We start from the raw sequence: 115343 nt of genomic DNA, 5'->3' as shown, positions 1-115343 counted from the left end.
ATCAAAGAATACACGTAGTTCCATTTTTAGCTCATCAGTAATGTCTACTGGTACTGGGCAACCGCGCTCATCAACCACTACGTTCATTGGAGTGCCTGGGCATGCATCGATGCTATCAGGTACGCCATCACCGTCAGAATCAAGGTCAGATTCAACAACAACGATTGGAGCATTATCAACTAATGGCTCTTGCATTGGTGGAACAGCAACAGTAGGAGCTAAGTGACCGCCTAATACGACTTCTAAACCAGCTAAAGCCATACCTTCCCACCAGTTTTGGTCAAAGTTATGAATCGCACGACCTTCACCACGTAGGCTTAATGCATCGTTAATACGATACATAGCACCTAAACCTAGGTTACCGATTGTATCTTTGGTACCTGATACCATATTGCCGCTAGCATCTTCGATTTTAAGTTTAGATTGACCAGCACCAATCAATGCATAAGGTTTAAATGCACTGTCTGTATAGCCACTGAATTCTTCAAAACCGATTAAGAAGTTACCAGAAATCATTTCTTGTTCGGCGTCTGAATCGTATGCTGCACCTCTGTTGCTTATAGCATCAGTATTAGATACACCATACTCTACTTGAAACTGAGTAGAAGGAGTTAGCTCGATACCTAGTGCTGCACCAGTATATAAGCCGTTCTCTACATAGTAGTTTTCTGCAGAATCACCATAGTTTGCTAACAGGTCGCGTTGGTCTTCACCATCTTCTGTCCAATGATAACCAAGTAATAGTGGACTGATAGTAACACCAGCATTTGCTGCTAGTGGAGCCGCTGTAATGGCAAACAATGCCAAAGCAATTTTATTTAATTTCATGAACTTCCTCCAAAGGATAATTTTAGTAATGCGTTAAGCAAAACTGCATCTCAAAATGTCTAAAAACAGACATCTTTTACAAATCTTAAGTTACAAAGCAAAACCAATTAAGGAGTAGCTTAGCGATTATCAACTCAGTTTACAACTTTTTTCGTTAACCAGCTACACATTATTACACGATAATGTCATAACCAAAACACATTAGTCAGCTCAACTTACCGATAACTAACACACTTTACACTTTTTATCTTTTGTATGTTAGGTCGCAATAGATGATGAAACGAATCATACCTATTGTTTGAGCCTATTTTAATACAAATCTATGGTTTTCTCTATTGATAAAACTGCTCATTCACGAATTGAAACATTATTTGACACTAGATATATATTTAGTTTATATTTAATTAGCAAACATTATTTCATTTTTTATTTGAGTACTTGGATTTCTACTAAATTCTATATATAGCCATATAAAGCTAAGAGGTTCGTTACTTTATTAATCCTCATGTTCAACGTTGGTGGTAAAAACTTTGGCAGTGAATTCAGCTCCCTTTATAAGTTTTTTTCTATATCGCCATACCTCTTATATAGGCAACAGTCCATCATGATTGAATTATATAAAGTATTCGCAGATAAACAAAGACATCTTCGACTACATAATGAATATGGCTTTAATTTAGTAGAATTAATCGTTACAGTCGCCGTTTTAGCTATCATAGCAATAATTGCGATCCCTTATATCCTAGAGCAATTAGCTCGTATGGAAGCGAAACGTATTGAGGGACAAATCGAGAGTACTCTAGCGTTAGCTAAAGCTGAAAGTTATATCAGGAGACAAGACTTACTGGTTTGCTTGTCTAATAATGGCGGTATCTGTGATAGAAACAGTTATAAGAAGCTATTATTATTTTTAGACAAGAACAATAATAAGAACTTCGATTTAGGAGTTGATGACCTACTAGAAGAACAGGCCTTAGAGCCTAAATACAGTACCTTGTATTTACGGGTAGGAAATAATCGTCATTATACTAAATTTTGGGGCGATAGCGGTAAACCGCGCGGTCATTTCGGACATTTTAAATACTGTCCAACCTCAACCTACAATCACACCATGTATCAAATATCATTTAGCCAAATCGGTCTCGTTACTTATAAGCCTAACGAAAGCCACCCTACTGACTGCGGGCAATAGAGAACCATGATAAGGTTAAATAATCAAGCACTTTGATGCATAGCATTCTTCATCATGACAACCGCCTGCTCTAATCCGAAAAAAACAGCATCGGCAATAAGGGAATGTCCGATATTTAGCTCATATATCCCGTCAATTTGGGCAATCGCCTTAACATTGTTGCGCGTGAGACCATGACCCGCATTAATTAGAAGGTTCTCATTAGCAAGTTGCGCTATCTGCACTGCCTTCTTAATCCGCATAAGTTCAGCGCTCATCTTATCGACGTTACCGGCTAAGCATGCTTCAGCATAAGCACCTGTATGTAATTCAATCGCATCTGCAGCACAGGTCACCGCTGCAGCAATCTGCTTATCTTCTGGATCAATAAATAAAGAAACTTTAATACCGACTGCTTGTAACTTGCCGATATAATCCGTCAACCAAGATATCTGACCCGCAACGTCAAGACCGCCTTCGGTAGTTAATTCGGCGCGCTTTTCAGGCACTAAGCATACCCAAAATGGTTTAACCTTACGAGCAATCTCAAGCATCTCAGTCGTTGCAGCCATCTCTAGGTTCATTCTTGTGGTCAGCTGCTCACCAATCTCATATACATCGGCATCTTGAATATGGCGACGGTCTTCACGCAAATGAATCGTGATACCATCTGCTCCCGCTTGTTCACATAAAAGAGCCGCTGCCAATGGGCTTGGATAGCTGACACCGCGTGCTTGGCGTAAAGTAGCTACATGGTCAATATTTACCCCTAATAGAGGTTTTTTTAAGCTGCTCTCCAAGTTTTCCGTTAAGTTAGCTGCCTGTACTACCGTTGTGTTAGTCATAAAAAATCCTTTCAATAATATCCAGATTATTTACTGCGTATTACTTTATAAAGCCTTTATAAACCCTAGGATTGATAGCGCTGTTGCTGTTGCCAAAGCAAACGACTTTGTAATGGCTGGTAATCAAGCAGATGATCAATGAGTTGGCGATGCAAACGCGACCAAGTATTGAGAGTAACAGTCGATATGCCTTGCTGTACCATCATTAAAACCTCAGTACCTTTAAAAACAGTTTGTGCTGTCAGATTTTCGCTATCATTGTTATAAATAATCGGTACCAAGCCCACATCAGGTAAGAAGCGATAAGCGCAGTCGGACTCAATAGGCTGATCAAGGCTGTCATGTTTTAGCGTTAAAGCAAAGCCCAATTCATTAAATAGATAGGTCTCAAACTGGCGCAAACACAAACGCAACTCATCAGCAGTTAAAGGCTGCTTAAGCTGCTGTAGACTGTTTTGATAATGTTGCCATAATACCGGCATAGGATCTTCAGTAGCTAATAGCCGCCACAATATCTCATTCAAGTAAAGGGCAGCGTACTGATGTTGTCCGCTGATACTTTCATGATGGAGCGCCTCTGATAAATTAGCGTTCTCATCTTTTTGTTCTAGAAGCGTTTGAATGGCATTTAACGGCGCAATATTAATCTGACTGAATGTTTTTAAATCGCGTTTACCAGTTGCAAAAAGTTGCAGTGGCATAAAGAGCGGCGCGCCTTTTTTGCCAACCCCATGAATCACTCCATGTTGCTGAGAAAATAAATAGTATAAGGCACGTTTTTCTTGGTAAGGACGCTGATGTAATAAATAACCGATTAACGCTTCGTTACGCATTGATTATTACCTCAGCAATGATGATATGAACGCATGGCGATATAAATGCCTGATCACCATGCTATTTCTTTTAAGTCACTATTAATATCCCAAACTGGTTAACGCGCGCTCATCATCAGACCAGCCACGTTTCACTTTCACCCACAGTGTCAACATGATTTTCTTATCAAACAGCTGTTCCATGTCTTTACGTGCATCCATGCCCACTTGTTTGATACGCTGACCTTTATCACCAATAACGATCGCCTTTTGCCCACTGCGTTCGACATAAATGGTCGCATCGATGAAGGTACAAGCCTTACGGGGACGACCAGTTTTTGGATCTATATGCGCGGCCTCGTCTTTAAAGCCATCAATCTGTACGGTTAAATCGTATGGCACTTCATCACCCGCGCTACGCATGATTTTTTCACGAATAATTTCACTGGCTAAAAAGCGCTCTGAGCGATCCGTAATCTGCTCGGTATCATAGATAGGATCAGCGATTGGCAAATGTGAGGCAATCACTTCTTGCAAACGATCTAAGTTTTGATTCTTTAAAGCAGAAACAGGAACAATATCAGCAAAATCGAAACTGTCGTTAAAGGTTTCGATCAATGGCAATACGCTACCTTTATCTTTTAAAGTATCGGCTTTATTAATCACCAATACCACAGTTAAATTGGTATCGCCAAGCTTTTGTAAAACAAGCAAATCATCGTCGCGCCATTGGTCAGAATCAACGACAAACAAGACCAAATCAACATCTACCAAGGCAGAGACGGCCGCTTTATTCATACGCTCATTGATAGCACGTACTTCATTGCGATGAATACCTGGGGTATCGACGAACACCGCTTGCATCTCATCGTTAGATAAAATACCGTGAATACGATGGCGGGTCGTTTGTGGTTTACGCGAAGTGATAGACAACTTTTGACCCAGCAAGTGGTTCATTAAAGTTGATTTACCCACATTCGGGCGACCAACAATGGCCACATAACCCGTTTTAAAACCATCGGCCATATGTACATTATTATTGGGTGAAAAGAACTCTTCGATAGCCGTGTCATTTTCTAGCGCGTTATTCTCTAACGCAGTATCTTCTGTGTTATCAACATTTAGCTTAGCAGCATTTAATCTAGTATTGCCTAATTCAGCGTGGTTTTGTTCAACGTCATTTGCTTCAACATTATTTTGGGTTGAGCTAGTATTGGTGTTTTCGGTCATATTTTTGGCATTATCTTCATTATTTAATGGCAAGTCGTTGTGATTGCTCATGGGTTAATCCTATGGAGGTTGTCATCAGTCATGCCACTTATTAGTCGTTTGAAGGAAAGTGGCATAAATCTGATCATATTAAGAATATTTGGTATTTCGAATAATCGTTTATTGAAACAATCGAAAAATTAGTACTTAGAAAACTGAACATTTCAATAAATGGACTTTAAAAAAGCGCTGTAAAATACGTTTGAAAAATGAGCTATGAGCGTTTTTTAGGCTGACCTGGCAATTTATGCAATTGGTTAATCATTAGCTCTGCCGCTTTTTGCTCAGCGATACGGCGGCTTTCACCCGACTCGGTAATGTCAGGACAGTTGTTAATATTTACCTGACAGCGCACCACAAAAATTTGATGCGGGGCGTTGCCACGGGTTTCCATCAGCTCATAATGCGGCAAATCAAACTGCTTAGATTGCAACCATTCTTGTAAGCGGCTTTTGGCGTCTTTTAGCGCTTTTTGATCATTCACATTATCAATAAGGTCGCCGTACCAAGAAAGCACGCAGTCACGGGTGATATCCATGTCTTGGCTGTCTAGATAAATCGCCCCAATCAATGACTCTACGGCATCCGCTAAGATAGAAGCACGATTGCGCCCGCCACCTTTACGCTCACCAACGCCCAATATCAATTGGTTAGAAAGCTCTAGGTTTTGCGCAATAATAACCAGTGATTCTTGGCGGACTAAAGTTGCGCGCATCCGGGTCAAACGACCTTCGTTTTGCGTCGGATAACGATGATATAAAGCTTCACCGACTATCATACCTAGTAGCGCATCGCCCAAAAACTCTAAACGTTCATAGTTTTTCTTACTATCAAACGAGCGATGGGTGAGCGCCAACTTAGGCAAACTCAAATCATTAAACACATAACCCAACTTGCGCGTCAATATCGCTAAGCGTTGAATAAATTCTGAGCTAATAATAAGCGTGTCATCAGACATGCTACTTTTTTGGTGATTAGGAACCGCCTGAGGATACTGCGAAGTTGGTTTCATGCGTGGCTTGTGATTATCCCTTTTGTTGCATTTTTTTGCATTAATGAATATGGCTAACTTTTGGTGCGTTAGAATCTTTTAAATTTCTTAAAAAAGTAAATATCAATCATGAATATTCACTTTTCTATAATGTAGAGTACAGATTATTCGGCAGTAGTTGCATCAATATCGCCTTCGAAGCGATTAACGATATCGATATTACCAAAAAGATTATTGGTTACTGTATATTCCTTATGAATAGCAAGCTGACCTGTTTTTTTATCAGTAAAGGTAAAAACCTCTTCTGCTTTAGTATCATAATCAGCATTAATAGAAAGCTGCTTATTGACACGTTCAACAAACTGTTTAGCCGTTTCTTTATTAGCATTGGATTCTTTAAGCTGCGCACTTAACGTTTTAGTCAGCTGATAATCACCAATCTGCGCCGGTACGATAGCGACGATCAATTTAGCAGCCATACCCAAAACGATAATGATAAAAACGATACTAGTTACACTAGCACCGCGCTGCGAAGACAAACCAGATAATTGTTGCACCATAATACCTCTCAAAGGGTAATTTGCTTAAGTTGCTATAGGTAAACCGCCATACTATTAATATCATTGTTTAAAAATTGATATTAATAAGTCATTCAGCTGTTTATTAGATAGCCATAATATTAGCACAAACTATTATCGGTAAATCAATCTTTAGCGCAGCGATGATATCAATCAATACTGCCATTACGTTTAAAGGTTGGTAAATTAAGACCAGGCGGCTTATGCATCCAAATATAGACCGCTTTACCGGCTAAATTGTCATCAGGAACGAAGCCCCAAAAACGCCCATCAGCACTGCGATCGCGGTTATCACCCATCACAAAGTAGTGACCTTCTGGGACACTGATACGCCATTCTGTTCCTTCAGAGCTGACCACTTCTGGTGACTCTTGCTGTAAAAATGGCGCATATTGCGAACTATTCATATTAGGTAAGTAGCGCACCAAGTGTTTGTTGTCGCCTTGAGTCTCTTCGAAATACTGAGCCGCATTTTCTTCTTGTTGACCCATTTGTATAGCATTGTCTTCAGTCAAGACTTGCCCTGGTGCAACTTGTCCTGCTGGATATAACTGTGAGGTCAGTTCAGCATCGGCGTCAAAATTTACTGCTTTGGTAGGAACTGGTTTGTCATTAATCGCGAGCGTACCTTTGTTATAACTAACGCTATCACCCGGTAGACCAATGACGCGCTTGATATAATAAATACTTGGGTTTTCAGGGTAGCGAAAAACCACCACATCGCCATGTTCAGGCGCGCCTGTATCAAGTACTTTATTGTAAGTGAGCGGCAGACGCACACCGTAAGCGTATTTATTGACCGCGATAAAATCACCGGTATATAAAGTCGGCACCATAGATGATGAGGGAATATTAAACGGCTCAATCAAGAACGAGCGCACAATTAATACTACCGCCAACACTGGGAAAAAGTCATACGCCCAGCGCACCAACAAACTCTCTTTACCGCGACCACGAGTTTTACGTTGTTTCAGCGTTAGCTTATCTAATAGCCAAATAATACCTAAACCAATGGTTAAGGGTACTAGAATCAAATTAAAATCAAAATCCATACTTATTTGCCTATTAGCGAGCTACTTATCTGCCAGTCTTTATTAATAAATGAGCTATTAAAAAAGATATTAAGACAGATGACGTTTGATAATTTATCGGTGATTTATTCAACTTGCAAAACGGCTAAGAAAGCTTCTTGTGGAATTTCCACATTACCGACTTGCTTCATACGTTTTTTACCGGCTTTCTGTTTTGAGAGCAGCTTTTTCTTACGCGAAACGTCACCGCCATAACACTTGGCTAGTACATCTTTACGCATGGCTTTCACCGTACTGCGGCCGATAATCTGGCTACCAATCGCGGCCTGAATCGCTACATCAAACATCTGACGCGGAATCAGCTCTTTCATTTTACCAACCAATGCATTACCACGATAGCGCGCTTGGTCTTGATGCACAATCATGGCTAACGCATCGACTTTCTCGCCATTAATCAGTACATCAACTTTGACCAATTTGTCTACTTGATAACGCTCAAAATTGTAATCCAGCGACGCAAATCCGCGCGATACGGACTTTAGACGGTCAAAGAAGTCCATGACCACCTCGCCCATCGGAATATCAAAAATCAGCTGCACTTGACGACCCATAAAGCGCATATCGACTTGGACTCCGCGGCGCTCGATGCAAAGTGTCATCACGTTACCCAAGTAATCTTGCGGTACTAAAATCTGACAGCGCGCAATCGGCTCACGGAACTCTTCGATATTATTTGGCTCAGGCAATCTTGATGGATTATCAACATAAATGACTTCGCCGTTCTTCTTTTCAATCTCATAGATAACCGATGGCGCAGTGGTGATTAAATCCAAGTCATATTCGCGCTCTAAGCGCTCTTGGATAATCTCCATGTGCAGCATACCTAAGAAGCCGCAGCGGAAACCAAAGCCAAGCGCATCGGAGGTATCAGGCTCAAAGAATAATGAGGCATCGTTGATCTGTAGTTTTTGCAGCGCTTCACGGAATTTTTCAAAATCGGTAGAGTCAACTGGGAACATGCCCGAATAAACTTGCGGGGTAATCTGTTTAAAACCGGGAATGCGATCAACGTCAGGGGTCTTGGAATGGGTAATTGTATCACCCACGGGAGCGCCTGCGATGTCTTTGATACCAGCAATGATAAAGCCAACTTCACCGGCTTCTAAAATCCCCGTATCTAGAGGCTTCGGCGTAAAGACACCAATCGAGCTGACCAAATGCGCTTCCTTGGTCGATAAGATATAAATTTTATCGCCTTTTTTGACCGTTCCTTCACGCACACGTACGAGCGAGACCACGCCTAAATAACTGTCAAACCATGAGTCGATAATCAATGCTTGTAGCGGCGCCTCACGATCGCCAGTTGGCGCAGGAATAAACTCGACCAAGGCTTCTAGCAGCTTATCGACGCCAAGACCAGATTTGGCTGATACACGTGGTGCATCAACGGCATCAATGCCAATGATGTCTTCAATTTCTTGAATCACACGCTCAGGCTCAACTTGTGGCAAGTCAATCTTATTTAAGACTGCCATCACCTCCAAGCCTTGATCTACTGCGGTATAGCAGTTGGCAACCGATTGCGCTTCTACGCCTTGCGCAGCATCAACGACCAATAGCGCGCCTTCACAAGCCGCTAGTGAGCGTGATACTTCGTAGGAGAAATCAACGTGACCAGGGGTATCAATAAAGTTGAGCTGATAACGCTCACCGTTAGGATGGTCGTAAAACAAGGTCACGGACTGGGCTTTAATAGTGATGCCGCGCTCACGCTCAATGTCCATAGAATCGAGGACCTGCGCCTGCATTTCACGATCTTGCAGCGCACCGCACATCTGAATAAAACGATCGGCAAGGGTCGACTTGCCATGATCAATGTGGGCAATAATAGAAAAGTTACGAATATTGGCTAATGCAGTCACAAAGCGCCTACTAAATAATGGAGGATTGAATAACGAAAATAAATGCTGTTAGATAGAATCAATAAAATACTTACTCATATTACGGTATCAGCCAATACGCCAATACTATCGTAATGAGTAAGTAAACTATCATATCTAAGGCAAAAGCTCATGGCGCTTGCTTATCACTACTGATTAACTCAATTGGTTAGTGATTAATACGCGCAGGCATGTGAGGGTATTCTAGCAGTTTTCCACTGTAAAGTAAGGCGATTTTATTAGCAAGATGTTGCGTGATACATGACGGCAATCAGCGGCTATTAAAATACAAAAAACTTTGCTCACTGAGAAGCTAGATAAAGCCGCTGAGCTAGACGCTACTTGGCAAAAATCAGGCAAAAAAAATGCCAATCACAGAATGATTGGCATTTTTTAATACTGCTAGTCTTACTATAAATGGTGGCGATGAAGAGACTTGAACTCTTGACCTCACGATTATGAGTCATGCGCTCTAACCAGCTGAGCTACATCGCCATTTAAGGCTCGGTATGATACCGATAGAGATGACTATCGTCAACCCCTAATTATCGTTTATTTGCAAAAAATAGGAATTTTATTCAAATTAATAGCAAATATGCATAATACTAACGATAAAAACGAACAATAAAAAAGTTGGTAGACCGATAAGCCGGGTTCTGTCGTGGACGATCATTCCTCTAGGCGTATCATCGCTGATACGCTCAAGCAACCTACCCGCATCGAACGCGGGCCGCGCCATGCCGATGCCTATTTGGTCTTGCTACGCGTGGAGTTTACCATGCCGTGAACTGTTGCCAGCCACGCGGTGCGCTCTTACCGCACCCTTTCACCCTTACCAATAATGTCTTGCGACACCAAAGGCGGTCTCCTCTCTGCTGCACTGGTCGTCAAGTTACCCTGCCCAGCCGTTAGCTGGCACGCTGCCCTATGTAGCCCGGACTTTCCTCCCCTGCTCATCTGTTGCCAGTGTGCAGCGGCGATCGCCTAGTCTACCAAGCGCGCTATTATAGCAAAACTAAAGGCTGCGTGGGAATGTCTTTTGTGCTTATTTTCATTTTCTACCAAATGATTTCAATCATGATCTAAATAAAGTTCAGCGGCAATATTAAATCATTGTCATTTTTCTGGTCTTTATCTTGGCATGGCAGCTGTAACCAATTGGCATTTGGATAGTTTTGCGCCAGATAGTTTTTTAAATAATCAATGCTGCTATTAGCAATCTCAGTATCGGTATTATCAGCAGTATCATGAATATGATTATAAATCACGCTATGCATCGTTAAACCGCGCGCTCGGATTGCTTCCAAGCTAAGCAAGGTATGATTAATGCTACCAAGCCGACCTGATGTGACTAAAATGACCGGATAACCTTGAGTCACAATATAATCTAAGGTCAATAGCTGCTCGGTTATGGGCACCAGCAATCCACCTGCGCCTTCTAATAGCACCACATCGTAGTTTGCTTGCAATTGCTGCGTAGATTTGGTGATTGTTTCAGGGTCTAAAACGGTGTTGGCAAGTTTCGCTGCCAAATGCGGCGACGCGGGTTTCTCATAGCGATAAGGGCAAGTAGTGTTATCAGTATCACAAGGCTGCATCCCCATCCCCATCAACTGACGATGAGTGACAATATCATCGGCAATATTCATTTCACCGTTATCTGGATTTATTGCGACACCAGTCTGCACCAATTTTTGGGTAATGACATTAACACCTTGTTGCATCAGGGCTTTTGCCATTATGCCAGTGGCATAGGTTTTGCCAATATCGGTATCAATACCAGAGATGAATAAAACGCTCATAGTAAAGCTCTGTTGGTCGTAGAAATTTGATCCAAGTACGAAGTGACGACGGTTATTAGCGCCTGACATAACGTCACCAACTCATTATCAGTAATGACATAAGGTGGCATAATATAGACCAATTTACCAAACGGTCGCACCCAAATGCCATTGTCAATTAATAATGATTGGAAAACCGGCATATCAACGGCTGCCTCTAATTCAATGACGGCCACTGCGCCTAAACAACGTACCTCTTTAACGCCAGCTAACGTCGCTGCAGGCGCAAGCTGTTGTTCCATCACGGCTTGCATATTTGCTGTGCGGACTTCGATATCGTAGGACAGAATTAAATCAATCGAGGCACAAGCAACGGCACATGCTAGCGGATTGCCCATGAAGGTTGGACCATGCATCAATGCCGGATAATTACTTTGGCTAATGGTATCAGCAATCGTACGCGTACATAATGTCGCTGCAAAAGTCATATAGCCGCCCGTCAGCGCCTTTCCAATGGTCATGATATCAGGGCTAATATTGGCATGTTGACAAGCAAATAACTTGCCACTACGCCCAAAACCAGTAGCGATTTCATCCGCAATGAGCAGCACGTCATGCTCATCACACAATTGGCGCAACAGTCGTAGATATTCCGGACTATAAAAGCGCATCCCACCTGCGCCTTGAATAATCGGCTCAATGATAAATCCGGCAAGCTGATGGCTATGTTTAGCAAAAAATGCGGTTAATTCATCACACGTAGTTTGAGTTAGCTGACGCTCAAATCCTAACGGCGGTGCAGGCACAAAATGCTGCAAAGGTAATTGCTTACCATAAAGGCTATGCATGCCAGCAAGCGGATCGCAAACACTCATCGCGTGCCAGGTATCGCCATAATAACCAGAATGCGTTGAGGCAAACTGACATTTTTGCGGACGCTTAGCGGCAATTTGATATTGCAGTGCCATTTTTAGTGCCACTTCTACCGCGATACTGCCACTGTCAGCATAAAATATCGCATCGAGTCCAGCAGGTACAATAGCTAGCAGCTTTTTGCCTAAATTTATCGCTGGCTGATGGGTCAAACCACCAAACATCACATGGGCCATCTTACCCAACTGTTCTATCATCGCCGCATTGAGCACTGGATGATTATAGCCATGCACACTCGCCCACCATGACGACATACCGTCAATCAGGCGCGTGCCATCTTCAGTAAATATATAAATACCTTCGGCATGGTCAATCACGATATTTGGATAGGTGGGCGGCAAACTGGCATAAGGATGCCAAAGGTGCTGCTGGTCGAAGTCGTTTGTTGAGGAATTACTCGTTGAGAGGTTGGATATTGTCATGTTTTATTGACCAGTGATACGCTTATATTTTGACATCAAATCACTTTGGGTTTCGACGTGGTTTGGGTCATGCGGAATACAGTCGACAGGACAGATGACCACGCATTGTGGCTCATCGAAATGACCGACGCATTCGGTACATAAATCAGGGTCGATGACATAAATATCGTCGCCTTCTGAGATGGCTTCATTGGGACAAGCAGGCTCGCACACATCACAATTGATGCATTCGTCGGTAATTAATAACGCCATAAACTGCTCCTTATTTGCTAGCAGTTGATAATAAATGAGTACGTCTGTTGTTTATTATTCCACTTAATATTGAACAATCAGCCTATATTTAAAGCTTAACTTACTAATCGTTTAACTAAATTTAGCGACTGAGTTTTTGTATAAAGGCTTCTGAGACGCACGGTGGCACAAACTTGGTCACATCACCGCCAAGTTTGGCAATCTCACGAATCATCGTCGATGAGATAAACGAGTAATTTTGTGACGGGGTTAAAAATACCGCTTCAAAGTTTTCATCAAGCTCGCGGTTCATATTGGCAAGCTGAAATTCGTATTCAAAGTCTGACATGGCACGCAAACCACGCAAGACTGCGGTGGCGTTTTTTTCGCGCATAAAGTCAACTAGCAAACCTTCAAAGCCAATCACCGACACTTGCGGTAAATCAGCAAATACCGTTTCGACCAAGGCAACACGCTCCTCGAAGTCGAACAATGGCTTTTTATGATGACCTGAGGCGACAGCAATGACCACCTCATCGAACAGTTTCGTTGCGCGTTTAACCAAGTCTACATGACCATTGGTAATGGGATCAAAGGTACCCGGGTATAAAATTTTAGTATGCAATTTTGAAGAAGTAGCAGAAGGGCTCATAACAGGGCTAATATGGTTAATGATAATGACTCATATGCTAGCAAATTTTACTCGAACTTAATACTTATCTGCTACATTTGTCCTAACAGCCGATTTACCTTTTCGCTGTGTGCTTTGCTACAATAGTCGGTTCGACTCATCCCTTTTGCCATGCTTGATTTGCCATGCTTGATATGACAAACCAGCATGACAAAAAACTCTCTATATTTGAGGGTTAGGATGAGGAACAGTTAGACTGGGACAGTTTATACAAACAATGTATATTGCAGTCCTTATGGAGAAATTATGTCAAAAAAATCAAAAAAACCGGAAAATCAAATCTGTGCCAATAAAAAAGCTCGTCACGAGTATTTTATTGAAGAGACGTTTGAGGCAGGTCTATCGTTACAAGGTTGGGAAGTTAAGGCTATTCGTGCCGGAAAAATGACCATTACCGAAGCGTATATTATTTTTCGTAATAATGAGGCGTTTATTTTTGGCGCGCATATTCAGCCACTGCTCTCAAGCTCAACCCATGTCAGTCCTGATAGCATTCGTACGCGTAAGCTGCTGCTCAATCGCCGAGAAATCGAAAAACTCATGGGCGCGGTCAATCAAAAAGGCTATGCTTGCGTGCCGTTATCTTGCTATTGGAAAAACTCTTTGGTGAAATGCCAAATTGCTTTAGCGCTAGGCAAAAAACAGCATGATAAACGTAAAACCCTTAAAGACCGCGACTGGGAACGTGATAAGCAGCGCGGCTTTAAAAATGCCGACTAAATTGATTGGTTTAAGACTACGGTTTTAAATTAATTATTTTTAGCGCGATAAAAAAGGACGATGCAACTTATGCTGCATCGTCCTTTTTTTATTTGCATCACTTGTTGTTTGTATAAAGTACTAAGCTGCGTGAAAAATTTTTGTCATTTTCGAGTGTTTATGAGCGCGGCGCAATTGACGGATACCATGCGCAATTAAGCAAGCAATCCCGAGCCAAATCAAGCCATAGCTATAAATCATCGCGGATTCAAAAGGATTGCCCAATACGGTGATTGCCAATATAAATAATAACGCCGGCTCTATATAACTCATCATACCGTAAACATTTACTGGCAGCATCTGACTGGCGTCGACGTTGGTTTTCATGGCCAATACACTTAAGATACCCAAACCTATTAGCATCATGATAAAAAATCCTGAACCACTAACCAAGCTTAAACTACTCGGTGCAAACAAAAATAAATACGCCAAAGCAAACGGTGCAAAGATGGTCAAATCGACCAACAAACCTGTAATCGCGCCAATACCTTGTAGGCGGCGTAAAATGTAGTAAATAGGATAAGTCCCACAGACCCACAATGTCGCCCAAGAGACACTTTGTGTACGCACAATCTCACTACCTACCCCAACAGCAGCAAAAGCAACGGCTAACCACTGTAAGCGGCTTAATTTCTCACCAAATAATACACAGCCAAATACCACCATCATCAGTGGAAACAGAAAATAACCCATTGCCGTTTGTACGCCTTGGCCATTCACTGGTGCCCACATAAACAGCCAAAACTGACTGATAAATATCGGGGTCGGCAGCAGCAACCAAGCCCACTGCTTGACCGTTTTCAATGCTTTTAACTCACCAATATGTAACCCCAAACGTCCGCTGATAAGCAAATACCCTATCAATGCTGCCCACATTGCTAGCATGCGCCAGATAAATACCTGCGTACCTGATAACGGTGCTAAAAAACTGCTATAGGCGTAAAGCACACCAAATAAGAGGTTTGATAATACTGCAAAACCCACACCCATGATTAGTATACGTTGCTGCGCGCTACCCGCCGTCCATACCGCAGGCAATGACAAACGCGAAACCGCACTTGCTAGCGTACTAGCAAAAACTTGAGATAGGGTTGAGTTGGACATGATAAGCACCGTAAATATAAATAGAGGTTAGAAGCGTTAGCGATTATTTTTATTTTTGCTAACTCAATTATTAACAAGCTTTGATTAATAGCCTCTATTTTACTAAGGTCTTATGAGATATTATTTCTATATAAGAGTTTCTTTGAATAAATTTATCTAAATTTCTATCAAGGAGTAATTTTTTTCTTATATTTAGAGTTATAACGGTAATACTTATAATCGAATCTTAGAGTAAAATCTTAAGTGACTACGTTTTTTTAGGAATGAGATATTGTGAGCCACCTTTTAGATGATACCGATAAAGCCATTTTAAATTTGCTACAGGACGATGCGAGCTTACCATTAAAGACCGTAGCAGAACGCGTGCACGTCTCTATCGCTACTGCCCAACGGCGCATTCAGGCATTAATAGATAACGGAATAATCACCAAACAAGTCGCTATCGTCGACCCAAATAAGGTCGGTTACGGGCTCACGGCGGTGGTAATGATAGAAATGTCGCGCTCAAATACCTCGATGCAGCATCGATTTGAGCGCTTAATGCATGAGCAACCGCGAGTAATGAGCTGCTATGAAGTGTCAGGAGATGCCGATTTTATGCTCATGGTCAATGCGAAAAACATGAATGACTATCATGAATTTACCCGTAATTTACTGATCTATGAGAACAATGTGCGCAGCTTTAAAAGCCAGTTTGTGATGAACTTTACCAAGAGCGGCACCAAGATTTTGCTTGATTAAAGATAGCTACAAAGCCCATTCAATTTTTATCATCAATATGAGTGGATAAGTGCTCTGTAAAAAAGGTACGATAGCAACGAAAGCCTGTCATTAAATGACAGATAAACCATCAACCGTATAGCAGACAAGGAAGCCTGATTATGAGTAAAAAAATACAGCCTATCGACACAAATAAGAATACTCAGACCCTATCAAAGTTATTAAATCCAAAAATTTTATTAACAGGTGCATCACTTGCGGCATTGATTGCCAGCTCAGGCTGCGCAACTACCTCTTTATTAGAAGGTGATAATCACGTCAGCACCACGACTAGCAAGCAAATCTTATCTGAAGACCAAATTGTCGCCTTTGGTCGTCCTGCCCAAGCATTGCCAAAAACGCCCAACGCGACCATGGTTATCGTCGGTGAAAAGAACAGCTATGTATTGACCCAAGGCGGGACGGAAATGATTGCCTTATTAAGCAATCTGACGCCAAAGAACATCCACGTCGATAATGACATGAGTTTTTCTGTGCCCAATAACGATGGCTATTTTCAGGGTGAAATGAAGCTGTCTTACGCCAAATTAAAAGATGAATTCCAACGCTCTGACTATCAGTTCTTTTTGCAAAATAATGGCCGTGATTGTACTTCATCCAGCGACCTGCGTATCAACGCTCAGCGCTTTTGCTTTAGCGTTCCTGTCAAAGGTGCTATCTATCCACAAGTCAGTAATTTAAGCGTAATTCAATCTAATTACCGCGCTTTGAGCAAACCTTATATGGTCAGCTTTTACACCCAAAACCAGCAACAGCAAGTGTCTCGTAATGGTGCCAATACTGCTCAAAAGCTGGTGTTACTGCCTTTTGCCTTAGCCTTTGATGTTATTACCTTTCCCTTCCAACTATTAGAACAATAATTTCTGCTATTAATAACGGAATCAATAAAGAAGGATTTTTTTAACGTTTAACAATCCTTCTTTTATATAGATTACCTTACGCTATCAATAACTTATCGTTAATCCTTTATCAGCGTTTATCACATCCTGAGCGTAATTCATGTTAAAATGAGCGCTTTTAAATAAGCCGTTGTTAATTAATAACAATAACGGCTATTTTTTAGTGCCATTTTCTAATTAACAGGTCCGCTCATGTCTGCCGATACCATCGCCCGCACCGCCTTTAAACAAGGCACCAAACCCCTTTACGACTACGACAAACATTGGGCGAGCTGCTACGAGCCTGCGCCTTATTTGCCAATGAGCCGCAAAGAGATGGACGATTTGGGCTGGGATGCCTGTGATGTCATCATCATCTCAGGCGATGCTTATGTCGACCACCCAAGCTTTGGCATGGCGATTATCGGACGCTTATTAGAAGCGCAAGGCTTTCGTGTCGGCATCATTGCCCAGCCAGATTGGAAGAGCAAAGACGCCTTTATGGAGCTTGGTAAACCGGTTTACGCTTACGGCGTGACCGCCGGTAACATGGACAGCATGATTAACCGCTATACCGCCGACCGCAAAATCCGTAGCGATGATGCATATTCGCCGGGTAACGTGGCTGACAAACGTCCTGACCGCGCTGCTATCGTTTATAGCCAGCGCTGCCGCGAAGCTTATCCCGATGTGCCGATTATTTTAGGTGGTATCGAAGGTAGCTTACGCCGTATCGCCCATTATGATTATTGGTCGGATAAAGTCCGCCGCAGTATCTTGATGGACGCCCGTGCCGATGTCTTATTGTATGGTAATGCTGAGCGCGCTATCGTCGATGTGGTCCATGGTCTATCAAAAGGCTACAGCTTTGAGCAAATGAGTAGCTTACGTGGTACGTCATATTTATTGACCCCAACCCGTCGCCATTGGCAAGCGGGCATGGTGGAAGTTGCCAGTAACGACGTCGATACCGTTGGCCGCGTTGATCCGATTATTAACCCATATGTGATGACTGAAGACGTTGACAGCTGCAAAATCGAACAAGAAAAGCCATCTGACTCACCCGTTGGGCAAGCACTGTCAGGAATGGCTTCACAATATCCGGGCTTCGTATCTGAGCCAGTGACCAATAAAATATTGAATGCTGACCAAGTCGATGAAGACACGCAAGTGGTGCAAATGCGCGGTTTTGACAAGCCGATGACGGCGCGCAAGCATAAAATTAAAATGCCAGCGCGTGAGCAAACGGTGATTCGCCTGCCTGATTATGAACACGTCAAAGCTGACCCAGTTTTATACGCTCATGCCAACCGTATCTTGCACCTTGAAACCAATCCCGGTAACGCCCGTGCTTTGGTACAGCGTCATAGCAGCGGCGCTGGTAACTCGCATACCTCGATTGACGTTTGGCTCAATCCGCCACCGATTCCACTCTCAACCGAAGAGATGGATTACGTCTTTGACTTGCCGTACGCCCGTCTGCCGCATCCAAGCTATGGCGATGCGCGCATCCCTGCTTATGACATGATTAAATTTTCGGTCAATATCATGCGTGGTTGTTTTGGCGGTTGTACTTTTTGCTCAATCACTGAGCATGAAGGCCGCATTATCCAAAACCGCTCAGAAGAATCTATCCTACGCGAAGTCGAAGCGATTCGTGATACCGCGCCGAACTTTACCGGTGTCATCTCTGACCTCGGTGGTCCAACCGCCAATATGTATCGCTTAAATTGTAAAGATGAAACCATTGAAAAGAACTGCCGTAAGCCGTCTTGTGTCTATCCTGATGTCTGCGATAACTTGATTACCGATCACAGTAATTTAACCCAGCTATATCGTAAAGCGCGTGATATCAAAGGCGTGAAAAAAATCCTCATTGCGTCAGGTTTACGGTATGATTTGGCGATTAAAGACCCTGAATATGTCAAAGAATTGGTGACCCATCATGTTGGTGGTTATCTAAAGATTGCCCCTGAGCATTCTGAAGAAGCGGTACTATCGAAAATGATGAAGCCTGGCATGGGCAACTATGATAAATTCAAAGCCATGTTTGAGCAATATAGCCAAGAAGCTGGTAAAGAACAGTATCTGATTCCGTACTTTATCGCCGCTCACCCCGGCACTAGAGACGAGGATATGATGAACCTTGCATTGTGGCTAAAAGGTCACGGCTACCGCGCTGACCAAGTACAGGCGTTTTATCCTAGCCCGATGGCGACCGCGACCACTATGTACCATACGCATAAAGACCCGCTGCATAAAATCAGCCGTGACGAAGGTGACATGGATATCGTCAAATCTGGCAAACAGCGTAAATTGCATAAAGCTTTCTTACGCTATCACGACCCAAAAAACTGGGTCATGCTACGTAAAGCGCTGCAAGATATGGGACGCAGTGATTTGATTGGTAAAGGTCGTGGCTGCTTGATACCACCATTTAACGCAAGCTTGGAAGGTCGCGACGCCGCGCAAGACAGCTATCAATCGGCACGTAAAAAGAACAGCCGCTTGGGTAATGACTCGGTGAAACGCAGCAACAATAGTCCGAGCGCTGCAAAAAATACCTCGAGCAACAATACTTTAGGTAAAAACAGCAAAAGAGTCAGCAAAGGCAACTTCCAAACTCAGCATACTGGTCTGCCACCGCGTAAGACGAGATAAGTTAAATGGCTGTAGGTGTGAAATAGCTGTTATTACTTGCTGCTAAATAAGTTAGAAATTTTTAGTTAAGCTTAAATCAAAGCGCCTATCGGCTCAGTAGTCGATAGGCGCTTTTTTATGTTTTTTATATTAAGCCTGTTGGCTTAATTCTTTTTTGCATAACTGCCTACCTACTTGCCATTTGACTTGTCTAAGCTTAGCTATTTTACAAAGGCTTTTAAGGGCAGCGTTACATTAGTCAGTGTTTAAGTAACTTAACGAACATGTAACAAACAATTTCTAACATTATCTAGAAAGGCTTTTCGTTAACATGTGCGCTATATGCTTAACGCATCGTTAAAAAGCACATTATTAGAAAAAGCCCAGCCAAAAAAACACATAAAAATTTTACACCTTTGGAGAAAACCATGAATACCCTAACCAAATTCGCTATTGCCCTACCTACTCTTGCTCTACTAAGCGCCTGTGCGACTACCGCACCTACTACCCCAAACAAAACCCCTGCTTCAGAAAGCGTAACCGATGTCGCTTATGATCGCATGGCACCAGCACCTTATACTTGTACTGATGGCAGCAAGATCTTGGCAAAGCAGTCAATCAATAAAAAACAAGTTATGCTAGACGCGACCTTACCTAAAGTGAACTGGGCAAATCAGCCTATCATCTTAAATGGCGGCGTCCAAGGTGATACGGCAAGCTATGTCAACGAATCAAACTCTGAAGTGGTCTATGCATGGCACATGAAAGAAGACAAAGGTATCTTTGCAATGAAATGGGCAAACGGTAAAGAATATCAAGTAAACTGTCAGGTAGGTAGATAATGATTTTGGTTTAATCGTTAATTGATAATGATAAACCTATAATTATTAAACTTAGCATTATTATAAACAGTCATCATTTGGTGGCTGTTTTTTTATGGCTAAAAATCAAACTGTATCATCGCCAATGCCTTGTTTAATGCCTTTTTTCTTTTATATCAGTCTACTGTGATTCGTTATTAATAAGAAATTACCTTTTGCAGCATTTAGCTAGAGAAGCACGTTAAAAGCTGTCAAAATAGTTCATCTATAGAAACAGCCCATGACCCACTAATAAAGAGAGTAACTCAATGATAAAGCGCTTATTAAGTATGATGATAATAGCTAGTGCAGGCATGATGACACTAACGGGCTGCGATAATAGCGCTGACAATTCTAATGGCACTGATAGCATTGATAGCTCTGATAAAACCTCAGTCGCAGCAGCACCTGATGCGGCAAAAGCTAACACCATCGACTGGTCGTTGGTGGCAAGTGGCGAAAAAGCTGCTGACCGTACGAATTATAAATATCCGTTTGCGCTTGATAGCCAAAATGTACTCGATTATGCGGAATATTTTAAATTAGATAACGCCACCGCTCAGCACAACCTGACGATAAGCATGGCAAGCAATGAAGCGCTGTCAAAGGTGCTCGATCAGCTTAGCGAGAGCTATACTTCACATGAAATCATTGATAGTAAAGACATGAAACTTGTCATTCATACCACGCCTGATGTCGCTGCCAGTAGCTATGATTATGTACTGTCAGATGACTTTGCTAAAGGGTTGGTGTTACCTATTGTGATTCAACCGGATGGTAAGAAAGGTGAGGTGAAGGCGCATGGTGAGGTGGCGGAGTAGAAGTTAGTAGCGTGTGCTTTAATTTATATTGCACACGCTATTATTCATTATGAAGTCTGCCGATAAGGGTTGTTTGAGAGTTCAATTTTGACATCAGTATCACGAAGTAACTTAGCTAAATAGGGCTGATACTGAGTAGCTGCTGGGGCAATGTAGATTTTATCAAGGTGTGTTTTGACATCTGCATCATACTCAACATATAAGAATTTACCAAAATCCATTTTTACTTTGGGATCTTTGAGTGAAGTAATATAAAGCATTCGACACTCTTGCTCCTCTTGAAAAGCTATATTCTTAATTAAATACTTTATTGGTAGTAAAATCCTATCTAGTAAAATATTTATTTCTGAAGCTTTCGATTGATCTAGCTCACTTACAATATCCATAGCTTTCTGATATGCACTTTTCAAACACTCAAACCATATCAAAAACTCGTTTGTCTTTTTATCGATATACTTTTTATATTTCATCCATTTTATGTCAGCTTCAACGCGGTCGCTAAATTCTATATAAAAGGTAATTTGATTGCGTTGTGCTAAGTGTATAAATTGAGAACTAGGATCTATATAAACACAACGTATTACTGGCTGCTGGCTAATTTTTTCCTCAGATACTTGTTCATCTAAGATTCTTTCAGTTGTGATAAATGACATTTGATCAGGGTGGTCATTTTCTTTAAAAAAATTTTTATTGAATATCAAACTAATACCAGAAGCTTCCTTATAGTCTTGCTTACCATAAAGTCTAAACTGGTTTAAACTATCATGATTAAAAGTAAAACATCCAATAAATGTCTGATATTCACCATCAAATCTTACTTCACGATTTCTCTCTTTACTATCGTTCTTTAAATAACCCTCAAGTAACTTACCTTCACTAGGGTCATTAACGTTATGAATAGTGTTTAATCGAAAAAAATTAGTATTTGGATTATGTAGTAAAATGTTGGCCACTTCAGTTGAAGTATAATGTCCAAGCTTACGCTCTGCATGCAACTGTTTCTTTCCTATACTGTTGATATCAATCTTTAATATGGATAATATCTTATATACAAGATTAGATATTTCAAAAATATTTCTGCCTAATTCCTCAGAACTTCTATCTGAAATTAAATCGCATATATCTATTTTATTTTTTGCTTCGTAAGGGAACTTATTTTTTACAAAGACGAAACTGCTCTTAGCATGTTCTATATCTGCTAAGCTACTACTTTCTAAAAGTATATCTCCTATAAAGAACTGAGCATTCTCGTAAATACTTTTATTCTCTTCAAGTCTGATACTATTGAACACTTCTAGCGCTTCTTCCTTATAATCTTTATTCAACAAAATAGTAGCTATGAGAAATTTCGTATTTGCTATACTTATTTTATTCCCATTACTGCTTATTATTATTCTTGCTAATTTCTTAACTATTCCACGAGTATATTCATCTGGAATCTCTTCTAACTTATCAATAATTTTTCTATCACTGTCTGTCACAACCTACTCTCCAACCAAAGCCAAAAACTCTTCTTCACCCACCACTTTCACGCCCAGCTTTTCCGCTTTAGCCATCTTAGAGCCAGCTTTATCGCCTGCCAGTAGCGCGGTGGTTTTTGCCGAGATACTACCCGAGACTTTGGCACCGAGCGCTTGTAGTTTGGCTTTGGCTTCATCGCGCGCCATGCTATCTAGCGCACCGGTGATGACCCACGTCTGCCCATCGAGTGGCAATCCCTCTGATACCACTTGCTCAACCTTATCCCAATGCACGCCAGCTTCGCGCAATGCCGTGATGACTTCGATATTATGCGGGGCGCGGAAGAACTTATAAGTCAGCTCAGCGGTGATCGCGCCGACGTCAGGCGTTTGTAGGAGCTTATCGATATCCGCTGCCATCAGGCTATCGAGGTCGCCAAATTGCTGCGCCAAATTCTGCGCCGTGGTCTCACCGACACCGCGAATACCGAGTGCATAAATAAAGCGTGCCAGTGTGGTCTGCTTACTGGTTTCAATGGCGCTGAGGATATTTTGCACTGATTTTTCCCCTAGTTTTTCAAGCGTAATCAGCTCGTCTTGATGATTGTGCAACTGATAAATATCAGCGACAGTCTTCACCAAACCGTGCTCAAAAAAGCTAATCAACCAACTTGCGCCTAAGCCATCGATATCCATCGCCCGACGTGAGACAAAGTGAATGAGCGCCTCTTGTTGCTGTGCAGGGCAAAACAGTCCACCCGTACAGCGTGCCAAGGCTTCATCTTTGGGCAATACCACAGGTGAATCGCACACTGGACAAGTCGACGGTAGCTGTACAGGTTCTGAATCTGCTGGACGCTGATCTTTCCAGACGCGGGTGACTTTGGGGATGACATCGCCGGCACGGTGGACGCTAACCATATCGCCTGCGCGCACATCCAAGCGCTGAATCTCACCAAAGTTATGCAAGGTGACATTACTAACTGTCACGCCACCGACTTTAACAGGCTCAAGCTTACCTACAGGAGTAATTGCGCCAGTGCGCCCAACTTGCCAATCGATGCTATGCAGACGCGTCATCACTGTTTCGGCAGGGAATTTATAGGCGGTAGCCCAACGCGGCTCACGCGATAAAAAACCAAGCTGCTGCTGCAATGCCAAATTATTGACCTTGATAACCATGCCATCAATCTCGAACGGTAGCTTACTACGTGTTTCAATCATCGACTCATAATAGGCTTGTGCTTCGCGCGGATTTTGTACCACTCTCACAGCGCTGACGCTAAAACCTATGTCACCGAGCCAAGCCAAGGCGGCTGATTGGGTATCGATAGTCTGAGGTAGACCTTGATTGACTGAATAACAATAAAAAGCCAGCGGACGGCTAGCAGCAATCGCCGGGTCTAGCTGACGTAAACTGCCTGCGGCAGCATTACGAGGATTGGCAAAGGTTTTATCGCCCTTTTCTTCCGCTAAGCGATTTAGACGTTCAAAGCCTGCTTTTGGCATCAGCACTTCGCCGCGCACTTCTAACAGCTCAATATCAGCGGCAGCGGCTAGCCAAAGCGGTAAATTGCGAATGGTTTTGGCATTTTGGGTAATATCCTCGCCCGTTTGACCATCACCGCGTGTCACTGCTTGGGTAAATTGCCCATAAGCGTATTTGAGTGACACTGCCAAACCATCTAGCTTTAGCTCCATCTCATATTCAGGATTTTTCTGCGCGTCATTAAGACGATCATTGACACGGCGCATAAAGCCATGTAACTCGTCATAATCAAAGACGTTGCCCAGTGACAACATCGGAATATCATGGGTAACTTGGGTAAAAGCTGACAGTGGCATATCACCAACCTGATTGATTGGGCTATCCGGCTGTATTAAATCGGGATACTTTTCTTCAAGATCCAATAAAGAGCGACGCAACTGATCATATTCGCTGTCTTCTAAGATCGGATTGTCGAGCACATAATAGGCATAATTATGCGTCTTTAAATTATCAATCAACGTGCGCATTTGGGTGACGATAGCAGCATTATTGCCAGCAGATTTTGCAGTATTGATGTTTTTATTAATGTCTTTATTGATGTCTTTAGAGGTGAGCGGTGCGATAGGATCAGTCATAGTCAGCGTCTTTTTTTTGCGATTCAAGATGCCGATATGATAACAAGTTTGCAGGATATGCGGATATCATTTTGTAGAAAACTAATTCTGTAGAAAACCGATTCTGTAGAAAACCAAGTTTATAGAAAATCAGACGAATGAAACGCTCATCAACCAAAAACTAAAAAAGGCAAATAACGTCAAGCGCTATTTGCCTTTTTCACTGCTACTAATATTACTTAGCTTGTATGAATCAGTTAAAACTAACCTTCATAATCGCGAACTTGGTTGCGTAGTTGTTGCTTGTATTCAGGGGTGATTGGATCATTCTCTTCATCTAGCATAACGGCGTCTAAATCGCTTGCCATCATATAAGCAATACTCATCATACTATCAAAACTGCGCAAGGCTTGTGGATGTGGCAACGATAAAAATACCACTACACCATTATAATTATTGGTCGCCACGCTATGCGGATCAAAAGGCGCAATACCACTATCAGTGATGCCCATCATGCTAAACCACAGCATGCCCGTACCGTCTTTTTGCTCATAGCGATGAAACATATTCATCGCGCCATAACGCAGACCGTATTTATCAATTAACGCCAATAAATCGCGACCACGAATTACCGCAGCTGGGCGGTCACGGTATTGGTGCGGCAAGATGGTGATATTGATATTGTCTTTGGCGTTAATTAATGGACCGTTTTGCGCGTCATCAACCGGCTCTGAGAGATGCTGATCGAGTATCGGACTATTATTATCAAAGCTTGGCTCGTCTGCGGTATCAATCACTGGCATCAAACTGTCTGTTGCTGACATAAGGCTTGAAAATGCATCCGGCTCTTGCTCGATATGCATGTGTTCAGCTACTTCCGTGAACTCGCTGTTGTCAGTGCGCTGCTGCTTGTCCTGCCAGCGCGTATAGTCGGCGTCATTTATCATGCCACTACTATCATCATTAATATCATGGCGGGCAGCCGTTAGCTGGGCATCGATATTGGTATGAGATTGGCTCAAAGGCTCTTCTTCAACGACGGCATTAAGATAACTGCGATCAGGGGCGATACTGGTTTCGCCTGCGACCGTATCATCTAAGTCTGGCTGCTCGACGATATTACGCTCATGACGCGGAATAATGGGAATACCATTTTTATCATAATTGACCGCGGCAGCCTCAGCAGTTTTGCGCCGTTTAAAGCTGCGAATGACCATAATTAGCCCTGCGAGCACGATAAATGCGGCAATGGCGATCAATATAAACTGGATAGCGGTCATGAGAAATACATCCTAATATATGACAAAAGGGAATACATAAGAGGGAATAAATGGCAATAGTCTAGCATGGCTGATTAATATCGTCACCATATAGTCATCGTTTACCGTGAGGCTGATACACTTGCGTGACCTTATGACCTCAGCCTTAACTATACCACCGACTATCGCTGCCAGTTATCAATTATTTTGCTACTGTGCGCTGCTCTTAATCAGAAAGGTAACGCGCTGCTTCATCGAGCGAGACGCTGACCAAAGTAGAAATACCCGCGCTTGGCATGGTGACGCCTTTCAACTCATCAGCAATCTGCATCGTCAGCTTATTATGACTGATAAAGATAAACTGCAAATCGTCTGCTAACTCGTGAATCAAACTGGTAAAGCGAGCAACGTTGGCATCATCAAGTGGCGCGTCGACTTCATCAAGCACACAAAACGGTGCGGGGTGCTGCTTAAATATCGCAAAAATCAAACTCAGTGCGGTCAATGTTTTCTCACCGCCTGAAAGTACGGCCAAGCGGCTATTACGCTTGCCTTTCGGCTGTGCCATTAAAGTTAGTCCTGCCCGCCACTGCTCTGATTTTGGTGCATTAGTAGGCATGTCGTCAGTGTTTAGCGTTAAGCTGGCTTGCCCACCACCAAAAACTTTGGCAAACAAGTTGGCAAGCTCGTTATTGACCGCATCGAGCGTCTGCATAAACAAGGTTTTGGTAGTCTCATCAATCGATGCAATGGCCTCCGTCAACGTCTGCATACTGGCTGCAATATCCGCTGTCTGCTGTGCAAGCGGCTCTAAGCGTTCATTGACCTCAGCCAATTCTGCCACGGCGGCAAGATTAACTGCGCCAATTTTACCTAATTGCTGCTCAAGTTTCGTACGTTCGGACTCAAGTTCAGCGATTTTATCTGGACGCACACGGCGATCATGAGCGATAAAATCCGCCAGTAAATTTGAGACACTCATCATTTGCTGCGGGTGCTGTGATATGTCCGATTTATATTTATGGCTCACATTATAGTAAGCATCTAGCGCTTCTTGCGTATGGCTGCTAGCATCCTCTAGCCGTGCCATGCTTAGAGCCAAATCGGTGGCGAGACGCGCAAGCTCACTTTGCTGCACTTGCAAGGTATTTTGCAGCGTATCTAGCTCTGCTTGCTGCTGACTATACTCTTGTTTAAGCACCGTTAATGCGGTTTCGCGGCCTGCTAATACTACTTGCTGCTCATCGCGCGCCGTTTGTGCCGTCTGCAATGCTGCTTGCAAGGCTGGCAGTTTGTTTTGCTGCTGCTCATACTGCGCCTTTAGACTTTGCTCGCTTTGTAGCGATTTTTCATATTGCTCGGTTGCCCGCGCAAGACTACTAACGCTATGCTCTAAACGCATCTCGCTTTGTTGAATACGAAGCTGCAAAGCTTGCCAAGCATCATCATCCGTCTGCCGCGCGCGATTTAGTTCACTACGCTCGGACTGCAATTGCTGACTTAATGCACGAGCATCCGCTATCTGTGGCGTTAATAATGCTATCTCGCTTTGGATATGTTGCTGCTCTTGATTGAGGGCTTGCTGCTCTTGCGCAAGCTCTTGCTGCTCTTGTTCAAGAGCGGCTTTATCAGCATTGAGGCGTTGGCTATCCGCTTGGATGCGCTCAACATTGGCGCGCTCGGTGGTCAGCTTTTGCTGGTATTGATGCTTATCACGGATCAATTGCTCAGCTTGTGCGCGCGTTTCTTCTAAGCTAACCGTCAAGGCATCATAGTTACGCTGGTTATCAGTAATCACCTTTTGCTGGTCTTGTATTTTGACCTCAAACTCATCAAGCAAATCTTCTAACGCTTGCAAACGGCTACGCTGCTGTAAGCGCTGGCTTAAGAATTGGTTATTGCTCTCATTTTGACCATCTTGCGCATTAGCAAACTTGCTGAGATTCATCGTACCCTGACGACTGATAATCCAGCCACCAGACGTTAGCAAAATAGATGATGATGGCAGTGCTTTTAAAATATCAGCAAGTGTATCAAGCGTCTGCTGATGATTAATTTCAGATTGCACAATATATAAATAACAGTGCTGCCAAAGCGCTAAGTTAGGTGCGCTAATCAGCTGTGATAAAGGCTGTACTTTATCAATTAAACTCTCAGGCAATTCGCTAAGCAGTGGCTTTGTAGCTAACTCATTTTTCGTATCAGATAACCATAAGCTATGACCATTTTCTAGTAGTGAATTATCCTCTGCATTAGCGTTGTTATACTCATTTTGTGCCGTCTGATAAGTAAATAAATCTTTTAAATCTTGCGCAAGGGCTTGCCATAAGCTATTTATCTTTTGAGAGTCATCATTAATCTTTTCACTGCTCGTTTGCTTAGAAATCAGCACATGACTATCGAGCCATAACGCCAATACGCTATCGAGTAATTCTGCGTGCTGCTGCCCTTTTGCGCTTAGTTCAATCTGTTCACGTAAGGTGGTAATGGCTAATTCGTTATAGCTATTTACAGAGTCATTGACGTGGCTACTTTCTAAATCAGCTTTTAAATTGTCAGTTCCTGAAATAGATGCTTGCTGTTGCGATTTTGGTAGTGGCTTAGGATGCAATATCTTATGCAGCGTATCGTACTCACCTGCCAATACCGCGTGACGTTTTTCATCCTCGCTTAACTCGCGCTGCTGCGTGTTTAGACGCTGCTGTAACTCATGCGCTTGCGGTTGTAGCTCAGACAGGCGTTCATCGATACTGTCTTGTTGACGCTCAATCTGTTGCAGCTGTTTATTTAGCTCAGTAACTTGCATATCTAATGTTAAATGTAGCGATTCAACGTCATTCCTTTCTTGTTTATCAGTACTATTATTTAATAATAGTGAATGTTGTAATTGCTGCCATAAAGTTTGCCAGTTTTGCTGACGTCGCTGCCATTTATCATGGTTTTGCTGCTGGCGTTTTTGGGCTTGGCTATTAATGGCTTGCTGCTGCTCAAATGCGCGCGCTTTGTCTTGCAGGCGTGATAGCTGGTTTTGCGCATCATGCCATGCGCGCTGCAATGGTTGCTCGTTGTGTTTATGCGTGTCACGTTTATTGGTTAGCTCGCTAAGCTGTGGGCGCAAGTCTTCTAGTACATTTTGTTGCTCAGCCTGCTCAGTTTTTAAGCGCTCAATTTCAGCCACCGCTTGCTGTCGCTGCTGCTCTAAGCTCGTAAGCTGCTGTGCGATAGCGTTTAACTGTGATTTAGCATCACCTAATTGATGTTCTGCTTGTTGATAGCTTAGCTGCTGCTGATAGTGGTTACTTTGGGCATCGTCTTTTAGCCATTGTTCTTGGTTAATATGGGCAGCAAGCTTATCTTGTTTGGCTTTTAGCGTTTCATAGCTCGCTTGTAATGTGGTGACCTCATTAGCGCTCCGCTCATGAGCTATTTTTTGCTGCTGCTGATTATGCTTGGCTTGATACAGTTGCTGAATGGCAAGTTGCTGCTTGATATCAGCAAGCGCTAACGCTAACTCTTCATAACGCTCAGCACTGGCGGCTTGTTTAGATAAGCGTTTTTGTTGGCTGACCAGCTCGCTTTGAATATCGTGTAGACGTACTAAATTATCTTGGGTTTTCTCGAGCTTCTTTTGCGTCTCTATCCTACGCGCTTGATAGCGCGAAACCCCAGCCGCCTCTTCGATAAATTCACGCAGCTGCAACGGGCTAGATTCAACAATCCGCCCAATCATACCCTGCTCGATGACCGCATAACTGCGCGCGCCAAGCCCAGTTCCCAAAAATACATCAACCACATCACGGCGACGACAGCGCGTACCATTGATAAAGTAGTCCGAGCGTCCCTCCAAATTTACCTGACGGCGAACGGATAGCTCTTGATAGAGATTAAACTCATGGCGAATGCCATTTTGCTCATCTTGGGTATGTTCAAAAGTCAGCTCGACACTGGCAACACTTTTGGCGGCTTTATCTTGCGTGCCGGCAAAGATGACATCACTCATCGCCCCACCGCGTAGCTGCTTGGCAGAGGTTTCGCCCAGCACCCAACGAATGGCATCGATGACGTTGGATTTGCCACAGCCGTTTGGTCCGACAATGGCGGTAATGCCATGACGAAAGGTAAAAGTCGTTGGATTGGCAAAGGATTTAAAGCCTGCCAGCTTGAGAGATTTTAGGCGCATGAAGAATCGATAAACTTAGCAAAAACAGGCGGCTATTCTACCTCAAATTAGGCTAGGTTTTTAGGGTTTGTAAGGAATGCTATAATAGTGCTGAAAATTTGCAGCATTCATCTAAATAATAAAAATTAAGGGCATTTAAATGACTGATTATAATCGTCAAGAACTACAACAAAAATATGAAGAATGGTGTGAGCTGCATCGTCAACAGCTAGAGGCGCAGCAGCAATTTTTGCGCGCTGAAGCCTTGCAAAATGAGTTGAAAGATTACTATCTCAATCCGCAATGGATGACAGACCGTGAAGCGGATCTGCCCATTGATTACTCGGGTAAAGAGCACTCTATCTTTAGTGAAGATGCACTGTGGAGTATGCTCAGCGACCATGATGAGGTAGCAAGAAAGTGGATGCGTTTGGGGCTTGATGCGATTGATAAGAAATAGTATTTCTTTAAATTACCCCAATTCCGCTTAACAATAACTGCCCGCCCGCAAATAATAGCAATACCCCAAAAGCGCGTTTAAGCATGAGTGCAGGCAATACATGGGCAAGCTTAGCACCGACTTTTGCCATAGCGAAACTGACGACTGAAATACACAAGAACCCAGTAATATGCACAAAGCCTATTGTACCTTCAGGCAAATTAATCACGTCTTGACCAAACCATGCAAATCCTGCTGCGCCCGCCAATGCAATCGGCAAGCCACAAGCTGCTGAAGTGCCAACCGCTTGCTTCATCGGTAGTCCCGCCCAATTTAAAAACGGTACCGTTAAGCTACCACCGCCAATACCGAAAATAGACGACGCCATACCAATGCCTGTACCCGCGCCAAATTGCACGCCAGCTGATGGTAATGGTTTACCTAACTGCTCTTTATTAGCAAAGAACAACATCTTTAAAGCGACTAATAACGCGCCGATACCGATGATGGCTTGCAATACTTTACCATCAATCATATCAGCAACACCCGCACCAACGAGGCTACCAATGACCAAGCCCAATGCCATTTTGCGCCATACTTCCCAGCGTACACCGCCGCGCTTATTATGCGCAGTCAAGGAGCTAATAGAAGTTACTACGATAGTCGCCAGTGACGTGCCGATTGCCAGATGAGTCACCACTTCTGGTGGAAAATGATAGGCAGTAAAAATCCATACCAAAGCAGGCACAATAATCATGCCACCGCCTACGCCAAATAGACCTGCGCTAACCCCAGCAAACGCTCCTGCAATGACAAACCACACATACAACATCATAGCGCTACCTTTTATTATGGCTGTTTTTATATGATAATAACTAACGCCTTCACGTAATTAGTATCCAAGTTGTGACAATGTTGCCGATGGCTATCATTCTTAACAATCGCGTTAGTATATCAAAAGCTATCTTAAAGACTAGATTAAACCTTATATGAACCAAAGCGACTAAATTTATGCCGTTACCTATATCTATGCCGTCACCAACCAATCCCTCTGTCCATTTATCTGAGCTTACCCATCGTCACGTCACTAGCAGCGCTTCTACCAATAGCGAGCTGATAGAAGCAGTACAGGATGGTACGCTGAACGCCACGGAATTGCATCTATTAACGGCTGAGTCCCAAAGCGCAGGACGGGGGCAGCGAGGACGCTCATGGCAATCACCGCGCGGCAATGTGTATCTGTCTTTATATCATCCAGTGCATATGCCGATTAGCGGTTTATTGTCGTTAATTATTGGCGTTGAACTGGCTAAGATGCCCGTTATTCAAACGCTAAACGAACGATTACGCGCGCAAGGATTGACACCAATCGGAGTAAAATGGGCTAATGATTTGGGCTTTTATCAACCTCCATCTAACGCAGCGCTAGATGAGGCTGAACCAGCAGCACAAACATCACCTTTTCATAAACTTGCAGGAATTTTGATAGAACCAGTCACCCAAGCTGGCAAGCTGGTTGGCGTAGTGATGGGCGTAGGACTTAATGTACAGGCAACGCCCAAGCTAACTGCGCAAACTTGTGAAGGCATGAGCTATCAAGCCATTAGCTTACAGGATATCGAGCGGGTACTAATGACAGAAACACGGGCAAGCAGTCTACCAAGCTTACGCGAGCTTTATCAGCAAATGAGTAAGGCGTTAATGGCAGCGATGACGCGCTTTGAGCATTTAGGGTTAGAGAAGCCCACTGGTCAAAGCTATAATTTGGACAGCTTTTTAAAACAATTTGACTCGATGGATGCATTGGCCGGATTACGCTTGCGTGTTACTCAAGAACATAACGGTCAGTCAGACACGCTAACAGGTCATGCTTGCGGTATTGATACACATGGATGTTTGCAATTACGTCAAGATAACGGTAAGATTTCTGCGCTTTTTACCGGACGCATTGACGTTATTAATAAGGCTTAAATCAAAGACCCAACGGGCACTATATAAAGGGATTTTTATGCTCTGGTTAGATCTGGGAAACACTCGCCTTAAATACTGGCTGACCGACGATATCGGGCAGATAGTCGCGCATGATGCCAAGCAACATTTGCAAGCGCCAGCAGAATTACTTATGGGTCTGACCGATCGCTTTGAGCGTTATGCACCTGACTTTATCGGTATCTCATCAGTGCTAGGCAATGATCTCAATGCTAAAGTTTCAGAGACTTTAAGTCGCCTTAATATCCCGTTTGAATTTGTCCATGTCGATGCCAATTATCCGCTGATGAAAAGCGCTTATAATGAAGAGCAGCTCGGCTGTGATCGTTGGCTGCAAATGCTGGGCGCGGTAGATAAAACCAAACGTCAATGTGTGATAGGCTGCGGTACAGCGGTGACGATTGATTTGATTGACCACGCTGAGCATTTAGGCGGTTACATTTTCCCTAGCATCTACCTGCAGCGTGAGTCACTATTCTCTGGTACCAAGCAAATCACCATCTCTAACGGTACCTTTGACAATGTCAGTCAGGGCATTACCACGCAAGATGCGGTACATCGCGGCATATTACTATCTATCGTTGGCGCGATAAATGAGATTAGCCATCGTCATCCCAACTTTGAAGTCATTATGACCGGTGGCGATGCAGCCATTATCGCCCAACACGTTAATCGCCCAGTGCGTATTCGTGATGACTTATTATTAAATGGTCTGGCACGCTATTTTGACCATAGTAAACAGTCATAATTACTGAAAGTCTTTATAAAACAGAACCAAAAAAAAGCAGTACGCTTAAAACGTACTGCTTTTTTGTTATAACTAATACCTAAATACTTTTAACTAAATATTTTTTATTTTGTCTCGTTAAACAGCTCGCGACCAACCAACATACGGCGAATTTCACTGGTACCTGCGCCGATTTCATACAGCTTAGCATCACGCCAGTAGCGACCAAGTGGATACTCATTGGTATAGCCATTACCACCAAAGATTTGAATGCCCTCGCCTGCCATCCAAGTGGCTTTTTCAGCACACCATAAAATGACACTGGCGCAATCTTTACGTACTTCTCTACTATGACCCGCACCGCGTTTATCTAACATATCGAGATTTTTACCAACGGTATATAAGAAACTGCGTCCTGCTTGCAGGATGGTATACATGTCTGCGACTTTACCTTGGATAAGCTGGAACTCACCAATTGCTTGCCCAAACTGTTTACGGTCGTGAATATAAGGCACGACATTGTCCATCACCGCCTGCATAATACCGATAGGACCTGCTGCTAATACCGCACGCTCATAGTCGAGACCACTCATCAACACCTTAACGCCTTCGTTTAGGCCGCCTAGGATATTTTCTTTGGGTACTTTAACATTGTTAAAAGTCATCTCACCAGTATGACTACCACGCATGCCGAGTTTGTCGAGCTTTTGCGCCGTGCCAAAGCCTTTCATGCCTTTTTCAACGATAAAAGCGGTCATGCCTTTAGCGCCAAGCTCTGGATTAGTCTTAGCATAAACCACCATCACGTCAGCATCAGGACCATTGGTAATCCACATTTTGCTACCATTTAGCACATAATGACCGTCTTTCTCTTCGGCTTTCAGCTTCATACTGACCACATCAGAGCCAGCGCCAGTTTCACTCATGGCGAGTGCACCGATAAACTCGCCGCTGATTAATTTTGGCAGATATTTTTGTTTTTGAGCTTCATTGCCGTTACGTTTAATTTGGTTGATACACAGATTTGAATGCGCGCCATAGCTAAGTGCTACAGAGGCAGAGGCACGGCTAATCTCTTCCATCGCGACCATGTGCGCGACGTAGCCCATATCAGAGCCGCCGTATTCTTCGGGAACGGTGATGCCATGTAGACCAATGTCGCCCATCTTTTGCCACAAATCCATTGGGAACTCATCGCTACTGTCAATCTCGGCCGCACGCGGAGCGATTTCTTTGGCAGCAAACTGCTGCACCATATCACGTAAGGCGTCGATATCTTCGCCAAGCTGAAAATTCAATCCAGGTAAACTCATAACCATTCCTTGTATTTTGATGTTTTAAATCTTGAATTTTAATCTGTTTTTAAAAGTAGTGTTAGTTAAGCCTGACGCTTATTAATTAACGCAAGAGCCACGCTTGAACCATTGCGACGACATAAAAATTCACTAATATGCTCGCCAGCTATGACCAGCTTATCTAAATCAATGCCGGTGCTGATGCCCATACCATGCAGCATATAGACGACGTCTTCGGTGGCGACATTACCCGTTGCGCCTTTAGCGTATGGACAACCACCAAGCCCCGCCACTGAGGTATCAAATTCACTGACACCCATTTGTAAGGCAGCTAAGGTATTACTAACTGCTTGACCATAGGTATCGTGAAAATGTCCTGATAGCATGCTGATATCAGCGTACTCCAGTGCGGCTTGCAGCGCGCGCTGTACCTTGAGTGGCGTACCTACGCCAATGGTATCGGCAATGCCAATCTGCTCTGAGCCTATTTCAACCAAACGTTTAGTGACATAAGCCACTTGGCTTGGGTCAATCTCGCCTTCATAGGGGCAACCGACCGTACAAGAGATAACGCCTCGCACTTTGATACCTTGTGCTTTTGCAGCGGCAGCAACAGGCGCGAAACGCTCAATACTTTCATCGATACTACAGTTGATATTCTTTTGGCTAAAGGTTTCACTGGCTGAGCCAAAGATAACGATTTCATCAGGACGATGCATGATGGCATTTTCAAAACCGCGCATATTGGGCACTAATACCGAATAGCAAACGTCCGCATGGCGTGTGGGCGCTAATGCTTCTAGCAGCGCGCGATTATCACCCATTTGCGGCACCCACTTTGGCGATACAAAGCTAGTCACCTCAAGCTTTTTGACACCTGCTGCGATTAAATCATCGATAAGCCTTTGCTTAACCGCCGTTGGTACCGTCATGGCTTCATTTTGCAAACCATCACGTGGACTGACATCGACAATGGTGACGTGTTCTGGATACGAGTGCTTCATGCTTATCATCCTTTTTACTTATTATCTGCACTGTCAATACGCAATAGCTCATCGCCATCGGCAACCAAGTCACCGGCGCCAAATAACAATTCTGCCACCACACCATCGGTCGGGGCGGTAATGGTATGTTCGATTTTCATTGCTTCGATAACCGCAAGTGGCTCGCCCTTTTTCACAGTATCACCAACGGCTACTTTAAAGGCGACGACCTGACCTGGCATTGGTGATTTTAAACTGCCAACCGCCGCACTCTCTTCGCCGACGTGCGCCATGATGTCGATCAGTGTAATTTCGTCACGACCGCTATCGGTGAATACATAGACGGTCTCATTATGTACCCAGCTTTGGGCACTAATACGTGCCTCATCTAACCATAACGTATGATTGTGTTCGTCAATGCTGCTATATCTGACTTGCCCTTCATAAACCCTTTCTGTTTGGGCGGCTACATTAGCATTGCTATTATCTTGAGTGTGAGCGATTTCTTTTTCAATGACCAGCGTAAAGCTACTCAGATTTTCAGTACCTTTTTTGCCGTCAGAACAATTTGCATTGTGCCAATGACTAATACGAGCAGCGTAAGATTGCTCATCATAAACCAAGCCAAACGATCTTGTGTAGTCGCTATAAGCACGGAAACCTGTCGGTTTGCTAAACGGATCTGACCCTTGCGTTGGCGCTTCACTGGCAAGCTGCTGAGTAATAGCAGTAACGACAAGCGTTGATAATTCAAGCGGATGCTGATTAAATAGCTCGTCCGCCTCACGCTCTATCAATGCCGTATCAAGATTGGCTTGGCTAAACGACTCGGTATTCATGATGTAGCGCAAAAATGCGACGTTATTTGGCAGACCGACGATGCGCGTTTGCGCGAGTGCACGGTCAAGTTTGGCCAACGCTTGCTCGCGCGTTGGTGCATGAACGATGAGCTTTGCAATCATCGAATCATAGAACGGACTAATCACATCGCCTTCGCGTACGCCATCGTCGATACGCACATCTGCAACATTGAAGGTGCTGTGTTCAGGTTTTTGATAAGTGAATAAAGTACCCGTCGCTGGCAGAAATTCATTGTCAGGATTTTCAGCACAGATACGTGCTTCAATCGCATGACCGTTAATCGCTAGCTCCTCTTGTTTTTTCGGCAATGGCTGACCTGCAGCTACTAGTAGCTGCCATTCAACCAAGTCTACCCCAGAGATGGCTTCACTAACCGGATGCTCAACTTGCAGACGGGTATTCATCTCCATAAAATAAAAATTCATTGCGCCTTCGCGTTGCTCAACGATAAACTCGACCGTACCTGCACCAAAATAATTGACCGCACGCGCGGCTTCAATGGCAGCGGTTCCCATTGCTTCACGCATCGCCGCGTCAACACCCGGTGCTGGCGCTTCTTCTAATACTTTTTGATGGCGACGCTGTACCGAGCAATCTCGCTCAAACAGATGCACATAATTGCCATGGGTATCACCAAATACTTGGATTTCAATATGACGTGGTTTTAGGGCATACTTTTCAATCAGTACTTGATCATTACCAAAACTGGTAATCGCTTCGCGGCGACATGAGTCTAGTAGGTCAATAAAATCGCTGCTCTGTTCAACGATACGCATGCCTTTACCACCACCGCCAGCACTGGCTTTAATCAATACCGGATAGCCGTTACTGTCTGCTTGCTGCTGTAAGAATTCTACTTCTTGATTTTCACCGTGATAGCCGGGTATCAGTGGCACGCCAGCCGCTTCCATCAGTCGCTTAGACTCGGATTTTCCGCCCATGGCGCGAATAGCGTCAGCCGATGGACCGATAAAGACCAAACCAGCATCTTGGCAAGCTTGCGCAAAATCCGCATTTTCACTTAAAAAACCATAACCTGGATGAATCGCTTGTGCGCCAGTTGCTTTGGCAATCGCAATGATAGCATCGCCCTTGAGGTAGCTGTCTTTAGGAGCCGAACCACCCAAATAAACAGCCTCATCACAGACAGCGACATGCTTAGCCTCACGGTCAGCATCAGAATAAACAGCAACGGTACTTACGCCCAAACGCTTGGCAGTCGCGGCAACTCGGCAGGCAATTTCACCACGGTTGGCGATTAGAATTTTAGAAAACATAACTATCCCTGTGTCTTGTCATTTTTATCGTTTTTTACATTGATAAATAATAAAAATATATGCTGATATTCACATACGACTGGTTTAAATTAAATAATATTTATTGTTAATTTATCGTCAATTTGCTGAAAGTCTCTTTTACTATTAATCTGCTGTCAGCCAATCAGGCTTTCGCTTCTGTAAAAATGCTTGCACACCTTCTTTGCCTTGCTCTGATGAACGAATATCAGCAATACCTTTGACGGTGTCAGCAATTAGCTCATCGGTAATCGGTGCACCCGCGACTTCATGCAATAAGCGCTTACAGGTTTTGACTGCTTCTGGGCTATTTTTGACCACTGTAGCGCAGAATAGAGCAACTGCCTCATCAAGTGATTCTTCACTGACGCGCTCATGAATAAAACCTAACTGCCGCGCCTTTTTGGCATCGAATACTTCCGCGCTTAAGAAATAACGCTGCGAGGCTCTAGCACCTAATGCGCGTATGACATAAGGGCTGATAGTAGCTGGCGCCAATCCCAAACGCACTTCACTGAGGCAGAAGTTGGCGATTTTAACCGCAATGGCCACATCACAAACGGCTACCAAGCCCATGCCGCCTGCATAGACGTCACCTTGGATAGCGGCAACCGTTGGCTTAGGGCACTCATAAATGGTCTTGAGCATTTGCGCGAGTTTATCAGCATCGGCTAAATTTTCTTCATAGCTATAATCTGCCATCGCACGCATCCAATTAAGATCCGCGCCGGCACAAAACGCCTTACCAGCAGCCGCTAAGACGATGACACGAACGTCATCATCTGCACCAAGCTGATCAAATACATCCGTCAGCTCGGCAATCATTTCATCATTAAAGGCATTACGTATCTCAGGACGGTTTAAAGTTACCGTCGCGCTATGCTGCTCAACGGTGACCAGTAGGCTCTTATAATTCTTCAGATTTTTTTGCATAACCTTCTCTATTTTTTATAAACGTGAAATGGTTGCTCATATTCCATTTAATGCTACATTCTAAAGACACCAAAGGTTGTCTCTTCAATCGGTGCGTTATAAGCAGCACTCAGACCTAATGCCAATACATTACGGGTATCAGCAGGGTCAATCACACCGTCATCCCATAGACGTGCGGTGGCATAATATGGATGACCTTGCTTTTCATACATTTCACGAATCGGCGCTTTAAATGCCGCTTCGTCCTCGCTACTCCATTCCTCACCTTTGCGGTCGAAGTTGTCACGCTTAACCGTTGCTAATACCGAGGCTGCTTGCTCACCGCCCATCACTGAGATACGCGCATTTGGCCACATCCATAAGAAGCGTGGACTATAAGCACGTCCACACATGCCGTAGTTGCCAGCACCGAATGAGCCACCGACGATGACGGTGAATTTAGGTACTTTCGCGTTGGCTACCGCCATGACCATCTTGGCACCGTGACGAGCGATACCTTCATTTTCGTATTTACGCCCGACCATAAAACCGGTGATATTCTGCAAGAACACCAACGGGATTTTACGCTTACAGCACAGTTCAATAAAATGCGTGCCTTTTTGCGCTGATTCACTAAATAAGATGCCATTGTTGGCGATAATACCGACTGGCATACCTTCGATATGAGCGAAACCACAAACCAACGTGGTACCAAAGCGTGCTTTAAATTCATCAAAAGCACTGTCATCGACGATACGGGCGATGATTTCTTTGATATCAAAGGGCTTGCGCTTATCTGTTGGAATAACGCCATATAGCTCTTTGGCATCATAGCGTGGTGGACGTGGTTTGATTTGATTCGGTACTTGCTTCGCAGGACGGTTTAGATGACTGACGATATTACGGGCAATCGATAACGCATGGGTATCGTTTTGCGCCAAGTGATCAACCACGCCTGACAGACGCGTATGCACATCGCCGCCGCCCAAGTCCTCGGCCGTAACTTCTTCGCCGGTTGCCGCTTTTACCAATGGTGGGCCACCTAAAAAGATGGTTCCTTGGTCTTTAACGATGATAGATTCGTCGCTCATCGCCGGTACATAAGCACCGCCAGCCGTACAGCTGCCCATGACCACGGCAATCTGTGGAATACCCGCCGCACTCATATTGGCCTGATTAAAAAAGATACGCCCAAAGTGTTCTTTATCAGGAAATACGTCATCTTGATTCGGTAAGTTAGCGCCACCCGAGTCCACCAAGTACACACAAGGTAGGTTATTTTCTTGCGCAATTTCTTGTGCACGCAGATGTTTCTTGACCGTCATTGGGTAATAAGTACCGCCTTTTACGGTGGCATCATTACAAACAATCATACATTCAGTGCCGTTAATGCGACCGATACCGGCAATCACGCCTGCCGCTGGAATATCTTCGCCATACATATCATGCGCTGCCATCGGAGCGACTTCTAAAAATGGCGTGCCCACATCTAGCAAACGCTCAACACGCTCGCGAGGCAAGAGTTTGCCACGGGCTAAATGCTTAGCGCGCGCACGCTCTGATCCGCCTTGAACGACTTTACGCAAGTGCACATATAAGTCATCAACCACTGCTTGCATAGCGGCACTATTCTGCTGAAATTCAGCGGCGTTTGGACTCAGTTTACTGGTTATGATAGCGCTCATGATATCCCTTTTCTTTAATGCGTAAATGCGAGTAGCTTTTTATGCGAGTTATTCTAACTGCTGGTTATTTTAGTCTTTACTAATATAAGTCATTAGTAAAATAAGAAATAAAACAGCTTAAGTTTTTATAGACCCAATTCTTCTTTCATTTGTTCAATGATTTTATATTTTTGAATTTTACCGGTAATGGTCATCGGGTACTCAGTCACAAAGCGATAATAGGTCGGCACTTTATAATGGGCGATATGCTCACTACAGAATTGGCGTACTTCTTCTTCCGTTAAGCAGCCCTCTTCTTTAGGAATAATCCAAGCAGCCAATACTTCGCCATAACGCTTATCTGGGATGCCAACGATTTGTACATCACGAATTTTCGGATGGCGATAGAGATAATTCTCGACTTCTACTGGATAGATATTTTCACCGCCACGGATGACCATATCTTTACTACGACCAACGACTTTGACATAGCCATCTTCGTCCATGGTTGCCAAATCACCCGTATGCATCCAGCCATCTTGAATGGCTTCGCGCGTTTTAAAGCGACTGCCCCAATAGCCTTTCATTACTGAGTAACCACGAGTCAGTAACTCACCAGTCTCACCTAACGGTACAATCTCACCTGTTTCGGTATCGATGACTTTGACTTCAAGCGCTGGCTGCACGAGTCCTACGGTCGAGACTTGCTTATCAAGTGGCGTATGCTCATTGGTCTGGCAAGATACGGGACTGGTTTCGGTCATGCCATAAGCAATGGTCACTTCCTTCATGTGCATCTCATCGATGACGCGACGCATGACCTCAATCGGACAGCTAGAGCCGGCCATAATGCCTGTACGCAAAGTGGATAAATCGAAATTTTTAAATTCAGGATGGTCAAGCTCAGCAATAAACATCGTCGGCACACCATGCAGACCCGTACATTTTTCTTCTTCTACCGTCTGCAGTACTGTTAGCGGATCAAATCCATCGTTCGGATAGACGGTACAACCGCCATGCGTGAGAATCGCTAAGTTACCAAGTACCATACCGAAGCAATGATACAAAGGTACCGGAATGCACAGCCTATCTTCTTCAGTGAGATTCATAGCCTCACCAATAAAATAGCCGTTATTCAGGATATTGCGGTGGCTTAAGGTGGCACCTTTTGGTGTACCGGTTGTTCCACTAGTGAACTGTACATTGATAGCATCCGTGTTTCTGAGCTGGGCTTGGCGCTCTGCAACACGCGGATCGTTGGCATCACCTTCAGCCATCCAAGCCGAAAACTTCTGCATATAATTAAACTCTTCATCAGAATTTGGCTCATCAATCCAAATAATGCGCTCAATCGTCGGAATCTCGACCAAATCAAGCTGAGTATAATCTTTATGATAAATCTCAGGGCACAGCTCGCGAATCAAACTCGCATAGTCGCTGCTTTTGAAATGGCGCATCAATACCAATGCTGAACACCCCAATTTATTCAACGCATATTGTAGCTCAAAGGTACGATAGGCAGGATTGATATTGACGAGGATAACGCCGGCTTTCGCGGTGGCTAATTGCATCAGCAGCCATTCGGCATTGTTGTGCGACCAGATACCGATGCGATCACCAATCTCAAGTCCCATCTCAATCATACTGCTTGCCAGCTGATTGACTTGCTGCTGTAGCTCACGATAAGTCCAGCGGATATTTTGGTGACGCACGACCAGTGCTTCGCGTTCAGGATATTTAGAGACTATAGCATCAAAGAAATCGCCGATGGTCGCTTCAATCAGCGGCACATCAGGACCTTTATCATAACTTTGTGTCAATGGTGCATTTGCCGAGCGTGCGCCCATATTGATGCTAGGAATGTTAGCTAAGATAGTATCGAAATCAATATTTTGCGTCATAACGAGTCCTTTCGTTTTACTTTTTATGGTGCTTATTGGTCGCCTATGACCCCTTCATTTTTCCTTGAACAGGTCTTGACTGGCGTTAGCTACTATACCGCCTTAAATCGAAAGCTGTCAATAATAGTAATACAAGATGTATCATTTAATTAAATATTTAAAATAATTACTCAGTAAAAGATAGCATAAAATATAGAGGGCTTAAATATAAAAAGCCAGTCATGCATTTTCTGCATGGCTAGCTTTTTAGTAAGGGCTAAGACTAAAAATTAAGTTTAAGATTTAACCGTTGGCGGCGATTTAATAGTAACGGTTGCGCTAACCGCATTGTTATCATCGAGCAAATCCATGATGAGCTCATCATCAGTTTCAGTCGCTACTTGCCAATTGCCATCCGCTTGCGGTACGCCTGTTACCATCACCGAAATCGCTTTATTTTTTAGGCGAATCATCGGTGGCTTATGCTCATAGCCACTATGCTCTAATCCCAAAATATCATCAGCAATCGTCGCTGCTTGTGCGCGCAGTGGCGCGACATAACGACAAGCGACGCCATTGATCGACATACAATCGCCAATGGCATAAATATTATCGGTAGTGGTACGCAGCGTCGGTGCGTCAACCTCGATGCCAGTACGACGGTTGAAATCAACCCCAGCGGCGGTTGGCAATGTACCATCAACGGTCAGACCTGTACTGGCAATCACATGGTCAACGATTAATATATCAGATGAATGAGCCGCAGTTTCTTCTGAATGAGAAGCAAGCGACTCATAACTAACTTGTAGCTTTTCACCCTCACTACCATCATTGATACGAATAACATCAGTTACTTGATAACCACCTAAAAAATTAATACCTTGTGATTTGACTGCTTCTGCAATACGCGCGGTCGCTTTTGCCGGTAGCATTTGTGATAAAGGCGCATCATTTAAATCAATTAGCGTCACCTGATGACCGGCTTTTAATAAGTCTTCGGCGATTTCTGTCCCAACCATACCAGCACCAACGATGGCAACGTGCTGACTGCCTGCTGCGAGCTTTTCTTGTAATTGACCAAAGCGCTCGATATGGTTGACATGCCAAACCAAGTCTTCCGGTAGGCTCTTAGGAAAGATAGGATGAGCGCCCACCGCTAACACCAGCTTATCATAGCTGATGGTTGCATAATTAGTATAGACAGGATCTGAGCGTAGCGCTGAAATAAGCTGTACGGTTTGGCTAGCAGGGTCAATATCGGTCACTTGCGTATTAGCAAGTAATGTCACTTTTGCCGCTTTTGCCGCATCAGCGCCAGTCGCACGTACCAAATCTGCCGCGCTTTTCTTTTGGCTAATCGCCATGGTTAGCATCGGTTTGTGATAACGGTCGCCACTGTCTGTCGTGATTAAAGTAATCGGAATATCTTTGTCTTTGGCACGAATCGCATCAATAACATGCCAGCCAGCCAATCCTGCGCCAATGATAACAATACCTTTTGATGTAGATGAACGTTCTGCACTCATATAAGCTCCAATGAAGTTAACGATTGTTTTTATTCGATTTTGCCAAATATCATTACGCTTATTGTATCAGTAAACAGACATTCACTCACCTATTCACCTAGGTAGCCATCTATACCAACAATACGGTTAAATATATAATCTCATCATATTCTGTGAACACAAAAAAAAGCGCCTATTAATTTAATAGGCGCTTTTTATAGATGTTATTTATAAATAATTCAAATAACAAAGTAGTTAGCCCTAATGATTGAGAATCTTCGATAAGAACAGTTGCGCGCGATCACTTTTTGCGCCTTCAAAGAATTCATCTTTACTACAGTTCTCGACGATATGACCTTCATCCATAAAGATAATACGATTAGCAACCTGATTGGCAAAACCCATTTCATGGGTCACGCACATCATGGTCATGCCATCGCGGGTCAGCTCAATCATGACATCGAGCACTTCTTGAATCATTTCAGGGTCGAGTGCTGAGGTTGGCTCATCGAAGAGCATCGCCACTGGATCCATCGCTAAGGCACGGGCAATCGCCACGCGCTGCTGCTGACCGCCAGACAGCTCAGCGGGATATTTTGCCGCCTGAACCGTTAGCCCAACACGATCTAAATAAGCCATAGCCTTTTTCTTAGCTTCGTCTTCTTTACGACCCAATACTTTAATTTGAGCAACAGTCAAATTATCAATAATCGTCAAATGCGGGAACAGCTCAAAATGCTGAAACACCATACCTACTTGGCTACGTAACTTTGGCAAATTGGTCTTTGGTGCACCGACTGAGATACTGCTGACCATTATCTTGCCCTTTTGAAAAGGCTCTAATCCATTGACAGTTTTAATGAGCGTTGACTTACCACTACCTGATGGACCGCAAACGACAACGACATCGCCTTTATGCACATGGGCGGTACAGTTATTCATCACTTGAAAGTCGCCATACCATTTACTGACATCAGTCATCTTGATGACAATCTCATTGCTAGCATGACCATTGTCGGTGACCAGTCCGCCAAATTCATTTATATACGTGTCAGCATTATTTATCACCGGCTCATTCATCACTGGCTCCTAACCACATTATTTTTACAATTATTAATAAAACCATTCTTACGCAGGTTTCTACACTGATCTAGAAAAACCTTAAAACCTTAAGCGTTTTTGCAGTTGCTGGACGCCAACAGAAGCGCTCAAACTGATGATAAAATAAACAGCACCTGCCCCAAGTATATACGGCGTCAGTAAGCCCATCAGCTCACCGCGTACATAAGCGGCGCGGAAGAAATCTGTCAAACCAATGGCAAAAACCAAGGTCGTATCTTGAAATAAAATAATACATTGCTGCAAAATCAGCGGTAACATTTTGCGAAACGCTTGCGGCAAAATAATCAATCGCATCGTTTGACCATAAGTCATGCCAAGAGCTTTTGCGGCATTGACTTGCCCACTACCGATAGACTGAATACCCGCGCGCACCACCTCTGAAAAGTATGCCGCTTCAAACATCATAAAAGCGACTACGCAGGAGGTAAAAGCGGTGTCAAGTTGCAGATATTTACCAGCGATCCAAAAATAAATCATCGGTACCGCAAAATAAAACCATAGCAATACTAATAATAACGGTACGGAACGGAAGTAATTGACGTATAGCTTAGCGGGTATCTCAAGCGCTTTGATACCAGACAAGCGCATCAACGCCAATACTGTCCCTAAGCTGATACCGCCTAAGATGGCTAAAAACAATACTTTTAAAGTCGTCAGCATGCCACCCATCAAACCAGGGTAAGCCGTTGCAAGTTCGGTCATCATATTCATTTTTGACTCCCTGCAATCAGCCCAGGCACACGCAATTTACGTTCAATCAACCCCATAATGGCAATTAATGACAGATTAAATACCAAATAAATAATGGTCGCATAGGTATAAATCTCAAGACTATTTTGAGTATATTCACTGATGGTTTTGGTTTGACTAATTAGCTCCATGACCCCTACCAAAGACGCAACCGAGGCGTTTTTAAAGCAGTTGGTCAACTCCGAGCTCAGCGGCGGTAAGATAACCCGAAAGGCTTGTGGCAGCAGCACCTCTTTATAGGCTTGTGGGATACTAAAACCGAGCGCGTAGGCGGCGTTGATTTGTCCTTTTGGCAGCGACTCGATACCGGTACGTACTTGTTCAACAATACGAGCAGCGGTAAATAAACCAAGACCGATACTGGCTGACAGCATGGCTGAGGTATTGGGAGACAAGTCTTTATACCACCACTCTTGGATGGACGGCGTTAGCCAACCGGGAGCGATATAGAACCAAAAAAACAATTGTACTAATAAAGGAATATTACGAAAAAAAGTCACATAAGCGGTGCCAATAGCACGCGCGCCTTTATTTGGTAAGGTGCGCATAATACCAAAGATGGTACCAACCACCATGGCGATTGCCCAAGCAATACTACCAATTAATAACAGCCAGCCGAGACCCGTAATCATCCAATGGATATACAGCTCGCTACCGATGCCGGTCTGCTCAAAGAGCACACCCCAGTTCCAGCTATAATTCATAATTGTCTCTCCGAGCAACGATTAAAAAGCCCACGCCTCAGACTGCTATCAAGAAACTTGACAAACAATCTGAATGCGTAAGCATGCTATGTTGAGGGACAAGGAACGTTATTGTGCAGTGGCAACTTTTGGCTGATCACTATCATGTGGATTGGCAATCAAGGCTTTTAAGTTATCTGACATCTCAAACTTTAGGTTGACATTTTTTGGTGGAATAGGATTCATGAACCATTTGTCATAGATAGTATTAATCTCGCCTGACTTAAAGACATTGGCTAATGCTTCATCAACTACGGCTTTAAATTCTGGATCATCTTTACGCATCATACAACCATAAATCTCAAACGATTGTGGCTCACCAACGATAACCCATTCATCTGGATTTTTTGCTTTGGCTTTTTCGCCAGCCAGCAATACATCATCCATCATAAAGGCATCAGCACGGCCGTTTTCTAACATGAGGAAAGCTTCGCCATGGTCTTTTGCTGAGATGATATTGATATTCATCTTTTTGTCATCGTTGTATTCACGAATATAACGCTCTGACGTCGTACCGGCAGTTGTGACCAAGGTTTTACCTTTTAAGTCATCAAAGCCTGTGATACCTGAATCTTTTTTGGTTAATAGACGCGTACCGATTTCAAAGAAGCCGTTAGAGAATGCCACTTGCTTTTGACGTTCTTCATTGTTGGTCGTTGAACCACACTCGAAATCTACCGTGCCGTTCTGTACCAATGGAATGCGGGTTTGTGAAGTAATCAAGTTATAGCGGATTTTTAAATCTGGCATATTGAGTTTTTCTTTGACCGCGTCCACCACTTTCATCTCTAAATCATGCGCATAACCGATTGGCTGATTTGGATCATCAGCGATATAGGAGAACGGAATAGAGGAGTCACGGTGACCGACTACAATAGTACCTGACTCTTTGATTTTTTGTAGGGTACCGTTGGCATTTGCAGCCGCTTCTGTTGTAGCTGCACCATCTGCTGGCGTCGCTTCAGTATTGGTTTGATTGCTATTATTACAGCCCGCTAAGCCAAGGGCCATAAAGGCAACCAGAGTTAGAGGTTTTGAGATTAAGTAGCTCATGAGACACATCCTTTTATCACATTATCACAAAATTAAGAGGGGACTTTGGCGTTGTTTAAGCCATTATTCGACTTTATATTGGTCATTAAATGACTTTTCCGCCATGCATCCGTGCTTGTTGCTGTTAGTTATCACTATGCAACTTAATGTTACTGTACAACAATTTGAGCGGTGATGGTAAACTTTTTTAATGAGACTGATATTTTAAGGCTTTAGGTTTTGTAGCATCAATAAACACTCAATAAATTAGGCAGTAGTGCCCATCAACTTAGCGTTATTTAAAAAATTAATACCAGCATATATCCTTTATGAATCACTTAAATTAAACCAATAACCCAACCGCTATGATTGATAAATAACGATTAATCCCCATAAAGCTAACAACTTCTTAATACTAGCTATGACCTATGACACAAGATACTCAAGCCTCAAATACAGATAACCAAACGGTTGCCAATAGCCACGATAACGATGTGCGCCAACGCTTTTTTATTGAAGACTCACCGGTGCGCGGTGATGTGGTGCGCCTATCACGCAGCTATGCGACGACGATTGCGCAAAAGCCTTACCCTGAAGCGATTAAGCGCTTATTGGGTGAGATGCTGACGGCAGCAAGCTTGCTTATTAGTACCGTTAAAATTAATGGTCGCTTATCGATTCAATTGCAATCATCAGACAGCGACAGCTTGCTCAATTGGGCGATGGCAGAATGCGATCAAGACGGTATCATCCGTGCGCTTGCCAGCTGGAAAGGCGACACTGACGAGCAAGTGCAAGCATGGGAAAATATGATTCATGCTAAAGAAGCGTTTGCTGAATTGGGCGCTGCTGGTCAAGGCGTATTGTTTATTAATATCCAGCCTGATGGCGGTGAGCCGTATCAAGGTATAGTTGAGCGCAGCCATGACAATTTGGCTGATTGCTTAGCCCATTATCAAAAACAATCGGCGCAGATTCCGACGCTGATTAATTTGGCGTCCGATGGTTTGCAAGCCGGTGGTATCTTGGTACAAATGCTGCCTCGTACGGCTAAAGAAACTTATGAAGTTGAGCAAAATCAAGACGCCGGTATCGATGATGATTTGTGGACGCGCTTAAGTGTATTGACGCGGACGCTAAAAGCAGAAGAGCTGACCACGCTTGATACCAATGAGATTCTTTATCGCTTATATAATGAAGAAAAAGTCGTTGCCCCTGACCCTGTCTCTTTATCCTTTGGTTGCACTTGCTCACGCGAGAAGTGTGAAATGGCAATCGAGCAAATTGGCGAAACTGAAGCTTTAGATATCGTTGAAGAGCAAGGCGGTACTTTTGAGATGGATTGCGGATTTTGCGGTGAAGTCTATAAATTTAACAAAGACGATGTGGCGACAATTTTTGCTGAGTAGTGTTTAATTATATTTCTTTGTGATTATTTGATTTTTCTTAATTAAAAAAACCCTCAAGTGTGAAGCTTGAGGGTTTTTTTGTTTTTATCATTCTAGGCTTATTGCTCTAAACTTATTAACAACTATATCAATGATTTTAAGAATGCTTAATCCGCAACCTCGTCTATTTCTGGATAAGAGTAGATACGGTCTTCAAGCGCATATTTGGCTTCGTGCGCGTCACCCTGCCTATTGGCTAATAACCAAGTAACGATTTGCTGATGCACCCTATCGTTAGAAATTAAGTTCATATGATTGACGCCATAAAAAATCGCCTTATGACCCTCTGGCACATTCAACGTATGCTCTTCGGTATATTCGCCAAGCGCCGACTCTACCGACACCAGTCCATCGCCAAGTAAGCTTGTGGTTTTAGATTTATAATGAACCTCGACCAGAGCCGCCGCCACCAAATAGGTATTCACATGCAAAGGCAAGCGTGTCGGATGGCGAAATTCTGCCGGCAGCACACTACGACCTTCGGCAGATTTCCAGTCTGCATCGCGAATACTGCCATAACGCAAATCAATAATTCCTGCGCTGCGCAAATCACCCAATTTTGCCAGCGAACCTGCAAAAGGCAGCTTAGCGATTTTATCTTGGACAAAATGACCAATCTGCTCCAAGCTTGCGCCATGATGCGGCGAGCCTAAAGTGATGAGATTGCCGACGCGTTTGACCCAGCTAAACCCTTGCTCTTTACCATAAAACAGCGCGCTACGACTCAGCAAACCGCCCATGCTATGACCGATTAAATCAAGCTGGGTGATGTCGGGATTATTTTCGACCAAATCTTGTAAAACTTTTGCAAAGCTACGCCCATTACTGGAGATACGTCGACCGGTATTATAGTTCAAATACAATACCGTGGTATTTGGCAGACTGCTACTCAGTGTTTCAGCCAAATCACCTTCGTCTGATATCTGCCAACTCAAATGACTCATACAAAGCCCATGGCATAAAATAACCACCCGCCCTGATAATGTATCGGTTTGCACACCATTGTATTTATCATATAGCACCATCGATACTGCCAATGGATTATGATGAGTGACAAGGTGATCGCCCATGACACCATTTAAGATATTAACCATACGGCGGAGGTTTTTTGGTAAGGGCTGTATTTTTTTAGGCTTTAAAACGGTGTTATAAAGCCGCAGTCCGGTGGCAAGATTATTACCGACCAATTGCATTGCTTGGCGTACCGTACCATAAATGCGACCAGTGATACCGCGCTGCCAATGCTCAATATTGCCTTTATTAAAGCGACCTAAAGGACGCAGCAAAATCTCACGATGAATAGCTTCTACGATATCAGTGACTTCCACCACGCCCATCGTTGCAAGCTGAGCCAAACCCTCAAAAAAATCAACCAAAGAGATAGGCTGATGCGGTTTACTATAGCTGTTATCGACCATTTCTGCGCTTAGCTCATCGACGTAAATATATTCGAGTTTCGCCAGCTCTTCATAGACATCGCCTTGAAAACCTTCATCAGCACCCTCTTCGCTATCAGGGGGACGCCGAGTGGTGGCAAATAAATCATGAATGCTTTCTAAAGGTCTTGGATTGAGCATAGTTTTGATACATCAAGCGATTAAGGAGGTTTTCCATACTAGCCTGTAAATGCTCTAAACAGAAGAGAATGATTTAACTATCCCGTATATTTATTGTCAGGATGGTTATAAGTATATTAGCAAATGTATTATTTACGGTTTTTTCTTAATGTTTTAATCAACATAGTCAGTGAAAAGTAATATCGATACATCACGCACTACTAATATCAATTTTTCTTGCTTGCTGTGCCTGCGCAGACAGAGGCTACAAAAAATTGATATAAGCAATACCCTAGCGTTTTTAGGATGTTTTGACTATAGAATATAAAATTATCATGCCAAATTTTTAGCATAAAAAAACCCCAAATATTATTTGAGGTTTTGATAATGATTAGCAGGCTTGTTATTTAGAGTATTATCATTGAAAGTATTGCCGTTAAAGACATTGTGATTAATACAATTTATCATTCACAGCTAACTAATAGCTTATTTAACTTCTGCTTGCCATTCATGAGCGCCCAGTTTTAAGCTTAATTGGTCGCCTGCTTGTAATGCGCCCACACCACTTGGCGTACCAGTCATAATGACATCGCCTGCTTGCAGGCTAAAGGCGTGACTGATATTTGCCAATAACTCATAAACAGGAAATAGCATTAAGGCACTATCGCCGTCTTGCTTGAGCGCATCATTGATAGTCAACTGATAATGCACATTTTTAAAATCGCCAAATACTTGTGGGTCAAGCCAATCGCCAAGCACGCAGGCGCCATCGAAGCATTTAGCGCGCTCCCATGGATGACCTTTTTCCTTTAGCTCAGTTTGCAGCTCGCGCAAGGTCAAATCTAAGCCCAAGGTTACACCACCAATCGCTTGCTTGGCTTCTTCAATCGTTGCTGCTGATAGGTCGGCTGCTAATTGTACACACAGCTCTGCTTCATAATGGGTCTCACCATACAGCGCTGGATTTGGACAGACCACGTCCTGACGGATAGACACCACCGAAGAGGCAGGCTTCATAAATAATATCGGCGCTTTAGGTACTTCGTTACCTAATTCTTGAGCATGCGCCGCATAGTTACGACCGACGCAGACCACTTTACCAATAGCTGCACGTAAACGCTCGTTGGTATAATGAATGCTGTCGGCAGTATTATCATTACTAACGCCCGCAGCAATCGCATCGGCTAAAGACATATGTGGTGATTGGCTCATATTAGACTCTCACAGCAAATTATAGATATTTTAAAAATAGACAGATACTGCATTATTTAACACGGCGTTTATAATAAGTGGTTTTCATGACAACTTATTAACCAACGGTACGTGTGGTTACATCTGGCGGTACATAACTTGCGTGACGATTCATTCTTTTTTCAAACATTCTAAAGCTAAACAAGATAACCCATGACAGCAATAGGTAAACGATACCGGCGGCAAAGAATAATTCCATCAAAGTATAAGTACGCGCACTAATGGTACGAGCAACGCCCGTGATATCCATCAGAGCGATGGTTGATGCCAGCGCACTGCCTTTTAGCATAAAGATAACTTCATTACTATAAGCGGGAATCACAATACCAAAAGCACGCGGTAAAGTAATACGGGTCAGCTTCTGCCATTTCGACATACCAATCGCATCGGCGGCTTCAAGCTCGCCGACGGGAATATTTTGAATCGCACCACGGATAATCTCGGCTAAATAAGCACTGGTATTAAGGGTAAAGGCAATAATGGCACACCAGTAAGCTTGGCTTAGTACTGGCTCCCATAAAAACGAGTTACGTACCGCTTCAAACTGCCCAAGACCATAATAAATCAGGAATATCTGTACCAGTAGCGGCGTGCCACGGAAAAAGAAGATATATAAAAACGGTAAAACTTGTACTAGCCAATTTTTGGACAGCCGTAATAATGCCAAAATTAAACCAAAAAATAGCCCGATAATACCCGAGAAAACGACTAGCTGTACGGTCAATACCGCGCCATTAAGTAAATCAGGGATATGGTCAAAAATGACCTGCCAATTCCAATCCATAGTATTTCTCCTCTACCCTATGGTCGATTGACTGTGAGTGGTTTGATGGGGACTAGTTTGACGGCTGAGCTTTTTGGCATAACGCGCCGCCGGATTGGCGCGCCATTCAAGCCACATCATAAAGCCGGTAATCAACATGGTCAGACCCAAATAAATAATCGCCGCTGCCATATAAAAGGTAAACGGCTGCTGTGTCGACTGCGCTGCACGCGAGGACTGATACATGATGTCTTTGAGACCGACGACTGAAACCAAGGCCGTATCTTTAAGCAACACCAAAAACAGATTGCCCAGACCTGGCAGCGCAATTTGCCATACTTGCGGCAAGGTAATACGATAAAAGGTCTGGAAAGGACGCATCCCAATCGCTTGCGCCGCTTCACGCTGCCCTATTGGAATCTCTTGAATCGACATGCGAAAAATTTCAGTCGCATAAGCACCAAACGCAATAGACAAGGCCATCACCCCGCCCCAAAAAGCGCTAATCTCGACATAGTCGTTATAGCCGAACTTTTTGAGGATGCTCATCAGCACGATAGAGCCACCATAGTAGATAAACAGTACCAATAACAGCTCTGGAATCCCGCGCATCGTGGCGGTATAGACCGTCGCAAGTTTACGCAGCAGCCAAATATTAGACAGCTTTGCTGTAGCACCGAGCAAACCTAACGCCATACCGATGACCAAACTGGTCATGGCAAGTTTTATGGTGACGGTTGCGCCGCTTAGTAATAGCGCGCCAAATCCTTGTAAATCAAACACAATTATCCACTCAGTCTCTTTATATTAGCAATTTGCAAAATATGAGTTAAAAGAATCAGCATCAATAGCTGAGCGCTGCCAATAATCGTCTGCTAGACCAAATAGAGCTTGGCCTCAGTTACGTCATAGAGTGACGTCAGATAAATACGATTATTGCGGCGGTAATTGACACAGTAGAAATGAGCGCTGATTTTATCATATTCGCCGCCAGCTATGTTAATACTGACATGTAAAAGCGCTGTCTAAATAGGTGCTTATCAGCATAAATATCAAATAAATCCGTGAGATTTGATAAAAGTTGACCGTCAATCACACTTAAAACGTAATGACTTGCTATAAAAAGCAAAAAAGACATCACCATTATGGCAATGTCTTTATGCTTCAATAGCTTTGGGCTTCAATAGCTTGATACTTATTAAGACAGTATTTATTCATGATACTGATGTATCAAACCATCTAGTATCAAATCATTATTGTGCGGCGCTATCTACTGTTGTTGCTTTTGGTATTGGTGTTGCTGCTGGTGTTGGCGTCACACTTACTGGTACAGCAAAATACTTTTGATTGATTTTATCATAAGTGCCATTGGATTTTAAATTGGCCAATGATTGATTAATTTTTGCTTGTAGTGCTGCATCATTAGGACGCACGGCAATGGCAAAGTTATCATTAATATCAATCTCATCGCCTTTTAGCACGTACTCGCTACCTGATGCTGAGCCAAGCCACTCTAGCGCCGGCAGTTTGTCAGATATCATGGCATCGACGCGACCTGCACCTAAATCTAAAAACGCATTACTCAAGGTATCATAGAGCTTCATATTGGCTTTTGGATAAGCATTTTCTAACCACTGTGAAGAGATGGTCGAGCGCTGCGCAGCAATAGAATGTGCATTGATATCGTTGCTATTTGCTGGATCAAAGCTGCTGTCTTTCTTGGCTAAGAACACCAACGCATTGCTAAAGTACGGATCGGTAAAAGCAACTTGCTTTGCGCGCTCAGGCGTCACCGACATTGCCGCGACGATGGCATCATACTTACCAGCTTTAAGCCCAGGAATAATACCGTCCCAATCTTGCGCCATGATTTCGCAGGTCATCTTCATATCAGCGCAAATAGCATTGGCAATTTCAACATCAAAGCCGCCCAATGTCCCATCAGCATTGGTATAGTTAAAGGGTGCATAAGCCCCTTCGGTACCGATACGCAGTACATTATCATCAGCCGCAGAGGTATTATTTTCAGTCGCTTCCTTAGTATTAGTGGCGTCTGAGCTAACGTTTTCATTAGTCTCGTTTTGACCATTGCTGCAACCCGCCAAAGCCAACAGCGCAGCTAGGGCTAGCATCATCTTTGTCTTCGGATTTGAGAAACGCTCGCTAGGTGACGAAAGGATAGCAGACGTAGTAGTCATGCAGGCTGGGACAAGATGGTTGCTCATAATCATCCTTGATGTTATTACAGAGTAAAATACTATAAACGGGATAAAGCACGCTTTAGCTAAAACGTGCTTTATTAAAACCAGCGCTTACCTAATAGACCTTTGTTAAAAGCCCTATTATTTAGTCGCGGCTTCTGCTTGTTCTTCTTTGGCAATTACCGCATTAGCATCGACATTACCATCATCAACGACCACCACTTCTTTGACACCCTCAGTCGCTACGGCTTTTTGCGCCGCCGCTGTTGAGCTGGTACCAAAATAGCTACCAGTGATTTGATCATAAGTACCATTGTCTTTTATTTCAGCCAATGCTTTATTAAACTTAGCAACTAATGGATCGCCTCTGCGGAAAGCAATACCCATCGCATCATCACTGGTGCTGATTTCTTGACCTTTGACTTCGTAGTCTTTACCCGCTTCGGTTTTCAGCCAATCTATACCGGTAACTTTATCAGACATCATAGCACGCACACGACCTGAGGTTAGGTCTAGATAAGCATTGTCTTGGGTGTCATAAAGTTTGATATCAGAGTCAGCGTGTTTTTCTTGCAGATACTGTGACGCCACCGTTGAGCGCTGTGAAGCAATCGGCTGACCTTTTAAACCTTCCACACTAATATCATCGCCTTTTTTACCGATTAGGATGATACCAGTATGAAAGTACGGGTCGCTGAATTCGACCACTTCTTTACGCTCAGGAGTGATTGACATACCCGCGATGGCCGCATCAAATTTCTGCGCGTTCAGCCCTGGAATTAAGCCATCCCAATCTTGTGAGATGACTTCACACTTGGCTTTCATTTGCGCACATAAAGCGTCAACTAGCTCAATCTCATAGCCGATTAATTTACCATCAGCGTCAGTATAACTAAAAGGTTTATAGCTTGATTCTGTGGCGATTTTGATGTTTAAAGGCGCCTCAGTAGCGGCATCTGTTTCAGTACTTTCAACTGGTGCTGAGCTGTTATTACAAGCCGTAAGCATAAGCATCGCTGCACTAAGGGGTGCAAGCCACAAGGCTTTTTTGCTTATTGATGATGTCATTGAAGTAATCATAGGGGTTATTCCTTAATATATTGACCAGCCGTTTATTAATCCGAAATGGGTCAGTCATTCGTTAGCCAACGCTCTCAAACAGTATCTTAGTTAAAGACTACTTCAAAAGCGTCGCAAGCAAATTATTGACCGAAGTTTTCCTGTTCAAGACGAGCAAGCTCACCGTTACTACGGATTTGGCTCAGTGCTTTGTTAAAGCTGTCTTTGATTGGATCACCTTTACGGACAGCAATGGCAATATTATCGTCGTTATCAATCTCATCACCCACGATACCGAAACCTTCTGGATTGTCCGCTAACCATGATTTGGCAGAGACTTTTTCAGCAAGTACTGCATCACTACGACCAGATTTTAGGTCTAAATAAGCATTGTCATAATTATCATAGAGCTTAACGTTGTTACCGTCTTTGCCTTCATAATTGTCTTGTAAATACGCACCTGGTGTCGTTGAACGTTGACCGCCAAGGGTTAGACCTTTGATGGCTTTAGGGTCAAAGCCGCCTTTGGTATCGGTTAGCCAAACCATGGTATTGGCAAAATACGGCTCGCTGAAATCGACCTTTTCTTGACGTTCAGCCGTGATAGACATACCAGCGATGACCGCATCATATTTTTGCGCCAATAGACCTGGAATGATACCATCCCAATCTTGGGCAACGATTTCACATTTGGCTTGCATTTGCGCACATAACGCATTGGCAACATCAATATCGAAACCTGCCAAGCTGCCATCGGCATTGGTATAGTTAAAAGGAGGGTATGCGCCCTCGGTGGCGATACGAATGGTCTTGCCAGCCGTTTCTGCTGCAGGGGCATCAGCGTTGGTATCAGCAGCATCATTTGCTGGCTGACTACAAGCACCAAGCATAAGCGCGGCGGTAACAGTGATCGATGACCACAATAGGCGAGAATTCGACATCATACATTCCTTAAATTCTGATGGATTTTTTAATATAGGGTTCTGATATTTTGTTCTCTGACGTCCCTGCCAGATAAGCAATTTAATTAACAGAAGACACAAGCAGCCGTTACTAGCGACTGCCTGTAAACCTTTTGATAATACCTGACTCAAATATCAAAAACAAACGTTTTGCATACCGACTGTGATTATTGAGCAATAAACGCTCTAAGAAAATTACGAACAAGCAATTTTGGCGTTTTAAGCGTTTAAAAACCATTAAAATTAAAGCAATTGAACACTGTATTTTAGTTTTGTCGATGCGCTGCCATAAAGTCTTTGACGCGCTCAGACTTTGGATTATCAAAGACCTGCTCAGGCGTACCAATCTCTTCAATAACGCCTTGATGTAAAAACACCACTTTGCTCGATACTTCACGCGCAAAACGCATCTCATGGGTAACAATCAGCATAGTACGCCCCTCTTCTGCCAGCTCACGCATGACGGCGAGCACTTCATTGACCAGTTCAGGGTCGAGTGCTGAAGTAGGCTCATCAAATAATAATACTTGCGGTTGCATCGCAAGGGCGCGCGCAATCGCCACACGCTGACGCTGACCGCCCGACAAGTTCGCTGGGTAAGCATCTTTTTTATCAAGCAAACCCACTTTATCGAGCAGTTTTTCCGCATCGCTAATCGCTTGGTCTTTTTTAATTTTTAGGACTTGCGTTGGCCCTTCAATAATATTTTGCAAAATGGTCTTATGTGGCCACAAGTTAAAGTTCTGGAAAACAAAACCAACGCGCGCCCGTAAGCTCTCTAACTGCTTGATGTCTGCCGCTTGCAATTCGCCTGACTTAGTAGGTTTCAGCATCAGCTCATCATTACCAATGATGATACGACCCTGATTGGGCTTTTCAAGCAGATTAATACAGCGCAATAAGGTTGACTTACCAGAGCCAGACGAGCCTAAAATAGAGATGACGTCGCCATCATAGGCAGTGAGCGACACTCCTTTTAGCACAGCCAATGAGCCGTAGCTTTTATGGAGGTCTTGTAAATCTAAGGCGATAGGGCGAGTCGGATTCTTTGCAATATCAAGCATGGTTTAGCAGACTTCCAATAAATATGAGTGAAAACATGAATAAAAAATGCGCTATCAAACAGCTCTATAATAAATAACCACTTTATCAATATGAGCAATACAAAGCAGTATTTTAGTAGTGCTGTGTTAGTCACATTATTCCGATAACGTTATGATGGGTTCAATAAAGGCGCGATATTGTCGCCTATAATGCAATAAAAAGCCAAACCTTGTCACTTTTGCCTGTTAGCTTTTGACCAAGCAATATCCTTTATAAAATGAGGCCCATAACGTACAGTCAGTTATGGGCCTCATTTTATCATCTTAACGCCGTTAGCGCTGTTTTATCTGCGGCATTAATAAGTCGAAATGTGCTCTTCGCTTTCAGTACCATCGATTACTTCTGCATCATCGGCCGTTGCTACTGCCACATCATCGTTTGGTCCAACTGCCATAGCTTCGTTATTGTTGGCAGCAGCACTGTCATTCGCGCTGGCAACAGCTACGTTATCATTGCTGCCTGCTGTAGCAACCCCAGTGGCTTCATCTTCTACCGCTGTCTGCGCATCGGCTGTTGGTTGAACATCCATCGGCGCTTCATCTTTTTTGCCGCAAGCACTGATACTTAATGCCGCTGCCACCAAACCAACCGTTAACCAGTTTTTATAAGCCTTATTTTCAATCGCCATTTCATTCTCCATCATAGGTAATAGATGTTTGTCATATTAGCGCTCACTATACTCACGATTTATAGGTACTACCTTAGCAGTTACAGCGCAGTTCTGTTAAAAATACGTAACAGCGCCCTAACTTTTAACTATTTATCTTTTTATTTATAGATGCTATTTATTGCGGATAAAATTTAAGTACGATTAAAAACACCAATCCAAATATTTAATAAAAACAATCAAAAATGATTTCCAAGAAAACTCTACAGTGCTTGATAAACGGTCTCTGTTCACAAAATCAACTTTACTATCGGCCTCATCTCCTCTATGTTAAATAACAGAGCGCCATTAGTTTCTAAAAAACAGTCAGGTGCTAAAAAATATATTTCTGTGGATTGCTGATGATAATTGGCGGCTTTAGCTGCTTTTCTTTATGCCTGAATCTATATATGAACATTTTATAAAATCTAGGATTCATCATTTAGTATTTATCATTACTAATCCAGAAATCCTCTATTGATAACTATAAGGAAGTTAATTTATGAGTCAATCGAATACCACAGATGTTACCGCATATATGCAAAACGTTGGTAAGCAAGCACGTGCTGCATCACGAGCACTGGCGGCAGCAAATACTGGCGATAAAAATTCAGCGTTAATGGCAATTTATGATGAGTTGAAAAGCGCTAAAGCCGATATTTTAGCAGCTAATAAAGTCGATATGGATAAGGGCGCAAAAAACAACTTAGATGCCGCCTTGCTAGATCGCCTAGAACTAAATGACGCGCGCTTCGATGGTATGCTACAAGGCTTAAAAGACGTCTCCGCGCTGCCCGACCCGATTGGCGCAGTGACAGATATGACCTATCAGCCATCAGGTATTCATTTGGGCAAAATGCGCGTGCCACTGGGCGTGGTCGGGATGATTTATGAGTCGCGTCCCAACGTGACCTTAGAAGCCGCTTCCTTGGCGCTAAAGTCCGGTAACGCTATTATCTTACGTGGTGGCTCTGAAGCCTTTGAATCCAATCAAGCGATTGCCAAATGCATTTTAAAAGGTTTAAACAAGGTCGGCCTATCTGAGCATAGTGTGCAAGTGTTAGAAACCACTGACCGCGCTGCTGTTGGTGAGCTGATTACCATGACAGAGTATGTCGATGTTATCGTGCCACGCGGCGGTAAAGGTTTGATTGAACGTATCAGCCGTGATGCGCGCGTCCCTGTGATTAAGCATTTAGATGGTAATTGTCATACCTTTATCGATAGCGACGCCGATGCCGACATTGCTATCAAAGTTAGCGTCAATGCCAAAACTCATCGCTACGGCACTTGTAATACCATGGAGACGCTATTGGTCGATGAAGCCATCGCCAATGAGTTATTACCAAAGATTGCTGAAGCCATCGTAAAAGCCGATGATGCCATGCAACTGCGCCTTGATGACAAATCACAGGCTATTTTAAATGAAAATGCTACCCTTAAAGGTCATCTATCAGCGGCGACTAGCGAGGACTGGGATACCGAATATCTTGCGCCTATTTTAGCGATTAAAGTGGTATCGGGTATCGATGAAGCGATTGAGCATATCAATACTCATGGCAGCCAGCATACCGACGTTATCATTACCGACAATTATACCAAGTCGCAACGCTTTATCCGCGAAGTCGATTCGGCGAGCGTGATGATTAACGCCTCTAGCCGTTTCGCCGATGGGTTTGAGTATGGTCTTGGGGCTGAAATCGGTATCTCAACCGATAAAATCCATGCACGTGGACCGGTTGGGCTGGAAGGCTTAACTTCACAAAAATGGATTGTCTACGGTCATGGTGAAACACGCGCCTAGCTCAATACCTGCCTAGCGCATTATTTCCACCCTATAATTTATGACCCAATTCAAGTATAATCAATAAAAAACGTCAGCTTCATTGCTGGCGTTTTTTTATTATTGATAAATATGCTATATATGACATATAAAAATTATTTTGCTGAATAATAACCATGCTATAGGAAGCCGCGCCCATGCAAAGTGGCAAGATTAAACACTGGAATGCCGATAAAGGCTATGGCTTTATTGAGGTAGACAATCAAAATGAAGATGTCTTCTTTCATATCAGCACCGTGCGCTTATCGCAGCCTATAAGCGAGGGTCAACGCGTCTATTTTAACAGTCAGCGTAATGAAAAAAATCAGTTGCGTGCGACTGAAGTTACCTCTAATGAATTGAGTATCTTAGAAACTGTCGATTCAAAAAATTCAGTGACTAATTCAGCACAACACAACGTAGATAATGCTCAACGCAAAAACAATCGAAACGCTGATCAGAAAAGCAATCGGCATAAAAATACTCATGGCAGCCAACATAAAAAAAGTGGCTTTTCTACCCTATTAAGTTTCATCGCCCTTATTGCTGTGGCGGTTTTTTTCTTTGGGGATTTAAAATCCAGTTTATTTGCAGATAGCACGTCAGCAACTTCTATATCGCAGACTGACTCTAACTCTAGTACAGCACCTATCACAGGTGATGCACAAATAGATCAGACGCTGGCGCTGATTCAACAAGGCGGGCCGTTTCCTTACCCTGATAAAGATGGCACAACCTTTTATAATCGCGAAGGTCAACTACCTGCCCAGTCGCAAGGCTATTATCGCGAATATACCGTGCCTACGCCGGGAGTTTCTGGTCGCGGCGCACGGCGTATTGTGACGGGCGGTCATCCACCGACTATTTATTATTTGACCGTCGACCATTACGATAGCTTTCGACAATTGCAGGTGAACTGATATGAGCCAAGCGATTTACTATGTTAATCAAAACAGCATTAATCAAAACCTAATTAACCAAAATAGCATTATCAAAAACAATCAAAACAGCATTGCCCAAAAAGATGAAGCGCTTATTAACAGCATTCCTGAGCACGCGATTAACATTCCAATTAGCGATGTTTTAGATAAAGAAAGTTTGCTGAAAAGCTTAGCGAAAGCCGCCAATTTCCCAAGCTATTTTGCCCATAATTGGGACAGCGCTTGGGATTGTGTGACCGACAGTGATATCACAGATTTCACGCTTTACTTAAATAAGGTAGAAAAAATCAACACTGAGGACTTTAATGTCTTTAAGAGCATCATTGAAGACGCCTACAAAGATTTTGGCAAACCGCGACTTTGGATTATTATGGCATCCGACGATTCTTTGAGTCGCCCATAAGATAAGAATCTGAATTCGAGATAAAAACAGATTTATCCCGAATTCAGATTAATTTATATTTATATAAAGGATTAACATATGGAAATCACCCTAAACGGCTATTACACCTTGATATTAGCCACACTGGTACTTTTGCTTGGACGCTTCTTGGTCAAGAAGATCAAGTTCTTAGAAGACTTTAATATTCCAGAGCCTGTCGCAGGCGGTCTGGTTGCTGCTGCGATTGTATATGCTCTTAATTTAATATGGGGTTATACCTTTAGCTTCAATCAAGCATTACAAACTGCGACCATGCTGATGTTTTTTGCATCCATTGGTCTGAGTGCCGATTTTGGACGCCTGAAAGCTGGTGGCTCACCGTTACTCATTTTCACCATTGTCGTCTCCGTTTTTATTATTTTGCAGGATGTGGTGGGCGTAGCAATGGCAAGCGCGCTTGGGCTTGATCCTCTGCTCGGCTTGGTCACAGGTTCAATCGCCCTAACAGGCGGGCACGGAACGGCTGGTGCATGGGGTGTTGTGTTAGAAGAACAGTATGGTGTGGTTGGTGCCACCACCCTCGGTATTGCCGTTGCTACTTATGGTTTGGTTGCAGGTGGCTTGGTTGGTGGCCCTGTTGCACGTCGATTGATCAATAAAATGGGACTTAAACCAACACCTGTCAATCCAAATCCAAGCGAGGTGGAAAAACTGGCTGGTAAGCAATCGTTATACAGTACCAAACATACCGAAGATGACGATCATAGACATGAAGAGATGTTTGAGAAGCCTGATAACATTCGTCTGATTACTGCCTCTTCTACTATCGAAAGTTTGGCATTGTTTGCAGGCGCTTTAGCGTTTGCCGACCTGATGACCATCGTTGCACAGGGCACCGCATTTGAGCTGCCCACCTTCGTTTGGGCATTAGCAGGCGGTGTTATTATACGTAATGCGTTAACCATGGTGTTCAATTTTGATATGTTCGACCGTGCTATTGATGTGATTGGTAATGCTTCGTTAAGCCTATTTTTAGCCATGGCGCTGTTATCCCTAAAACTGTGGGAGTTGACAGATTTGGCGGGTCCAGTCTTGATAATCTTACTCGTGCAAACTGCCGTCATGATTGGTTATGCTTATTTTGTCACCTTTAGAATCATGGGCAAAGATTATGATGCGGCGGTACTGGCAGCGGGACATTCGGGTTTTGGTATGGGCGCAACGCCAACGGCTATTGCTAATATGCAGGCAGTGACCGATCGCTATTTACCATCACCTAAAGCATTTTTGATTGTGCCGATGGTTGGTGCTTTCTTTGTCGATATCGTTAACGCAACTATCTTGCAGATATTTACGAAGATACCGTTTTGATAAAAAACATATATTTAGAAAGTTAGATTAAATTGATTTAAATAAGCCCCGATTATATTTTTATAATCGGGGCTTTTCTGATTCTACTAGTAAACAATAAGTAGTGACACTCTACCACTTCTGTATGGTGTGTGCGAATATTATAACAACTAGACGCTTCCCAGCAAATAAGACTTATTTTTACAAAAAATCAGCTTTAATATTACAAACTCAGCTTCATAAATGCTTAAAATCGGGTAAAAGATTCCACTAAAACAACTAATGTAAAACAGACAGCTAAGTAGAGAGCCAAATACAATTTAGCAAATTAATAGGCTTGTCTCAACTGTTTTCTGAATAACTTGCTTAAGATGTCTATCTCACCCCAGTCGACAAACCAACAGTATTGACTAAAGAACTCGACATACTCTTCGATTATCTTAGATTGATTATTTTGGCTGATAAACTTCTCTACTACTACTTTCGTAATCGCCTTCTTATCTTTATCGTTAATGTACGGACAACTCATAGAGTCCATATAAAGATGCATAGCTTCTGATGATTTTTTAGCTTCTGGAAGAATTTTTAACTTTTCTTTTATGCTTTTTATAATAAAATCATTAAGAATACTATAACTATTTTTACGTCCTACAATGAATAGCCCAGTTATTAATGAAAAGTAGTCAATATTAGAACTATCACCACCAAAGATATAATCTTTCAATTTCTCTTCACTGGGTAAATAATAGTCTCCAATATCATTAAGCGTCAGCAAGATGTTCAAGCGCTCTACCATACAGGCAGAAGATGTCGATAGCTCATTTTGTAATAAATCAGTCAGACCAGTATGTACTTTATGAGCAAATTTTTCATGATAATCAACAAGTTCATTTTTACTAAAACGAGTCATAATAAGAATTAGGCGAGAGAAAGAGAAAGACTGTGTAACCTTAGGTTCAAGAGAGAATGCATACAAAGATAAGTCAAACACAAAAATAAAATAGTTAATTACAACATCAAGGTCATTCTCATCTACCTGATTAATATCGAATCTCTTTATGAACATTAAGATCTGTTCATTTAAAGTCTTAAGTAAATAGTTTGAAAAGCCAGTTTCAAACTCACCTTCGACATGCCAATAACTCTTTAAATCTTTTATAAAATATGTAGATAACTTGATCGGATTATTCAATAACTTCTTATTAGGAAAATAATAGTAATTTTTTGAGTTATCAGGCTCATCTGAAGGTATTAATTTTTCAAGAATATCGCTCATCTGCTGCTTAATTAATCGCCTCAACTCAGTAATATTTCTTGAACGATTAGTTATAAAAGGTCTAGCATAGTCTTTGGTTTTATTAGTGTTTATATATAACTTATAAAACTTTAACTCGTTCGCAATAATATCTGATATAACATCTAACTGAGACTGGTTTGTAGAAAATATACAAAAATCATCTACATAGCGCCTAACTGTATAGTCTTTATTATTATATATATCTTTATCAGCTAGCTTTTTTATAATATTCTTGTCAATCTCTTGAAGTATTATTTCGGAAAAAATTCTAGCTACCTCAGATCCTACAAGAATACCATTAGTTTCTTGGTAGTTTGATGCTTGCATTAGTTTATCAAACTCTTCATCAAACGAGCAGTTCGACTGAGGAGAAGGTATATTATCCTTTATATAGTCTTTACCTTTTACTGACCAAGAAATGCTATGAGTGTAAATACTATCAAAACATCTGGCTACGTCAATCATTCTTAGGTATGGATATCTTCTCTCAAGTCTTACAAACTCCGTAGACTCATAAAACTTATAATTGAAATCATATTTTTTATATGAAAAAAAAGTAGAAGCATATTTTAGTTCTTTGTCTTCAGATACTAAGTCAGGATTTTCTGACCTATATTCATTAATAATTTTCTTATATACCTGCTCATGTCTTGAAGTGTATACTGCACTGTTTCTTTTAGCAGGGTAACGGAGAGAAAAGCTACTTTTTTTACAATTGTATAGAATTAAAGAATAATAATTCTTATAAAAATCTACAAATTTAAGCTGTTGAAATGGATGAATTAAAGACAATTCCCTCAATGAATGAGAGTTTTTATTAATGTAGTAAACGAAAGGTATAGTAGAACTCTTAACTTTAAACACTCTTAAATCATTTTCATTACTAATTGCATCACCAAGTATTTTAAATTCATCATTTGATTTAACTGCATTATAAAAGCCTTTATTACTAAATATTAAGGGCATATGATATGGTTGTATATCTGATAAAAGCATTCTATAGAAATTATCCGAAGCTAAGTGAAATTTATTTTTGCTCATCAATAGTTCCAACATTTTTTTATTTGCATCATTCTTCTATAATTAAATTTATAGAACCTTTTATCAATATATCCATTCGAAAACCTCATTTTCACTAAAATATTTCGCTGCTGATTAGACAGGCTATGCATACTTCCTAATATACGACGACATGAGCTGGAGCTAAATAGTAGTTCCTCTAAAAATCTATCTAGATCATTTAGCATGCAGTTTTCAGGATTAGTGATAAACGGATAATTATAGTATATTCCGCTTCTAATCTTAGTATCACGATACTTATTATATATATAATAATTATGAGTAAGGAAACATATTCTAGATTTCAATAAAGAAAAATCATCATTTTTTTTAAAGTCTAAAAAAGATTTTACAATTTTAGTTTTAATACCTTTTATCTTCTCTTTAGAAAAATCAACTTTCGTACTCAATTCTTTCTTATTGATGTTAATAAAGAACTCATATCCAAGATAATCAAATTTTAATTTTTCGTTATTAGCTTTATTCTCTTTTGGTATCGTTAAGACAGCTTTCTTTTTATTACTCTCATGAAATTTAAGTTCGTTAGGTAGATAAGTTTCAACTTCTATGATTACTTTTTCAGGGATACCAGTAGTAAATACAATAATGTCATCTACGAATCTTGCATAGTAAAATACTCCTTCGATTCCTTGCACATTTTTATCAAAATCTCTAAGGTAATACTCTGATAAGCTGGCACTTACATTTAGTCCTCTTGGTAAACCTGATACGTTACTTCTATCAAAACAGTCAAACCATTTCTCCAAAATCTCTATCGTAGATCTGCTATACGCAATATCTTGTTGAAGGTTTTTAAAAATAGTATCCCTATCTACGCTTTCGTAAAAGTTCTTAATATCCAGTCTAATAATAGAGTAAGGTCTTTTATCTTTAATTAGAGCTACGATTGAGGAAACTATTTCATTACGATTGGCTTGTTTAAGTGAATTAATCGTTTTGAAAGTAATGTTAAACCTTTTCAAAAGATAGTATGGATATATACCCTCTATTTGATATGTTTTTTTGTCTTTAACAGTTCTCACTGTAAGTAATTTAAAAGGTTCATTTGCTTTATACTGTGATAGTACTTGCTCAATTACAAAGTCAATTCCCTTGCTAAACTCATTTTTAAATTTTAAGTTTTGTTCAAAATCATTAATTATATATTTAAGACTACTTTTATTTATAGATTGATCCAACATATCTTTTCACTGATAAACTATAGATTTTTTAATTATAGCTTATAATCAATCATTTTTTAATTATTCTTCGCGTTTATATTACAGTTACTCTTAAATATTAAATACAAATAGTATTATAAAAAAACCGCCTAGCAAAAGCTAAGCGGTTTTTTTATATCTAACTTACAAAACCAACTAATCAGAAATTACTGATTTTTAGCATAAACAGGTAGCTCTTTACAGATAGCTTTAACTTTACCACGTACTTCAGCAGTCACTGCTTCATCACCGCGGCTATCTAATACATCACAAATCCAACCAGCCAATTCGCCCGCTTGTGCTTCATTGAAGCCGCGCGTGGTAATCGCTGGCGTACCGATACGAATACCAGAGGTCACAAATGGAGATTTCGGATCATTTGGAACGGCGTTTTTATTGACCGTAATGTGCGCATCACCCAACCACTTATCCGCTTCTTTACCAGTCATTTCTTGCTTCACTAGACTGATTAGCATGAGATGATTTTCAGTGCCACCAGAGATGATTTCATAGCCACGGTCAATGATAACTTTCGCCATCGCTTGCGCATTTTTGACCACTTGCTGCTGATAGGTTTTAAAGTCATCTTCTAATGCTTCTTTGAATGATACCGCTTTGGCAGCGATAACATGCATCAGTGGACCACCTTGGTTGCCTGGGAATACCGCTGAGTTTAATTTTTTGGCAAGCTTCTCATCACGAGCAAGAATCATACCTGAACGTGGGCCACGTAAGGTCTTATGCGTTGTGGTAGTCACCACATCCGCAAATGGTACTGGGCTTGGATAAACGCCAGCAGCGACCAGACCAGCTACATGAGCCATATCGACTAGTAAATAAGCACCTACTTCGTCAGCGATTTCGCGGAAACGTGCCCAATCAACTACTTGTGAATAGGCTGAGAAACCCGCGATAATCATTTTAGGCTTGTGCTCTTTTGCCAAACGCTCAACTTCGTCATAATCGATAAGACCCGTTTCTTCAACCAAGCCATACTGTACCGCGTTGTAGTTCAGACCTGAGAAGTTGATATGTGCGCCATGGGTCAAATGACCACCCGCATCTAAGCTCATGCCAAGGACGGTATCATTGGCTTCTAATAATGCTAAGAAAACAGCAGAGTTTGCTTGGCTACCAGAATGCGGTTGTACGTTCACATATTCTGCACCAAACAATTCTTTTGCACGGTCGATGGCTAATTGCTCAACGACGTCAACATGCTCACAGCCACCATAATAACGCTTACCAGGATAGCCTTCAGCGTATTTATTGGTCAGGTCAGTGCCTTGTGCTTCCATCACTGCTTGTGAGCAGTAGTTTTCTGAAGCGATAAGCTCGATGTGGTTTTCTTGACGAATGCTTTCAGCGGCCATGGCTTCAGCAAGTACTGGATCAAATTCTTTGATAGAAATATCTTTAAACATAGTGATGTCCTAGGTAGTGGCTATCGTTAATGGTAGTGCTCATTGAAAAGAGGCAAGTAATAAAAGGAGGTGAAAATGGGCAAGCAAAGGCAATTAACCTATTAACGACCTGTCCAAATTGGCAATAAACTCGATATGAAAAGGCATCGATATCATCGCTACAGATTAAGTGTAGCATGAAACTTTGTGCTATGAGCGCAAAAAAACCTCACGGTAAGCTGAAGGAATTAAATAGCGTTATTATGAAAATAAATGCGCAATAAAATCATTGTTTTATCTTTCTTACTTCTAAGTCTTAGCTGATTTGCTAGTCAAATAATTATTTAGCGCCCATAAAAAAACAGCCACTTTAAGGTGACTGTTTTTTTGATATATAGTCGTTGTCTACTAACAGCTCTAAGCGTCTGTTTTAGTATTGTATACTAACCAATGGTTTTGATACCCAGCCTTCACCTTTATCACTTTGTACAAGGTAATAGCCATTTTTTTCTGTACCCATGTAAATCATAACATCTTGCTGAGACAGTATCGCAACGGGACTTGAGTCTTTGTTTGATTGCGAATGTAGCTTGGTATTTTGTAGTTTGCCAGATAATACCGAACCAGAAACCAATTTACCCGAATTGTTTTGGTAAGACTGTTCAGTGAAACCCACTTCTTCACCTAAGCTTGATACAGCTTGTTTACTACCTCTGATGGTATCTGCCGTACGTCCAATTGAGCTGATGGTATTTTGGACATCATAGATACTATCCAAAAATCCAGCATTGGCATTAAAAGAAAAACCCATAATCAGTGTGGCAGCCGTCAAAACCATGACAGACTTTGATAAAAAAGCAGTGACTAATGATGTCATTAGAATTTCCCGATGTTAAGATAAGTATAATTATGTTACCAAATTGTATTTATAGCATAATTATAAATAACCGAACAACTGTTATTTTAACGTTAATGTCTAAGCTGTTGTTTTTAGCGAACTTTTAATTTCTTAAGTATTATAAACATTAAGAATTATCGGATAAAAATGCCGCTAAAAAAGTCTCACTAATCAGTAGCTTGCGACCGTACCAATCATACAACGTCTGCCGTTGCCAACCATATTCCGTATGTTCGATAAAACGTTGATTAGGCAAGGTGCGACTGCGCTTAAATAACACGTAGCCAATCGGTGTGCTTTTTAACTGCTGCAAACGGCGGGCGCGCCCCTTTAAACTTGCTAAGGGAAAAATACTTTGTGCTTGCACCCATGGCTTTACATCATTGCCATATAACTGCGCTTCGCGTACCCACGCTAGTAATGGACGGTTTAGAGGTGTACCTTGCAGACCTAACTGCTTTTTTTGTGCCAAAGATAATAACCGATAACCCTCAAAGCTACGCTCGACGCGTAACGGTTGCCCTGCTTTCACCTCAAGCATGGCAGTGAGCGAACCTTCAGTATTGAGAAAATCTAATAGCTCAATGGGAGCAGATAGCGGGTTAGAACAAGAAAGATTAGGGGTCATAGTTTACGGCTGATAGGAAGTTATTAAATGGAAAATTGCTAAGCAGGAAGTGATAAATCAAATATTAATCAGTGCTATCAAACATTAGTACTATCAAACATCGGCATATTATCAATATTAAAAGGCAAGGCTTCAAATGCCTGCTCTCGATACTGCGCCATATGAATGCGATCTTTGGCACAAAAATCGCTAATCGCTGGAACAAAACGCGCATCATAAATACGGTGCAATGAGTGGGTTTTGGTCGGAATAAAACCACGAATTAATTTGTGCTCACCTTGGGTGCCAGGGTCAAAATACGTCAAACCTTGTTCGATAGCGAACTCAATACCTTGATAATAACACAGCTCAAAGTGCAGGCTATCATACTCACCAAGCGCGCCCCAATAACGACCGTAAAGCGTTGCGTTTTTACTCTCTGGCTTATCGTATAAAAACAAACTGCTGGCGATAATCTCACCATTCGCATCAAGCGCTTGCGCCAGCATCAAATGCTCAGGCATGCTAGCAGCCAATTTCTTGAAAAAATCTAACGTTAAATAAGGCTGCTGCCCCCGTACGGCGTATGTCATCACATAACAATGATAAAACGTTTTCCAATCTTCTGCAGTGATAGCATCACCGTATTTGCGCTGGCATATAATACCTTGCTCGGCAACTTTACGCCGCTCAGCACGAATGGTCTTGCGTTTTTTGGCTCTGAGCGTCGATAAGAACGCCTCAAAGTCAGTAAAGGGTTGACTATCTTTGCTCAGATGTTTATTTTGCCATAAAAACTGGCAGCCTTGGCGCTCTAATATCGGTAATTCAATCGGTTCTGCCGCACCGCCATTTGCTTGACTGTTAAGCGCCTTTTCTATATCGATATCGGTCGGCAGCACTGTATTGGCGATAGCAGCCATTTCGGGCGTGACAAACAAGCCATGCCAGCCCGATGCTTCTACTTGTTGAGCAATATCATCGACTCCTGCGATAGCGGCTTTTAAAATATCCGCATTCAGCATCTCACCCTCTGCCAACCACATACGTTGACCGGTAACGGGTGTATAAGGCGCGCTGGTAACCAAACGCGGATAATAATCGAGACCATACTGCGCATAGGCTTGTGCCCACGCATGGTCAAAGACGAACTCACCTTGATGATGACCTTTGATAAACACTGGCATGACCGCAATAGGCTGCCCTATTTTTTCTGAAGATAACACTTGCTCAGTTGCCTTGTTATTAATAGGAATATCAGCATGATTATGCCTATCGCTATCTACACCAACGTTCCTATCGTTTGGGCGATGGATTAAGACATAAATGGGCAACCAGCCTGCTTTTTCACCGATTGCCCCAGTATCACTAAGCGCCTGCCAAAACTCAAACGACATAAAAGGCGTATCTGGCGTCTGCCATTTGGTCAAATGCTGCCAACTGCTATCGCTGAGTAACGCATATTGTAAATTCATAATTGCCACGCTATCACCATACTGGTTTTTAGATTGTTTTTCTTTAACGTTTAGCCTATCAAATAATCACAGCTTTACTGTCATAATTTGCAAAAACTTATGAATTTCTCATATCAGTAAAATAAAATATCTTTAGCTAAACAGTTTAAAAAGGGAACATAAAAAAACCATCGACAATGATATCGACAGAGGTGTAGAGAACTTAACTGACTCGTTTCTGAAGCGTTATTCTATTTTTATAGTTTAGATTTAGATTAAGGCCTAGGTTAGGCTCTGGAATACGGTGAACGCTAGAGAAATAGCTATGTTAAAGAGCGACTTTTAAAGAAAGGAATTGCTTTTGAGAGAATTAATACTTTAACAAGCTCTGTATTTGAGAAATACGCCTATGAGTGTAGAAAATAGTATTAAAAGCATGCAAATTGTCTGCAAAGGATGATATCGAGGCTGATGACTGGTAGAATAAGGTTATTACTAGCTTAATATAATTCAGATACATAGGATATGAGCGAAAATAGTATACTTAGTTCAATGTACAAGATTGACATCATATCGAATTTATAGTGGATCGACTATAATATGGCGTCAGTCATACATTCTCAGACCATTTTAGTCTGAGAGCTTTGAAGTAAATGGTCAAGATGACCTTTAATAAAATACATGCTTGCTACAGCGACTTTTTAAGAAAGGCCAACCTAAGAAAGGTCAGTCACTGCTTATGAAAGATTTTTCTAGCAATCTTGACACTCTAGAATGGCAATAAATGACGACACTTGATGTATTTGAACTAGACCCGTAGCCCATTATTGTATGAAGGCTGTATAGAGCTGTTAAATGATATTTCAGCTTTATTGACCTCATTAATGACAACAAGGAATACTCTACTAACATGTCAAAAATTATTTATACAAAAACTGACGAAGCCCCAGCGCTTGCAACCTTATCATTCTTGCCTATTGTAAAAGCCTTTACCCAAACGGCAGGCATCGAAGTTGAAACCAGTGATATCTCGGTTGCCGCGCGTGTGTTGGCTGAATTTCCAGAATATTTAACGGAAGAGCAGCGCGTTCCTAATAACTTAGCTGCGCTTGGTGAATTGACCCAAGATCCAAACGCCAATATCATCAAATTGCCAAATATCAGTGCCTCTGTGGGGCAATTAAAAGCGGCAATTAAAGAGATACAAAGCAAAGGCTACGCGATTCCTAACTTTCCAGATGAGCCACAAACGGAAGAAGAAGAAGAAATCCGTCGCCGCTATGGTAAAAGCCTAGGCAGCTCTGTAAACCCTGTCATACGTGAAGGTAACTCAGACCGCCGTGCGCCAAAAGCGGTTAAAAACTACGCCCGTAAGCACCCGCATTCTATGGGCGAATGGAAGCAATGGTCACAGACGCACGTATCACACATGCACAGTGGCGACTTCTATGACGGCGAGCAATCGATTACCTTAGATAAAGCCCGCACCGTACGTATGGAGCGCGTGGCTGAAGACGGTACGGTTAATGTCTTCAAATCAGGTATCGCTTTGCTCGATAAAGAAGTCATCGACTTAATGTTTATGAGCAAAAAAGCGCTGCTTGAATTTTATGAGCGTGAAATGGAAGATTGCCGTGAAGCCGGTATCTTATTTTCACTACACGTAAAAGCCACTATGATGAAGGTCTCGCATCCTATCGTCTTTGGACACGCGGTTAAAACCTATTATAAAGATGCCTTTAATAAACATGGTGCATTATTTGACGAGTTAGGTATCAACGTCAATAACGGCATGGCAAGTTTATATGAAAAAATTGCTGAATTGCCAGCCAGCTTACGTGAAGAGATTGAGCGTGATTTACATGCTTGCCAAGTGCATCGTCCTCGTCTAGCGATGGTTGATTCATCAAAAGGCATCACCAACTTTCATTCACCAAGTGATGTGATTGTCGATGCTTCTATGCCTGCTATGATTCGTAACGGCGGTAAAATGTGGGGTGCTGATGGCAAACTATATGACTGTAAAGCAGTCATGCCTGAATCTACCTTTGCGCGTATTTACCAAGAAATGATTAATTTCTGTAAATGGCATGGCAACTTTGACCCAACTACTATGGGTACCGTACCTAACGTTGGCTTGATGGCGCAAAAAGCAGAAGAATATGGCTCACATGATAAAACCTTCGAAGCAAGTGATTCGGGCATAGCTCGTATCGTTGACGAAGAAACCAATGAAGTATTGCTTGAGCAACGTGTTGAGAAAGGTGATATCTGGCGCATGTGTCAAGTCAAAGACGAGCCAATCCAAGATTGGGTCAAGCTTGCGGTACGCCGCGCTCGCGAATCAGATACGCCGGTTATCTTCTGGCTCGACCCTTACCGTCCACATGAAAACGAGCTGATCAAAAAAGTACAAATGTACTTAAAAGATTATGACACCGACGGTCTACATATTGAAATCATGTCACAGGTTCGTGCGATGCGTTATACCTTGGAGCGCGTTGCTCGTGGTCTAGATACCATTTCTGCCACCGGTAATATTTTGCGCGATTATCTGACTGACTTGTTCCCAATTTTAGAATTAGGTACCAGTGCTAAAATGTTGTCAGTTGTGCCACTAATGAAAGGCGGCGGTTTGTTTGAAACAGGCGCAGGTGGTTCAGCACCGAAACACGTGCAACAGCTGCTTGAAGAAAATCATCTACGTTGGGATTCTCTCGGTGAGTTCTTAGCCTTGACCGAATCTTTAGAGCATTTAGCCAAAAATGACAACAATGCCAAAGCAAAAATCTTGGCAGATACGCTTGATAGAGCTACTGAAACGCTGCTATTAAATGACAAATCACCTTCACGTAAAACGGGTGAGCTTGATAACCGAGGTAGCCATTTTTATCTAGCAAAATATTGGGCAGAAGAGTTGGCCGCTCAAGACAAAGATAGCGAGCTAAAAGCACAGTTTGCACCACTGGCGCAAAAGCTTGAAAGCAATGAAGCCGCTATCATTGAGCAGCTCAATGCAGTTCAAGGTAAAGCCATGGATCTAAAAGGTTATTACTTAGCAGATGAAGAGCTAGCTGAGAAAGCCATGCGTCCAAGTCCTTTATTTAACGAAGCCATTGCTTCTTTATAATACGTGCTTCATTGTAATTAGCAAGCTTTGCTAAAATCCTAATCAATAAAACGCCCCAAAGGTCTTAGGCTTTTGGGGTATTTTTTATGGCTAAATAACTGAACAACCATAAAAAAGCCATCTACATTAAGTAGATGGCTTTTAAAAATATAACTTGGTAAAACTTAGCTAACCATTCGCGTAACCTCCTGAATTATTAAGCATCCATATGTTTAGTAATGACTTTACCAAACTCAGAGCTGCTGAGCAAAATAGCATCTGGCATCAAGCGTTCAAAGTCATAAGTCACGGTTTTATTTTTAATCGCTCCTTTAATACCATCGATCACAAGGTCGGCAGCTTCTGTCCAACCCATATCGCGGAGCATCATTTCAGCAGATAGAATCAATGACCCCGGATTGACTTTGTCTTGACCGGCATATTTAGGCGCTGTACCGTGAGTTGCCTCATAAACGGCGATTGAACCGCCTTTATTGGCACCCGGTGCGATACCGCTATCTGAGCGGGACATATTCAGCAGAACATAGCTAGGCCGACATGCTTGGCGAGGTGATGTATAATAATATTAAAATTAATATTGGAAGATATTGTTACTTGTATGATTAAAGGTTTATTTAACCTTTATATGAAATAACGGCAGCGCTGATAATTTTTGTTTAGTATGAGCCATTTTTATTTATCAATATTGTAAATACCACAATCTTAGTATAGTTATTGATGATTATAAAAATCGACTTATAACACGTTTGGTTTTTTAGCAAACACTCACCGTTTTAATATTGCTTATATTTATCCTATATCCAGTTTTTTATCTTTTGGAAACGCTATTTTATGTCGACCTCTACCCTGATTTTATTCAACAAGCCTTACGGAGTACAAAGTCAATTTCGTGATGACAGCAACAATGACCACAGTACCCTATCAGAGTACTTCACCGATAAATCTCTTCGCATCGCTGGTCGACTTGATGCCACCTCAGAAGGCTTGCTGATTTTGACCAGTGATGGACGGGTTAATAAAGCCATTACCCAGCCACCTTCTGCTAAGAATTTTGCGCAAAATAAGCAAAAACAAGGTAAAACCTATTTGGTACAAGTCGAAGGTCTAGTAAGCGCTGATCAATTAAAGCAATTGGCTGTTGGGGTTAATTTAAAAGATGGTAAAACTTTACCGGCAACAGCGTTACTGGTCGACGAAGCAGATTTACCGATTGACTTATGGCAACGCAATCCGCCTATTCGTGAGCGTAAAAACGTGCCAACCTCATGGCTTATGCTGACCATCTATGAAGGCAAAAACCGTCAAGTCAGGCGTATGACTGCGCATGTGGGCTTGCCTTGCTTGCGTCTTATTCGTTGGTCAGTCGCTGGATTTGAGCTTGGTTCGCTTGGCGTTGGTGAATTTGTGCGTATTCATTTAAGTAATGAGCATTGTAAGAAGTTAGGCATTATCGATTAGGTCACTAATTTCGTAAACTATCCATTTTAATTCCATTAAAGGACTTATGAATTGGCTTTGCTATTATGTTCGTTAAACATATTACGACTTGTTAAACATAGCGTCTCGAACGAGTAAGGTTTATCTGTTAAGCTGCAAAACCATGTTATCTTTGGGCGATTTCTATATTTAATTTAGCGGATATCGTGTGCAGCTTTCTTATTTTTTGTATGGTTTGTTAAATTTATTGATAGTAAGGATATATCATGATCGCTTCTCATCGTTTTACCTTGTTTGCCACTAGTATCTCTGCTGCATTTCTGCTAAGCGCTTGTCAGCCAGCAACAGAAGATAATGAGGTAATACCGGTAGAAGAGACGACATTAACCACCTCTGAGCCGTCTGAAGCTGCTGACGATATGGACGCACATGCTGGCCATGATATGACTGAGACTGACGATGTAGTAGATGATACAAAAATGACAGATATGCTAAAAGACTATACGAAGTCGATGACCAGTATGCATAATGAGATGATGGTTGGTATGGGTTATAACGATCCCGATACTGCCTTTGCCAAAGGGATGCTTGGTCATCATCGCGGCGCGGTAGATATGGCAAAGATTGAGCTAAAATATGGCACTGATGAGACCATGCGCAAGCTTGCCCAAGACATCATCGACTCTCAGCAAGTTGAAATAGATATTATGAATAAATGGCTGGCCAGCCACCCTGATGCGCCCAAACCTAAACCCAATACTGAGGCCATGCAAGAGGCCTATGCTAAAGGGATGAATGCCATGCACAGCGACATGATGTTAGGCATTGCAGAGCCTGAGGCTGATATGGCATTTGCGCGCGGTATGCTGCCGCATCATATTGGCGCGGTCGATATGGCAAAAGTACAGCTCAAATATGGTACTGATGAAGAAATGCGTAAATTGGCACAAGATATTATCAATGCCCAAGAGCCTGAAATCGAAATAATGCAAGATTGGATTGGCAGAACATCATTTGATGGCAAAGAGACTAATAATCTAACTGATAGCGCTCAGTAGATGCTAGATAGACAACTTTCAAGAATAAGCTAACTTATTATAAATTTTTGATTTACAGATATTATCGCTTAACTGAATACTCAAACCAGGAAGTGGTATCATCTCTCACACGATATAATCTATAGAGGTCTGTATGTTAGTTAATCTTATAAGAGAAGGTTTAGGACGGATCATTGCTGCTGTGAATGTATTAACTCAAGGTAAGCCAATGGCACGCGGTCAGGAACAGCAAGCGCAAGTGATAGCTGCCTGTAAAAATTTATCGCTATATCAATTTTATGCCTGTCCTTTTTGTATAAAAGTACGACGTAAAATGCATCAATTAAATTTACCTATCGAATGTCGAGATATCAAAAAAAATCTAGAATTTCGCAGTGAGCTCGCTGAGAATGGTGGGCGCGTCAAAGTACCTTGTTTACGTATTGAGGAAAATGGCGACGTTCAGTGGATGTATGAATCGAATGATATTATCGCTTATTTACAGCAACGCTTTGGCTAATATCTCTGATAAGTGGATAAGTGAAAGGCACTATCGGCTCGGGTTAGTAGGAACGTAACCCGAGCATTTATTTATCAGATTATTTATCATATCAAGTCAGGTACATTCTTTACTAGCCCTACCCACTATTACTATGCATGGATTTAAAAAGTTTTATCTCTTTAAGACTTAACAAAGTCAGGTGTTAACCATTGATTAAATCCTAAATTTTCCAGCTTTAGATTCACCTTATGCGGACTGGCTGTGCCTACTTTATCTTGTTGGCTATCTCTTATTTCACTTGCCACATTCGCTGCTACGCTGACACACATCAACTCGTCACGACGGAATAAATGACAGTCAGTCTCAGATTGCGCCATTGATACAGCAGCCAGTTGCTTACTATCAGCTCTGATACCATCAAGAGCAATGATGACATCATGAGCAGATATGCCTGCTTTAGCAGCAGCGCTTGCACGCCTTACCTGATTCACTTTAAGTCCAGCTGGCGTTTCCGTACATCGCATGCCCCACGGTAGAGATTTATCAGCCGTTTCTTTAGTGTTGCTATGCACTGTAATACCGTTTGCCGCAAGCAGCGCTGCTATCGGTAACTCTTCAACGCCATTGACATAACGCCGCTCAAAATCTTGCCAATCCGCTAACGGTATAAACTGCGCGATTACCGTTCCAATATCGGCACTATTGATACCAATACGCTGATTGTCATTTTGCTTCGCCTGCTCATAAAAAGCTTTGACCACATCAAACAGACGATAACGATCATCGCTTTTTGCCAGTAAGGTTAAATCCAAACATAACGCCACCAAAGCGCCTTTATTGTAATAACTGATACCAGCATTACCCGTATTTTCATCATTACGGTACAGCTTAATCCATGCATCAAAACTCGACTCGGCAACGCTTTGATGCGCGCGCCCAGGGGTTTGATAATAGCGATTGATTTGCTCAGTTAGTAATTTAAGATAACTTGCCTTATCAATCACGCCTGAAGCTTGCAACATAAAATCATCGATATAAGAAGTAAAACCTTCAAACACCCATAACAATGGTGTAAAGGCTTCGCGGCGTAAATCCACATCTAGCATTACATCTGGACGCACCGTTTTCACCCACCACGCATGGAAGTATTCATGGCTGCATAAGCCCAAAAAGCGTTGATAATCGGCGCTTGGCACTTTTGGCTCATCAACACTGGGTAAATCGCGACGCGGGGTAATCAAACTGGTCGAATTGATATGCTCAAGACCACCGTAATCCTGACCACTGGCAAAGGTCATAAAAGTGTAATCATCAAATGGCGCATCGCCAAGCCAATCTAAATAAGTTTGACATATTTGAGTGATGTCTTGCTGCAAGCGTCCCATATTGGCACTATGCTTACCTGCTAGATAGAAATGGTGGCTAGTCGTCTGCTGATTATCATCTTGAATAATGAAATCAAAGGTATCTTGTTCCGCAATCTCAAACGGATAGTCGATAAGCTCGTGATAACTGTCTGCTTGTAGAGTATATATTCGCAACTTAGCACTCTGTGATGGTGTTGCCTCAAGTCCGCATGCCAAGCGCACACGGCTATCGTCTTTGTCGGCCAAAAATGCCGCTGGCACGATTAAATCAACTTCTATTGCTTTTTGCTCTTGTTCCTCAATCGCTAAGGCAAGCGAGGTAAAATTGCCATAAAGACGTTGCTGATCAACATAAGCGGTACGCACAGATAAATCATAACAATACACTTCATAGCTGACGTCTACTACCTGCCCCACTTTAGCATGTGGCAGTTGCCAAGTGTTTTTATCGGTCTTTATTGCGCGGTACACCTCCGACCGTTCATCATCCATTATTCGATAATGTACCGCGGTGATATTACGTGCAAATTCACGCATTAAGTAGCTACCCGGTATCCATGCTGGCAACCACAAACTTGGCGCGTCAGTATCGGCGGTAAAGGTAAGCGATACGTCGACCAAATGCTCTAAAAAGCGCGCAAAGTCGAATTGGTAAAAGATATTGGCAGTTTGCTGGTTCAAAGTATTAACTGCTAAAGCTTGAGAAGATGCATTCATGATCGTTATTTATCCTTATGTTTGTCACTATTTTTATTGTTATGGTCGTCTCTATGGTAGGAGTCATTATGCAAAAACGCAACTGGCAAACCTTAAACCACTGACGTTAAAGCGAGCAAAAATCAGAAAAATCATATTTATTTACATTAATTAGCCAATTAAGTGGCATTTTTTATGTTTTTAACCTTGAAACCGATAGCAGGCATCGCAATTAAAGATGCTAACTGCTAAAGTTACCCTAATAAACTGATGATAATTGACTAATGACGTGGCTATTTGGCTGGCTGATTGGCTTTTTTAGGTTTATTCCAACCGTATTTAAATTTTAATATCGACATATTTAGGATAATTTATGACTACTATCGCAAAAGACACTGCCGTCAAGTTCAACTACACCCTAAAAGACGACGAAGGCAATATCCTTGACCAGTCTCCAGAAGGTCAACCGCTTGCTTACTTACATGGCCATAGCAACATCATCCCAGGTCTTGAGCAACAACTAGAAGGCAAATCTGCTGGCGAAAGAGTCAATGCCGTTGTAGAACCTGCTGATGGTTACGGCGAATATCAAGAACAAGCGGTACAACATGTACCACGTGAAAACTTCCAAGGCGTTGAAGATATCCAGCCTGGTATGCAATTTCAGTCAGAAGCGGGCGGTCAAGTTATGCTGGTTACTGTTACTGATGTAAACGACAAAGAAGTGACTGTTGATGCAAACCATCCATTGGCTGGTAAGCGTTTGACGTTTGATGTTGAAATTCAAGAAGTACGCGCAGCAACTGAAGACGAATTAAACCATGGCCATATCCATGGCGCTGGTGGCGTTGAGCACTAATCTCTTTTTGAGTTTAGCGTAGCATTATTAGCATGGTTAACATAATTAGACGAATACTTATTTATTAACGCTAGTATTCTCGTTTAATTAGAAAAGGTCAGTAGAGCAATCTACTGACCTTTTTTTCACACTAATTTTAATAAAAATTCTTTCGCATAAGTCGCTTTCTGAAAAATTACTCTTATAAGCATTATAGAGATTACAGACGTAACAAAGCCGCATAACGACAAGCATTATGCGGCTTTTATCACTAACCATCCATGTTAACGTTATTAGATACTTAATCCCGGAGCATCTTATAACTTTCAGGCTTCCAGCCTTATCATCCCTAATCAGCAAACCATCTATCCCTGATGCGACCTTTAAGATACCAATCCCTAGTACCTATGAACCTTTTCGTTCAATCGTGCCGTACAGTTATAATCGCAGATTGACGTGAGGTTAGTAAGAGGTCAAAACGTCAATACGTGTAAGCATATGCTTACACGTATTTTTATAGCTAATAGGCAGCGCTAAAAAGGTGCGATTCTTTATAGCTTTTCTTCTGGACTAACCTGCACCTTTGCATCAGCGCTAAGCATGATATAAGCAGCCTCTTTAATGAACGCTTCATCCTCAGGTAGCTCAGGACGCTCACTTTCTTTCATCTGACTACGCTCTTCAAATTTTGCATCCATTGCCGCTTGATAAGTATTCCAGTTGGCATAAGGACGCTCACCTGTTGCGATAAGGCGTTTATTTTCAGCTTCCAATGAACGCTTTTCTATCAGTTGCATTTTGGCACGGCGGCTATTGATATCGAGAGGAATCGGTTTTTTCTCATCTTCCATATTACGAATATCATTTAGCGTTGATAGATAAGCAAAATGCGGATTTTGCTGCTGACGGATTTTTGATTGCTGATTTAACGTTGCCAACGTATTGGCAGAAAATTTACCTTCAGGCTTATAAGGGGCTGTTCTGATAGTATCCCAAGGTAAGGCTTTTTTCTGGGCGCGCTCGCCAAAGGTCGCATCATCATAGATATTGACCAATTCAATATCAGGAACCACGCCTTTGTTTTGCGTACTGCCGCCTGTGATGCGGTAGAACTTACGCTGCGTTAGCGTCGCTGTACCTAAAGCCAAGCTATCAAGCTGAATCTGCGCCGAGCCTTTACCCGTCGTTGTACTACCGACAACCAGACCACGACCATAATCTTGAATCGCTGCAGCAAAAATCTCACTAGCAGAGGCGGACGCTAGATTGGTAATAACGACGACTTTGCCATCATAAAGCTGCTCGCCGCCATCGTCGTCGCGGTAGACTTGAATATTGCCGCGATTGTCGCGAATCTGCACCAATGGACCGCTTTTGATAAAGAAGCCAAGCATCTTGGCAACCTCATCGAGCGAGCCGCCTGGGTTATTACGCAAATCAACCACCAGACCGTCAATATTTTCTTTATTCAACGCTTTGAGGGCTTTTTCGGTATCATCACTGACGCTACGGTACTCTTCGCCATTGCGGCGGGCGCGATAGTTGAGATAAAAGCTTGGTATCTCAAGTACACCGATACGTTTTGGGGTTTTGTCGATATTAGGGCGCTGTACTTCGACGACGCGTTTCTTCACGCCCGACTCTTCTTGCTGAATAATATCGCGAACCACGGTTACATTACGGGCGCTCGCATCAGGGGTATTCGGTTGACGTACTTTGATAGTCACCGACGTGCCACGTTTACCGCGAATTAGACCAACAATTTCACGCGTTGACCAACCAACCACATCGATCATGGTTTCACCGTCTTTGGCAATACCGACAATCAAATCATTGGGTTTAATCTGACCAGATTTAGCCGCTGGACCACCGTCTACCAAGGTGACAATGCGAGTATAATCAGGGTTTTTACGGTCAGGGCGAATAGAAACCCCAATCCCTTCTAACTGCAGACTCGATTGAATTTGCAGCTCGTTGGCTTGAATCGGCGCATAATAATTACTGTGCGGATCATAAGTCAACATCGCCGTATTTAAGATAGTCTCCATGATTTCATCGTCTTTCAGACGCGAAAGCTGCTCTTGCTGGCGTGATAAACGATTCACCAAAATCTCACTCGGCGTGCGCTCATCGTTACGTACTAAGTCTTGCCCGCGCGTGATATCAGGATTAGTTAAAAATATTTTTTCTTTCGCCTTCTCATCTTCTTGACCCAAGGTAATACTCATCAGCTGAAACTTAAGCTGACGCTTCCAATAGTCGCGCTGCTCTTTTTTAGTTTTAAAGTGGCTGAGCTTTTCGCGGTCAAGCACAATGCTATCTTTACTGGTTAAATCAAGATCTGTCTTTAGCAGCTTTTTTGTCAAGGCAAAGTATTCGTTAGAGCGTGTACGATAGCGCTCAAACACTTCTACGCCCGCAGATAAGTCGCCGCGTTTTAGGCGCGCACCAAACTCATCGGCATATTTTTTCTTAAATTCATCGACATCAGATTGTAAAAACAAGGTATGGTTTGGATCGAGGCTATCGATATACATGGATAGAATCTCGCTACCCGTTGCGGTATCAAGTGGCTGATTGAGATAATGACTACGATCTAGCAATGCCGCTACCTGACGGGTAGTGACCTGTTGCTCAGGCGTGGCCTTAAAGCCTGCAGTATTGCTATCAGCCATTGCGGTGCCATAGCTTTGGGTAAGAATAAGACCAGCGATACCCACTGACGCTGCACTGAGTAACCACTGTGCTGGTTGTTTTTTCATCATATATACCTAATTATTTTAAGTGAAAAGTATGCTTCATAGTCCATTCTATATACCTCGGATACAAGAAAAGGCGCGCAGCTTATCCTACTATTTGTAGGAATTTCACTCGCCTTTTTTTATCCAAATTACCCTAAAATGACTATAATTTTTATTCCTATTAAAAGTTATCTAATAAACGGCTATCCATAAAATCCGGCTGTTTTTTACTCTGTTATATTTACCACTAAACCATGCGATACGCTAGCATTAAAAGCGCGTAAACACATGATAGTTATTTTAGTTTTATCGTTAAAAAATCAATCAATACTAGCATGGCTATAAATACGTCACTGTCTCAAACTGTATAAACAATCTTACCCGCAGCGTCGTTATCTCCTACTTACTAACATCCACAGCTCCTATCAACCACATTCGTTGCTCTAACTTAATAAATAATTAATTCATCAAAATATATCTTTTAAATCAATTCAGCCGCGACATTATGCTCATCTTATAATAACTGTCATAATATAACCAATATGGCACTAAACAGCGATAGCAAATAATGACCATAAATAATGTGCGTTATTGCTCAATGCTGTTTAAGCTTAAGCGATAATATAACCCTAAACGATAATATAACCATATCTAGCCTAATAAGGATTACGCAATGTACGGCGTCTTAATGATTGATATCGATAGTACCGCACTGACTGCTGAAGATGTCAGTTTAATCAAACAAGCACAAGTAGGCGGGGTGATATTATTTGCCCGTAATGTAGCAGACGCGGCGCAAGTGCGCTCCTTGTGTGACGATATACGCTATCACAATGCTCATATCTTGATTGGCGTTGATCAAGAAGGCGGGCGCGTTGCTAGATTACGTCACGGTTTTACGCCATTGCCGGCGATGGGCAGACTTGGTAAGTTATTTAATGAAGACCCTAACCACGCCCTGAGCCTTGCTTACGATTGTGGCTATTTGATGGCGGCAGAGGTATTGGCAGTTGGTATTGATTTAAGCTTTGCGCCGGTGCTCGATAGAGATGGTATCAGCCAAGTTATCGGCGACCGTAGCTTTCATCAGGAGCCACAATCGATTATTGCCTTGGCAAGCCAGTTTATGCGCGGGATGAAAAACGCCGGTATGGCAACCACCGGTAAGCACTTCCCCGGTCATGGTGCCATCGCGCCTGACTCGCATGTGGCAGAAGCCATCGATACGCGTAGCTTAGATGAGATTATGAATAGCGATATGCAGCCGTTTGCACAGACGTTACCTTGGCTTGATGCCTTAATGCCGGCGCATGTGATTTTCTCACAAGTCGATAATAAACCCGCAGGATTTTCAAAAATTTGGCTCAAAGACATCATTCGTCAGCAGCTTAATTTTGATGGGGTTTTATTCTCTGATGATTTATCGATGGCCGGCGCGCAAGCAGCAGGCGATGTCAGCGCCCGCGTCAGAACAGCGATTGAAGCAGGCTGCGATATTGCCTTGGTCTGTAATGATCGCGTTGCTGCTCACGAAGCGGCCAAAGCGGCACAAGAGCTGCCCTATCCTGACCAAAAACGTATCAAGACCATGTGTGGGCAGATACCTGTTTGGCAAGGGGATCTTGAATCGACATGCCAGCAGTTTGATTATTGGCAACAAGCAAAAGACAATATATTGCAGACTTTCTTCCCTAGTCAACCAGAAGCGCAAACTGAGTTAAAAGACCCTACTAATTATAAATAATCTTTGTTAACCGCTAAAGGCGCAATCAATAAAATATTTAGGCAAAATAAAAACCGCACCTTATTAAGATGCGGTTTTTTTATATTAATAGGTCATGTAAGCTTATAAATAATTGATAATTGATAATTAATTATTTGCCTTTGGGTCTAGAGCAGTACCACGGCTTGGATCATCTGAATCTGGTAATAAATCATCATTATTGCGATCTAGCGGATTCAAGTCTGGATTTGGCATAGTGGTATTAACACCGCGATCATCAGCATCAGGCATTAGATCATCATTGTCGCTATCTAAAGGATTTAAATCTGGGTCAAGCGCACTTTTGCTAATGACCATACCATCGTTTGCATTGGCTGTTTCATCATAGACGACAAATTCAATACGGCGGTTGCGGAAACGACCTTGATCAGTGGCGTTATCAGCAATTGGATCGGTCTCACCCATACCTTTTATCATCAGCTTACTTGGATCAGCACCTTGCGCGACTAAGTAATCCTTCATCGCTTGCGCACGCTCTTGTGATAATTTCATGTTATAAGCAGCATCAGCAGTTTTATCAGTATGACCAATAATCATCAGCTTCATATTTGGTACTTGTTGCATAATTTTAACGGTATTGTTCAGCAATGGCTTGTTAACTTCTGGAATTACCGCTTTATCTACTTCAAAATTGACTACTTGTAGGCTTAGCGCACGAGCTACATCGCGAGGATCAGGATCTTGACCAAGATTATCCATCGCAGCTTGAGACGCTGTTAAGCTATTGTCAATCTCGCTCTGCTCATTTAGCGGACCTTCTGCTTTTACCGTCATAGCTGGTGCAGCCGCTTGTAAATCGGCAACCATTTTATCTAATGCCGCAGCATCAGGAGCATTCACGGTAATAGTATCGCCTTTAATTAACATACTGGCGTTTGGCACGTTTTTAACGATAGGGAGAATAGAAGCGAGCTGAGCGGCTGCAGGCATATCAATTGAGAAGTTATCATCGACGTCTGCACGGCAATTATTGGCTTCATCACCAAATGTGGCGGTCAAAGCGTCCATAACATTGCTCTGTAACGTCTCATTACCAACGTTCATACGGCAAGCGTATAGTTCACTGTTTTCACCAGTAGCGATACGCAATGATGCAGGTTCAATATCAGCGGCAACTACTGCTTGCCCGTCATTGGCTGCTTGCTGCTCAGTAGCAACTGGCGCACCGACTGGCTCAGGGTTGTCTTGGCAGCCTCTTAGCAGCGCCCAAGCCAATGCACCCAAGATAATAAGACCAATAATCGGTAGCAGCGCTTTCATAAAGCTGCCTTTTTCTTCCTCTTCACGGCGGATAGGGTCAGTGCTGACCGTATCAGATAGACGAGCACCAGCAGGTGCTCCAGCAATCATACCGGCAGGCAGAACCGTACTTGCCCATATAGGAATATGATGCTGGTAACTGGCAAGATTGTCATTTAGAAACTGTGGTACCGGCGTTGTGCCTGCCAAGCTTTTTATTTCATGATAGGCCAACGGCGCCGCCATCGCAATAAGACCACGAGCAGCGGTGGCATCGACGTTATGCTTGCCAGCAAGCTCACGAGCAATTTGATCGCGGTGCGCACCGTCAGTCCATACGCGGTCATAAAATCCTTGATCGTCACGGGCGATATTTTCATTAGCAAAACGATTATAAGTGTCGTTATCCGCTAGGCGCGCGGCAAAAATAGCATAAAATTGTTCAAGTAAATTTTTCTTCGCGGGATTGCGGTCATCTCCTAATACTGCAGGGCTCACCGTCCGCGTTAAGTGACTGATAATATCCATAGTGTCATTCCTCAATTAATCGTTATTTTTAGTAGCTTGCTATATATAAGAGTAGCTTGTTATATAAAATAAATTCTCAAAATTTGGCGTGTTGATATCGAATTGTCGGTATTGAATTGATAGATACTGAACTAATAAGCGCTTAATGACTGACAGCTAATTATTTATAATTAATAAGAAACCATAGCAATCAATGTCTAATAATACATAAGCCACCTGTATTCAACTTTTGTTATTATAAAAGTATTAAGGATGCATTCACAATCAATAGGCTGTTGTGCAATTGCTACGTTAAGTAATGTTTCAGTTGTTACACGTAACTGCGATGCCTTTAAAGTACAAATTACTAACATATAAATTATCAAAGAATCGCTACTCCATAAGCTAAACAGCCATTCTCAATAAGCATTTAGCATGGCTGATCTTTGCCTCTACTATATTTACTTAGCTATAAGCAGAAAAAAGGAGGACAGTTAATTATTGCTACTGCCCTCCTTTTAGCTATTTACTTTGAGTTCATTACTTCCTATACATCTCTTATTGTAGTCTTATTCTAACTTTAATTATCTTCTGACTTGGGCAGGCTCGGCCACGATAACACTGCTTGCCATATCATCAACTTCTGATTCTGAGAAAGGTCCAGGCGGCCTGGTTGATGCTGGACGTTCGTTATTGACAGGCGCGTTATTCATAGGAACGTTATTCATGGCAGCGTTATTGCTAGGTTGGTCATACATAGGCGGATTATTAAAATCATTATTGCGCGCCGGTGCAGGCATCACGCTATCGCCTGTATCATCGTCCATAGCTTGATAATCATTATTGCCGTTAACATTGTTATTAGCATTGTAGTTATTAACATCGTACTGATTGTTTACGCCATTCATATCAGCAGCTCCCATACCGTCATTATTAGGTAATGGCAGCGGCGCGGTACTATCAACCATCATCGTAGGTACTAAAGCACGAATATCTGTAGCCAGTTGCTGCAGCTGCATGCTATCTGGCGCTTCCAAAATCATACGGTCATTTTGTAGCTGCAAACGAGCAAATGGGGTGGCTCTTAATAAGGTAAAAATATTGGGTAGTACCTCGATAGGCATATTGGCAATATTATTAGCAAAGCCTTCTTGCACTGTAAACTGACACATCCCCGCCTGCTCACCAAAGCTACTATTAAGCGCTTGTTGCAGCGTATCTTGAAGTGCAGCATCACCGACAGAGGCAGTGCAGGTATAAAGACTGCCGCTATTATCTACGCCAACGATAAGCTCAACCGGCGTTAAGGTTTGCGCTGGCGGCTCAGCGATAGGCGCTATGACAGCAGGCGCAGTCACAACTGGCTCTACAGGCGTTACATTATTAGGCTTAATTAACAATGCCCATACCAACCCAATCGCTGTAATTGCCGCCAATAATAAAAATACTCGTATTAATAAATCATTGCGTTGGTTACGGGTCCGTATTTTCTCACGCTTAAGACTGCCGTTTTCTGCTAAGTGGTGCTCAGCAGGATTGGCATGAATAGCGCTCGTATCTAGACTGTTATCAAAACTTTCATTAGTAAGTTCTGCTGCCTCGTTTGGTTCTGTTATCACGTTCTCATAAGGAATTACCACACTGGCTGCATACTTATTTAATGAAACAGGGGCGGCTGCTATATCTGCTACCGCGCTTTGAGCATTAAACAGCTCATCCTCATCATGTTGCGCCGCGGTAATCAATGGAGCCGACCATATTGGCAGATAATGACGAAATGACGGTTGTTGGCTTTGCAAAAATGCCGGTAAAAACTGTCCGTTTGCCATTACTTTAAGCTCGCGATAAGCCAAAGGTGCTGCATTCATAATAAGCTTTGTGGTTATCACCTCATCAATATGATGGGTCACTGCAAGCTCTTGGATAATGGTTTGGCGCGAGTTTGGTGCTTGCCATAATTGCTCAAATAACGGTGTCTCTATTATATTTTCATTAGCAATCGGCTCATCATCGCGCAATAATTGCGAGTAAATTTGGGGTAACGCCAAACGCGCCGCCAACATGGCATAAAACTGTTCTAATAAGCTAACATGAGACACACTTCCGTTATCAACTTGACCAGTATTGTCGTCATTAACGTAGACGCCGCTAATATGGCCCTCATTACTATAACCACCCAACACCGCTGAGGTCACTGTTTGTTCTAATTGGTCGATGATATTCATAAGTTGTTGCCTTTGTCGGCGTTGATTTAGGATATGTAGCAGCGATTTCTTTTTTTGACTTCAGTTTTATACGCTTTAGACTATAGCACGGTTATGAAACTGCGCGTTTAACTGGCCAGCCGTTAACAAGTAATAGGGGCATATAAATTGCCTGCTATTTATATAACGCTTGATTGTTATTTAAATGGTCATAAATCCAAATAAACATCGCCTAATATTTGCTTGTTTTTTGGTGAATTTTTATTCTGTCGTTAAACTTTACGGTCAGTATACGAAGCATTACTTAGTTGCCTGTTGCGCTGTTATATTATTCAATATAAACGATTATTAAAGCATAATTTTGTCGTCTATTGGTTTTTTGCCTTAGCATCACTGTTGGTTTCAGCTTTTGCTATTTATCAGCAACCATATTTAGCTATTACTTATCCAACTTATTTGGTCTTTAAGCACTACGCTCTATAACAATGCCCTCTATCAGGCTCGGCCTAAGGACTCTCCTTTGTTTAACCATACGACGCTTATTATCATCATTACCGTTATTGTCAGTCTACTGGCGTGGCAAAACAAAACCTTGTTTAATCGGCTGATTTTTTATCCACCAGCGGTGAATAATGGTCAATGGGATCGCTTTGTGACCCATGGTTTTATTCATGCTGATGCAATGCATCTGCTGTTTAATATGTTCACCCTATACTTTTTTGGTCGTGCGATCGAAGGTCTGTATCAGCCATTTTTATTCGGTTATGGTTTCGTGGTTTTTTATGTATTGGCGATCGTTGTCGCGATGATTCCAAGCTATATTAAAAACAAAAATAGTGCCAGCTATCTAAGCCTTGGAGCGTCAGGCGGCGTATCGGCGGTACTGTTTGCTTTTATTCTACTAGCACCGTGGGAAAAGATTTATCTATTTGCCGTTATCCCTATTCCAGCGATATTGTTTGCGGTTGCTTACGTTGCTTATAGTATTTACGCCGATAAACGTGGTGGCTCAAATATCAATCATATGGCACACATGTGGGGCGGCGCGTTTGGGATAGTTGCAACTATTATTTTAGAGCCTCAAGTTCTACCGCACTTTTTAAATGCGCTATTATCTCCTGAATTTTAGAGTTTTCTATTAAAAATAATTAATAAAACTAAGTAATAAAAATTAACCGTAAAAATTGAAATAAAAGCTTGGTTTATAAGAGCAGCTTAATGAATTAAGCAATGATTAATTAATGTAGTTTGATGTTTTACGTAGATTTATATTTAACAAAATATTTAAGAATTTGATAATTATTATGATTATAGATGTTATTGGTGATATTCACGGTTATGCAGACAAGTTGGTGGGTTTGCTAAAGCAGTTAGGCTATGTGCATAACGGCAACCATTTTGTACCGCCATCCGGTCATCGGGCGCTATTCATTGGTGATTTCATTGACCGTGGGCCGCAACAAGTAGCATCGCTAGAGATTGTGTTTGCCATGTTAGATGCAGATGTTGCCGATGCGGTGATTGGCAATCATGAATACAATGCATTAACCTTTGCCATGCCTGACCTAGAACAACCTGAGCCTGAGCGCTATTTACGCTCACATAGCGCTGTTCATGTGCGCCAGCATGAAGCGTTTTTAGCCGAAGTACCCTTTGGCTCGGAAGCGCATCAATATTGGCTACAGCGCTTTTATGAGATTCCATTGTGGTTGGAGACTGACTATGCTTGCTTTGTACACGCTTGCTGGGATGTCGATAGCATGGCGGTATTGAAGCCGCTCTTGACTGCCGATAATTGCCTGACGTCTGCAGCGGTCATTGCTACGGCGCAAAAGCCTAGCCCTGCTTATGAAGCGCTTGAGCGCGTGCTAAAAGGCGTAGAAACCGCATTACCCGATGGTTTAGTCATGGTCGATAAAGATGGTGCAGCGCGCTCGCAAGTACGCGTACGCTGGTGGCTTGATGAGCTGAATAAACGCACCATTCACGAGATTGCCCGTGCACCCAACTCAGGATTGGCGCAAATACCAAGTGATGCCCTAGCGGAAAATATCGAGTTTGCCCTTAAAACCCATAAACCGGTATTCGTTGGTCATTATTGGCTGACCGGTACACCGAAACCCCTTAGCCCGCAGGTCGCTTGTACCGATTATTCAGCAGCGATTGATAGTGGTTATCTGACCTGCTATCAGCTCGATACCGAGCAACCATTACCACTAAAAGCTTATAATTTCGTACAGTATCGCCATGATGAAGACCCAAAAAGAGATACATAAAAAAGATAAATGTATAAAATCAGCGTTATTTGGCTAGCTTTGCTATTAAACAGCAAACTTGGCTTTACGAAGGCAGCAAAACTTTTGTATGATGGTCTTTTTGAGGATATCAAAGCATGAGCACTCCATCGGTTACGGTTAACCCTGTTGAGCAAAACAGCCCAATCACTTCTCCTGCTGGTCAGCCAAAAGTAGGTATTATCATGGGCTCGCAGTCGGATTGGACAACCATGAGTGCAGCAGCGCAATTACTTGCCGACTTTGATATCGCCTTTGAATGTGAAGTGGTGTCAGCGCATCGTACCCCTGATAGATTGTTTGATTACGCCAAAAGTGCTAAAGGTAACGGCTTGCAGGTGATTATCGCTGGGGCTGGCGGTGCGGCTCATCTGCCCGGTATGTGCGCCAGCCAAACGCCGCTACCTGTCTTTGGCGTGCCTGTTAAATCATCAATGCTCAGTGGTTGGGATAGTCTACTCTCTATCGTGCAAATGCCAAAAGGCGTGGCCGTTGGAACCTTAGCGATTGGTGCGGCTGGCGCCTATAACGCTGCTCTCCTTGCCATTCAAGTACTTGCCTTGCACGATGAATCGATTGCGACTAAGCTTGATAACATGCGTCAAGCGCAAACTGATACCATCCTTGCCAGCCCAACACCCGGTATTATTAATCAATAAAGTAAGTAAACTCAGCCAGATTGCGTTAAGTTTTGACAAAAGACTATTAGCAGAACTGCAATATTAACCAAGAAATATTAAGCGCAATCATCTGGTTTTTAAATCTCAATATCAAACCTAACAAGCAATGCTCTAAACTTGATATTTTTGATCAGATGCGTTCTACTAAATACAAGGTGCATACAGTGCACCTTTTCCTATTTTACTAGCATAAGTTTTATCCCGTAAGTTTTAGATATTAATACTCAAAACCCCTTATTCATTTTTAATGTAAAGAGCCTGCCATGACTACAGCGAACGCTTATCCTGTTACCCAAACCATTCGTACCATCGGTATTTTAGGCGGTGGTCAGCTTGGTATGATGCTCGCCGAAGCCGCCATGCCGCTCGGTTATCAATGCGTATTTTTAGAAGACAATGCTGACTGCCCTGCCAGCCTATATGGCAAAGTCTTTCATAGCGAGCAATTAGAAGCATTTATTGCGGCAGCTGACGTCTTTACCTTAGAGTTTGAAAACACGCCTACTGCCACAGTTGAGCAATTGGCTAGCCTATCAAAATCTGGTAGCAAACAAGGCATGTTTCCGCCACCGATTGCCCTTGATATCGCCCAAGATCGCTTAAAAGAAAAAGGCATGTTTAACGAGCTTGATATCGCAACCGTACCATTTATGGCGGTCAATTCTGAAGCAGAATTGAAGCAAGCTTGCGACGAGCTAGGATTGCCTATCGTCCTAAAGACCAGCCGCGGTGGTTATGACGGCAAAGGTCAGTTCGTTATTAGAGAAGAAAGCGATATTAACTCAGCTTGGCATGAGCTTAAAGATGCGCTTAGCGGCAAAGGCACACTGACGCCAACGCCTGCGCCACTTATTGCAGAAGGCTTTATTAACTTTAGCCGTGAATTATCTATCATTGCTGCACGCGCCCAAAATGGTCAAGTACGCTGCTATGATTTGGTCGAAAACCATCATCATAACGGCATATTAGCCAAAACCCGCGCGCCTGCCGTTGGTACTAGCAATTTGTTTCAACAAGCAACCGATGCCATTACCACTGTGATGAATCATCTAGGTTATGTTGGTGTGATGGCGCTTGAGTTATTTGTGAGTAAAGATACTCGTGGCAACGACTATCTGCTTGCCAACGAGATTGCCCCGCGCGTCCACAACTCTGGACATTGGAGTATTGAAGGCGCGATTACCAGTCAGTTTGAGAACCATATTCGCGCGGTGGTCAATCTGCCACTGGGCGATACCGATAACGTCCACCCAGCGATTATGTTGAATGTGTTAGGTCAATATCCTGATATCAGCGCGGTGTTAAACATAGATGGTGCGCATTATCATAGCTACCATAAGGCTGAACGTGAAGATCGTAAGATTGCGCATATTACTCTGATGCCAAACGACGTTGCTGACTTAGATATTGCCCTTGCTAAACTGGTTGCTGTGCTGCCTAATAAAGTCGGTCTTGATAAAAAGTTAGCGCCTACGGTTACCGAGAACCAAGCAAAAACACTAGAGCAAACAGCCAGCACGGAAACTGACCAAGCTGCAGAAGATGCTATCCATGTTAAAGAGAGCCAACCAGAGGGTTTAGGAGATATAGACCAGCTATCAAACGACCAGCTATCAAATACAGATAAGGCTCAGAAATAATGCAGATTTGGGTAGATGCTGATTCAGTGCCTCTGATTGCCAAAGACTTGATTATCAAAACGGCTGAACGTACGCAAACCATGGCGATATTCGTCGCCAATCAGCCTATTAAATTACGCAAATCACCGCTGCTCGTCATGACAGTGGTGCAATCAGGGTTTGATAAAGCCGATGATTATATCGTTGAGCAAATCCAGCCTGGCGATTTGGCCATCACTAGCGATATCCCTTTGGCAAATGATATTTTAGATAAAGGCGGGATGGTTTTGACCACCCGTGGTATGGTCTATGATAAAAACAATATCAAGCAAAAGCTCAATATGCGCGATTTTATGGATACCATGCGTGGTACGGGCGTGCTCGAGCTACAGGAAATGAGTGGGCAGAAACCTTATGGCGACCGCGATAAAAAAGCCTTTGCTGATGGTCTTAATCGCTTAGTACGTTAACTGGTACTTTAATTTCCTTACTTATTATTTGGCATCTATTCTTTCTAAGCCTTGTTATAAATTTTTTATTCTTATAAAGAACAGTTTTTATAAATAGCAATTTTTATAGAGAGCAATTTTATAAAGAACAGGCTTGCAAACCGTATACACTCCATAACCAAACACCATGCAAACGGCACCCTTCATAACGAAGTGTGTTCGTCATTCTTGTTACCCTATATGCAGCTTTTAAAGTAATCAGTTTTTGAATAATTGGTTTTAAGATAACGTTAATGTATATAAAACGCATATAAAAACAGGAATGATAATGAAAATATTAGTGATTGGTGCCAGTGGTCGAGTGGGTACAGATTTGGTCAAGCAGTTATTAGCCGATGACCATCAAGTGATAGGCACAACCCGTCAAGATGAAAAACTATTTAATGATGACAATTATAGTCAGTTAGATTTAGATATTACTGCTGAAAAAGACGCGATTCAACAGAAAATCGAGCAAGATATCGATGCTGTCTATTTTGTTGCAGGTTCTGGTGGTAAAGATGTCTTAGAAGTTGATCTACATGGTGCGGTTAAAACCATGCAGGCAACAGAAGCTAAAGGTATCAAACGCTATATCATGCTAAGCACAGTGTTTTCATTAGACACCAGCAAATGGAACAACCCTGGTATTTCTGACTTAAAAGAATACTATATCTGTAAGCATTACGCTGATCAGTGGCTGGTTAATAATAGCAACCTTAATTACACTATCGTGCAAGCAGGTGCGCTAAAAGAGCGTGCAGCAACGGGTAAAATCACTATCAATGATGACAATGCGGGTGAAAACTCAATTGAAGATGTGGCTACAACGTTAGCTGCAGTACTTAATGCCAATAATACGACTAAGAAAGTCTTTAGCATGCACAATGGTGAAACCGCCATTGATGAAGCACTTGCTAAACTGTAATAAAAAAATAGTATAAGAATAAAAAAAGCGCGTAAGCCTTCCGGTTTACGCGCTTTTCTCTTATAGATTATTTAAAAATTAACGGTTACGTTAAACGATATCAAAGAGCAACTAAGCCAAGCCACTAGGAAAAGGAATCACGTCCTCTAAGCTGCTAGCGCCTGTGATGACCATCAGCAATCTATCAATACCAACCGCGATACCGCTGCAGGAGATTAAATCATCAGATGCCGCTAATAAATGCTCATCGATTGGCATTTGTGGCAAGTTATGATGCTGACGCAATTGATTGTCGCACTCAAAGCGTTCTCTTAACGCCTGCCCATCTGCCAGTTCATCATAAGCATTGGCAATCTCAATACCATTAATATAAAGCTCAAAGCGCTTAGCAACGGTATTACCTTCTTTATCCAAAGCTGTTTTCGCCAATGCAGCAGTTGCAGGTGGGTATTCTATAATCAACGTCGGCAAATCATGACCCAAATTCGGCTCGACGGCATGACTAAACAGTAAATCTAACCAGCTTTGACGAATATCTGCTTCGTTATTGATTGCACCACTTTCTGTACTATTAAAGTTAAACCCTGTCAAACCTTTATCTTCTGCCACGGCTTGTAGTGCCGCAATACTGGCAGTCAGCGGATGAATACCAACAAAATCCATAAAGGCATCGACGTAACGGTAATGACTCAGCACAATCGGATAGCCATAAAGCGCTTCCAGTAGCTCGCCCAATTCAGCGGCCATATCATCTAGGCTATAGTTCGGCTGATACCATTCAAGCATAGTAAATTCAATATTGTGGCGGACGCCTATCTCATTATCACGAAATACCGGACAGATCTGATAAATGGGAACCTGCCAGCTGGCAAGTAGGCGCTTCATGGCAAACTCAGGCGAAGTATGCAAATAATAGGTACAAGGTTTATCTTGGTAAGTAACCTGCGCCGCTACTGACTGCAAAAAAGTATCGGTATTGCCTGCTTGTGATAACAAGGGCGTCTGCACTTCAAGCACTTGACGCGTGGCAAAAAACTGCCGAATATCACTGATAAATTGCGCACGTTTTTGTGCCATTGATACGGTTATGGTCGGCGCATAGCTAGGTTTCAAAGAAGAATTACTTGCTTGGTTCATTATTATTTACTGTCATTTAAGAATAAAAAATGGAGTTTAAATGGGTGTTTTAGACTTTAAGAATGCCTGACCTTTAAAACTGCCTAACTTTTACGATTGCCATTCACGGCGTAAATGATAATCTCGGCGCAATTGATCAAAGTCGGCACCCTTTACTTGACCATCAGCTAACTTGCTTCGCAGTGCAGCATCATCTTGCATAATGTCATAAAACTTAAGCAGCCTTTCGGGATGTCCCTTTAGCTCAGACCATAAAAACATATTGAGTGGTAATAGTGTGTGCATAGACTGCACAGGGCTGACCGCCAGTTTCTCACAGAGCGCATCATAGATAATTTGCGTACCACGTAGCTTACCTTCGACCGTATAACCGGCGATATGCGGAGTCGCAATAGCAAGTTTGGATAGCAACTGCTCAGAAATTTCTGGCTCATGCTCAAACACATCAAGCACCACTTGGCGTCCAGTACACTTAATATCTGCTTCTAAATCACGCGCATTAATGACGGGTCCGCGCGCGCTATTGATTAATAAAGTCTCTGACGGCATTGCATCTAATGCATTTTTATCGATTAGATACCGTGTTGGATAATCGCTACCACTCGGGTGAGTATCATTCCTCTTATCAGTCAATGGCACATGCAAGCTAATCACATTACTTTGGCTCAATACTTGATCAAAGCTGGCGTTATTAATATTCGATGCAGGCAGTAGCGGATCGTAACCCATTACTTGCCAACCTAAATCATGGGCATATTGAGCAAGAGTACTGCCAATGTTGCCCAGTCCGATAATACCCAGTGTTAATGACGGCATAGATTGCTGCCAATACTGCGGGCGCAAGGTTAAAATAGCGGTTAATACATATTGCGCAACCGAATGCTTACTACAGCCTGCGGCATTGGCAAAGGTTATATTACGCGCTGCCAAGTAGTCTTGATCGACATGATCAATACCGATCGTTGCCGAACCAACAAATTTAACACTGTTATTCTCTGCCAATAGCGCCTCGCTAACTAGCGTCACCGAGCGTATCAATAGCACGTCAGGCTGACACTCTGCAATCAGTTGCGCATTGATATCACGTCCAGCGACGGCAATAATGTTCACCGTGCGTTTAGTCTCTTGCCCAAGCGTCGATGCATTAAAAAATTCATCGAGACTGGCAATATTGCTATCGGCAACGATGGTCAGAGGACGAATATTTTCATTAGTCATAATGCTGGCATTAGGCATCTTTAAACATCCCTATTTATAAAGGTTTATTATCAATAATCGAATTATTAGAACCGTATATTTTTATGACGAACTTTATGCATTTCTCTTTTGAATTTATAAGTTGTCAGTGGAAGCGATTGTTTCATCTTCACTTTGCACATCAACTTTAGGTAACTTTCGACCGTCAGCCAACATCACTTCATGCTCAGCAAATAATTCATTCTTATGCTGCGATATCCATTCACGCCATACTGCAAGGCCGATTGCCAATACCACAGGACCGATGAATAACCCGACAAAACCAAACGCCGTCAGACCGCCCAATACTCCGATAAAAATAATGATAAAAGGGATTTTGGTCGCGCCACTGATGACGATAGGACGGATAAGATTATCAACCCAACTGATGACCAATATGCCCCAAAGGCCTAAACCGATACCTTCTACGGTATGGCCTTGGCTTAATAACCAAATAGATACTCCGCCCCAAACAAACGGCGTGCCAAAGGGAATTAAAGCAATGATAAAAGTGACGATAGTCAGTAAAATAGGACTTGGCGCACTAGCGAAATAATAACCAATACCAGCGAGGAGTGCTTGTGCCAACGCGGTTAGGCCAATCCCATAGACTACTGCGCGTGTGGTCGTACCGACCGAATCAATATAACCATCGATGCGATTGCCAATAACATTGCGTAGCGCTTGACGGATTTGACGTACCAAACTTGTGCCATCACGATAAAAGAAAAACAGTGTCATCAGCGCCATGCCAAGCTTAGCCAAACCACTGAATACCACATCAAATGCCACTTTGCCATAATATAGATGCGACTGTACCCACAGACGAAATGCTTCTAACGTCCCTTCAGGATTCTTATTGATTCTCCATAGCACATCTTTGACTTGCTGACCGATGATTGGCAAGTCCTTTATCGAGTCAGGCACGTCTAAATAGCCAACTTTGATACGATAGACTAAATTAGTAATCAAGCTTAGCGCTTCTTGTTGCAAGATAAAAACACCGACGACGAGCGGCACACCGATCATAAGTATGATGCTCACCGTCATAATGGCGGCGCTAAGATTTGAGCTAAAACGAACTCGTTGATGAAAAAAATTATAAATAGGAAAGGTGACGTACGCTAAAATTGCTGCCCACAGCGCCGGTACAATAAAAAACTGTACGACTTGGAAACACAATACAATCAGCACCACTAGCAAAGTAATGGCCAATAAGCGCTGAATAATAAATTCTTTTGTCCAGTTTTCGATCATAGCGTATAAACCAAGAGCGGGCAGCACACAGCCAATTCGGCTCTGCTGTAACGTTTATAAATAGGTGGATAGAAATCACAGATTATGTCCATCATCTATATCCATTAGCGAGTATTTTGCAGTGTAAATTTTGAGCAATAGGTTTGGTTAATAAGTTAGGCGTAAAGTAGTTGCGACAAATAACGCTACCGTACCATAGAGCGCTCTGACAAACACCTTAATCAGCTATAAAAACAGTATTAATCTACAAAAATTGCTTTAGGTGATGAAAACGGTATTTATTCGATATCCGCCTACATTATCCATCTATATTTACAGCGTAAAACCAAACCATAGCAACGGCTTATTATGCCTCAAAGCACGCTAGATAAATAAGGCTATGTTGTAATCTTTACTTACAATTATCTGTACGTAGTAGGCACGAATATTGATATTTACTGTTGGAAGTCATCAAGTAAAACCATTCCTTTAAAACAATAGCTATTTATCGCCTTTTTTCTTTTTCTACTGACTTCTACTGTAATGACTGGCGCGCTAAATCAATGCTCAGTTCTATTTGTACGGACAATTGATGTTATACTAAAGGGATTAATTTGAACGCTTAAATGCTGCCAAGTTGGTATGACGTTATTTATTTTTGTCATTATCAACCGTAGCGTTTTGAAAATCACCTCTTACAATCCTTATTTGCCCCCTACTCTAAACGGTCTTAATAATTTGCCTTTTAGAGCAGCGTTGCATATTTTGGTATTGTCGATGCGCATTGTATTAATGCCTATCCAAGCGTTGCGCTTAGCATAGATTCACTATTCAAGAATCGTGTTTTGAGAGCATGAGTATATACTTATATTTTGCATTAATTTTAAAAACTATTTTGATCTGGTTTTATCTGAAACCAAGACGGATTCAACACATTTAAATAACCTATTGATAGGAACAATAACAATGTCAAAAGACACTACAAAAGATACTGATAACCCCAATTTTACTGCCTCAAATGATGCCAATACGGCATCTAAACCGCAAGATAGCGTGACTTTTGCGCTAGCACAATCCCATTTTTTAGTGGGCGATATCACTGCCAATGCTGAAAAAATGCGCACCCTTGCACTACAAGCCCGTGAGCAAGGCGCGGATGTCATTATATTCCCAGAGTTAGGATTATTGGGCTATCCACCGCAAGATTTGTTGCTACGCCCAAGCTTATCGGGTCGTATCAAAAGCGCACTATCAAGCTTGAGTGATATCGATGATATCGTGATGATTGTAGGCTACCCGCATGTTGATCATCACGGCACTTTTAACTCAGCAGCCATTTTGCACAACGGTCATCAAAAAGGTTTTTATCATAAGCAAATCTTGCCAAACTACGGCGTATTTGATGAGCGTCGTTATTTCGATAAAGGTCGCAATCAAGTATTGTTTGATTATAAAGGCATTACCATTGGTCTGCTTATCTGCGAAGATTTGTGGGAAAAAGGTCCGATTGCCGAGCTTAAGAAACAAGGCGCCGACCTAATCGTGAGCTTAAATGCTTCACCGTTTGAGATTGAAAAACAAGACAACCGCAAAACCATGCTGGCCAAACGTAGCCGCGAAAACAATTTACCTATCATTTATCTAAATGCCGTTGGCGGTCAAGATGATTTGGTCTTTGACGGTGGCTCTATGGCGGTTCAAGCCGATGGCAGTGTTGCACATGAAGCGTCGCGCTTTATGAATCAGCTCATGCTAGCGAAATTTGACGTGAAAACTGCAAAATTTGATACGCAAGCAAAAACGCCTTTATCATTGAGCCGTGAGTCGGAGATGTACCAAGCGCTGGTCGTTGGTCTACGTGATTACGTCAATCTTTCTGGATTCACTGGCATTATCGTTGGTTTATCAGGCGGTATTGATTCAGCCTTGACCTTGTGTATCGCTGTCGATGCGCTAGGCGCTGATAAAGTCTATGCGGTGATGATGCCGTACGAATATACCTCACAAATCAGCTTAGAAGATGCGCAAGCACAGGCCCGTCGCTTAAACGTTTCTTATACGGTCTGCCCAATTTTTGATGCGGTTGAAGGCATCCGTCATACCTTAGCGCCATTATTTAATAAATCACCTGCTGATACCACCGAAGAGAATATCCAAGCGCGCGCACGCGGTGTGGTGCTAATGGCATTGTCTAATAAATTTGGTCACTTGGTCATCACCACCGGTAATAAGTCAGAGTTAGCGGTTGGTTATTCAACTTTATATGGCGATATGGCGGGCGGCTTTGATGTGCTAAAAGACGTTTATAAATCGCAAGTATATAAACTTGCCAGCTACCGTAACCGCTTGGAAGATACGCCGGTTATCCCTGAGCGTGTGATTACGCGTCCACCATCGGCTGAGCTGCGTCCTGATCAAAAAGACCAAGACAGCCTGCCTGACTATGATGTCCTAGATGGTATCTTAATGTCGTATATTGATGAAGACATGGGTTACCAAGATATCGTCGATAAAGGCTTTGATGCTGACTTGGTCGCCAAAGTCATTAAAATGGTTGATAACAGCGAGTACAAACGCTCGCAAGCACCGATTGGCACCAAAATTAGCCATAAAGCTTTTGGTCGTGAGCGCCGTTATCCACTGGTGAATAAATGGTCAATCAAAGGCTAAGCTTTAATACCAGATTTATCCTTATAGCCTTTTAGATAGACTATTATTTTTTGGATTAACGGCTATTTTAGATTACACCCTAAAAGGTTGGATAAGTTTAAGTTTTCATAACACTTTATATAATATCATTAAAGTGTTTTATAATTAGCTGGGTGCTTCTTACCCAGCTTTTTTAGTTTTTATCGATAAATATTTTCGTTATCTACTAACGTTTCTAAATATTCATACATAGTTTCTTACTTCTCATTATTCCAACTATTATTTTTGATTTAACTACCTTACCTATTTTTATCCGAGTCCTTCATGAGTTTGCTAACCGCTACTATCTTCCTTCTTTTATTACTTACCTTGAGTGCTTTTGTCTCTGCCGCCGAGATTGCCATCGCTGCTGGTCGCAAGATTAAGCTCCAAATCATGGCAAAAGAAGGTGAAGTCCGCGCCCTTGATGTCCTGCATATGCAAGAAAATCCTGGTGGATTTATTACTGTGGTGCAAGTCGTACTTAACGCCGTCGCCATTTCAGCAGGTGCGGTTGGTGAGTCAGCCATTAGCCCTTATTTGCAGCTATTGATCAAGCATGAAGCGGCGGCATCCGTTATCTCATTTGTCCTTATTACCAGTTTGTTTTCCCTACTTGCTGATTTGATGCCTAGGCGCTTGGCGATGTCTAATGCTGAAATCTTTGCTGTGCGACTGGTACGCCCTATGATGGCGTTGACTTTTATTTTTAAGCCGGTTATTTGGGTCTTTGATGGCGCCGCAAACCTTATCTTTGAGCTTTTTAATATATCAACCATTCGCCAAGATGACATGACTCCAGAAGATATTTATGCCGTAATGGACGCTGGCGCTGAAGCCGGTGTGCTCAAAAAACAAGAGCACCATTTGATCGAAAACATCTTTGAGATGCAAGAGCGTACCGTCACCTCAGTGATGAATCCGCGTGAGCATATCGTCTATTTTGATAGCAAGACCAGTACAGAAGAAGTGGTTGAGGTGATGATTGCGCAGCCGCATAATAAGTTTTTGGTCTGTGAGGAAGACGACTTAGAGCAGATTATCGGTTATGTAGAGTCGCGCAGCTTTTTAGCCTTAGTACTTAACCAACAAGAAGTCAGCTTAACTAACAAAGCGCTATTAAAACCGGCGTTATTTGTACCCGATACTTTATCTTTGTTTGAAGTGTTAGAGATGTTTAAATCGACCGGCGCTGACTTTGCCGTTATCGTTAATGAATATGGCTTGGTGGTTGGCGTCATTACCCTACGCGATGTGATGAGTATTGTCATGGGTGAGCTGGTGACCGTTGAAGAGCAGCCTATTGTACAGCGTACGGATAATTCTTGGCTTATCGATGGTATGACGCCCATTGAAGACGTTATTCGGGCGCTAGATATTGTTAATTTACCGCGCAGTCAGAACTATGAAACTATCAGCGGCTTTATGATGTATATGCTGCGCAAAATTCCTAAAAAAACCGATACCATCGAATACGCCAATTATCGTTTTGAGATTATCGCTACCGACAATCTTAAAATTACCCAGCTACTTGTCACCAAACTTGAAGAGCCCGTTAAATAGAAAGTGTTTTTTAAGTTTGATATTTAGTTATTGATAAACTGAGTTAGTGTTGACTAAATGACTTAATACTAAATTAATGCCAAGCTTAAAATCAGGCACGTGCCCCAAATATCGCCGTGCCGACGCGTACCATGGTCGAGCCATTGGCAATGGCTGCACTCATATCGCCACTCATACCCATGCTCAGCGTATTCCAATGCTGCAACTCTGGATGCTCAATCTTGATATCTTCAAATAATTGCTTGGTTCGAGCAAAGGCATCGGTGTTGGCTTTTGACGGTATAATCATCAAACCACGCAATTGCAAACGCTCGTAATGTTTAATCACGCTTATCAATTCGGGTAGCTCGGCTGGCAAACATCCTGATTTGCTGTCTTCAGTATCGATATTAACTTGTATCAGCACATTAAGGGGCGACAGCTCAGCGGGGCGCTGTTCATTGAGGCGCTTAGCAATAATCTCACGCTCCAGCGTTTGCACCCAGTCAAAATGCTCAGCGATATCTCGCGTCTTATTGCGTTGAATACTACCAACATAATGCCACATAATATATTCACATTCTGGCTGCCCTCGTAAAACTTGTATCTTTTTAAGCGCTTCTTGCAGATAATTTTCACCAAAATCGCGCTGCCCTTGACGCGCTAATGTCGCAATCATCTCAGCAGGCTTGGTTTTAGATACTGCCAATAAAGTGACTTCATTATTCTCCCTTGTTGCTTGTTCACACGCCTGCGCTACTTGTTTATTAACTTGCTGCCAACTTTTAATTAAACTTACATTATCGATGTTACTTTCATCATTTTGCATGGCAAACGAAGTCACATCAGCGGATGTGTTATTTTCATTGGTACGCTTAGAGGTATCATTCATAAAAGGCTCACGGAGATAAATAATAGAATAATTTTTATTATAAGTAACTTTTAGTTTAAAAAATTATACCTTAATAAAGAAGATAATAACCTTGCATAAAAGCCTGAAAAATGAAGCTACATTATTTTTGCATTTTATTTATATAGTAGATGGTTAAATAGTCATAGTCTTGTTATTATATTGTTACATGGTCTAACATATGCTACTGAAAAATATAGCAATCGTAACAGAATAGACCACACTCTTTTTAAGATAATTGATTTGAATCGTGTTATAGAATCATTAAACATTCTAGGCACTTTTTGGCTCACCATTATTTATTGATACTTATTGATAGGAATACCCCATTATGGCTGAAAAGAATAATTTAAGCATCGAAGACTTGCTGCGCTTTACGGTCAAGCATAAAGCTTCAGATTTACATATTTCAGCCGGTATGCCAGCGATGATTCGTGTTGACGGTGAAATGACCCGCATTAATATGCCAGAGATGAGCCATCAGGTTGTGCATCAGCTGATCTATGACATCATGAATGATAAGCAACGTGCCGATTTTGAAGAGTTTTTTGAGACCGATTTCTCTTTTGAAATTCCGAATTTAGCGCGTTTTCGTGTCAATGCCTTTAACCAAAATCGCGGTGCAGGCGCTGTTTTTCGTACCATTCCCTCTAAAGTTCTAACGATGGAAGACTTAGGTATGGGCGAAGTTTTCAAGCGTGTGTCTGACTTTAAACGCGGCATAGTATTAGTGACTGGGCCGACGGGCTCAGGAAAATCTACCACGCTCGCCGCCATGATTGACTATATCAATGAAACGCGTAAAGAGCATATTTTAACCATCGAAGACCCGATTGAGTTTGTCCACGAGTCTAAAAAGAGCTTGATTAACCAACGTGAAGTTCACCGCGATACCTTGGGTTTCGAGCCAGCACTGCGCTCTGCCCTACGTGAAGATCCAGACGTTATCCTCGTTGGTGAGCTACGTGACCTTGAAACCATTCGCTTGGCATTGACCGCCGCTGAAACGGGGCATTTGGTCTTTGGTACTTTGCACACCAGCTCAGCGGCAAAAACCATTGACCGTGTGATTGACGTTTTCCCCGCTGCTGAAAAAGATATGATTCGAGCGATGTTATCAGAATCATTACAGGCGGTTATCTCGCAAACCCTACTGCGTCGTCAAACCGGCGGACGAATTGCCGCGCATGAAATTATGCTGGGTACGCCCGCTATTCGTAACCTAATACGTGAAAACAAAATCGCCCAAATGTACTCCTCTATTCAGACGGGTGCTGGTGATGGCATGATTACACTGGATCAAACGCTCAAAAACTTAGTGTCCAAAGGTACCATTAGCAAAGATGTCGCACGTCCTCATGCCAAGCAGCCTGAAGCATTTATTTAGTATTGACTTTCATCATACTAAACGTACTAACACTCAGCATTTTATACCATCACAAATTAACAATCATAGATTCTTGCTTGGCTTTATTTATTTTTAATGGTCGTTATTTGCAGTCTTTAAAAGTTTATTGAAGCAGCTTTTAATCTATATATTACGAATGTAGGTACGTTATGGACATTGATAAACTTTTACAGCTTATGATTAATAAAAATGGCTCTGACCTTTTTATTACCGCTGACGTTGCACCATCCATGAAAATCAATGGCAAAATTTTGCCGGTTGGTAAAACGCCGTTAACGGCTGAGCAAACTATGAGACTGGTTAAAGGTGTCATGACGCCAAGCCAGCAAAAAGAGTTTGACGAAACCAATGAGTGTCAGTTTGCGATTACCGACCAAGCTCAGCAGGCACGTTTTCGGGTCAGTGCTTTTATCCAGCGCGATATGGCAGGGATGATTTTACGGAAAATTGAAAATAATATCCCAACGGTTGAAGAACTACGCCTACCACCGGCATTAAAAGAGCTGGCCATGAAAAAGCGCGGTATTATCTTATTGGTTGGGGCTACAGGTACAGGTAAATCGACCACCCTTGCGGCAATGATTGGACACCGTAACCAAAACTCGCATGGTCATATTATTACTATCGAAGATCCTATCGAGTTTGTCCATAAACATCGCGGTTGTATCATTACCCAGCGCGAAGTCGGTATCGACACCCATTCTTTTGAAGCAGGTCTTAAGAATACCTTACGCCAAGCGCCCGATGTTATTTTGATTGGCGAGATTCGTAACCGCGAAGTCATGAGTTACGCGATTCAATACGCTGAAACGGGACATTTGGTTTTTGCGACCTTACACGCCAACAACGCCAACCAAGCTATTGACCGTATTATTCATTTCTTTGAAACGAGTCGTCATAATCAGTTGTTTATGGATTTGTCCTTAAACTTGCAAGCCATTATCGCCCAGCAACTGATTCCAACGCCTGACGGCAAAGGACGACGCGCTGCTATTGAGATTTTATTAAACTCACAGCTGATTAGTGACTATATCCGTAAAGGCGAGGTTCATGAAATCAAAGATGTGATGACGCGCTCACGCGAGAGCGGTATGCAAACCTTTGACCAAGCGCTGTTGGATTTATATGAAAATGGTGAAATTACTTATAAAGAAGCCATTCTGCATGCCGACTCCCCTAACGATTTACGCCTAAAGATTAAATTGAGTAGCAAAAACGGCACCGCCAATTTAGATGAAGGCGCTGACAGTCTATCGCTAGATATTACTTAATTTTATATTCTTTAGTTAATATTTTCCATAAAAAAGCCCTCATTAAATGTGAGGGCTTTTTGCAGTTTTTAAATTAATAGTTTTTATATTATCATTATAAGATCGTTGGTTTCTAAACCGCTTATTTTGCACTGTCTCTACAAGCTTGATTATTACAGATACCATATAATACCAAAGAATGACCAGACAGCTTAAAGCCATGCTCTGCTGCTACTTTGGTCTGTTCTTCTTCAATCGTCTTATTATGGAATTCGATAATCTTACCGCAAACATCACAAACCAGATGGTCATGGTGCTCTTCTTGGGTGATCTCAAACACCGATAGATTGTTTTCAAAGTTGTGCCGCTCAACGATACCTGCTTGCTCAAACTGGGTTAGGACACGATACACAGTTGCCAGTCCCACATCCTCACCTTGCTCAATTAGCGCCTTGTATACCTCTTCTGCACTCATATGATGCAGCTCTGCGCTTTCAAGCAGCTCTAAAATCTTGATACGCGGTAACGTTACTTTTAAACCCGCTTTACGTAAATCTTGATTAGTAAAAGAAGCCATAATATCCCTTTTGACTATGAAAGTCTTAGCAAATAAATTTGGAAAACAGGAGTGAAATAATCGTCAATACTTAGCAATAATTGCTAGTGAAAAATAATCGTTATAAAAAACTGGCATTTATTAAGCGAATTTTTAGGGCATTTTTTTATAACAATCTGCTGCCAAGTGTATGAATTTACAATATAAATAATAAATACAGTAAGATAGCGTTTGGTAAATAATGTCGTAAGTGGTAGGCAATTGCAAGTAAATGACGTATCATTTGTCCAAGATTGTCAGCGAGAACAACATCACAGGTTTTTAGCTGTACCTAACCCATTTCTTATGAGTCATCTTACCATGATAAAGACATTAAATTTTCGTTCGTTAAGCGCTGCCAATGCAGTACGCAAGATTGCCATTACGAGTATGCTTAGTGCCGCTGTGGCTATGTCTGGCTGCTCGTTACTGAGTGTCTATAAGATTGATTTGCCACAGGGAACTGCTATTACCCAAACCCAAGCTCAAAAAGTGCAATTGGGTATGAATCAAAATCAGGTGCTTTATATTCTTGGTAGCCCAGCGATTAAAGACACACTAGCGCCAAAACGCTGGGATTATATTTACGACTATAAGGCAGGAACCGAAGGCCGCCGTCAAGGCATCGCCGATGTTAAAAATGCCAGCCAACATTTAATTGTCTATTTTGATGATAACGGTATAGTGACTCGGATTGAAGGTATCGATAGCTTACCTGCTTCATAAGTTTGATAGCAATCTAAGCCTTACTTAACTTGACGACTAACTACGAGATTTATTTTTGCGCTGAGACATAGGATCAGCGCTTAAGCTGCGATATACCTCTACCCGATCAAAAGCCTGCAATTGATAATTGAGTGGCTGCTTTTGCGCATATACCCCAACATGCCAACGCTTAGCCGTTGGCGTTGTCGTATTAACGACCTGCTCGCACCATGTTGCCAGCTCTTCAAACTGCTTCAGCCAACCGACTTGCGCCAATGCCTCATACAAAGTGGTACCCTGACTGACTTGCGCAGTTAGGTAATGCTGACGTACGCCATCTTCTGCATACGCCAAATATACTGTCATCAAATTGCTCTGCTCAGCCTGAGACATATTAACGTTATCTTCACCGTTATCAGTTGCATGGTTATTAGCAGTGTTCATTAGCTTAACCACTGCATCATCCAACCGATTAACGCTAATAGTAACGCTAACGGCACAATCAAGCGTATCGCCACCCGCCATAGGTTATAAAAAGCTTCGTTGCCAAAGTTTAAAGATTTACGCAGATGACTAATTTTCATCTGCCAACCAGCAAAGACAGACAATAACAACACGGCGATACTACTGATAATCACCAAAATACCGACCAGCCAATTAGTCGGTATAGCAACGACTAACAGCAGCGCTACTACAAATGTTAACACCACACTGACTAGAAAACCAAATTTATGCGCCAATTGCTGAGAGCTATAATGTAATAAATAGCTGGCCACAAATAACACCCCGACCCAATACAGTAACTGCCCAATCGGTGGTAACACCATACCACTGATAAATAAGGCGACCACGCCAACTACCAACTGTAATATCCAAATCGGCAGAACGAGCTTGGTTGCGCGATATTCTTGCGCGGCTTGATCACGAGAGGACTTCTGAGCGTTATAATTATCAACACCTACTGCAGTAACCGCTTGCTTATTCACTAAACTTTGACCAAACCAATATAAGCCTGTACCTGCGCCCACACTGACTAACGCCAAAGCAACTGCACGCGCCCATTCGCTTAAGCTGATATCAGTCATCGCAAAAGCGATATTTGGTAAACCGTTTGCTACGCCCAATAACAAACCGACCAGCATTAAGCCTAAGCCAATTGGTAAAGGCGCGACACCCAATAAGCTTAATAAGACAGTAATGACCATTAAACCTGCGGCAATAGCAAAGCTTGGCACGTCAGGCGCGCTATTAAGCTCTGTTAGAGCCGCTAAAATACCGGTACTTGCCCCCGATATAACCAGCGCTGCGATAATAATGGACACCAATGCTGCAAGCCACCCGAAGCCGCGCCATAAAGAGCTGGCATCTGCCTCGCGAGTGAGCTTTTGCATACCGGCAACAGGCGCTTCGGCACTACGATAGGCTAAGGCAATCTCAGCATAAACCACTGGTAGCGAAACGAGCACCATCGCTAATAGCCAAAGTAACCAGAAATCAATCTCGCCTATGGATGCTGGTGCAAACCATCGGAACAATAGTAGTGGGAGCAGCGCGGCGATAAAGTAAGAAGCATAACGGATCATCATAATTTAAACTCAAGCGATTCAAAGTGAATAACATTTAATGATATAAAGCACTTAGTGATATAAAGCACTTATAAACACCTATAATTTCTATGATAATTTTTCTACAGGCGGCTTATCTTATACAAGTCTTATAAAAGGGCATGCAAATTATATAAGGACTAGCAGTTATAAAAAAACCCCGAAATCGGGGTTTAATAGCTAAATCGTAATGACTGCATTAAAGTACATAAGTTAGTATTTCATCTAAACATGCAACGAATTAGTGAATAGCACTTACATAGTCTGACAAGATACGAATATCGCGATCAGACAGTTTTGATGCGACAGTTTGCATCATACCCATCTCACCTTCTTTCGCTGCGTCATTGGCACGTTTTTGCTCATCGCTATCGATATCGTCTGCACGACCAGCTGCACGGAAAAGCTTTAGCTGAGTAGCGATATATTCAGCGTGCTGACCACCTAAACGTGGAAATGCTGCCCAAACGTTACCCGCTGCATCTGGACCATGACAGCCTGCGCAACCAATGACACCACGTGACTTATCACCACCTAAAAACAGCTTAGTCGCTTCTTGCGTGGTAGCAGGGTTACCAAACGCCACACCCCAAGGTGCTTGGCTTGCATAATAACCTGCGACGTTGGCTAAATCTTGCTGAGATAAATTGGCAACTTGTGATTGCATGATACCGTTTTTGCGGTAACCTGACTTAAACTCAACCAATTGTTTGTATAAGTACTTCACATTTTGACCGCCAAGATTTGGCTGGGCTGGTATAGGACTCACACCATTAACACCATGACAAGCAGCACAGACCGTCTCTGCGACTTGTTTGCCAGCGTTAAGATCATATTTAGGAACAGTGATAGCAGCTTGTACGCTGAAACTTGCAACACATAAGCTGGCGGCAGCGATTAACTTTTTCATTGATACAAATCCTACTAACTCGATGTAAGCGTTATCTAGCATGATTGCAGTGTCAAAAGACGTAATAGTCACCTAGCCATCATTTTTTCAGCTAAGCCATATATTATATAGTCTTTATCACAAGCAGCCCGAAAGTACTTACTAATATCAGGGTTTATTTTGGATTATTATAGCAAGACTTTTTACTATTTGCCTACTTAATCGTAGCATTGCAGTTTTTTTCTGCTCATACCATAGCTATACGATTAATAAAAAAACAAAAAGCGCAAAAGGTTCAGCAACCTTGCGCCTTATATTATTTATCTCTACTATTATTTAAGCTTTAAATACTCACCTACTACTTACTCATATATTCGATAAGCTTGCGGTAATCGTCATCATTACAGTCTTCGCACAGGCCACCCGCTGGCATTTGAATCATGCCGCTTTTTACTGATTTAACTAGCGCTGGCATACCCTTTTGTTTAATAAGTTGTTGCCATTTGGCACTGTCGCCTTTTTTAATCGCATTTAGCGCGCCACTATCGTGACAAGCAGCACATGAGCTATCATAGGATGCAGCAATATCAGCTGCGCCGGCAGTACTTATCATTGCCGCACTGATTAATAATACTGCGCCGCTACTGGCTAATAAGCGGTTGCTTTTGGCAAAAAATTTGCTGATTGAGAACATGGGACACCTCACCTCGTTTCTTCATTCGCTTAATCAATGATTTTATTAAACGTCTTTCATCCAATCTTTCTAACTAAGATTGTAACAATATATGTCGTACTAATATATATAAATATAGTTTAGCTTTGTTAACGCTGTGTGATGAGGTAGAAATGACCCTAAGCACAATATTTATTTAAGCACATATTTTTATCAAGCTGTGATTAATATGAGGTTAATAGCCGTTATTTCAGTAACTAAGCGCCGTAATAGTATAGAATAGGCATTATCCTAAAACCTTATATGATTGAAGTCTTATTTTTGCAGTGCACCTATTCCATACGCTGCTTTAAGCCTTACTCGATTAAAAATTTTTCACTACCGTATCCAATTTTTCAAGATTAATGAGTCACTTATGAGTACCCCGTTCAAAGATGTCGCCGCTGAGCATGCGGATTTTAATACCAAAGCCCGTCAGCGCATTCAGCAAACAGAATTTTTGATGTCTGCACCAACTTTTCGTCTTTGTCCACCTGATGTGGGGCTAGAAGTTGCTTTTGCTGGACGTTCAAACGCCGGTAAATCGTCAGCTATCAATGCATTAACCAATCAGCGCCAATTGGCACGCTCGTCTAAAACGCCTGGTCGCACGCAGATGATTAACTTTTTTAGTATTGGCGATAGTGATAGACGTTTGGTCGATTTACCGGGTTATGGTTATGCGGCCGTACCGCTTGAGATGAAAAAAGAATGGCAGGTTGAGCTAGAAGAATATCTCGTATCACGTTCAAGCCTTGCAGGTTTGGTGCTGATGTCAGATATCCGTCATCCGCTTAAATTCTTTGATGAGCAAATGCTTTATTGGGCAAAAGATGGTGAGCTGCCGGTGCATATCCTGCTGACCAAAGCCGATAAGCTTAAATATGGTGCTTCTAAAAATGCGCTACTCAATACCCGTAAAAGACTGAAACAATTGGGCTTAAACTGCACCATTCAGCTATTTTCGGCGTTAAGAAAAGAAGGGCTTGATGAATTGGCAGGTGTCATGGGTAACTGGTATGAGTATCAACTGGATGCCAATAAAATTATTGAGTCCTCTTTTGCTTTGCTAGAAGGCGCTGAGCTAGAAGACGCAATTGAAAAGGACGCTATTGAAAAGAGCGTTGTTCAAAAAGGGAATATTGAGGAAAATAGTGCTGAAAACAACAGTACTGAAAACAATGGCGAGTAAACCTCATTATTTTTGCCAGTCCTACTTTTTAATCAGTTACAGTCTTTGACCAAAAAGGGTTTATCGCTAATAACGATAAACCCTTTTTGATTGTGATTTTTATGAACATTTTTCATCATTTAAATCAATTCTTAATTAGGCACATAATAACTCGGCCAAGGCTTGCGGAGTATCTACTTGATAAGTTGGCTGCTGTGCGGCAAGCTCGCTACTCGATGCCGTACCATAATTGACTGCGATACTGGTCATGCCCAAACGGTTGGCCATTTGAATATCATAAATACTATCGCCAATAAATACCGCCTGCGAGATTGACTGCTTGGTATGGTCTAAAATATCGCTCAGCATTTGCGGGTCAGGTTTTGAGCCTGACTCATCAGCACAGCGCGTGATGGCAAAATAGTGATGACTGTCAGAGCCCTCTAATACCCGATCTAGTCCCATTCTTTTCTTGCCTGTGGCGACCGCAAGCTGCTTATTTTGCTGCTGTAAGGTTTGCAGCATATTTTCGATAGGCGCAAAAAACGGCGTACGATGACTGTTTGCAATATAGTAGTCCGCATAACTTTGCTGAATCGCTAGCTTCTGCGCATCATTTGCTTGCGGGTATAAAATCTCAATGCCACGCATTAAGCTCAGCCCGATGATGTTTTTGACTGCCTGATCGGTGGTGGTAAAGCCATGCGCCTCACCTGCGACATGCATCGACTCAACGATTAAGCCAATCGAATCCATCAAGGTGCCATCCCAATCAAAAATAATCAGCGTTTTATCTGCTAAGTGATGCTCGGCTGCTAACTCAGAAGTATTGGCTGCGGCGAATTTATTAGCGAGTGATGCTGCTGTCATGGACTAACCCTTAACAATTCATCGTGAATGGCGGATGTGAAAACGTCACGGTCACTTATTTGGCTAAAACATGTCCTTATAAGTGACTGTGACGTTTATGCTTCATACTGAATATTAATATATAAACTGAGAATTGAATATCAGTCATTTAAGCTTATTCAGGTAGTTTAATGTCTGCTGGTAACCAAGCTACCATCTCATCTGGTAATGGCGCGGTGATGGTTTCATAACCAGGAATATCCAAGCGCCATGCATGTAGGCACAGACGATGGACGCCAGACTTGTCATGCACATTGTATTTATCATCACCTAAAATAGCATGACCAATATGCGCCAAGTGTACGCGGATCTGATGAGTACGACCGGTCAATGGCTTGGCTTCAAGCAAACTGACTGGCTGATTGGCAAGCATAAAGCGACCATGAACGATAATATCTGTCTGGCTTTCTTTGGCTTGCGCATCTTGTGCATCTACTTTTACGCGGCGCTCACCACTAGCCAGTGTATAGCGCAATAATGGCGCATCGATACGCTGCTCGTTCAGTGCAGGCTGACCTTTAGCGATACATAGATAGTGCTTTTGGATAGTCTTATCAACAAGATGCTGCTGCAAGGCTTTTAACGATGAGCGCTTCTTAGAAATCATCAGCAAACCTGATGTATCTTTATCGATACGATGAATCAGCTCGAGATACTTTTTACCCGTCACTTCGCGCATGGCTTCAATAACGCCAAAATCTAAACCACTACCGCCATGAACGGCGATACCAGAAGGTTTATTCAATACAATCAAGCCTTCATCTTCGTAGACCACACGTGCCAATAAACTCTTGGCAAATTCGGTACTGATAATAGGTTTATCACGGGTGGCTAGCTGGACGGGCGCAATACGCACCACATCTTCACGCTGCAATCTGTCATGCGCTTTACAGCGTTTATTATTGACGCGCACTTCGTCCGAGCGAATCATTTTATAGATATGCGGTTTAGGCAAGCCTTTTAGACGATTGAGTAAAAAGTTGTCCAAGCGCTGGTCATGCTGATGGCGAGTGACTTCAAGGTAATTTACCTTTTCAAAGTTACTAATTTCGTCATCGGCGCTTTGCGGGCGCGTTTTGCTATTAAAGATAGCCGGAGCTTCGTGGATAGGTTCGTCGTTTGTCATTTTGGCATTCGTCATTTTTAGTTAGGTATTTACATAAAGATTTGCTATAGTTTAGCATGTTGAGCGCCAATTAAGCAGAGGCTGCGACAATAATTCATTGTTGTTACAGACAGTGTAGCGCCATTTTTATTACTGGTCAGTACTGGTTAGTAAAGCGCTGCCAGCTATAAAACCTGCCAAGCTTGTGTGTTTCATCCGATTTTAAGGGTGTTATATCCCTTGATATACCCTATAATGCCCCATAAATTGTAAGAACAACGCTGACATTTATTAGTACAAAACTGTATGTATTAGTACCAAATAAATTATCAGTATAAGATTGTTTATCATTACAGAATATTGTGACATTAGACAACATCGCTTTGATAGATTGCGTAACAACAATTTTATCAAACGATAACAACATAACATTTACTCACTACCGCATAACCACGACTTGCCTTGATAACTATTTATGTTTATACATAACTATTTATCCTACAGTCTTTTAGGCGCGCAGATGAGCAAGTATGGGTCGTTTAGAGCCAGAATCGAGCATCATTAATTGATTGTCGATAGCTGCCTGAGTATTGGTGGTCAAACAGAGGACGATAAGTAGAATAGACAAGAGACACCGTGCCGATAAGCCGGTCATTTATTCTGTTTGCCAAGTACGCCCCGCTGATGACGACAGCAGCGCCACCTAGCTTTGAGATACCCCAGATATTATTGACGTTATACCCAAAAGAACGATAAATAAAGAATGACCAATTGCTTTACCTAAAAGGATAACCGCTGCTCGGCACTATTTTATACGATAACACTTATCTAATAGTCCTTAATGACAGCGATATTATTGCTAGACCTTGATTGATTACTGTGACAGCACGATGCTTTTTTAGTACCTGTTATGTCTTGACTCTCAGTTACTATCCACCGCCACCCTTACAACGTGCGCTGACCACCAAACTGGATAAGACAACTGTCATAAAAGACCACTAACTTGCTCATGCATTAATCATTAGAACAAGCCTACTCATAATAACTCTATAGATAGTAGCCTTACACCCTATCTTATCTATGTGAATGTTACCGACATTAGCATACCTTATAGCTAATACATTTTAGGTCGAAAAGCGATTGCGAAAAGCCCGCGCGCTTATCCCATTCCTGCTTTACGTTCTACCGCTCATTAACGTCTACTCAGCTAATTGTATTATTAGCTACACTTGCCACCCTGCCCTAAAGCCTGTCTCGTCGTTGTTGTGCGTACTCATAGGATACCAATATGAAACGCATTTTAATCAACGCCACCCAAAACGAAGAAATTCGTGTTGCCCTTTGTAAAGGCAATCATCTTTACGATTTCGATTTAGAAAACCGTACCCGCGAACAAAAAAAATCCAATATCTATAAAGGTCATGTGACCCGTGTCGAGCCATCGCTTGAAGCGGTATTCGTCGAATATGGCTCACAGCGTCAAGGCTTCTTACCGATTCGTGAAATTTCTGCTGAATACTTAAGCGGCAATCCACGTGATGAAAACATCAAAAAACTGATCAAAGAAGGCGACGAGCTCATCGTCCAAGTTGAAAAAGAAGAGCGCGGTAATAAAGGCGCTGCTTTATCAACTTACGTCTCACTAGCAGGTCGTTATTTGGTACTAATGCCAAACAACCCTCGTGGCGGTGGTATCTCACGTCAAATCTCGGGCAAATTGCGCGAAGATATGAAGCGTATGCTTGGCAGCTTAGATTTGCCAAAAGGCATGAGCGTCATCATTCGTACTG

94 protein-coding genes, 1 tRNA gene and 1 other RNA gene (2 of these 96 cut by a window edge) are annotated in these 115343 nt (G+C 42.3%); 34 read left to right on the top strand and 62 right to left on the bottom strand.

Going from position 1 to position 115343, the window contains the following annotated elements:
- A protein-coding gene (locus tag AC2FA3_RS04790) for an OmpA family protein (protein WP_201610259.1) crosses the window boundary here: on the bottom strand, positions 1-828 show its 5' portion. The gene continues 357 nt to the left of window position 1, outside the view; 828 of the gene's 1185 nt are visible here — the first part of the coding sequence; it begins with the start codon at positions 826-828; its stop codon lies beyond the left edge, outside the window.
- Positions 829-1432: 604 nt separating this feature from the next.
- On the opposite strand from AC2FA3_RS04790, the gene AC2FA3_RS04785 reads away from it, so the two are divergent.
- Positions 1433-2020, top strand: a complete 588-nt coding sequence (locus AC2FA3_RS04785) for a pilus assembly FimT family protein (protein WP_490508565.1) — start codon at positions 1433-1435, stop codon at positions 2018-2020.
- A 23-nt stretch (positions 2021-2043) separates the two neighbouring features.
- Here the strand turns inward: AC2FA3_RS04785 and AC2FA3_RS04780 are convergent, their stop codons facing one another.
- From AC2FA3_RS04780 to coaD, 13 genes are all read right to left on the bottom strand, one after another.
- Positions 2044-2844: a pyridoxine 5'-phosphate synthase gene (locus AC2FA3_RS04780; RefSeq protein WP_490508564.1), complete on the bottom strand. Its 801-nt coding sequence runs from the start codon at positions 2842-2844 to the stop codon at positions 2044-2046.
- Between the two features lie 65 nt (positions 2845-2909).
- On the bottom strand, positions 2910-3677 hold the full coding sequence (recO, locus tag AC2FA3_RS04775) for a DNA repair protein RecO (RefSeq protein ID WP_490508563.1): 768 nt from the start codon (positions 3675-3677) through the stop codon (positions 2910-2912).
- Between the two features lie 81 nt (positions 3678-3758).
- Entirely contained in the window at positions 3759-4937 is a 1179-nt protein-coding gene (era, locus tag AC2FA3_RS04770; RefSeq protein WP_490508562.1) for a GTPase Era, read from the bottom strand.
- Positions 4938-5139: 202 nt separating this feature from the next.
- Positions 5140-5937 (bottom strand): ribonuclease III, encoded by a 798-nt coding sequence (rnc, locus tag AC2FA3_RS04765; RefSeq protein WP_183619926.1) that lies wholly within the window; start codon positions 5935-5937, stop codon positions 5140-5142.
- Positions 5938-6080: 143 nt separating this feature from the next.
- On the bottom strand, positions 6081-6476 hold the full coding sequence (locus tag AC2FA3_RS04760) for a DUF4845 domain-containing protein (protein WP_490508561.1): 396 nt from the start codon (positions 6474-6476) through the stop codon (positions 6081-6083).
- 167 nt (positions 6477-6643) lie between these two features.
- Positions 6644-7546, bottom strand: a complete 903-nt coding sequence (gene lepB, locus AC2FA3_RS04755; protein WP_490508560.1) for a signal peptidase I — start codon at positions 7544-7546, stop codon at positions 6644-6646.
- Positions 7547-7650: 104 nt separating this feature from the next.
- On the bottom strand, positions 7651-9447 hold the full coding sequence (gene lepA, locus AC2FA3_RS04750; protein ID WP_201546234.1) for a translation elongation factor 4: 1797 nt from the start codon (positions 9445-9447) through the stop codon (positions 7651-7653).
- 436 nt (positions 9448-9883) lie between these two features.
- Positions 9884-9960 (bottom strand) — tRNA-Met (locus tag AC2FA3_RS04745).
- A 134-nt stretch (positions 9961-10094) separates the two neighbouring features.
- An RNA gene (gene rnpB / locus AC2FA3_RS04740) (RNase P RNA component class A) lies at positions 10095-10461 on the bottom strand.
- Positions 10462-10547: 86 nt separating this feature from the next.
- Positions 10548-11267 (bottom strand): dethiobiotin synthase, encoded by a 720-nt coding sequence (gene bioD, locus AC2FA3_RS04735; RefSeq protein ID WP_490508559.1) that lies wholly within the window; start codon positions 11265-11267, stop codon positions 10548-10550.
- Positions 11264-12601: an adenosylmethionine--8-amino-7-oxononanoate transaminase gene (bioA, locus tag AC2FA3_RS04730; RefSeq protein ID WP_490508558.1), complete on the bottom strand. Its 1338-nt coding sequence runs from the start codon at positions 12599-12601 to the stop codon at positions 11264-11266. Before bioA ends, bioD begins: the two co-directional genes overlap by 4 nt.
- A 3-nt stretch (positions 12602-12604) precedes the next feature.
- Entirely contained in the window at positions 12605-12853 is a 249-nt protein-coding gene (locus AC2FA3_RS04725; RefSeq protein WP_149490624.1) for a YfhL family 4Fe-4S dicluster ferredoxin, read from the bottom strand.
- Between the two features lie 121 nt (positions 12854-12974).
- Positions 12975-13484 (bottom strand): pantetheine-phosphate adenylyltransferase, encoded by a 510-nt coding sequence (gene coaD, locus AC2FA3_RS04720; RefSeq protein WP_490508557.1) that lies wholly within the window; start codon positions 13482-13484, stop codon positions 12975-12977.
- Between the two features lie 285 nt (positions 13485-13769).
- On the opposite strand from coaD, the gene smpB reads away from it, so the two are divergent.
- Complete coding sequence (gene smpB, locus AC2FA3_RS04715; protein ID WP_079690859.1) at positions 13770-14243, top strand: SsrA-binding protein SmpB; 474 nt, start codon at positions 13770-13772, stop codon at positions 14241-14243.
- Between the two features lie 120 nt (positions 14244-14363).
- Here the strand turns inward: smpB and rarD are convergent, their stop codons facing one another.
- Positions 14364-15386 (bottom strand): EamA family transporter RarD, encoded by a 1023-nt coding sequence (gene rarD / locus AC2FA3_RS04710; RefSeq protein ID WP_490508556.1) that lies wholly within the window; start codon positions 15384-15386, stop codon positions 14364-14366.
- Positions 15387-15659: 273 nt separating this feature from the next.
- On the opposite strand from rarD, the gene AC2FA3_RS04705 reads away from it, so the two are divergent.
- The 5 genes from AC2FA3_RS04705 (at position 15660) to AC2FA3_RS04685 (ending at position 21365) form a co-directional block, all read left to right on the top strand.
- Positions 15660-16127 carry an Lrp/AsnC family transcriptional regulator gene (locus tag AC2FA3_RS04705; RefSeq protein ID WP_490508554.1) on the top strand — a complete coding sequence of 156 codons (468 nt, stop codon included), beginning with the start codon at positions 15660-15662 and terminating at the stop codon, positions 16125-16127.
- Positions 16128-16267: 140 nt separating this feature from the next.
- Entirely contained in the window at positions 16268-17026 is a 759-nt protein-coding gene (locus tag AC2FA3_RS04700; RefSeq protein WP_490508553.1) for a YidX family protein, read from the top strand.
- 231 nt (positions 17027-17257) lie between these two features.
- Positions 17258-19705 (top strand): YgiQ family radical SAM protein, encoded by a 2448-nt coding sequence (locus AC2FA3_RS04695; RefSeq protein WP_490508552.1) that lies wholly within the window; start codon positions 17258-17260, stop codon positions 19703-19705.
- A gap of 407 nt (positions 19706-20112) precedes the next feature.
- On the top strand, positions 20113-20526 hold the full coding sequence (locus tag AC2FA3_RS04690; protein WP_201546227.1) for a hypothetical protein: 414 nt from the start codon (positions 20113-20115) through the stop codon (positions 20524-20526).
- A 308-nt stretch (positions 20527-20834) separates the two neighbouring features.
- A complete protein-coding gene (locus AC2FA3_RS04685) occupies positions 20835-21365 on the top strand; it encodes a hypothetical protein (protein ID WP_490508551.1) in 531 nt (176 codons plus the stop codon).
- 47 nt (positions 21366-21412) lie between these two features.
- Here the strand turns inward: AC2FA3_RS04685 and AC2FA3_RS04680 are convergent, their stop codons facing one another.
- From AC2FA3_RS04680 to AC2FA3_RS04665, 4 genes are all read right to left on the bottom strand, one after another.
- The gene (locus AC2FA3_RS04680) at positions 21413-22846 is read right to left on the bottom strand and encodes a hypothetical protein (RefSeq protein WP_490508550.1); all 1434 of its coding nucleotides are present in this window, start codon (positions 22844-22846) and stop codon (positions 21413-21415) included.
- A gap of 3 nt (positions 22847-22849) precedes the next feature.
- Positions 22850-24949: an NAD-dependent DNA ligase LigA gene (gene ligA, locus AC2FA3_RS04675; protein ID WP_490508549.1), complete on the bottom strand. Its 2100-nt coding sequence runs from the start codon at positions 24947-24949 to the stop codon at positions 22850-22852.
- Positions 24950-25191: 242 nt separating this feature from the next.
- Positions 25192-26208, bottom strand: coding sequence for a cell division protein ZipA (locus AC2FA3_RS04670; RefSeq protein WP_490508548.1), 1017 nt, complete (start codon positions 26206-26208; stop codon positions 25192-25194).
- A 205-nt stretch (positions 26209-26413) separates the two neighbouring features.
- Entirely contained in the window at positions 26414-30367 is a 3954-nt protein-coding gene (locus tag AC2FA3_RS04665) for an AAA family ATPase (protein WP_490508547.1), read from the bottom strand.
- A 139-nt stretch (positions 30368-30506) separates the two neighbouring features.
- Here AC2FA3_RS04665 and AC2FA3_RS04660 point away from each other — a divergent pair, with 139 nt between their 5' ends.
- Positions 30507-30806 (top strand): DUF4298 domain-containing protein, encoded by a 300-nt coding sequence (locus tag AC2FA3_RS04660; protein WP_490508546.1) that lies wholly within the window; start codon positions 30507-30509, stop codon positions 30804-30806.
- A gap of 7 nt (positions 30807-30813) precedes the next feature.
- Here the strand turns inward: AC2FA3_RS04660 and AC2FA3_RS04655 are convergent, their stop codons facing one another.
- Entirely contained in the window at positions 30814-31620 is an 807-nt protein-coding gene (locus AC2FA3_RS04655) for a sulfite exporter TauE/SafE family protein (RefSeq protein WP_490508544.1), read from the bottom strand.
- Between the two features lie 176 nt (positions 31621-31796).
- Here AC2FA3_RS04655 and AC2FA3_RS04650 point away from each other — a divergent pair, with 176 nt between their 5' ends.
- Together AC2FA3_RS04650 and AC2FA3_RS04645 are read left to right on the top strand one after the other, a co-directional pair.
- A complete protein-coding gene (locus AC2FA3_RS04650) occupies positions 31797-32756 on the top strand; it encodes a biotin--[acetyl-CoA-carboxylase] ligase (protein WP_490508543.1) in 960 nt (319 codons plus the stop codon).
- Positions 32757-32793: 37 nt separating this feature from the next.
- A complete protein-coding gene (locus AC2FA3_RS04645) occupies positions 32794-33522 on the top strand; it encodes a pantothenate kinase (RefSeq protein WP_490508542.1) in 729 nt (242 codons plus the stop codon).
- A gap of 104 nt (positions 33523-33626) precedes the next feature.
- On the opposite strand, the gene AC2FA3_RS04640 is transcribed toward AC2FA3_RS04645, so the two are convergent.
- The 11 genes from AC2FA3_RS04640 to AC2FA3_RS04590 form a co-directional block, all read right to left on the bottom strand.
- Complete coding sequence (locus AC2FA3_RS04640) at positions 33627-34814, bottom strand: isovaleryl-CoA dehydrogenase (RefSeq protein WP_490508541.1); 1188 nt, start codon at positions 34812-34814, stop codon at positions 33627-33629.
- Positions 34815-34879: 65 nt separating this feature from the next.
- Positions 34880-35800 (bottom strand): hydroxymethylglutaryl-CoA lyase, encoded by a 921-nt coding sequence (locus AC2FA3_RS04635; protein WP_490508540.1) that lies wholly within the window; start codon positions 35798-35800, stop codon positions 34880-34882.
- A gap of 14 nt (positions 35801-35814) precedes the next feature.
- Entirely contained in the window at positions 35815-37917 is a 2103-nt protein-coding gene (locus AC2FA3_RS04630) for an acetyl/propionyl/methylcrotonyl-CoA carboxylase subunit alpha (protein ID WP_490508539.1), read from the bottom strand.
- Between the two features lie 144 nt (positions 37918-38061).
- Positions 38062-38868: an enoyl-CoA hydratase/isomerase family protein gene (locus AC2FA3_RS04625; RefSeq protein ID WP_490508538.1), complete on the bottom strand. Its 807-nt coding sequence runs from the start codon at positions 38866-38868 to the stop codon at positions 38062-38064.
- A gap of 53 nt (positions 38869-38921) precedes the next feature.
- A complete protein-coding gene (locus tag AC2FA3_RS04620; RefSeq protein WP_490508537.1) occupies positions 38922-40532 on the bottom strand; it encodes a carboxyl transferase domain-containing protein in 1611 nt (536 codons plus the stop codon).
- 125 nt (positions 40533-40657) lie between these two features.
- A complete protein-coding gene (locus tag AC2FA3_RS04615; RefSeq protein ID WP_490508536.1) occupies positions 40658-42412 on the bottom strand; it encodes an AMP-binding protein in 1755 nt (584 codons plus the stop codon).
- Between the two features lie 275 nt (positions 42413-42687).
- Positions 42688-43917 carry an FAD-dependent oxidoreductase gene (locus tag AC2FA3_RS04610; protein WP_490508535.1) on the bottom strand — a complete coding sequence of 410 codons (1230 nt, stop codon included), beginning with the start codon at positions 43915-43917 and terminating at the stop codon, positions 42688-42690.
- A gap of 240 nt (positions 43918-44157) precedes the next feature.
- Positions 44158-44976, bottom strand: coding sequence for an amino acid ABC transporter ATP-binding protein (locus tag AC2FA3_RS04605; RefSeq protein ID WP_490508534.1), 819 nt, complete (start codon positions 44974-44976; stop codon positions 44158-44160).
- Between the two features lie 81 nt (positions 44977-45057).
- Positions 45058-45729 carry an ABC transporter permease subunit gene (locus AC2FA3_RS04600; protein ID WP_201546209.1) on the bottom strand — a complete coding sequence of 224 codons (672 nt, stop codon included), beginning with the start codon at positions 45727-45729 and terminating at the stop codon, positions 45058-45060.
- Positions 45726-46472, bottom strand: a complete 747-nt coding sequence (locus tag AC2FA3_RS04595) for an amino acid ABC transporter permease (RefSeq protein WP_201546208.1) — start codon at positions 46470-46472, stop codon at positions 45726-45728. The genes AC2FA3_RS04600 and AC2FA3_RS04595 overlap by 4 nt, the downstream gene beginning before the upstream one ends.
- 108 nt (positions 46473-46580) lie before the next feature.
- Positions 46581-47564 carry a glutamate/aspartate ABC transporter substrate-binding protein gene (locus AC2FA3_RS04590; RefSeq protein WP_490508533.1) on the bottom strand — a complete coding sequence of 328 codons (984 nt, stop codon included), beginning with the start codon at positions 47562-47564 and terminating at the stop codon, positions 46581-46583.
- A 407-nt stretch (positions 47565-47971) separates the two neighbouring features.
- On the opposite strand from AC2FA3_RS04590, the gene hslO reads away from it, so the two are divergent.
- Entirely contained in the window at positions 47972-48952 is a 981-nt protein-coding gene (hslO, locus tag AC2FA3_RS04585; RefSeq protein WP_490508532.1) for an Hsp33 family molecular chaperone HslO, read from the top strand.
- Positions 48953-49098: 146 nt separating this feature from the next.
- On the opposite strand, the gene AC2FA3_RS04580 is transcribed toward hslO, so the two are convergent.
- The 9 genes from AC2FA3_RS04580 to AC2FA3_RS04540 form a co-directional block, all read right to left on the bottom strand.
- Entirely contained in the window at positions 49099-50568 is a 1470-nt protein-coding gene (locus AC2FA3_RS04580) for a PGAP1-like alpha/beta domain-containing protein (protein WP_490508531.1), read from the bottom strand.
- A 465-nt stretch (positions 50569-51033) separates the two neighbouring features.
- Positions 51034-51759 carry a fumarylacetoacetate hydrolase family protein gene (locus AC2FA3_RS04575; protein ID WP_490508529.1) on the bottom strand — a complete coding sequence of 242 codons (726 nt, stop codon included), beginning with the start codon at positions 51757-51759 and terminating at the stop codon, positions 51034-51036.
- A 97-nt stretch (positions 51760-51856) separates the two neighbouring features.
- On the bottom strand, positions 51857-52582 hold the full coding sequence (locus AC2FA3_RS04570; protein WP_490508528.1) for an ABC transporter permease: 726 nt from the start codon (positions 52580-52582) through the stop codon (positions 51857-51859).
- A gap of 12 nt (positions 52583-52594) precedes the next feature.
- Positions 52595-53344, bottom strand: coding sequence for an ABC transporter permease (locus tag AC2FA3_RS04565; protein WP_490508527.1), 750 nt, complete (start codon positions 53342-53344; stop codon positions 52595-52597).
- A 470-nt stretch (positions 53345-53814) separates the two neighbouring features.
- On the bottom strand, positions 53815-54786 hold the full coding sequence (locus AC2FA3_RS04560) for an ABC transporter substrate-binding protein (RefSeq protein WP_490508526.1): 972 nt from the start codon (positions 54784-54786) through the stop codon (positions 53815-53817).
- A 117-nt stretch (positions 54787-54903) separates the two neighbouring features.
- Complete coding sequence (locus AC2FA3_RS04555) at positions 54904-55842, bottom strand: transporter substrate-binding domain-containing protein (RefSeq protein ID WP_490508525.1); 939 nt, start codon at positions 55840-55842, stop codon at positions 54904-54906.
- Between the two features lie 122 nt (positions 55843-55964).
- Entirely contained in the window at positions 55965-56762 is a 798-nt protein-coding gene (locus tag AC2FA3_RS04550) for a transporter substrate-binding domain-containing protein (protein WP_490508524.1), read from the bottom strand.
- A 287-nt stretch (positions 56763-57049) separates the two neighbouring features.
- Positions 57050-57847 (bottom strand): ABC transporter ATP-binding protein, encoded by a 798-nt coding sequence (locus tag AC2FA3_RS04545; protein ID WP_490508523.1) that lies wholly within the window; start codon positions 57845-57847, stop codon positions 57050-57052.
- Positions 57848-58182: 335 nt separating this feature from the next.
- Positions 58183-58515 (bottom strand): hypothetical protein, encoded by a 333-nt coding sequence (locus AC2FA3_RS04540; protein WP_490508522.1) that lies wholly within the window; start codon positions 58513-58515, stop codon positions 58183-58185.
- 520 nt (positions 58516-59035) lie between these two features.
- Between AC2FA3_RS04540 and AC2FA3_RS04535 the strand changes: the two genes are divergently transcribed.
- The 4 genes from AC2FA3_RS04535 (at position 59036) to AC2FA3_RS04520 (ending at position 63049) form a co-directional block, all read left to right on the top strand.
- The gene (locus AC2FA3_RS04535) at positions 59036-60337 is read left to right on the top strand and encodes a glutamate-5-semialdehyde dehydrogenase (protein ID WP_490508521.1); all 1302 of its coding nucleotides are present in this window, start codon (positions 59036-59038) and stop codon (positions 60335-60337) included.
- Positions 60338-60513: 176 nt separating this feature from the next.
- Complete coding sequence (locus AC2FA3_RS04530) at positions 60514-61275, top strand: ribonuclease domain-containing protein (protein WP_490508520.1); 762 nt, start codon at positions 60514-60516, stop codon at positions 61273-61275.
- A 1-nt stretch (position 61276) separates the two neighbouring features.
- On the top strand, positions 61277-61699 hold the full coding sequence (locus AC2FA3_RS04525; RefSeq protein ID WP_490508519.1) for a barstar family protein: 423 nt from the start codon (positions 61277-61279) through the stop codon (positions 61697-61699).
- Between the two features lie 78 nt (positions 61700-61777).
- Positions 61778-63049 (top strand): sodium/glutamate symporter, encoded by a 1272-nt coding sequence (locus AC2FA3_RS04520; RefSeq protein ID WP_201610107.1) that lies wholly within the window; start codon positions 61778-61780, stop codon positions 63047-63049.
- Positions 63050-63356: 307 nt separating this feature from the next.
- On the opposite strand, the gene drt3b is transcribed toward AC2FA3_RS04520, so the two are convergent.
- The 6 genes from drt3b to AC2FA3_RS04490 form a co-directional block, all read right to left on the bottom strand.
- Positions 63357-65366: an antiviral reverse transcriptase Drt3b gene (gene drt3b / locus AC2FA3_RS04515; protein ID WP_490508518.1), complete on the bottom strand. Its 2010-nt coding sequence runs from the start codon at positions 65364-65366 to the stop codon at positions 63357-63359.
- Positions 65366-66586, bottom strand: coding sequence for an antiviral reverse transcriptase Drt3a (gene drt3a, locus AC2FA3_RS04510; protein ID WP_490508517.1), 1221 nt, complete (start codon positions 66584-66586; stop codon positions 65366-65368). Before drt3a ends, drt3b begins: the two co-directional genes overlap by 1 nt.
- A 185-nt stretch (positions 66587-66771) precedes the next feature.
- Positions 66772-68028 (bottom strand): serine hydroxymethyltransferase, encoded by a 1257-nt coding sequence (gene glyA / locus AC2FA3_RS04505; RefSeq protein WP_490508516.1) that lies wholly within the window; start codon positions 68026-68028, stop codon positions 66772-66774.
- Positions 68029-68437: 409 nt separating this feature from the next.
- Positions 68438-68884: a hypothetical protein gene (locus tag AC2FA3_RS04500; protein WP_490508515.1), complete on the bottom strand. Its 447-nt coding sequence runs from the start codon at positions 68882-68884 to the stop codon at positions 68438-68440.
- A gap of 148 nt (positions 68885-69032) precedes the next feature.
- Complete coding sequence (locus AC2FA3_RS04495) at positions 69033-69533, bottom strand: chorismate--pyruvate lyase family protein (RefSeq protein WP_490508514.1); 501 nt, start codon at positions 69531-69533, stop codon at positions 69033-69035.
- Between the two features lie 77 nt (positions 69534-69610).
- Complete coding sequence (locus AC2FA3_RS04490; protein WP_490508513.1) at positions 69611-70987, bottom strand: GNAT family N-acetyltransferase; 1377 nt, start codon at positions 70985-70987, stop codon at positions 69611-69613.
- Between the two features lie 889 nt (positions 70988-71876).
- Here AC2FA3_RS04490 and AC2FA3_RS04485 point away from each other — a divergent pair.
- Positions 71877-74096 carry an NADP-dependent isocitrate dehydrogenase gene (locus AC2FA3_RS04485; RefSeq protein WP_490508512.1) on the top strand — a complete coding sequence of 740 codons (2220 nt, stop codon included), beginning with the start codon at positions 71877-71879 and terminating at the stop codon, positions 74094-74096.
- A 196-nt stretch (positions 74097-74292) separates the two neighbouring features.
- Here the strand turns inward: AC2FA3_RS04485 and AC2FA3_RS04480 are convergent, their stop codons facing one another.
- Positions 74293-74607, bottom strand: a complete 315-nt coding sequence (locus AC2FA3_RS04480) for an isocitrate/isopropylmalate family dehydrogenase (RefSeq protein WP_490508511.1) — start codon at positions 74605-74607, stop codon at positions 74293-74295.
- A gap of 320 nt (positions 74608-74927) precedes the next feature.
- On the opposite strand from AC2FA3_RS04480, the gene AC2FA3_RS04475 reads away from it, so the two are divergent.
- The 3 genes from AC2FA3_RS04475 (at position 74928) to AC2FA3_RS04465 (ending at position 77090) form a co-directional block, all read left to right on the top strand.
- Positions 74928-75554, top strand: coding sequence for a pseudouridine synthase (locus AC2FA3_RS04475; RefSeq protein WP_490508510.1), 627 nt, complete (start codon positions 74928-74930; stop codon positions 75552-75554).
- Positions 75555-75799: 245 nt separating this feature from the next.
- Positions 75800-76591: a CopM family metallochaperone gene (gene copM, locus AC2FA3_RS04470; protein WP_490508509.1), complete on the top strand. Its 792-nt coding sequence runs from the start codon at positions 75800-75802 to the stop codon at positions 76589-76591.
- Between the two features lie 133 nt (positions 76592-76724).
- Positions 76725-77090 (top strand): glutathione S-transferase N-terminal domain-containing protein, encoded by a 366-nt coding sequence (locus AC2FA3_RS04465; protein ID WP_490508508.1) that lies wholly within the window; start codon positions 76725-76727, stop codon positions 77088-77090.
- Between the two features lie 161 nt (positions 77091-77251).
- Here the strand turns inward: AC2FA3_RS04465 and AC2FA3_RS04460 are convergent, their stop codons facing one another.
- Positions 77252-79156 carry a M61 family metallopeptidase gene (locus tag AC2FA3_RS04460; RefSeq protein WP_490508507.1) on the bottom strand — a complete coding sequence of 635 codons (1905 nt, stop codon included), beginning with the start codon at positions 79154-79156 and terminating at the stop codon, positions 77252-77254.
- A gap of 352 nt (positions 79157-79508) precedes the next feature.
- On the opposite strand from AC2FA3_RS04460, the gene AC2FA3_RS04455 reads away from it, so the two are divergent.
- Positions 79509-79994: an FKBP-type peptidyl-prolyl cis-trans isomerase gene (locus tag AC2FA3_RS04455; protein ID WP_149490575.1), complete on the top strand. Its 486-nt coding sequence runs from the start codon at positions 79509-79511 to the stop codon at positions 79992-79994.
- Positions 79995-80524: 530 nt separating this feature from the next.
- On the opposite strand, the gene AC2FA3_RS04450 is transcribed toward AC2FA3_RS04455, so the two are convergent.
- Positions 80525-82735 (bottom strand): carboxy terminal-processing peptidase, encoded by a 2211-nt coding sequence (locus AC2FA3_RS04450; RefSeq protein ID WP_490508506.1) that lies wholly within the window; start codon positions 82733-82735, stop codon positions 80525-80527.
- Between the two features lie 652 nt (positions 82736-83387).
- Between AC2FA3_RS04450 and nagZ the strand changes: the two genes are divergently transcribed.
- Positions 83388-84458 (top strand): beta-N-acetylhexosaminidase, encoded by a 1071-nt coding sequence (gene nagZ / locus AC2FA3_RS04445; RefSeq protein ID WP_490508505.1) that lies wholly within the window; start codon positions 83388-83390, stop codon positions 84456-84458.
- Between the two features lie 126 nt (positions 84459-84584).
- On the opposite strand, the gene AC2FA3_RS04440 is transcribed toward nagZ, so the two are convergent.
- Together AC2FA3_RS04440 and AC2FA3_RS04435 are read right to left on the bottom strand one after the other, a co-directional pair.
- Positions 84585-86264, bottom strand: a complete 1680-nt coding sequence (locus tag AC2FA3_RS04440; RefSeq protein ID WP_490508503.1) for an OmpA family protein — start codon at positions 86262-86264, stop codon at positions 84585-84587.
- Positions 86265-86827: 563 nt separating this feature from the next.
- The gene (locus AC2FA3_RS04435; protein WP_490508502.1) at positions 86828-88468 is read right to left on the bottom strand and encodes a hypothetical protein; all 1641 of its coding nucleotides are present in this window, start codon (positions 88466-88468) and stop codon (positions 86828-86830) included.
- A 499-nt stretch (positions 88469-88967) separates the two neighbouring features.
- Here AC2FA3_RS04435 and AC2FA3_RS04430 point away from each other — a divergent pair, with 499 nt between their 5' ends.
- The 6 genes from AC2FA3_RS04430 (at position 88968) to AC2FA3_RS04405 (ending at position 94456) form a co-directional block, all read left to right on the top strand.
- Positions 88968-89576, top strand: coding sequence for a rhomboid family intramembrane serine protease (locus AC2FA3_RS04430; RefSeq protein WP_490508501.1), 609 nt, complete (start codon positions 88968-88970; stop codon positions 89574-89576).
- A gap of 175 nt (positions 89577-89751) precedes the next feature.
- Entirely contained in the window at positions 89752-90723 is a 972-nt protein-coding gene (locus tag AC2FA3_RS04425; protein ID WP_490508500.1) for a metallophosphoesterase, read from the top strand.
- A 116-nt stretch (positions 90724-90839) separates the two neighbouring features.
- On the top strand, positions 90840-91400 hold the full coding sequence (gene purE / locus AC2FA3_RS04420) for a 5-(carboxyamino)imidazole ribonucleotide mutase (protein WP_490508499.1): 561 nt from the start codon (positions 90840-90842) through the stop codon (positions 91398-91400).
- Between the two features lie 284 nt (positions 91401-91684).
- The gene (locus tag AC2FA3_RS04415) at positions 91685-93061 is read left to right on the top strand and encodes a 5-(carboxyamino)imidazole ribonucleotide synthase (protein ID WP_490508498.1); all 1377 of its coding nucleotides are present in this window, start codon (positions 91685-91687) and stop codon (positions 93059-93061) included.
- On the top strand, positions 93061-93510 hold the full coding sequence (locus AC2FA3_RS04410; protein WP_490508497.1) for a YaiI/YqxD family protein: 450 nt from the start codon (positions 93061-93063) through the stop codon (positions 93508-93510). The genes AC2FA3_RS04415 and AC2FA3_RS04410 overlap by 1 nt, the downstream gene beginning before the upstream one ends.
- Before the next feature lie 307 nt (positions 93511-93817).
- Complete coding sequence (locus tag AC2FA3_RS04405) at positions 93818-94456, top strand: NAD(P)H-binding protein (protein WP_490508496.1); 639 nt, start codon at positions 93818-93820, stop codon at positions 94454-94456.
- 111 nt (positions 94457-94567) lie between these two features.
- Here AC2FA3_RS04405 and epmA read toward each other — a convergent pair whose 3' ends face one another.
- The 3 genes from epmA to AC2FA3_RS04390 form a co-directional block, all read right to left on the bottom strand.
- Positions 94568-95593: an EF-P lysine aminoacylase EpmA gene (gene epmA, locus AC2FA3_RS04400; RefSeq protein WP_490508495.1), complete on the bottom strand. Its 1026-nt coding sequence runs from the start codon at positions 95591-95593 to the stop codon at positions 94568-94570.
- 90 nt (positions 95594-95683) lie between these two features.
- Positions 95684-96829 (bottom strand): 4-phosphoerythronate dehydrogenase, encoded by a 1146-nt coding sequence (locus AC2FA3_RS04395; protein WP_490508494.1) that lies wholly within the window; start codon positions 96827-96829, stop codon positions 95684-95686.
- Between the two features lie 96 nt (positions 96830-96925).
- Positions 96926-98086: an AI-2E family transporter gene (locus AC2FA3_RS04390; protein ID WP_490508493.1), complete on the bottom strand. Its 1161-nt coding sequence runs from the start codon at positions 98084-98086 to the stop codon at positions 96926-96928.
- 945 nt (positions 98087-99031) lie between these two features.
- Between AC2FA3_RS04390 and AC2FA3_RS04385 the strand changes: the two genes are divergently transcribed.
- On the top strand, positions 99032-100735 hold the full coding sequence (locus AC2FA3_RS04385) for an NAD+ synthase (RefSeq protein WP_490508492.1): 1704 nt from the start codon (positions 99032-99034) through the stop codon (positions 100733-100735).
- A gap of 303 nt (positions 100736-101038) precedes the next feature.
- Complete coding sequence (gene paeA, locus AC2FA3_RS04380; RefSeq protein WP_490508491.1) at positions 101039-102316, top strand: polyamine export protein PaeA; 1278 nt, start codon at positions 101039-101041, stop codon at positions 102314-102316.
- Positions 102317-102407: 91 nt separating this feature from the next.
- Here the strand turns inward: paeA and AC2FA3_RS04375 are convergent, their stop codons facing one another.
- Entirely contained in the window at positions 102408-103187 is a 780-nt protein-coding gene (locus tag AC2FA3_RS04375) for a YggS family pyridoxal phosphate-dependent enzyme (RefSeq protein WP_490508490.1), read from the bottom strand.
- A 349-nt stretch (positions 103188-103536) separates the two neighbouring features.
- Here AC2FA3_RS04375 and AC2FA3_RS04370 point away from each other — a divergent pair, with 349 nt between their 5' ends.
- Both AC2FA3_RS04370 and AC2FA3_RS04365 read left to right on the top strand, forming a co-directional pair.
- Positions 103537-104592, top strand: coding sequence for a type IV pilus twitching motility protein PilT (locus AC2FA3_RS04370; protein ID WP_490508489.1), 1056 nt, complete (start codon positions 103537-103539; stop codon positions 104590-104592).
- 170 nt (positions 104593-104762) lie between these two features.
- Positions 104763-105884 carry a PilT/PilU family type 4a pilus ATPase gene (locus AC2FA3_RS04365; RefSeq protein WP_490508488.1) on the top strand — a complete coding sequence of 374 codons (1122 nt, stop codon included), beginning with the start codon at positions 104763-104765 and terminating at the stop codon, positions 105882-105884.
- A gap of 121 nt (positions 105885-106005) precedes the next feature.
- On the opposite strand, the gene fur is transcribed toward AC2FA3_RS04365, so the two are convergent.
- Positions 106006-106440: a ferric iron uptake transcriptional regulator gene (gene fur, locus AC2FA3_RS04360; protein WP_201547103.1), complete on the bottom strand. Its 435-nt coding sequence runs from the start codon at positions 106438-106440 to the stop codon at positions 106006-106008.
- A gap of 339 nt (positions 106441-106779) precedes the next feature.
- On the opposite strand from fur, the gene AC2FA3_RS04355 reads away from it, so the two are divergent.
- Positions 106780-107184 (top strand): outer membrane protein assembly factor BamE, encoded by a 405-nt coding sequence (locus AC2FA3_RS04355; protein ID WP_490508487.1) that lies wholly within the window; start codon positions 106780-106782, stop codon positions 107182-107184.
- Between the two features lie 36 nt (positions 107185-107220).
- Here the strand turns inward: AC2FA3_RS04355 and AC2FA3_RS04350 are convergent, their stop codons facing one another.
- The 4 genes from AC2FA3_RS04350 to AC2FA3_RS04335 all read right to left on the bottom strand — a co-directional run bounded on the left by AC2FA3_RS04350 (position 107221) and on the right by AC2FA3_RS04335 (position 110350).
- A complete protein-coding gene (locus AC2FA3_RS04350) occupies positions 107221-107607 on the bottom strand; it encodes an RnfH family protein (RefSeq protein ID WP_490508486.1) in 387 nt (128 codons plus the stop codon).
- On the bottom strand, positions 107607-108749 hold the full coding sequence (locus tag AC2FA3_RS04345) for a hypothetical protein (RefSeq protein WP_490508485.1): 1143 nt from the start codon (positions 108747-108749) through the stop codon (positions 107607-107609). The genes AC2FA3_RS04350 and AC2FA3_RS04345 overlap by 1 nt, the downstream gene beginning before the upstream one ends.
- Before the next feature lie 259 nt (positions 108750-109008).
- Positions 109009-109677 carry a c-type cytochrome gene (locus tag AC2FA3_RS04340; RefSeq protein WP_201547111.1) on the bottom strand — a complete coding sequence of 223 codons (669 nt, stop codon included), beginning with the start codon at positions 109675-109677 and terminating at the stop codon, positions 109009-109011.
- A gap of 337 nt (positions 109678-110014) precedes the next feature.
- Complete coding sequence (locus tag AC2FA3_RS04335) at positions 110015-110350, bottom strand: c-type cytochrome (RefSeq protein WP_201547113.1); 336 nt, start codon at positions 110348-110350, stop codon at positions 110015-110017.
- A gap of 394 nt (positions 110351-110744) precedes the next feature.
- Between AC2FA3_RS04335 and yihA the strand changes: the two genes are divergently transcribed.
- The gene (yihA, locus tag AC2FA3_RS04330) at positions 110745-111560 is read left to right on the top strand and encodes a ribosome biogenesis GTP-binding protein YihA/YsxC (RefSeq protein WP_490508484.1); all 816 of its coding nucleotides are present in this window, start codon (positions 110745-110747) and stop codon (positions 111558-111560) included.
- Between the two features lie 135 nt (positions 111561-111695).
- Here the strand turns inward: yihA and AC2FA3_RS04325 are convergent, their stop codons facing one another.
- Together AC2FA3_RS04325 and AC2FA3_RS04320 are read right to left on the bottom strand one after the other, a co-directional pair.
- The gene (locus AC2FA3_RS04325) at positions 111696-112409 is read right to left on the bottom strand and encodes an HAD family hydrolase (protein WP_490508483.1); all 714 of its coding nucleotides are present in this window, start codon (positions 112407-112409) and stop codon (positions 111696-111698) included.
- A 154-nt stretch (positions 112410-112563) separates the two neighbouring features.
- Positions 112564-113574: an RluA family pseudouridine synthase gene (locus AC2FA3_RS04320; protein ID WP_490508482.1), complete on the bottom strand. Its 1011-nt coding sequence runs from the start codon at positions 113572-113574 to the stop codon at positions 112564-112566.
- Positions 113575-114841: 1267 nt separating this feature from the next.
- Here AC2FA3_RS04320 and AC2FA3_RS04315 point away from each other — a divergent pair.
- On the top strand, positions 114842-115343 hold the 5' portion of the coding sequence (locus tag AC2FA3_RS04315; RefSeq protein WP_490508481.1) for an Rne/Rng family ribonuclease. 3902 nt of this gene lie beyond the right edge of the window; 502 of the gene's 4404 nt are visible here — the first part of the coding sequence; it begins with the start codon at positions 114842-114844; its stop codon lies off the right edge, out of view.

This window comes from Janibacter sp. CoH_79_TC_3 (genome assembly GCF_058197955.1).
Note: the sequence above shows the minus strand (reverse complement) of the source record. Positions and strands in the feature narration are given on the sequence as shown.

Bases quoted from the DNA above. Each gene is read 5' to 3' on its own strand.
- AC2FA3_RS04785 (WP_490508565.1), top strand. From the start codon at position 1,433: ATGATTGAATTATATAAAGTATTCGCAGATAAACAAAGACATCTTCGA.
- AC2FA3_RS04780 (WP_490508564.1), bottom strand. From the start codon at position 2,844: ATGACTAACACAACGGTAGTACAGGCAGCTAACTTAACGGAAAACTTG.
- recO (WP_490508563.1), bottom strand. From the start codon at position 3,677: ATGCGTAACGAAGCGTTAATCGGTTATTTATTACATCAGCGTCCTTAC.
- era (WP_490508562.1), bottom strand. From the start codon at position 4,937: ATGAGCAATCACAACGACTTGCCATTAAATAATGAAGATAATGCCAAA.
- rnc (WP_183619926.1), bottom strand. From the start codon at position 5,937: ATGAAACCAACTTCGCAGTATCCTCAGGCGGTTCCTAATCACCAAAAA.
- AC2FA3_RS04760 (WP_490508561.1), bottom strand. From the start codon at position 6,476: ATGGTGCAACAATTATCTGGTTTGTCTTCGCAGCGCGGTGCTAGTGTA.
- lepB (WP_490508560.1), bottom strand. From the start codon at position 7,546: ATGGATTTTGATTTTAATTTGATTCTAGTACCCTTAACCATTGGTTTA.
- bioD (WP_490508559.1), bottom strand. From the start codon at position 11,267: ATGAGCGTTTTATTCATCTCTGGTATTGATACCGATATTGGCAAAACC.
- bioA (WP_490508558.1), bottom strand. From the start codon at position 12,601: ATGACAATATCCAACCTCTCAACGAGTAATTCCTCAACAAACGACTTC.
- AC2FA3_RS04725 (WP_149490624.1), bottom strand. From the start codon at position 12,853: ATGGCGTTATTAATTACCGACGAATGCATCAATTGTGATGTGTGCGAG.
- coaD (WP_490508557.1), bottom strand. From the start codon at position 13,484: ATGAGCCCTTCTGCTACTTCTTCAAAATTGCATACTAAAATTTTATAC.
- smpB (WP_079690859.1), top strand. From the start codon at position 13,770: ATGTCAAAAAAATCAAAAAAACCGGAAAATCAAATCTGTGCCAATAAA.
- rarD (WP_490508556.1), bottom strand. From the start codon at position 15,386: ATGTCCAACTCAACCCTATCTCAAGTTTTTGCTAGTACGCTAGCAAGT.
- AC2FA3_RS04700 (WP_490508553.1), top strand. From the start codon at position 16,268: ATGAGTAAAAAAATACAGCCTATCGACACAAATAAGAATACTCAGACC.
- AC2FA3_RS04695 (WP_490508552.1), top strand. From the start codon at position 17,258: ATGTCTGCCGATACCATCGCCCGCACCGCCTTTAAACAAGGCACCAAA.
- AC2FA3_RS04690 (WP_201546227.1), top strand. From the start codon at position 20,113: ATGAATACCCTAACCAAATTCGCTATTGCCCTACCTACTCTTGCTCTA.
- AC2FA3_RS04685 (WP_490508551.1), top strand. From the start codon at position 20,835: ATGATGATAATAGCTAGTGCAGGCATGATGACACTAACGGGCTGCGAT.
- ligA (WP_490508549.1), bottom strand. From the start codon at position 24,949: ATGACTGATCCTATCGCACCGCTCACCTCTAAAGACATCAATAAAGAC.
- AC2FA3_RS04670 (WP_490508548.1), bottom strand. From the start codon at position 26,208: ATGACCGCTATCCAGTTTATATTGATCGCCATTGCCGCATTTATCGTG.
- AC2FA3_RS04665 (WP_490508547.1), bottom strand. From the start codon at position 30,367: ATGCGCCTAAAATCTCTCAAGCTGGCAGGCTTTAAATCCTTTGCCAAT.
- AC2FA3_RS04660 (WP_490508546.1), top strand. From the start codon at position 30,507: ATGACTGATTATAATCGTCAAGAACTACAACAAAAATATGAAGAATGG.
- AC2FA3_RS04655 (WP_490508544.1), bottom strand. From the start codon at position 31,620: ATGATGTTGTATGTGTGGTTTGTCATTGCAGGAGCGTTTGCTGGGGTT.
- AC2FA3_RS04650 (WP_490508543.1), top strand. From the start codon at position 31,797: ATGCCGTTACCTATATCTATGCCGTCACCAACCAATCCCTCTGTCCAT.
- AC2FA3_RS04645 (WP_490508542.1), top strand. From the start codon at position 32,794: ATGCTCTGGTTAGATCTGGGAAACACTCGCCTTAAATACTGGCTGACC.
- AC2FA3_RS04640 (WP_490508541.1), bottom strand. From the start codon at position 34,814: ATGAGTTTACCTGGATTGAATTTTCAGCTTGGCGAAGATATCGACGCC.
- AC2FA3_RS04635 (WP_490508540.1), bottom strand. From the start codon at position 35,800: ATGAAGCACTCGTATCCAGAACACGTCACCATTGTCGATGTCAGTCCA.
- AC2FA3_RS04630 (WP_490508539.1), bottom strand. From the start codon at position 37,917: ATGTTTTCTAAAATTCTAATCGCCAACCGTGGTGAAATTGCCTGCCGA.
- AC2FA3_RS04625 (WP_490508538.1), bottom strand. From the start codon at position 38,868: ATGCAAAAAAATCTGAAGAATTATAAGAGCCTACTGGTCACCGTTGAG.
- AC2FA3_RS04620 (WP_490508537.1), bottom strand. From the start codon at position 40,532: ATGAGCGCTATCATAACCAGTAAACTGAGTCCAAACGCCGCTGAATTT.
- AC2FA3_RS04615 (WP_490508536.1), bottom strand. From the start codon at position 42,412: ATGACGCAAAATATTGATTTCGATACTATCTTAGCTAACATTCCTAGC.
- AC2FA3_RS04610 (WP_490508535.1), bottom strand. From the start codon at position 43,917: ATGAGTGCAGAACGTTCATCTACATCAAAAGGTATTGTTATCATTGGC.
- AC2FA3_RS04605 (WP_490508534.1), bottom strand. From the start codon at position 44,976: ATGAATGAGCCGGTGATAAATAATGCTGACACGTATATAAATGAATTT.
- AC2FA3_RS04600 (WP_201546209.1), bottom strand. From the start codon at position 45,729: ATGAATATGATGACCGAACTTGCAACGGCTTACCCTGGTTTGATGGGT.
- AC2FA3_RS04595 (WP_201546208.1), bottom strand. From the start codon at position 46,472: ATGAATTATAGCTGGAACTGGGGTGTGCTCTTTGAGCAGACCGGCATC.
- AC2FA3_RS04590 (WP_490508533.1), bottom strand. From the start codon at position 47,564: ATGAGCTACTTAATCTCAAAACCTCTAACTCTGGTTGCCTTTATGGCC.
- hslO (WP_490508532.1), top strand. From the start codon at position 47,972: ATGACACAAGATACTCAAGCCTCAAATACAGATAACCAAACGGTTGCC.
- AC2FA3_RS04580 (WP_490508531.1), bottom strand. From the start codon at position 50,568: ATGCTCAATCCAAGACCTTTAGAAAGCATTCATGATTTATTTGCCACC.
- AC2FA3_RS04575 (WP_490508529.1), bottom strand. From the start codon at position 51,759: ATGAGCCAATCACCACATATGTCTTTAGCCGATGCGATTGCTGCGGGC.
- AC2FA3_RS04570 (WP_490508528.1), bottom strand. From the start codon at position 52,582: ATGGATTGGAATTGGCAGGTCATTTTTGACCATATCCCTGATTTACTT.
- AC2FA3_RS04560 (WP_490508526.1), bottom strand. From the start codon at position 54,786: ATGAGCAACCATCTTGTCCCAGCCTGCATGACTACTACGTCTGCTATC.
- AC2FA3_RS04555 (WP_490508525.1), bottom strand. From the start codon at position 55,842: ATGATTACTTCAATGACATCATCAATAAGCAAAAAAGCCTTGTGGCTT.
- AC2FA3_RS04550 (WP_490508524.1), bottom strand. From the start codon at position 56,762: ATGTCGAATTCTCGCCTATTGTGGTCATCGATCACTGTTACCGCCGCG.
- AC2FA3_RS04545 (WP_490508523.1), bottom strand. From the start codon at position 57,847: ATGCTTGATATTGCAAAGAATCCGACTCGCCCTATCGCCTTAGATTTA.
- AC2FA3_RS04540 (WP_490508522.1), bottom strand. From the start codon at position 58,515: ATGGCGATTGAAAATAAGGCTTATAAAAACTGGTTAACGGTTGGTTTG.
- AC2FA3_RS04535 (WP_490508521.1), top strand. From the start codon at position 59,036: ATGAGTCAATCGAATACCACAGATGTTACCGCATATATGCAAAACGTT.
- AC2FA3_RS04530 (WP_490508520.1), top strand. From the start codon at position 60,514: ATGCAAAGTGGCAAGATTAAACACTGGAATGCCGATAAAGGCTATGGC.
- AC2FA3_RS04525 (WP_490508519.1), top strand. From the start codon at position 61,277: ATGAGCCAAGCGATTTACTATGTTAATCAAAACAGCATTAATCAAAAC.
- AC2FA3_RS04520 (WP_201610107.1), top strand. From the start codon at position 61,778: ATGGAAATCACCCTAAACGGCTATTACACCTTGATATTAGCCACACTG.
- drt3b (WP_490508518.1), bottom strand. From the start codon at position 65,366: ATGAGCAAAAATAAATTTCACTTAGCTTCGGATAATTTCTATAGAATG.
- drt3a (WP_490508517.1), bottom strand. From the start codon at position 66,586: ATGTTGGATCAATCTATAAATAAAAGTAGTCTTAAATATATAATTAAT.
- glyA (WP_490508516.1), bottom strand. From the start codon at position 68,028: ATGTTTAAAGATATTTCTATCAAAGAATTTGATCCAGTACTTGCTGAA.
- AC2FA3_RS04500 (WP_490508515.1), bottom strand. From the start codon at position 68,884: ATGACATCATTAGTCACTGCTTTTTTATCAAAGTCTGTCATGGTTTTG.
- AC2FA3_RS04495 (WP_490508514.1), bottom strand. From the start codon at position 69,533: ATGACCCCTAATCTTTCTTGTTCTAACCCGCTATCTGCTCCCATTGAG.
- AC2FA3_RS04490 (WP_490508513.1), bottom strand. From the start codon at position 70,987: ATGAATTTACAATATGCGTTACTCAGCGATAGCAGTTGGCAGCATTTG.
- AC2FA3_RS04485 (WP_490508512.1), top strand. From the start codon at position 71,877: ATGTCAAAAATTATTTATACAAAAACTGACGAAGCCCCAGCGCTTGCA.
- AC2FA3_RS04480 (WP_490508511.1), bottom strand. From the start codon at position 74,607: ATGTCCCGCTCAGATAGCGGTATCGCACCGGGTGCCAATAAAGGCGGT.
- AC2FA3_RS04475 (WP_490508510.1), top strand. From the start codon at position 74,928: ATGTCGACCTCTACCCTGATTTTATTCAACAAGCCTTACGGAGTACAA.
- copM (WP_490508509.1), top strand. From the start codon at position 75,800: ATGATCGCTTCTCATCGTTTTACCTTGTTTGCCACTAGTATCTCTGCT.
- AC2FA3_RS04465 (WP_490508508.1), top strand. From the start codon at position 76,725: ATGTTAGTTAATCTTATAAGAGAAGGTTTAGGACGGATCATTGCTGCT.
- AC2FA3_RS04460 (WP_490508507.1), bottom strand. From the start codon at position 79,156: ATGAATGCATCTTCTCAAGCTTTAGCAGTTAATACTTTGAACCAGCAA.
- AC2FA3_RS04455 (WP_149490575.1), top strand. From the start codon at position 79,509: ATGACTACTATCGCAAAAGACACTGCCGTCAAGTTCAACTACACCCTA.
- AC2FA3_RS04450 (WP_490508506.1), bottom strand. From the start codon at position 82,735: ATGAAAAAACAACCAGCACAGTGGTTACTCAGTGCAGCGTCAGTGGGT.
- nagZ (WP_490508505.1), top strand. From the start codon at position 83,388: ATGTACGGCGTCTTAATGATTGATATCGATAGTACCGCACTGACTGCT.
- AC2FA3_RS04440 (WP_490508503.1), bottom strand. From the start codon at position 86,264: ATGGATATTATCAGTCACTTAACGCGGACGGTGAGCCCTGCAGTATTA.
- AC2FA3_RS04435 (WP_490508502.1), bottom strand. From the start codon at position 88,468: ATGAATATCATCGACCAATTAGAACAAACAGTGACCTCAGCGGTGTTG.
- AC2FA3_RS04425 (WP_490508500.1), top strand. From the start codon at position 89,752: ATGATTATAGATGTTATTGGTGATATTCACGGTTATGCAGACAAGTTG.
- purE (WP_490508499.1), top strand. From the start codon at position 90,840: ATGAGCACTCCATCGGTTACGGTTAACCCTGTTGAGCAAAACAGCCCA.
- AC2FA3_RS04415 (WP_490508498.1), top strand. From the start codon at position 91,685: ATGACTACAGCGAACGCTTATCCTGTTACCCAAACCATTCGTACCATC.
- AC2FA3_RS04410 (WP_490508497.1), top strand. From the start codon at position 93,061: ATGCAGATTTGGGTAGATGCTGATTCAGTGCCTCTGATTGCCAAAGAC.
- AC2FA3_RS04405 (WP_490508496.1), top strand. From the start codon at position 93,818: ATGAAAATATTAGTGATTGGTGCCAGTGGTCGAGTGGGTACAGATTTG.
- epmA (WP_490508495.1), bottom strand. From the start codon at position 95,593: ATGAACCAAGCAAGTAATTCTTCTTTGAAACCTAGCTATGCGCCGACC.
- AC2FA3_RS04395 (WP_490508494.1), bottom strand. From the start codon at position 96,829: ATGCCTAATGCCAGCATTATGACTAATGAAAATATTCGTCCTCTGACC.
- AC2FA3_RS04390 (WP_490508493.1), bottom strand. From the start codon at position 98,086: ATGATCGAAAACTGGACAAAAGAATTTATTATTCAGCGCTTATTGGCC.
- AC2FA3_RS04385 (WP_490508492.1), top strand. From the start codon at position 99,032: ATGTCAAAAGACACTACAAAAGATACTGATAACCCCAATTTTACTGCC.
- paeA (WP_490508491.1), top strand. From the start codon at position 101,039: ATGAGTTTGCTAACCGCTACTATCTTCCTTCTTTTATTACTTACCTTG.
- AC2FA3_RS04375 (WP_490508490.1), bottom strand. From the start codon at position 103,187: ATGAATGATACCTCTAAGCGTACCAATGAAAATAACACATCCGCTGAT.
- AC2FA3_RS04370 (WP_490508489.1), top strand. From the start codon at position 103,537: ATGGCTGAAAAGAATAATTTAAGCATCGAAGACTTGCTGCGCTTTACG.
- AC2FA3_RS04365 (WP_490508488.1), top strand. From the start codon at position 104,763: ATGGACATTGATAAACTTTTACAGCTTATGATTAATAAAAATGGCTCT.
- fur (WP_201547103.1), bottom strand. From the start codon at position 106,440: ATGGCTTCTTTTACTAATCAAGATTTACGTAAAGCGGGTTTAAAAGTA.
- AC2FA3_RS04355 (WP_490508487.1), top strand. From the start codon at position 106,780: ATGATAAAGACATTAAATTTTCGTTCGTTAAGCGCTGCCAATGCAGTA.
- AC2FA3_RS04350 (WP_490508486.1), bottom strand. From the start codon at position 107,607: ATGAACACTGCTAATAACCATGCAACTGATAACGGTGAAGATAACGTT.
- AC2FA3_RS04345 (WP_490508485.1), bottom strand. From the start codon at position 108,749: ATGATGATCCGTTATGCTTCTTACTTTATCGCCGCGCTGCTCCCACTA.
- AC2FA3_RS04340 (WP_201547111.1), bottom strand. From the start codon at position 109,677: ATGAAAAAGTTAATCGCTGCCGCCAGCTTATGTGTTGCAAGTTTCAGC.
- AC2FA3_RS04335 (WP_201547113.1), bottom strand. From the start codon at position 110,350: ATGTTCTCAATCAGCAAATTTTTTGCCAAAAGCAACCGCTTATTAGCC.
- yihA (WP_490508484.1), top strand. From the start codon at position 110,745: ATGAGTACCCCGTTCAAAGATGTCGCCGCTGAGCATGCGGATTTTAAT.
- AC2FA3_RS04325 (WP_490508483.1), bottom strand. From the start codon at position 112,409: ATGACAGCAGCATCACTCGCTAATAAATTCGCCGCAGCCAATACTTCT.
- AC2FA3_RS04320 (WP_490508482.1), bottom strand. From the start codon at position 113,574: ATGACAAACGACGAACCTATCCACGAAGCTCCGGCTATCTTTAATAGC.